At 36.1% G+C, this 115,343-nt stretch carries 111 protein-coding genes (2 of these 111 running past the window's edge); 53 read left to right on the top strand and 58 right to left on the bottom strand.

What is annotated here, in order from left to right:
- The 3 genes in view from J2X31_RS01510 to J2X31_RS01500 are tightly spaced (at most 50 nt apart) and all read left to right on the top strand, a layout consistent with a single transcriptional unit that may run on beyond the window.
- On the top strand, positions 1–313 hold the 3' portion of the coding sequence (locus J2X31_RS01510; RefSeq protein WP_310023822.1) for a DegT/DnrJ/EryC1/StrS family aminotransferase. The gene continues 821 nt to the left of window position 1, outside the view; 313 of the gene's 1,134 nt are visible here — the last part of the coding sequence; its start codon lies off the left edge, out of view; its stop codon occupies positions 311–313.
- 15 nt (positions 314–328) lie between these two features.
- The gene (gene galE / locus J2X31_RS01505; protein ID WP_310023821.1) at positions 329–1,342 is read left to right on the top strand and encodes a UDP-glucose 4-epimerase GalE; all 1,014 of its coding nucleotides are present in this window, start codon (positions 329–331) and stop codon (positions 1,340–1,342) included.
- 50 nt (positions 1,343–1,392) lie between these two features.
- Positions 1,393–1,557, top strand: a complete 165-nt coding sequence (locus tag J2X31_RS01500) for a hypothetical protein (protein ID WP_310023820.1) — start codon at positions 1,393–1,395, stop codon at positions 1,555–1,557.
- A gap of 28 nt (positions 1,558–1,585) precedes the next feature.
- On the opposite strand, the gene fabD is transcribed toward J2X31_RS01500, so the two are convergent.
- Entirely contained in the window at positions 1,586–2,461 is an 876-nt protein-coding gene (gene fabD, locus J2X31_RS01495) for an ACP S-malonyltransferase (RefSeq protein WP_310023819.1), read from the bottom strand.
- Positions 2,462–2,619: 158 nt separating this feature from the next.
- Here fabD and J2X31_RS01490 point away from each other — a divergent pair, with 158 nt between their 5' ends.
- Positions 2,620–4,254: a hypothetical protein gene (locus J2X31_RS01490; RefSeq protein WP_310023818.1), complete on the top strand. Its 1,635-nt coding sequence runs from the start codon at positions 2,620–2,622 to the stop codon at positions 4,252–4,254.
- Positions 4,255–4,340: 86 nt separating this feature from the next.
- On the opposite strand, the gene J2X31_RS01485 is transcribed toward J2X31_RS01490, so the two are convergent.
- On the bottom strand, positions 4,341–5,627 hold the full coding sequence (locus tag J2X31_RS01485; protein WP_310023816.1) for a UDP-N-acetylmuramoyl-tripeptide--D-alanyl-D-alanine ligase: 1,287 nt from the start codon (positions 5,625–5,627) through the stop codon (positions 4,341–4,343).
- A gap of 68 nt (positions 5,628–5,695) precedes the next feature.
- A complete protein-coding gene (gldJ, locus tag J2X31_RS01480; RefSeq protein WP_310023815.1) occupies positions 5,696–7,354 on the bottom strand; it encodes a gliding motility lipoprotein GldJ in 1,659 nt (552 codons plus the stop codon).
- A gap of 224 nt (positions 7,355–7,578) precedes the next feature.
- Between gldJ and porU the strand changes: the two genes are divergently transcribed.
- The 12 genes from porU to J2X31_RS01420 all read left to right on the top strand — a co-directional run bounded on the left by porU (position 7,579) and on the right by J2X31_RS01420 (position 24,118).
- Entirely contained in the window at positions 7,579–11,448 is a 3,870-nt protein-coding gene (gene porU / locus J2X31_RS01475; protein ID WP_310023814.1) for a type IX secretion system sortase PorU, read from the top strand.
- Positions 11,449–11,491: 43 nt separating this feature from the next.
- The gene (gene porV / locus J2X31_RS01470; protein ID WP_310023812.1) at positions 11,492–12,667 is read left to right on the top strand and encodes a type IX secretion system outer membrane channel protein PorV; all 1,176 of its coding nucleotides are present in this window, start codon (positions 11,492–11,494) and stop codon (positions 12,665–12,667) included.
- Between the two features lie 106 nt (positions 12,668–12,773).
- Positions 12,774–13,256 (top strand): cytidine deaminase, encoded by a 483-nt coding sequence (gene cdd, locus J2X31_RS01465; RefSeq protein WP_310023809.1) that lies wholly within the window; start codon positions 12,774–12,776, stop codon positions 13,254–13,256.
- Between the two features lie 155 nt (positions 13,257–13,411).
- Positions 13,412–14,410: a pyruvate dehydrogenase (acetyl-transferring) E1 component subunit alpha gene (gene pdhA, locus J2X31_RS01460; protein WP_310023808.1), complete on the top strand. Its 999-nt coding sequence runs from the start codon at positions 13,412–13,414 to the stop codon at positions 14,408–14,410.
- A gap of 5 nt (positions 14,411–14,415) precedes the next feature.
- A complete protein-coding gene (locus tag J2X31_RS01455) occupies positions 14,416–16,095 on the top strand; it encodes a pyruvate dehydrogenase complex dihydrolipoamide acetyltransferase (RefSeq protein WP_310023807.1) in 1,680 nt (559 codons plus the stop codon).
- Between the two features lie 80 nt (positions 16,096–16,175).
- Positions 16,176–17,159: a M20/M25/M40 family metallo-hydrolase gene (locus J2X31_RS01450; protein WP_310023806.1), complete on the top strand. Its 984-nt coding sequence runs from the start codon at positions 16,176–16,178 to the stop codon at positions 17,157–17,159.
- 15 nt (positions 17,160–17,174) lie between these two features.
- Positions 17,175–17,891: a DCL family protein gene (locus J2X31_RS01445; protein ID WP_310023805.1), complete on the top strand. Its 717-nt coding sequence runs from the start codon at positions 17,175–17,177 to the stop codon at positions 17,889–17,891.
- Between the two features lie 131 nt (positions 17,892–18,022).
- A complete protein-coding gene (locus J2X31_RS01440; protein WP_310023804.1) occupies positions 18,023–18,700 on the top strand; it encodes an SDR family NAD(P)-dependent oxidoreductase in 678 nt (225 codons plus the stop codon).
- 6 nt (positions 18,701–18,706) lie between these two features.
- Positions 18,707–19,033: a BRO-N domain-containing protein gene (locus tag J2X31_RS01435; RefSeq protein ID WP_310023802.1), complete on the top strand. Its 327-nt coding sequence runs from the start codon at positions 18,707–18,709 to the stop codon at positions 19,031–19,033.
- Positions 19,030–19,629, top strand: coding sequence for a SprT-like domain-containing protein (locus tag J2X31_RS01430; RefSeq protein WP_310023801.1), 600 nt, complete (start codon positions 19,030–19,032; stop codon positions 19,627–19,629). Before J2X31_RS01435 ends, J2X31_RS01430 begins: the two co-directional genes overlap by 4 nt.
- Before the next feature lie 102 nt (positions 19,630–19,731).
- The gene (locus J2X31_RS01425) at positions 19,732–20,805 is read left to right on the top strand and encodes a mannose-1-phosphate guanylyltransferase (protein ID WP_310023800.1); all 1,074 of its coding nucleotides are present in this window, start codon (positions 19,732–19,734) and stop codon (positions 20,803–20,805) included.
- 94 nt (positions 20,806–20,899) lie between these two features.
- Positions 20,900–24,118 (top strand): T9SS type B sorting domain-containing protein, encoded by a 3,219-nt coding sequence (locus tag J2X31_RS01420; RefSeq protein WP_310023799.1) that lies wholly within the window; start codon positions 20,900–20,902, stop codon positions 24,116–24,118.
- A gap of 1 nt (position 24,119) precedes the next feature.
- On the opposite strand, the gene J2X31_RS01415 is transcribed toward J2X31_RS01420, so the two are convergent.
- The 7 genes from J2X31_RS01415 to gcvP all read right to left on the bottom strand — a co-directional run bounded on the left by J2X31_RS01415 (position 24,120) and on the right by gcvP (position 31,869).
- Positions 24,120–24,887 (bottom strand): ABC transporter ATP-binding protein, encoded by a 768-nt coding sequence (locus J2X31_RS01415; RefSeq protein ID WP_310023798.1) that lies wholly within the window; start codon positions 24,885–24,887, stop codon positions 24,120–24,122.
- Positions 24,884–25,633, bottom strand: coding sequence for an MlaE family ABC transporter permease (locus J2X31_RS01410; RefSeq protein WP_310023796.1), 750 nt, complete (start codon positions 25,631–25,633; stop codon positions 24,884–24,886). The genes J2X31_RS01415 and J2X31_RS01410 overlap by 4 nt, the downstream gene beginning before the upstream one ends.
- A gap of 68 nt (positions 25,634–25,701) precedes the next feature.
- A complete protein-coding gene (locus J2X31_RS01405) occupies positions 25,702–26,550 on the bottom strand; it encodes a glycosyltransferase family 2 protein (RefSeq protein ID WP_310023795.1) in 849 nt (282 codons plus the stop codon).
- Positions 26,551–26,612: 62 nt separating this feature from the next.
- Positions 26,613–27,143 carry a methyltransferase gene (locus J2X31_RS01400; protein ID WP_310023793.1) on the bottom strand — a complete coding sequence of 177 codons (531 nt, stop codon included), beginning with the start codon at positions 27,141–27,143 and terminating at the stop codon, positions 26,613–26,615.
- Positions 27,144–27,376: 233 nt separating this feature from the next.
- On the bottom strand, positions 27,377–28,438 hold the full coding sequence (locus tag J2X31_RS01395) for a 3-oxoacyl-ACP synthase III family protein (RefSeq protein ID WP_310023791.1): 1,062 nt from the start codon (positions 28,436–28,438) through the stop codon (positions 27,377–27,379).
- A gap of 123 nt (positions 28,439–28,561) precedes the next feature.
- Positions 28,562–28,939 carry a group III truncated hemoglobin gene (locus tag J2X31_RS01390; RefSeq protein ID WP_310023790.1) on the bottom strand — a complete coding sequence of 126 codons (378 nt, stop codon included), beginning with the start codon at positions 28,937–28,939 and terminating at the stop codon, positions 28,562–28,564.
- A gap of 80 nt (positions 28,940–29,019) precedes the next feature.
- Positions 29,020–31,869, bottom strand: a complete 2,850-nt coding sequence (gcvP, locus tag J2X31_RS01385) for an aminomethyl-transferring glycine dehydrogenase (protein WP_310023789.1) — start codon at positions 31,867–31,869, stop codon at positions 29,020–29,022.
- A gap of 134 nt (positions 31,870–32,003) precedes the next feature.
- Here gcvP and J2X31_RS01380 point away from each other — a divergent pair, with 134 nt between their 5' ends.
- Complete coding sequence (locus tag J2X31_RS01380) at positions 32,004–32,813, top strand: hypothetical protein (RefSeq protein ID WP_310023787.1); 810 nt, start codon at positions 32,004–32,006, stop codon at positions 32,811–32,813.
- A 98-nt stretch (positions 32,814–32,911) separates the two neighbouring features.
- Here the strand turns inward: J2X31_RS01380 and J2X31_RS01375 are convergent, their stop codons facing one another.
- From J2X31_RS01375 to J2X31_RS01340, 8 genes are all read right to left on the bottom strand, one after another.
- Positions 32,912–33,361 (bottom strand): SRPBCC family protein, encoded by a 450-nt coding sequence (locus J2X31_RS01375; protein ID WP_310023786.1) that lies wholly within the window; start codon positions 33,359–33,361, stop codon positions 32,912–32,914.
- A 56-nt stretch (positions 33,362–33,417) separates the two neighbouring features.
- Positions 33,418–33,804 carry a hypothetical protein gene (locus tag J2X31_RS01370; protein ID WP_310023783.1) on the bottom strand — a complete coding sequence of 129 codons (387 nt, stop codon included), beginning with the start codon at positions 33,802–33,804 and terminating at the stop codon, positions 33,418–33,420.
- Positions 33,805–33,822: 18 nt separating this feature from the next.
- The gene (locus J2X31_RS01365) at positions 33,823–34,170 is read right to left on the bottom strand and encodes a hypothetical protein (protein WP_310023781.1); all 348 of its coding nucleotides are present in this window, start codon (positions 34,168–34,170) and stop codon (positions 33,823–33,825) included.
- 6 nt (positions 34,171–34,176) lie between these two features.
- Positions 34,177–35,082 carry a TIGR01777 family oxidoreductase gene (locus J2X31_RS01360; protein ID WP_310023780.1) on the bottom strand — a complete coding sequence of 302 codons (906 nt, stop codon included), beginning with the start codon at positions 35,080–35,082 and terminating at the stop codon, positions 34,177–34,179.
- 95 nt (positions 35,083–35,177) lie between these two features.
- Positions 35,178–35,999: a thiol-disulfide oxidoreductase DCC family protein gene (locus tag J2X31_RS01355; protein WP_310023779.1), complete on the bottom strand. Its 822-nt coding sequence runs from the start codon at positions 35,997–35,999 to the stop codon at positions 35,178–35,180.
- Entirely contained in the window at positions 35,986–36,708 is a 723-nt protein-coding gene (locus J2X31_RS01350; protein WP_310023778.1) for a YqjF family protein, read from the bottom strand. Before J2X31_RS01350 ends, J2X31_RS01355 begins: the two co-directional genes overlap by 14 nt.
- A 5-nt stretch (positions 36,709–36,713) precedes the next feature.
- A complete protein-coding gene (locus J2X31_RS01345; RefSeq protein WP_310023776.1) occupies positions 36,714–37,046 on the bottom strand; it encodes a hypothetical protein in 333 nt (110 codons plus the stop codon).
- 138 nt (positions 37,047–37,184) lie between these two features.
- Positions 37,185–37,688, bottom strand: a complete 504-nt coding sequence (locus J2X31_RS01340) for a GbsR/MarR family transcriptional regulator (RefSeq protein ID WP_310023775.1) — start codon at positions 37,686–37,688, stop codon at positions 37,185–37,187.
- A gap of 159 nt (positions 37,689–37,847) precedes the next feature.
- Here J2X31_RS01340 and J2X31_RS01335 point away from each other — a divergent pair, with 159 nt between their 5' ends.
- Together J2X31_RS01335 and J2X31_RS01330 are read left to right on the top strand one after the other, a co-directional pair.
- Positions 37,848–38,090: a type II toxin-antitoxin system HicA family toxin gene (locus J2X31_RS01335; RefSeq protein WP_310023773.1), complete on the top strand. Its 243-nt coding sequence runs from the start codon at positions 37,848–37,850 to the stop codon at positions 38,088–38,090.
- 3 nt (positions 38,091–38,093) lie between these two features.
- The gene (locus J2X31_RS01330; RefSeq protein ID WP_310023772.1) at positions 38,094–38,453 is read left to right on the top strand and encodes a type II toxin-antitoxin system HicB family antitoxin; all 360 of its coding nucleotides are present in this window, start codon (positions 38,094–38,096) and stop codon (positions 38,451–38,453) included.
- A gap of 64 nt (positions 38,454–38,517) precedes the next feature.
- Here the strand turns inward: J2X31_RS01330 and J2X31_RS01325 are convergent, their stop codons facing one another.
- Positions 38,518–40,545, bottom strand: a complete 2,028-nt coding sequence (locus J2X31_RS01325; protein ID WP_310023770.1) for a M3 family metallopeptidase — start codon at positions 40,543–40,545, stop codon at positions 38,518–38,520.
- Between the two features lie 159 nt (positions 40,546–40,704).
- Here J2X31_RS01325 and J2X31_RS01320 point away from each other — a divergent pair, with 159 nt between their 5' ends.
- Positions 40,705–41,367 carry a hypothetical protein gene (locus J2X31_RS01320; RefSeq protein WP_310023768.1) on the top strand — a complete coding sequence of 221 codons (663 nt, stop codon included), beginning with the start codon at positions 40,705–40,707 and terminating at the stop codon, positions 41,365–41,367.
- A 102-nt stretch (positions 41,368–41,469) separates the two neighbouring features.
- On the opposite strand, the gene purE is transcribed toward J2X31_RS01320, so the two are convergent.
- The 4 genes from purE to J2X31_RS01300 all read right to left on the bottom strand — a co-directional run bounded on the left by purE (position 41,470) and on the right by J2X31_RS01300 (position 45,060).
- Complete coding sequence (gene purE, locus J2X31_RS01315) at positions 41,470–41,952, bottom strand: 5-(carboxyamino)imidazole ribonucleotide mutase (protein ID WP_310023766.1); 483 nt, start codon at positions 41,950–41,952, stop codon at positions 41,470–41,472.
- Between the two features lie 12 nt (positions 41,953–41,964).
- Positions 41,965–42,543 (bottom strand): HNH endonuclease domain-containing protein, encoded by a 579-nt coding sequence (locus J2X31_RS01310; protein ID WP_310023765.1) that lies wholly within the window; start codon positions 42,541–42,543, stop codon positions 41,965–41,967.
- Between the two features lie 3 nt (positions 42,544–42,546).
- Positions 42,547–43,830, bottom strand: coding sequence for an AAA family ATPase (locus J2X31_RS01305; RefSeq protein ID WP_310023764.1), 1,284 nt, complete (start codon positions 43,828–43,830; stop codon positions 42,547–42,549).
- A gap of 72 nt (positions 43,831–43,902) precedes the next feature.
- Positions 43,903–45,060, bottom strand: a complete 1,158-nt coding sequence (locus tag J2X31_RS01300) for a 5-(carboxyamino)imidazole ribonucleotide synthase (protein WP_310023761.1) — start codon at positions 45,058–45,060, stop codon at positions 43,903–43,905.
- A 157-nt stretch (positions 45,061–45,217) separates the two neighbouring features.
- Between J2X31_RS01300 and J2X31_RS01295 the strand changes: the two genes are divergently transcribed.
- The 3 genes from J2X31_RS01295 (at position 45,218) to hemN (ending at position 49,322) form a co-directional block, all read left to right on the top strand.
- The gene (locus J2X31_RS01295; protein WP_310023760.1) at positions 45,218–45,895 is read left to right on the top strand and encodes a hypothetical protein; all 678 of its coding nucleotides are present in this window, start codon (positions 45,218–45,220) and stop codon (positions 45,893–45,895) included.
- Positions 45,896–45,976: 81 nt separating this feature from the next.
- Positions 45,977–47,797 (top strand): hypothetical protein, encoded by a 1,821-nt coding sequence (locus J2X31_RS01290; RefSeq protein WP_310023757.1) that lies wholly within the window; start codon positions 45,977–45,979, stop codon positions 47,795–47,797.
- A 160-nt stretch (positions 47,798–47,957) separates the two neighbouring features.
- Complete coding sequence (gene hemN / locus J2X31_RS01285) at positions 47,958–49,322, top strand: oxygen-independent coproporphyrinogen III oxidase (protein WP_310023756.1); 1,365 nt, start codon at positions 47,958–47,960, stop codon at positions 49,320–49,322.
- Positions 49,323–49,361: 39 nt separating this feature from the next.
- Here hemN and J2X31_RS01280 read toward each other — a convergent pair whose 3' ends face one another.
- The 13 genes from J2X31_RS01280 to J2X31_RS01220 form a co-directional block, all read right to left on the bottom strand.
- A complete protein-coding gene (locus tag J2X31_RS01280) occupies positions 49,362–50,075 on the bottom strand; it encodes a DUF2971 domain-containing protein (RefSeq protein ID WP_310023754.1) in 714 nt (237 codons plus the stop codon).
- A 68-nt stretch (positions 50,076–50,143) separates the two neighbouring features.
- Positions 50,144–50,881 carry a hypothetical protein gene (locus J2X31_RS01275; protein ID WP_310023753.1) on the bottom strand — a complete coding sequence of 246 codons (738 nt, stop codon included), beginning with the start codon at positions 50,879–50,881 and terminating at the stop codon, positions 50,144–50,146.
- A 314-nt stretch (positions 50,882–51,195) separates the two neighbouring features.
- Positions 51,196–51,897, bottom strand: a complete 702-nt coding sequence (locus tag J2X31_RS01270) for a sulfite exporter TauE/SafE family protein (protein ID WP_310023752.1) — start codon at positions 51,895–51,897, stop codon at positions 51,196–51,198.
- A 71-nt stretch (positions 51,898–51,968) separates the two neighbouring features.
- Positions 51,969–52,418: a FixH family protein gene (locus J2X31_RS01265; RefSeq protein WP_310023751.1), complete on the bottom strand. Its 450-nt coding sequence runs from the start codon at positions 52,416–52,418 to the stop codon at positions 51,969–51,971.
- A gap of 44 nt (positions 52,419–52,462) precedes the next feature.
- A complete protein-coding gene (gene ccoG, locus J2X31_RS01260) occupies positions 52,463–53,884 on the bottom strand; it encodes a cytochrome c oxidase accessory protein CcoG (protein WP_310023750.1) in 1,422 nt (473 codons plus the stop codon).
- Between the two features lie 90 nt (positions 53,885–53,974).
- A complete protein-coding gene (locus tag J2X31_RS01255; RefSeq protein ID WP_310023749.1) occupies positions 53,975–54,886 on the bottom strand; it encodes a cbb3-type cytochrome c oxidase N-terminal domain-containing protein in 912 nt (303 codons plus the stop codon).
- Positions 54,887–54,894: 8 nt separating this feature from the next.
- Positions 54,895–55,065, bottom strand: a complete 171-nt coding sequence (locus J2X31_RS01250; protein WP_026704373.1) for a CcoQ/FixQ family Cbb3-type cytochrome c oxidase assembly chaperone — start codon at positions 55,063–55,065, stop codon at positions 54,895–54,897.
- Between the two features lie 6 nt (positions 55,066–55,071).
- Positions 55,072–57,261 (bottom strand): cytochrome-c oxidase, cbb3-type subunit I, encoded by a 2,190-nt coding sequence (gene ccoN, locus J2X31_RS01245; RefSeq protein WP_310023747.1) that lies wholly within the window; start codon positions 57,259–57,261, stop codon positions 55,072–55,074.
- A 2-nt stretch (positions 57,262–57,263) separates the two neighbouring features.
- Complete coding sequence (ccoS, locus tag J2X31_RS01240) at positions 57,264–57,455, bottom strand: cbb3-type cytochrome oxidase assembly protein CcoS (RefSeq protein ID WP_310023745.1); 192 nt, start codon at positions 57,453–57,455, stop codon at positions 57,264–57,266.
- 135 nt (positions 57,456–57,590) lie between these two features.
- Positions 57,591–57,956, bottom strand: coding sequence for a hypothetical protein (locus J2X31_RS01235; RefSeq protein WP_310023743.1), 366 nt, complete (start codon positions 57,954–57,956; stop codon positions 57,591–57,593).
- 23 nt (positions 57,957–57,979) lie between these two features.
- The gene (locus J2X31_RS01230) at positions 57,980–58,177 is read right to left on the bottom strand and encodes a YqaE/Pmp3 family membrane protein (protein WP_310023741.1); all 198 of its coding nucleotides are present in this window, start codon (positions 58,175–58,177) and stop codon (positions 57,980–57,982) included.
- Positions 58,178–58,204: 27 nt separating this feature from the next.
- Positions 58,205–59,629, bottom strand: a complete 1,425-nt coding sequence (locus J2X31_RS01225; protein WP_310023740.1) for a hypothetical protein — start codon at positions 59,627–59,629, stop codon at positions 58,205–58,207.
- A gap of 171 nt (positions 59,630–59,800) precedes the next feature.
- Positions 59,801–61,231 carry a hypothetical protein gene (locus J2X31_RS01220; protein WP_310023739.1) on the bottom strand — a complete coding sequence of 477 codons (1,431 nt, stop codon included), beginning with the start codon at positions 61,229–61,231 and terminating at the stop codon, positions 59,801–59,803.
- 321 nt (positions 61,232–61,552) lie between these two features.
- On the opposite strand from J2X31_RS01220, the gene J2X31_RS01215 reads away from it, so the two are divergent.
- A complete protein-coding gene (locus tag J2X31_RS01215) occupies positions 61,553–62,266 on the top strand; it encodes a zinc-dependent peptidase (RefSeq protein WP_310023737.1) in 714 nt (237 codons plus the stop codon).
- A gap of 21 nt (positions 62,267–62,287) precedes the next feature.
- Here J2X31_RS01215 and J2X31_RS01210 read toward each other — a convergent pair whose 3' ends face one another.
- Positions 62,288–62,791 (bottom strand): DinB family protein, encoded by a 504-nt coding sequence (locus tag J2X31_RS01210; protein ID WP_310023736.1) that lies wholly within the window; start codon positions 62,789–62,791, stop codon positions 62,288–62,290.
- 121 nt (positions 62,792–62,912) lie between these two features.
- Between J2X31_RS01210 and J2X31_RS01205 the strand changes: the two genes are divergently transcribed.
- Positions 62,913–63,809 carry a DUF72 domain-containing protein gene (locus J2X31_RS01205; protein WP_310023735.1) on the top strand — a complete coding sequence of 299 codons (897 nt, stop codon included), beginning with the start codon at positions 62,913–62,915 and terminating at the stop codon, positions 63,807–63,809.
- Here the strand turns inward: J2X31_RS01205 and rpe are convergent.
- The 3 genes from rpe to J2X31_RS01190 form a co-directional block, all read right to left on the bottom strand.
- Positions 63,806–64,468: a ribulose-phosphate 3-epimerase gene (gene rpe, locus J2X31_RS01200; protein ID WP_310023734.1), complete on the bottom strand. Its 663-nt coding sequence runs from the start codon at positions 64,466–64,468 to the stop codon at positions 63,806–63,808. The two genes, J2X31_RS01205 and rpe, sit on opposite strands and share 4 nt — an antisense overlap.
- 503 nt (positions 64,469–64,971) lie before the next feature.
- Complete coding sequence (locus tag J2X31_RS01195; protein ID WP_026707723.1) at positions 64,972–65,835, bottom strand: sigma-70 family RNA polymerase sigma factor; 864 nt, start codon at positions 65,833–65,835, stop codon at positions 64,972–64,974.
- A 130-nt stretch (positions 65,836–65,965) separates the two neighbouring features.
- Complete coding sequence (locus J2X31_RS01190; RefSeq protein WP_310023727.1) at positions 65,966–66,928, bottom strand: hypothetical protein; 963 nt, start codon at positions 66,926–66,928, stop codon at positions 65,966–65,968.
- Between the two features lie 103 nt (positions 66,929–67,031).
- Here J2X31_RS01190 and J2X31_RS01185 point away from each other — a divergent pair, with 103 nt between their 5' ends.
- The 5 genes from J2X31_RS01185 to J2X31_RS01165 all read left to right on the top strand — a co-directional run bounded on the left by J2X31_RS01185 (position 67,032) and on the right by J2X31_RS01165 (position 71,550).
- Complete coding sequence (locus tag J2X31_RS01185) at positions 67,032–68,117, top strand: fatty acid desaturase family protein (RefSeq protein ID WP_310023726.1); 1,086 nt, start codon at positions 67,032–67,034, stop codon at positions 68,115–68,117.
- A gap of 13 nt (positions 68,118–68,130) precedes the next feature.
- Positions 68,131–68,643 carry a hypothetical protein gene (locus J2X31_RS01180; protein ID WP_310023725.1) on the top strand — a complete coding sequence of 171 codons (513 nt, stop codon included), beginning with the start codon at positions 68,131–68,133 and terminating at the stop codon, positions 68,641–68,643.
- Positions 68,644–68,875: 232 nt separating this feature from the next.
- Positions 68,876–70,189 carry a phospholipase D-like domain-containing protein gene (locus tag J2X31_RS01175; protein WP_310023724.1) on the top strand — a complete coding sequence of 438 codons (1,314 nt, stop codon included), beginning with the start codon at positions 68,876–68,878 and terminating at the stop codon, positions 70,187–70,189.
- Positions 70,190–70,532: 343 nt separating this feature from the next.
- Positions 70,533–70,886 carry a nuclear transport factor 2 family protein gene (locus tag J2X31_RS01170; RefSeq protein ID WP_310023723.1) on the top strand — a complete coding sequence of 118 codons (354 nt, stop codon included), beginning with the start codon at positions 70,533–70,535 and terminating at the stop codon, positions 70,884–70,886.
- 205 nt (positions 70,887–71,091) lie between these two features.
- Positions 71,092–71,550 carry an SRPBCC domain-containing protein gene (locus J2X31_RS01165; protein ID WP_310023722.1) on the top strand — a complete coding sequence of 153 codons (459 nt, stop codon included), beginning with the start codon at positions 71,092–71,094 and terminating at the stop codon, positions 71,548–71,550.
- 129 nt (positions 71,551–71,679) lie between these two features.
- Here the strand turns inward: J2X31_RS01165 and J2X31_RS01160 are convergent, their stop codons facing one another.
- Together J2X31_RS01160 and J2X31_RS01155 are read right to left on the bottom strand one after the other, a co-directional pair.
- Positions 71,680–75,288 carry a DUF2339 domain-containing protein gene (locus J2X31_RS01160; protein ID WP_310023721.1) on the bottom strand — a complete coding sequence of 1,203 codons (3,609 nt, stop codon included), beginning with the start codon at positions 75,286–75,288 and terminating at the stop codon, positions 71,680–71,682.
- Positions 75,289–75,401: 113 nt separating this feature from the next.
- Positions 75,402–75,530, bottom strand: coding sequence for a hypothetical protein (locus J2X31_RS01155; RefSeq protein WP_310023720.1), 129 nt, complete (start codon positions 75,528–75,530; stop codon positions 75,402–75,404).
- Positions 75,531–75,624: 94 nt separating this feature from the next.
- On the opposite strand from J2X31_RS01155, the gene J2X31_RS01150 reads away from it, so the two are divergent.
- Positions 75,625–76,983, top strand: coding sequence for an RCC1 domain-containing protein (locus tag J2X31_RS01150; protein WP_310023719.1), 1,359 nt, complete (start codon positions 75,625–75,627; stop codon positions 76,981–76,983).
- Between the two features lie 92 nt (positions 76,984–77,075).
- Here J2X31_RS01150 and J2X31_RS01145 read toward each other — a convergent pair whose 3' ends face one another.
- From J2X31_RS01145 to J2X31_RS01135, 3 genes are all read right to left on the bottom strand, one after another.
- Positions 77,076–79,268 carry a polyribonucleotide nucleotidyltransferase gene (locus J2X31_RS01145; protein WP_310023718.1) on the bottom strand — a complete coding sequence of 731 codons (2,193 nt, stop codon included), beginning with the start codon at positions 79,266–79,268 and terminating at the stop codon, positions 77,076–77,078.
- A gap of 152 nt (positions 79,269–79,420) precedes the next feature.
- Positions 79,421–79,690, bottom strand: a complete 270-nt coding sequence (gene rpsO / locus J2X31_RS01140) for a 30S ribosomal protein S15 (protein ID WP_026704068.1) — start codon at positions 79,688–79,690, stop codon at positions 79,421–79,423.
- A gap of 146 nt (positions 79,691–79,836) precedes the next feature.
- The gene (locus J2X31_RS01135; RefSeq protein ID WP_310023715.1) at positions 79,837–80,292 is read right to left on the bottom strand and encodes an XrtF-associated fRMsr-like GAF protein; all 456 of its coding nucleotides are present in this window, start codon (positions 80,290–80,292) and stop codon (positions 79,837–79,839) included.
- A 73-nt stretch (positions 80,293–80,365) separates the two neighbouring features.
- Between J2X31_RS01135 and xrtF the strand changes: the two genes are divergently transcribed.
- The 6 genes from xrtF (at position 80,366) to J2X31_RS01105 (ending at position 85,149) form a co-directional block, all read left to right on the top strand.
- On the top strand, positions 80,366–80,917 hold the full coding sequence (xrtF, locus tag J2X31_RS01130) for an exosortase family protein XrtF (protein WP_310023714.1): 552 nt from the start codon (positions 80,366–80,368) through the stop codon (positions 80,915–80,917).
- Positions 80,898–81,347 carry an exosortase F system-associated membrane protein gene (locus tag J2X31_RS01125; RefSeq protein WP_310023713.1) on the top strand — a complete coding sequence of 150 codons (450 nt, stop codon included), beginning with the start codon at positions 80,898–80,900 and terminating at the stop codon, positions 81,345–81,347. Before xrtF ends, J2X31_RS01125 begins: the two co-directional genes overlap by 20 nt.
- Positions 81,348–81,384: 37 nt before the next feature.
- A complete protein-coding gene (locus tag J2X31_RS01120) occupies positions 81,385–81,810 on the top strand; it encodes an HYC_CC_PP family protein (protein ID WP_310023711.1) in 426 nt (141 codons plus the stop codon).
- Positions 81,811–81,876: 66 nt separating this feature from the next.
- Positions 81,877–83,892 (top strand): TonB-dependent receptor plug domain-containing protein, encoded by a 2,016-nt coding sequence (locus J2X31_RS01115; RefSeq protein ID WP_310023709.1) that lies wholly within the window; start codon positions 81,877–81,879, stop codon positions 83,890–83,892.
- A 64-nt stretch (positions 83,893–83,956) separates the two neighbouring features.
- The gene (locus J2X31_RS01110; protein WP_310023708.1) at positions 83,957–84,298 is read left to right on the top strand and encodes a heavy-metal-associated domain-containing protein; all 342 of its coding nucleotides are present in this window, start codon (positions 83,957–83,959) and stop codon (positions 84,296–84,298) included.
- A gap of 164 nt (positions 84,299–84,462) precedes the next feature.
- On the top strand, positions 84,463–85,149 hold the full coding sequence (locus tag J2X31_RS01105) for a DedA family protein (protein WP_310023707.1): 687 nt from the start codon (positions 84,463–84,465) through the stop codon (positions 85,147–85,149).
- Between the two features lie 61 nt (positions 85,150–85,210).
- Here the strand turns inward: J2X31_RS01105 and J2X31_RS01100 are convergent, their stop codons facing one another.
- The 10 genes from J2X31_RS01100 to J2X31_RS01055 all read right to left on the bottom strand — a co-directional run bounded on the left by J2X31_RS01100 (position 85,211) and on the right by J2X31_RS01055 (position 95,779).
- Positions 85,211–87,190, bottom strand: a complete 1,980-nt coding sequence (locus J2X31_RS01100; RefSeq protein ID WP_310023706.1) for a hypothetical protein — start codon at positions 87,188–87,190, stop codon at positions 85,211–85,213.
- Between the two features lie 480 nt (positions 87,191–87,670).
- A complete protein-coding gene (gene groL / locus J2X31_RS01095) occupies positions 87,671–89,302 on the bottom strand; it encodes a chaperonin GroEL (RefSeq protein WP_310023704.1) in 1,632 nt (543 codons plus the stop codon).
- A 55-nt stretch (positions 89,303–89,357) separates the two neighbouring features.
- Positions 89,358–89,633: a co-chaperone GroES gene (locus tag J2X31_RS01090; RefSeq protein WP_026704077.1), complete on the bottom strand. Its 276-nt coding sequence runs from the start codon at positions 89,631–89,633 to the stop codon at positions 89,358–89,360.
- A 142-nt stretch (positions 89,634–89,775) separates the two neighbouring features.
- A complete protein-coding gene (secG, locus tag J2X31_RS01085) occupies positions 89,776–90,099 on the bottom strand; it encodes a preprotein translocase subunit SecG (RefSeq protein ID WP_310023702.1) in 324 nt (107 codons plus the stop codon).
- Between the two features lie 10 nt (positions 90,100–90,109).
- Positions 90,110–91,024, bottom strand: a complete 915-nt coding sequence (locus tag J2X31_RS01080) for a tetratricopeptide repeat protein (protein ID WP_310023701.1) — start codon at positions 91,022–91,024, stop codon at positions 90,110–90,112.
- A gap of 17 nt (positions 91,025–91,041) precedes the next feature.
- On the bottom strand, positions 91,042–91,548 hold the full coding sequence (locus J2X31_RS01075) for an LptE family protein (RefSeq protein ID WP_310023700.1): 507 nt from the start codon (positions 91,546–91,548) through the stop codon (positions 91,042–91,044).
- A 27-nt stretch (positions 91,549–91,575) separates the two neighbouring features.
- A complete protein-coding gene (locus tag J2X31_RS01070) occupies positions 91,576–92,838 on the bottom strand; it encodes a sigma 54-interacting transcriptional regulator (RefSeq protein WP_310023699.1) in 1,263 nt (420 codons plus the stop codon).
- Positions 92,839–92,921: 83 nt separating this feature from the next.
- Positions 92,922–94,367 carry a tRNA (N6-isopentenyl adenosine(37)-C2)-methylthiotransferase MiaB gene (gene miaB / locus J2X31_RS01065; RefSeq protein ID WP_310023698.1) on the bottom strand — a complete coding sequence of 482 codons (1,446 nt, stop codon included), beginning with the start codon at positions 94,365–94,367 and terminating at the stop codon, positions 92,922–92,924.
- Between the two features lie 309 nt (positions 94,368–94,676).
- Positions 94,677–95,321, bottom strand: a complete 645-nt coding sequence (locus J2X31_RS01060) for a nucleotidyl transferase AbiEii/AbiGii toxin family protein (protein WP_310023696.1) — start codon at positions 95,319–95,321, stop codon at positions 94,677–94,679.
- Positions 95,318–95,779 carry a helix-turn-helix transcriptional regulator gene (locus J2X31_RS01055; protein WP_310023695.1) on the bottom strand — a complete coding sequence of 154 codons (462 nt, stop codon included), beginning with the start codon at positions 95,777–95,779 and terminating at the stop codon, positions 95,318–95,320. The genes J2X31_RS01060 and J2X31_RS01055 overlap by 4 nt, the downstream gene beginning before the upstream one ends.
- A gap of 253 nt (positions 95,780–96,032) precedes the next feature.
- On the opposite strand from J2X31_RS01055, the gene J2X31_RS01050 reads away from it, so the two are divergent.
- From J2X31_RS01050 to J2X31_RS01015, 8 genes are all read left to right on the top strand, one after another.
- Positions 96,033–96,161, top strand: coding sequence for a hypothetical protein (locus J2X31_RS01050; RefSeq protein ID WP_310023693.1), 129 nt, complete (start codon positions 96,033–96,035; stop codon positions 96,159–96,161).
- A gap of 101 nt (positions 96,162–96,262) precedes the next feature.
- A complete protein-coding gene (topA, locus tag J2X31_RS01045; protein WP_310023690.1) occupies positions 96,263–98,782 on the top strand; it encodes a type I DNA topoisomerase in 2,520 nt (839 codons plus the stop codon).
- A gap of 3 nt (positions 98,783–98,785) precedes the next feature.
- Positions 98,786–99,937: a formimidoylglutamase gene (locus tag J2X31_RS01040; RefSeq protein ID WP_310023688.1), complete on the top strand. Its 1,152-nt coding sequence runs from the start codon at positions 98,786–98,788 to the stop codon at positions 99,935–99,937.
- A gap of 143 nt (positions 99,938–100,080) precedes the next feature.
- A complete protein-coding gene (gene porK / locus J2X31_RS01035; RefSeq protein WP_310023687.1) occupies positions 100,081–101,475 on the top strand; it encodes a T9SS ring complex lipoprotein PorK/GldK in 1,395 nt (464 codons plus the stop codon).
- 58 nt (positions 101,476–101,533) lie between these two features.
- Positions 101,534–102,181, top strand: coding sequence for a type IX secretion system motor protein PorL/GldL (gene porL, locus J2X31_RS01030; protein ID WP_310023685.1), 648 nt, complete (start codon positions 101,534–101,536; stop codon positions 102,179–102,181).
- A gap of 53 nt (positions 102,182–102,234) precedes the next feature.
- Positions 102,235–103,770: a type IX secretion system motor protein PorM/GldM gene (porM, locus tag J2X31_RS01025; protein WP_310023683.1), complete on the top strand. Its 1,536-nt coding sequence runs from the start codon at positions 102,235–102,237 to the stop codon at positions 103,768–103,770.
- A 48-nt stretch (positions 103,771–103,818) separates the two neighbouring features.
- Positions 103,819–104,811 (top strand): type IX secretion system ring subunit PorN/GldN, encoded by a 993-nt coding sequence (porN, locus tag J2X31_RS01020; RefSeq protein WP_310023682.1) that lies wholly within the window; start codon positions 103,819–103,821, stop codon positions 104,809–104,811.
- A gap of 63 nt (positions 104,812–104,874) precedes the next feature.
- Entirely contained in the window at positions 104,875–105,921 is a 1,047-nt protein-coding gene (locus tag J2X31_RS01015) for an NAD(P)/FAD-dependent oxidoreductase (RefSeq protein WP_310023681.1), read from the top strand.
- 73 nt (positions 105,922–105,994) lie between these two features.
- Here J2X31_RS01015 and J2X31_RS01010 read toward each other — a convergent pair whose 3' ends face one another.
- Positions 105,995–106,372, bottom strand: a complete 378-nt coding sequence (locus J2X31_RS01010; RefSeq protein ID WP_310023678.1) for a DUF983 domain-containing protein — start codon at positions 106,370–106,372, stop codon at positions 105,995–105,997.
- Positions 106,373–106,470: 98 nt separating this feature from the next.
- On the opposite strand from J2X31_RS01010, the gene J2X31_RS01005 reads away from it, so the two are divergent.
- Complete coding sequence (locus J2X31_RS01005) at positions 106,471–108,378, top strand: ABC-F family ATP-binding cassette domain-containing protein (RefSeq protein ID WP_310023677.1); 1,908 nt, start codon at positions 106,471–106,473, stop codon at positions 108,376–108,378.
- A gap of 300 nt (positions 108,379–108,678) precedes the next feature.
- On the opposite strand, the gene J2X31_RS18200 is transcribed toward J2X31_RS01005, so the two are convergent.
- On the bottom strand, positions 108,679–108,942 hold the full coding sequence (locus J2X31_RS18200) for a helix-turn-helix domain-containing protein (protein ID WP_374725203.1): 264 nt from the start codon (positions 108,940–108,942) through the stop codon (positions 108,679–108,681).
- A gap of 657 nt (positions 108,943–109,599) precedes the next feature.
- On the opposite strand from J2X31_RS18200, the gene J2X31_RS01000 reads away from it, so the two are divergent.
- The 5 genes from J2X31_RS01000 (at position 109,600) to J2X31_RS00980 (ending at position 112,688) form a co-directional block, all read left to right on the top strand.
- The gene (locus J2X31_RS01000) at positions 109,600–110,220 is read left to right on the top strand and encodes a hypothetical protein (RefSeq protein ID WP_310023676.1); all 621 of its coding nucleotides are present in this window, start codon (positions 109,600–109,602) and stop codon (positions 110,218–110,220) included.
- Between the two features lie 138 nt (positions 110,221–110,358).
- A complete protein-coding gene (locus tag J2X31_RS00995; protein WP_310023675.1) occupies positions 110,359–110,931 on the top strand; it encodes a hypothetical protein in 573 nt (190 codons plus the stop codon).
- 49 nt (positions 110,932–110,980) lie between these two features.
- Positions 110,981–111,448, top strand: a complete 468-nt coding sequence (locus tag J2X31_RS00990) for a GNAT family N-acetyltransferase (RefSeq protein ID WP_310023674.1) — start codon at positions 110,981–110,983, stop codon at positions 111,446–111,448.
- Positions 111,449–111,507: 59 nt separating this feature from the next.
- Positions 111,508–112,224 (top strand): suppressor of fused domain protein, encoded by a 717-nt coding sequence (locus tag J2X31_RS00985; protein WP_310023673.1) that lies wholly within the window; start codon positions 111,508–111,510, stop codon positions 112,222–112,224.
- Between the two features lie 35 nt (positions 112,225–112,259).
- Positions 112,260–112,688, top strand: a complete 429-nt coding sequence (locus J2X31_RS00980; RefSeq protein WP_310023672.1) for a hypothetical protein — start codon at positions 112,260–112,262, stop codon at positions 112,686–112,688.
- Between the two features lie 108 nt (positions 112,689–112,796).
- On the opposite strand, the gene J2X31_RS00975 is transcribed toward J2X31_RS00980, so the two are convergent.
- A complete protein-coding gene (locus J2X31_RS00975) occupies positions 112,797–113,765 on the bottom strand; it encodes an App1 family protein phosphatidate phosphatase (RefSeq protein ID WP_310023671.1) in 969 nt (322 codons plus the stop codon).
- Between the two features lie 59 nt (positions 113,766–113,824).
- Here J2X31_RS00975 and J2X31_RS00970 point away from each other — a divergent pair, with 59 nt between their 5' ends.
- Positions 113,825–114,694 (top strand): diacylglycerol/lipid kinase family protein, encoded by an 870-nt coding sequence (locus tag J2X31_RS00970; protein ID WP_310023670.1) that lies wholly within the window; start codon positions 113,825–113,827, stop codon positions 114,692–114,694.
- Between the two features lie 260 nt (positions 114,695–114,954).
- Positions 114,955–115,343: the 5' end (the start) of a tetraacyldisaccharide 4'-kinase gene (lpxK, locus tag J2X31_RS00965; protein WP_310023669.1), read on the top strand. Its footprint extends 631 nt past the window's final position; the window shows 389 of its 1,020 coding nt (coding positions 1–389); the start codon lies at positions 114,955–114,957; its stop codon lies off the right edge, out of view.

The raw sequence follows: 115,343 nt of genomic DNA, 5'->3' as shown, positions 1-115,343 counted from the left end.
AAATATTATAGTTCCTTCATTTGATTTGAATGGTGACGACCACGTTTTCCATCAATATACTTTAAGGATTATTGATGCTGATAGGGATGCCTTGATGCAGCATTTGCAAAGTAAAGATATTCCTTGTGCTATCTACTATCCAATTCCGTTGCACAGCCAGAAAGCCTATTTGGACACTCGTTACAAGGAAGAAGATTTTCCGGCAACCAACCAATTGGTAAAAGAAGTAATCTCACTTCCGATGCATACGGAGCTGGAGGACGAACAAATTAAATTCATTACCGATAGTATTTTAGAGTTCTTAAATAAATAATTTTCAAGTAAAAGTATGAAAGTATTAGTAACGGGAGGTTTAGGCTTTATTGGTTCTCACACGGTTGTTGAACTTCAAAACGAAGGATTCGAGGTAGTTATCATCGATAATCTTTCTAATGCTGATGAATCGGTGTTGAAAGGAATTGAAGCAATTACTGGCAAGCAACCGATCTTCGAAAAACTTGATTTAAGAGAAAAACCATCGGTTGTGGAGTTCTTTAAAAAGCACAGTGATGTTTCGGGCGTGATTCATTTTGCGGCTTCAAAAGCAGTTGGCGAGAGTGTAGAAAATCCACTTCTTTACTACGAAAACAACATCAATACTCTTGTGTATCTTCTTCAAGAATTACAACAAAAACCAGAGGCAAATTTTATCTTCAGTTCTTCTTGTACGGTTTACGGTCAAGCCGAATTGATGCCGATAACCGAAAATGCACCAGTCCAGCAAGCGATGTCGCCTTATGGTAACACCAAGCAAATCGGTGAAGAAATCATCGTTGATGTTGCAAAAGTTACTAATATTAATGCAATACTTTTGAGGTATTTTAATCCAATTGGAGCTCATCCAACTGCTGAATTGGGCGAATTGCCAATCGGAGTTCCTCAAAATCTGATTCCCTTCATTACCCAAACAGCTGTTGGTTTAAGAAAAGAACTTTCTGTTTTCGGGTCGGATTATCCAACTGCAGACGGAACTTGTATTCGTGATTACATCCACGTTGTAGATTTGGCGAAAGCCCATGTTGTTGCCTTGAAACGATTGATTGATAAAAAAAATACCGATAAAGTAGAGACTTTCAATCTTGGTACAGGAACTGGAAGTTCGGTTCTAGAGGTCATCAATGCCTTTGAAAAAGTAAGCGGTCAAAAACTGAACTATAAAATTGTAGATAGGAGAGAAGGTGATGTAGTAGAGGCTTTCGCTAATACTGACAAAGCAAATGATATATTGGGCTGGAAGGCAAAATCAACCTTGGAAGAAGCTTTGGCATCTGCATGGAAATGGGAACAGAAAATTAGAGGCTAATTTTAATTTCTTTCTAATTATTTGTAAATTAGTAAACTAAATTAATTGCTATGAATGCCGAAGATAAAAAAGAAGAATTGATGGAGTGGCTTTCGAAAGTAGAAGAACCTTCAATTCTGTATCAAGTTGCCAAAATCAAGGAAGAATCAGAAGCAGATATAAAGTCCCAAACCGAAAAGATTTGGGACTTTTTTATTCAACAGTATTTAAACTGAATACTGCGACTGACCACTGAATACTAAATTAAGCACTTGCAACAGCAACTTCCCTGTCAATCTTGCCAACCAGTCCAATCAACACTTTTCCGGGACCCACCTCCGTAAAAATACTTGCACCATCCTTTATCATTTGCTGAACAGATTGTGTCCATCTTACTGGAGCCGTCAATTGAATAATTAAATTTTTCTTGATTTCTTCCGGATCCGAAACCGCACTTGCCGTTACATTTTGATATACAGGGCAAATAGGTGCCGAAAAAGTTGTCGCTTCTATAGCTGCCGCCAATTCTTCCCTTGCAGGTTCCATCATCGGAGAGTGGAAAGCTCCTCCAACCGGCAATATCAAAGCACGTTTAGCTCCAGCAGCTTTCATCGCTTCGCAAGCTTTTTCCACTGCCGATGTTTCGCCAGAAATAACCAATTGTCCCGGACAGTTGTAATTTGCCGCTACAACAATCCCATCTATAGAAGCACAAACATCTTCTACTACGCTGTCTTCTAATCCTAAAACAGCTGCCATTGTAGAGGGTGTGATTTCGCAGGCTTTTTGCATTGCCAAAGCTCTTTTTGAAACCAATCTTAAACCGTCTTCAAATGATAAAGTGCCATTTGCTACCAGGGCAGAAAATTCTCCTAATGAATGTCCGGCTACCATTTGCGGCTGGAAATCATCTCCCAACGTCTTCGCTAAAATAACTGAATGAAGGAAAACTGCTGGCTGAGTTACTTTTGTTTCCTTTAATTCTTCGGCTGTTCCTTCAAACATAATGTCGGTTATACGGAAACCCAATATCTCATTTGCTTTCTCAAATAATTCTTTTGCCAATGGAGATTGTTCGTATAAATCTTTCCCCATTCCTGTAAATTGAGCTCCCTGACCAGGGAAAACGTATGCTTTCATATCTTTTGGTTTAGTGTTTTTTGTATCTTAATTAAACCACAAAAATAACTATTTTTTTAGAACCACTATTTTCGTTTTCACTTTCTCCTTTCGATCAAAAATAAAGATGTAACATTTAGAGAATTATAAGACTAATTGCTAAAACCAAATTACGAGTCATGAAAAAAATTACTTCCGTTTTATTGTTGCTTTTTGTAGGCTTCTTGCTGTTCTATTTCGGATTGCCGGTTATAAATTATGGTTTTATGAAGTTGCCATTTTTTATACTCTTGTTCCTGATCGCCGGAATTATCCTTTACACAAAACTAAAAGTAACTCCTGTTACAAACAAAGTTACAATTGTTTCTAAACCAAGTAAACTCATTTTCATTTTTTCAGCAGTTGTAATTGCTTACATGACCGTACTTCCATTACTCACAAGTTTGCCGATGTTTCGAAGTGAGGCCTATCGGGAATTGATCGGAAAAGTTGAAGACGGTGAGAATCTAAAGAACCATATCGCTCCGATTTCTTTAGATAAAATCCGTGTTGTCGATGAAAATCTGGCGATGCTTTTGGGAGAAAAGATAATCGGTTCCCAACCATCACTCGGCAGCCAGACCGAAATTGGCGATTTTACGATACAAAAAGTCAACCATCAATTGTATTGGGTTGCTCCATTGTTGCATACAGGTTTTTTCAAATGGTTTAGAAATTCCCAAGGTACTCCGGGATATGTCATGGTTTCGGCAACCAACGAAAGAGATGTGAAATTGGTGCAAAACATCAACGGAAAACCCATCAAAATCAAATACCAGCCGGAAGCTTTTTTCGGATCAAAAATTGATCGACATGTTTATTTTAATGGGTATATGACAAATGGTTTGGCCGATTATAATTTTGAAATAGATGATAATGGCGAGCCATTCTGGATCGTTACCAAATATGCCAAGAAGGTTGGTTTTGCAGGAAACGATGCTACGGGAGTTTTAACAGTGAACGCCCAAACGGGCGAAATCAAGGAATATGGTCTTGAAGATGCACCACTTTGGGTAGACAGGATGCAACCCATCGATTTTATCGAGGAACAATTGAGTGATTGGGGCAAATATGTTCACGGATATTGGAACTTGTCTAACGAAAATAAGTTGATGATAACCGAAGGATTAACCTTGGTGTATGGTGAAAATCATAAATCCTATTGGTACACCGGCTTGTCATCAGTAGGGAAGGAAGAATCCACCGTAGGTTTTGTTTTGGTTGATACTAGAACAAAAGAAGCAACCTATTACAAACAGAGTGGTGCGACGGAATATGCCGCTCAAAGTTCAGCCGAAGGAAAAGTGCAGGAAAAGGGATATCGCACGTCCCTGCCGATTCCTTATATCATCAACAATATCCCTACTTATGTAATGACATTAAAGGACGATGGAGGCTTGGTTAAAATGTTTGCTATGGTTTCCATCAACGATTATACGATTGTTGGGGTTGGGAATACAATGCGGGAAACACTTATGGCCTATAAAAATGTATATAATATGGCCGACAACGGAATCGATTCTGAAAGTATCACCCCAAAAAGGAGCCTTACATCCATAGTGACAAGGATTTCTAATGATGTCAAAAACGGCAACAGTTTCTATTATTTTATGGTAAAAGACTATCCTAATGTTTTTGTAGGGTCATCCCAATTGTCTAACGAATTGCCAGTAACCATTGTTGGCGACAGCGTGAAAATTTCCTACGATGTTGATATGGAAGAAGTGATAGACGTTTCTAATTTTGATAACATCAATATCAAGAAGAAGAAATAATAAATGGATGTTTAAAAAAACATCGAAATGAAAATACCCCAAAAGTTAGATGCTATTTGGGGTATTTTTTTATTTTGAAATACGATTTAAGGCAAGAAATCCAAGCTGCGTTCCAACGCCATTCCCCTTGAACCTTTTATAAGGATTGTAGTGTTTTCAATCTTGTTCTGGGTCAGTTCATTTGCCAAACCTTCGAAAGTTTCAAAAAAGAACATATTTTTGTTTTCTATTTTATTTGCATAAAAGTCTTTTCCGATAAAATAAAAAGTAGTGTTTTTGTCTTTAGAAGCTAATGCTATTATGCTTTTATGTTCTTCTAAACTTTCGTTTCCGAGTTCAAACATATCGCCTAAAATGGCTACTTTTTTAGGAATTTCGAGTTGCATAAAATTTTCCAAAGCTACAGTCATACTACTCGGATTGGCATTGTAAGCATCCAGAATAATGTCATTGCTGTTCTTTTTCAGCAATTGCGATCGGTTGTTTTCGGGAATATAATTTTCAATGGCTTCCTTGATATCATCCATATCAACTTTAAAATAGGTTCCAATAGTAACAGCTGCATTTATGTTGTTGGCGTTGTAAATCCCAATTAGATGCGAAGTGATTTCTATTCCCTGTGTTTTTATAGAAACAAAAGGATTTGCTTTTATGGAATCAACTACCACGTTCGTGTCTTTTGATTTGCTTCCGAAGGTATAACGTTCAATTCCTTCTGTTTTTTCAATTTGAATTGGATCATCCAGATTGACAAAGGCTATTTTTTTATTTTCGGAAAGGTAGGTGTACATTTCGCTTTTACCCTTTATCACTCCTTCAAACCCGCCAAAACCTTCCAAATGGGCTTTTCCAAAGTTGGTAATGTAGCCGAAATCTGGTTTTGCAATACTGCACAGAAACTCAATTTCCTTTTGATGGTTGGCACCCATTTCTACAATTCCAATCTCTGTTTCACTATTAAAAGAAAGTAAAGTAAGTGGCACTCCGATATGATTATTCAGGTTTCCAATAGTTGCTTTTGCCTCATAACTTTTAGATAACACTACATTGATGAGTTCTTTTGTGGTGGTCTTTCCGTTGCTTCCTGTTAAGGCTATGATAGGCAATTTCAAATAATCACGGTGGAATTTTGCAAGTTCTTGAAGTGTTTCCAAACTGTTTTCTGTCAGGATGGTTCTTTGGTCAATGTAGTAATCCCTATTGTCAATAATGACGTAGGAAGCTCCTTTTTCCAAAGCTTCATTTGCAAAAGTATTCGCATCAAATCGTTCGCCCTTTATGGCAATGAACATTGAATTTTTTTCAATCTTTCGAGTATCTATCGAAACGGATTTGCATTGTAAAAACAGTTTGTGAATGTCTTTGATTTCCATTTGAAATGAGTTTAAAAAATAAAAGCCCTAATGAAAGGGCTTTTAAAAAATGCTATGTTTTTAAGAAATTAGTTTCTTGCTTTTTTCTTAGAAGATTTTGGTCCAACGCTTGACATTGCACATCTGAATCCGATGTAGTCAGTTGCCATATCTTGCGGGAAGTATCTCCTTTGTGCAGGATCCAACCAGTAAGCTCTATCTCTCCAAGAACCACCTTTGTAAACTCTCACATTGTCATTAACCAAAGTTGTTCTTTTGTTAGATTTGTCATAAGTTCTTACCAAGTTGTCCAAACTGTCTTTGGTTACGTTGTGAATCGGTGAGTCATACATTCTCTTAGCTTCTTTTCCAGTATCTGAATCTTCTTCAGAGCCAAATTTGAAATCTCTTCTAGATTGTCTATCACCATCTCTGTAGTTTCTATTGTCACTTTGAGAGAAGTTTTGTCTTAAATAAGTTTCTTTCTCATCAATTGGTACTTGTGCAATTTGTCCTGGGAAGTTTTTGGCCATGATTCTACCATTGCTTAAAGTGTCATAGGCGATGTTTTCAGAAGTTACTAGCTCAACAGTTCCGTCTTCACCAATTTTGTTTTTATAGAATACGTTACCTCTATAGTAGTTGAAATCACTTGCTTCATCATCAACAACAGGTCTGTAAACATCGGCAACCCATTCTGCAACGTTTCCAGCCATATCATACAATCCAAAATCATTTGGAGGGTAGGATTTAACTACGTTTGTAATATCAGCACCATCATCAGACCATCCTGCTAATCCACCGTAATCTCCTTTACCTTGTTTGAAGTTGGCTAACTGATCTCCTTTAACCTGTCTTTTACCGCTTCTTGTGTAAGAACCTTTCCAAGGATATTTTTTTTGTCCTTTGTAAGAGTTGTATTCTCTGTTACCAACATCAGATGCTGCGGCATATTCCCATTCAGCTTCAGTTGGAAGTCTGTATTCTGGACTTATTAATCCTGAACTTCTTGTAGCATATAGGTTGGTGCTATCTTTAGATCTACCTCTTTTGCCTTTCAGTACAACATCTTCATTTCCACCAAAAGATTTTGTTGGAGCATTGATATATGTTTCAGTGCTGAAACTTTGTTCTGCAGTAACGTCTTTAGTTTTTGCGTCTTTTTTCAAGTAACCTTCTTTTTCAAGAGTTGCTTCGTTTACACGATCTGTTCTCCATTTAGCAAATTCAGCGGCTTGAATCCAGTTTACACCTACTACTGGGTAGTATGCATAAGCAGGGTGACGAAGATAATTGTTTGTCATTTGCTCATTGTATCCCAATCTGCTTCTCCATACTAATGTATCTGGCAAAACACCTTCATAGATGTTTTTGTAATTCTCGTCTGTAGGTTTGAAAACACTTTTCACCCAGTATAGATACTCAGCATACATTGCATTTGTAACTTCAGTTTCATCCATGTAGAAGGATTGAACGTGCTGCTGATTAGGACTGTTGTTCCAATCGTGCATTACATCGTCCTGTACTTTACCCATCGTGAACGTTCCGCCTTCTACTAAAACTAAACCAGGAAGAGCCTGTTGTTTTTTGTATTTAGTGTTGAGCTGAAAACCACCTTTTTTATCGTTGATTTTCCAGCCTGTCGCAGAGGACGCATTTTTCGAGCTAGATTTGCTACAGCTAGCAAAACCAATAACTAATGCTAAAGACAACATTAGTTTAACAGCCATAATTTTGTTTACTTTCATACTTCAAGTAGGTAATAAATTTCGTGCCGCAATATAATAATTAACCATTACACTACAACACCTTTTTTTAAATAATAACAAAAAATAAAATAATTGTTTTCTGTTCGAAAAGAACTTCGAAAATAGAACGTAAAATTAATTGAAATATTATTCTTTTACACAAACTAAATGAATTAATTTTACCGTATAGTAATAAAATAACCTATACCACGTTTTCTATTTTGATGAAAAAAGCAATATTATTTATTTTAGTTTTATATCCACTTCTTATAAACAGCCAGATTAAAGGCGATTTCGTTATTAATTGGAGTGAAAGGTCTGAACTTATATATGAAGCACATAAATATAATGTTCCTCAATTTGATTTTAATTATTTTCATTTTGATGAGGCTGAAAAAGCTATTTCGTTTCGTTTGAATATTCCAGTAACTTCTTCCATTGATGAGAAATCCCTGCTCATTTCCAATGTTGTTTATGAAAATATTCCAGATTCAAAATTAGGCGACTTGTCTAGAAGAGCAATTCCATCAAAACTGACTGCCACAATAAAGAATGTAAATGCTAGGGATTTGAAATTTGCAAATTTTGAATTGTGGCCTATTATTAAGGACGGAACTGGTTATAAAAAATTAAAATCCTTTTCCTATAGCGTTTCAAGAGGTCAAGAGTCTAATAATTTTCTAAAGAGAGGTTTCGATGAAATTTCTAATTCGGTATTGAGTTCAGGAAACTGGCATCGTTTTTATGTTGAAAAATCTGGTGTTTATAAAATTTCAAAGCAATTTCTTCAGCAACTAGGGGTAGATTTGAATGGAGTGAATCCTAGAAGTATTAAAATTTACGGAAACGGCGGACGAATGGTTCCACTTTCTAATGCTGTTGATTATCCTTCAGATTTAGAAGAAAATGCAATCCAAGTAATAGGAGAGGAAGATCAGGTTTTTAATGATCAGGATTATATTCTTTTCTATGCAGAGGGAGTTGATAACTGGAGCCAGGAAAATCTATCCCATAACAACTTATACGAAAATAAGTCCTATTATTATATTAATGTACAAGGTGGTTTTGGAAAAAGGATTAGCCTGATGCCGAATATTACCTCGAATGCAACTCCAATTACCATATTTGACGATTACCAATACCGCGAATTGGATTTGGTGAATATCGGAAGATTGGGTAGAAGATGGTTTGGTGAAGAGTTTAGTTTTGTAAATCAAAAGACGTATGATTTTGAATTCCCTAATATAGTTACGGCTCAACCTGTAGAATTTACAATTTCGGGAGCTGTTTCGGCCTCCAATACAACTTCATTTGGTTTGAAAGCAAATGGAACATCGTTTGGAAATCTTAATTTCACACCTCCTGCAGGTTTTGATGGTTTTTATTGGGACAGTATTGGTAATTTTACTTTTCCTAGTTCGACAAATATTGCAATTGATATTGAATACAATAACGGAGGAGTTCCTAGTTCAAAAGGTTATCTCGATTATATCATTTTAAGGGCAAAAAGGAATCTTCAAGGCTATGGAAAACAGTTCCGATTTCAATACAATGCTGCGGCAACTATGACTGGATTTGGAGAGTTTCAATTTTCTAATGCAACCACAATAGGTCAAGTTTGGGACATAACCGATATATATAATGTATCGAGTTTTAAAAATGAAAATCAGAATTCATTTTCATTCAAGGCAAGCTTGGGAGAAGTGCGAAAATATATAGCTGTTGATATTCAGGATTATTATACACCATTAAGGGATTCCAGGCCGAAAGTAGTCAATCAGAATATAAAGGGAACCATCTTTAAAAATGCTCAAGGTCAATTTCAAGACATAGACTATTTGATAATCACGCCCTCTTTTTTAAATGCATCTGCAGAAAAATTAGCAAACTTTCACAGAAGTTATTCCAATTTAAATGTAAAGGTGGTGAATTTGGAAAACATCTATCAGGAATTTTCTTCTGGCAAACAAGATGTCGGAGCCATTAGAAATTTGGTGAAATATGTATATAAGAATGCCTCCGTCAATAGTAAAAGAGTTAAGTATTTAAATCTTTTCGGGGATGCTTCGTTTGATTTTAAGGACAGAATTACTAATAACACTAATATTGTTCCTATTTATCACGCCATATATGGAGGTGCAGAAGGAGGAAGTTCGTTCTGCTCCGATGATTTTTTTGTCTTGATGGACGATAATGAAGGCGGAAGTGTAAATGGAACCGGGCTTGATATAGCCGTTGGAAGAATGATTGTAAGTTCAGTGCAGCAAGCCGATGAAATGGTGAACAAGGTAATTGAATATTATGATCAAAAATCCTATGGAAACTGGCGGAATAATATTGTACTCATTGCTGATGATCCAGATGTCACTAAGCCTGGTGATACGGAGTTGCAATATTTTCAAAATCTAGAAGCCGACAATATTTTTGCTCAAAAGCCATTTTTGAATGTAAAAAAGATATTGATTGATTCCTATTTGCAAGAAGCGGCAGCAGGAGGGGACAGATATCCAAAAGCCCGTGCAGAAATATTTGAGTCTTTTGAAAAAGGGGCTTTGGTATTTAATTATCTAGGCCATGGCGGAGAAGATGGTCTTGCAGTAGAAAGGATTTGGGAAAGACCCGATGGAGAGAATTTAAACAATAGGTATAAATACCCTATTTTTATAACGCTAACCTGTACCTACTCTAGATTTGATAACCCTTACAGAAAAACAGGTGGCGAATTTACGTATTTGAATCCAAGAGGTGGAGCTATAGCAATGCTCACTACAGTCCGTTCAATCGGACAGGGTGAGGCTCAGGTGTTTAATCCTGTTCTTTCAAAATATCTGTTCTCGTATGGATCCAACGAATATGTTTCTATCGGTGAGGCATTAAGATTGGCCAAAAACGAAAAATCAACAAATGTTGTGGTGTGTATTGGAGATCCAGCTTTAATGATGGCAATCCCTAAACCTAAACTTATTTTGACAAAAGTAAATGATATGCCTATTACAGGTCCAATAGATGATCTTAAATCTTTGGCGTATGTAAAGTTGACCGGGCAGGTTGTAGATGAAAACAATAATCTACTTACCAGTTATATGGGTGAATTAGCGGTGAATATTTTTGATAAAAATTTGAATAAAACAACATTGAGAAATGACTTTGTTGATGCTTTAGTTGATATTATTCCAAATCCTAATGGTCCAGGCACTATAAAAGTTTATGCAAATAGATTGCCTTTCATAGCTTTAGGAGAAACCATTTTCAGAGGAAATGCATCCGTTTCAAACGGACAATTCGAATTTGGTTTTGTTGTTCCAAGAGATATCCGTGTTCCAGTTGATAATGGAAGAATTAGTTTCTATGCCAAAAAAACAGGTCATTTCGAAAATCAAACGGGTTTCAATAGTGATATTAAAGTTGGAGGAATTAATGAAAATGCTGTTGCAGACAATATTGCTCCAAGAGTGAAGTTATATATGAACGACGAAAGTTTTGTTTCTGGAGGAATAACCAACGAATCGCCCATTTTTTTAGCATTTCTAGAAGATGAAAACGGAATGAACACCGCCAGCGGGATTGGTCACGATATGGTTGCAATATTGGATGGAGATGAAAACAATCCTTACATACTGAATGATTATTACGAAACAGAGCTGGATGATTATACTAGAGGGAAATTAAAGTTTCCTTTTAGGAATTTAGAAAAAGGATTGCATACCCTTACTTTTAAAGGTTGGGACGTTTACAACAATCTTGTCACGGCTGAAATTCAATTTATAGTAGTCGGAGACGAAACATTAACGCTCACAAATGTGTTGAATTATCCGAATCCGTTTGTGAGCTATACACAATTCTGGTTCACACACAATCGACCATTTGAACCATTGGATGTTCAGGTTCAAGTAATGACTGTTACAGGAAAAGTGGTCTGGACAAGGAATCAGATCATTAATACCGAAGGATTTCTTTCGCGCGAGATAACATGGGACGGAAAAGACGATTTTGGTGATAAGATAGGTAAGGGTGTTTATATCTATAAACTAACAGTCAAGTCAACAATGACCAACAAAAGGACAGAAAAATACGAGAAACTTGTAATACTTTAATAAAATACTATATTTGTTTAATTATATTTTTTAAAAATTCAGAATGAAAAAGATTTCAATACTAATAATTTGTTTATTCTCGATACAACTATCAGTAGCACAAGATGCTAATCCAATTACAACTGGAGTTCCTTTCTTAATGGTTGCTGCAGACGCTAGAGCCGCTGGTATGGCCGATCAAGGTGTAGCAACATCAACAGACGCTTTCTCTCAACAATGGAATCCTGCGAAATATGCATTTTCCATTGATAAGCAGGGTTTTGCTGTAAGTTATACCCCGTATCTAACGGGTTTGGTAAATGACATTTCGCTCGGTCAAGTAAACTATTTCAACAAAATTGATGATAGAATGGCCTTTGCAGGAAGTCTTAGGTTTTTTGGTTTTGGAGATATAGAATTAAGACAGACGGATGATCCAAATGAAGTGCCGAGAATTGTTAGTCCAAATGAATTTGCACTAGATGGCTCTTATTCCTTAAAATTAGGTGATCGCTTTTCGATGGCTGTAGCAGGTAGGTACATCCGTTCCGCTTTGAGGGTTGCAACAGAAGAGACTGATGCTTCGCCAGCAAGTTCTTTTGCGGTAGATGTTGCGGCATTCTATCAATCAGAAGAAATTGCCTATGACGATTTCAACGGAAGATGGAGAGCTGGTTGGATTTGGCAGAACCTAGGTCCAAAAATCAGCTATGACGACGATGAATTAAGTTCAAATTTTCTTCCTGCCAACATGAGGATTGGAGCTGGTTTCGATTTTATTTTTGATGAATACAATAAAGTAGCATTAAATGTTGAGTTTGCTAAATTACTTGTACCAACACCACAATTGCCAAAAGATTTGGACGGAGATGGAGAGATTTCATCTGAAGAAAGAGCTCAAAACAGAGACGAATACAGAAGAATTAGTTGGACGGAAGGAATTTTCAAATCGTTTGGTGATGCACCAGGTGGTTTCAGTGAGGAATTGAAAGAGTTTACCTATTCAGTTGGTTCCGAATATATTTACCAGGATTCATTTGCTTTGAGAGCTGGATATTTCAACGAGAGTCCATTAAAAGGTGCGAGAAAATTCTTCTCACTTGGAGCTGGTTTCAAATACAATGTAGTGAAGATTGATGTTTCATATTTATTTTCAGCTTCAAAAGTGAGAAACCCGTTAGAAAACACATTGCGATTCTCGCTTAGTTTTGCCTTCGGAGATAAATATGATGAATATTAATTGTTGAATAAATATTTATAAAAAAATCCAAATTTCAAATTGATGAGATTTGGATTTTTTTTCCCTTATGACGAAATGAATTCAGATTTTAAAAGAAAATTTATAAATGAAAGAAATAAACATTACCACAAAGTTTTCTGTTTTTGATGAAATGAGCGAGCTTCCAAAAAACATAAAAGATTTGATGGAACAAGCCGTGGAAATTAGGAAAAAAGCCTATGCTCCATATTCTAAATTTAGAGTTGGAGCTGCTATTTTGTTAGATAACGGAAAAATTGTTTTGGGTTCAAATCAAGAAAATGCAGCCTATCCTTCCGGACTTTGTGCAGAACGTGTGGCGATTTTCCAAGCTGGAGCCATTTATCCTGATGCAAAAATGCTTCAAATGGCAATTTCTGCAACTGCCGATGAAAAACCGGTTACCTCGCCAATTCCTCCTTGTGGCTCATGCCGACAAGCCATTGCCGAATATGAATTCAAACAAGAATATCCAATTGAAATTTATTTTATGGGCGAAACTGGAGCAATTTACAAGTCGGATTCTTTGAAAAATTTGCTTCCCTTTATGTTTGATAAAAACTTCTTATAAAAAAAGTATAAAATGATGTTTTAAATTTTAGTTCTTACTCGGAATGTCTTATTTTTGCTCCCGACACTTCGGGACGAAATTTGTGTGAGGAAACTATCTTGCGAAGTAATCGATTAAATACATTCACAAGCAACATTAGCAAAAGGAAAATTCAGATGAAAGAAATTACAAAAGAGGTTTATTTAAAGTGGTATGAAGATATGCTACTTTGGAGAAAGTTTGAAGACAAACTAGCGGCACTTTACATACAACAAAAAGTAAGAGGATTTCTTCACTTATACAATGGTCAGGAAGCAGTTTTGGCAGGTGCTTTGCACGCCATGGACTTGTCAAAAGACAAAATGATTACTGCCTACAGAAATCACGTTCAGCCAATTGGTATGGGTGTCGATCCTAAAAAAGTAATGGCAGAATTACTAGGAAAAGTAACCGGAACATCCAAAGGTATGGGTGGATCGATGCACATCTTTTCTAAAGAACACGGTTTTTATGGTGGTCACGGAATCGTAGGGGCTCAAATTCCTGTTGGTGCCGGTATCGCTTTCGCAGATAAATATTTTGAAACAGGTGGTGTAACAATGACCTATTTTGGTGATGGTGCGGCACGTCAAGGTTCTTTGCACGAAGCCTTCAATATGGCAATGCTTTGGAAACTTCCAGTAGTATTCATCGTTGAAAACAACGGTTATGCAATGGGAACTTCTGTAGAAAGAACTGCAAATCACACTGATATTTGGAAACTTGGTTTAGGATATGAAATGCCTTGTGGACCAGTTGACGGAATGAATCCTGTTAAAGTTGCCGAAGCAATGCACGAAGCCATCGAAAGAGCACGTCGTGGAGACGGACCAACTTTCCTTGAAATGAAAACATACCGTTACAGAGGACACTCAATGTCGGATGCTCAATTGTACCGTTCAAAAGAAGAAGTTGAAGAATACAAAAAAATCGACCCGATTACTCAAGTTTTAGATGTAATAAAAGATCAAAATTTTGCTACAGAGGAAGAGATTGAAGCAATTGACCAAAGAGTAAAAGATTTAGTAGAAGAATGTGCAACATTCGCCGAAGAATCTGATTTCCCAGAAGTACAGCAACTTTACGATGTAGTGTACGAACAAGAAAATTATCCTTTCATCCCACATAAACTATAATCGATATGGCAACAGTAATCACAATGCCTCGCTTGAGCGATACCATGACGGAAGGAACAGTAGCAACTTGGTTGAAAAAAGTGGGCGACAAAATCAGCGAAGGCGATATTCTTGCTGAAATTGAAACCGATAAAGCTACAATGGAATTTGAATCTTTCAATTCTGGAACTTTATTGCACATCGGAATACAAGAAGGAGATTCTGCACCAGTAGATTCGCTTTTGGCAATTATCGGAAAAGAAGGTGAAGATATTTCTGATTTGTTAAACGGAAAATCGGCCCCAGCAGAACCAAAATCAGAAGAGAAAGCTGATTCCGAAGCTTCAGAACCTAAAGCTGAAGCAAAAGAAGAAAAAACTACTGAAGAAAAACCAGCAACTGAAAGTAAAGAAGCTCCGGCTAGTTTACCGAAAGGAGTAATCGTAGTAACAATGCCTCGTTTGAGCGATACCATGACTGACGGAACGGTTGCAACTTGGTTGAAAAAAGTTGGGGATAAAATCAGCGAAGGCGATATCTTGGCTGAAATTGAAACTGATAAAGCTACAATGGAGTTTGAATCTTTTAATGCCGGAACGTTATTGTTCATTGGTGTTGAAGAAGGTCAGACTGCTCCAGTTGACAGCGTTTTGGCAATCATCGGTCCAGAAGGAACTGATGTTACAGGCGTTGCAGAAAATTATAAAAAAGGTGGTGCTTCGGCTCCAGCCACTTCTAAAGAAGAAAAAACAGAAACTGCTGACGAGAAATCTGAAGAAAAAACAGTTGAAGTTTCAAGTAACGACGGAAAAAGAATTTTTGCTTCACCTTTGGCTAAAAAAATTGCCGAAGAAAAAGGAATCAATCTTTCTCAAGTTAAAGGTTCTGGTGAGAACGGACGTATCGTGAAAAGCGATGTCGAAAACTTCAAGCCACAGGCTGAAACACAAGCTTCCGCTCCAACTTCTGCAAAAGCAGAAACAGCTCAATCAGCTCCAGTGAAACCTTTTGTTCCTGCAGGTGAAGCTTTTTCTGAAGAAATCAAGAATTCTCAAATGCGTAAAACCATTGCGAGAAGATTGTCGGAATCGAAATTCACAGCTCCACATTATTACCTTACTATCGAGGTAACGATGGACGATGCAATGCAGTCTAGAAATGTAATCAATTCATTGCCTGATACTAAAGTTTCATTTAATGACTTGGTAATCAAGGCAAGTGCAATGGCGTTGAAAAAACATCCAAAAGTAAATTCACAATGGAAAGAAGATGTAACGATCATCAACCATCACGTGAATATTGGTGTTGCAGTAGCTGTTGAAGACGGTTTGGTTGTTCCGGTATTGAAATTCACCGACCAAATGAGCCTGACTCAAATTGGTGCAAGCGTGAAAGATTTGGCAGGAAGAGCAAAGAGCAAAAAATTACAGCCAGCCGAAATGGACGGAAGTACTTTTACAGTTTCAAACCTTGGAATGTTTGGTATAGTTGAATTTACGTCAATCATCAACCAGCCAAATTCTGCAATACTTTCTGTTGGTGCAATCGTTGAAAAGCCAGTTGTGAAAAACGGACAAATTGTTGTTGGAAACACAATGACGTTGACTTTGGCTTGTGATCACAGAACAGTTGACGGTGCTACAGGAGCTCAGTTCCTGCAAACCTTGAAACAATATTTAGAAAATCCAGTGACAATGTTGGCTTAAATTTATTGTCATTATTGAGATAGAACCACGCTTTGGCGTGGTTTTTTTATTTATTTTAGCAGGGATAAAATCTTTAGCAAATGAAAAAAATATTCTATTTAATTCCGCTTTTTATTTTTGGTTGCAAATCGGCCACCACTACAGATAAAGCTGTTACAAGTATTGAGAAAGTAAAAGCACCTTATGCTTTTAATTATAAAGTAGAGGAAAGTAGTGTTTCTGCAACGCTCAAGACTTTGACTTCGGATGCTTTTGAAGGAAGGGAAGTTGGCACTCCAGGAATAGAAAAATCGGCGGTTTTTTTGGAGGATTTTTTGAAGAAGAACAATGTCAAGCCTTATTTTGATTCGTATCGCGATGTCATATCCAATTTTAAATTGCCAACGGCTAATATTGTTGGTTATATAGAAGGAAATGATCCTGTTCTGAAAAATGAATTTGTGATTTTCGGAGCCCATTACGATCATATTGGAATTTCAAAAGACGGTGGAGTCAACGGCGACAAAATCAATAATGGAGCAAATGATGATGCTTCGGGTGTGACGGCTGTTGCTGAAATTGCCAAATATTTTGGTAACAATAAAACCAATAAGCGAAGTATTCTTATAGTGTTTTTTACAGCTGAAGAATTGGGCTTGCTAGGTTCAGAACATTTGGCGGAAAAGCTAAAGAAGAAGAATGTTGATTTATATTCGATGTTGAATTTTGAGATGATTGGTGTTCCGATGAAGGCGGATTATACGGCTTATATCACAGGATTTAGCAAATCGAACATGGCTACGAAAATAAATGATTATTCTGGGAAAAAGTTGGTAGGTTACTTGCCGATGGAGTTCCAATACCAATTGTTTATGAGATCGGACAATTATCCTTTTTTCAAGGAATTTAATGTTCCGTGTCAGACAGTTTGTACGTTCGATTTTGAAAATTATGCTTATTATCACCATGTTGACGATGAATTTGAGTTGATGGATACGAAGCACATGACGAGTTTTATTCAGGATATCTTGCCGGTTGCGGAACAGATGGTGAATGCAAAAACGAAGGAAATCGTTCTGAAGTAAAAAGTCAAATATACAATGAGAAAAAAACTAGAAATAGGCGATAAGGAGTTTGGGTCTAAAAAAGAAGCTTTAATTCACTTTAAAACTATTTTGAATTCATATGAGTTTGGAGAAAAGTTAAGTAAAGAGGATTTTAATGATGTTTTGGATTTGCTTGAGACTCATCCGAAAATAATTGAGAAAATTGGTGTTGGAATTGATAGTATCAGGATTGCTAAAGTTCAATATAATACTAAATCTTTTGAATTGATTAGAACTGATGGTTCAACAGACTTTTTTTCTTACACAAAACGAATTAATTCGCCGAAAACTGATTTTACAAAGTTTAGAGAAGCCTGTAGAAAATTAATTCAAGAAGATTTGAGAGAAGTAAAACTTGCTTTTTTTGATGAATTTTCTAAAAGAGGAAAAGTTAGGTGTCAAGAAACAGGCGAGCTATCAAAATATGAAGACTTGAATGTTGACCATAGACAGCCAAATACTTTTTCTGTAATTGTAGATAGATTTATAGAGATAAATAATATTGATCTCAAAGAAATTAACTATTTAGAAGTTGGTGGAGGACCAAATGAACTTGTAGATGAAAAGATAAAAGAAGAATTCAGACAGTATCATAAGTGTAAAGCAAATCTAAGAATTGTAAAAAAAAGTCTGAATTTAGGACGTTCATACCAAGCAAAAGTTACGAGACAGAAGAAGGATTTAATAATAAAGGATAAAAAAGAAGCCTAAAGATTTAAATTTAGCCCCGACTGGAGGGAATCTCGTCTTTTGGGACGAGATGGAAGGAAGGCGGGAATATGCCTGCCTGTCGGCAGACAGGGATTAATAGAAGCCTAAAGATTTGCTTCAAAAAAATAGAAATGAAAAATATAATTATTACGGGAACGAGTAGGGGAATTGGGTATGAACTTGCGTTGAAATTTGCAAATAAAGGACATCAGGTGTTGGCACTTTCGAGGAAAACGCCTCAGGTTTTGATTGACCACGCCAATATAACGTGCCTTTCGGTGGATTTATCTGAAATGGGCAGTTATGAAAAAGTGGGTGATTTTTTAAAGAGTTCGTGGAAAAATGTGGATGCAATTGTTCACAATGCTGGATCTTTGGTCTTGAAACCCTTTTCGGAAACGACGCTTGAGGATTTTGAAAGAGTGTATAAAGTGAATGTTTTTGGGGTTGCAACCTTGACGCAAATTTGTTTGCCTTACTTGAAAAGTGGAAGCCACGTTGTCACAATCAGTTCGATGGGAGGCATTCAGGGAAGTATGAAATTTGCCGGACTTTCGGCTTATAGTTCGAGCAAAGGAGCGGTGATTACGTTATCGGAATTGTTGTCGGAAGAATATAAGGAAAGGGGAATTTCATTTAATGTTTTGGCGTTGGGTTCAGTACAAACCGAGATGTTAGCGGAAGCTTTTCCGGGTTATTTGGCACCGCTTTCGGCAGGAGAAATGGCGGATTATATTTATGATTTTACATTGAAAGGAAATCGATTTTATAATGGAAAAGTGTTGCAGGTTTCGTCCTCGACACCGTAGATTTTTATGAAACAAGAAAACGCAATTCAATTATTTGAAGACAAAAAAGTAAGAACCGTTTGGGATACCGAACAGGAAAAATGGTTTATTTCCATTATTGATGTAATCGCTGTTTTGACTGATAGTGTTGATCCAAATGCTTATTGGAGAAAATTAAAACAACGATTAAAACGAGAAGGAAATGAAACCGTGACGAATTGTCACGGTTTGAAAATGCAAGCTTCTGATGGGAAAATGCGATTAACAGATGTACCAGATACTGAACAACTTTTTAGGCTAATCCAATCTGTTCCGTCTCAAAAGTTAACCACTCAAAAGATTGATGGTAAATGAACGAAACATTAGCCAAATATATACCCGAGCACGCCGTCAAACCCGTTTTTGATTTGATTGTTGCCAATAGCGTTCATTTGAAAATCGTAAACGAGCGTGTAACCCGACACGGTGATTACCGAAAAGGGCCAACGGGGAAACACGAAATCACGGTAAATGCAAGCTTGAATAAGTATAGATTCCTGATTACTTTGGTGCATGAAATTGCCCATTTGGTGGCTTTTGAGAAATTTGGTAGGAATATAAAACCCCACGGAGTCGAATGGAAATATTCGTTTCAGCGGTTGATGGTGCCGTTTATTCGTCCTGAAATTTTTCCTTCTCAATTGTTGCCTCTTCTGGCAAGACATTTCAAAAACCCAACGGCAAGTAGCGATACCGATGCAAAATTGGCTTTGGCCTTGAAGTATTTTGACAAGGAAAACGACAAGAATTTTATTTTCGAAATTCCTGTTGGGAGTGTTTTTCGAATTCATAATGGAAAAATTTTCAAGAAAGGTAGTCTGAGGGTGAAACGATACGAATGTATGGAAGTGAGTTCTGGAAGGATGTATCTGTTTAATCCCAATGCTGAGGTGGAATTGTTGCCAAGTTGATTTTATTGTAATATTGATAGTTTTATTCAAAATAATTAAAGGTACTGTTGTAGAAAATACATACATTTGAATTACTTGAAAAGCCCACTTGAAAAGATAAAAATGAATACTAATTATTACGCGATATTAATGGCTGGAGGCGTTGGTTCTCGTTTTTGGCCTGTGAGTACAACCGAATTTCCAAAACAGTTTCATGACATGTTAGGATGTGGAGAAACTCTCATCCAGAAGACATTCAGCAGATTGTCTAAATTAATTCCAGCAGAAAATATTCTTATTCTAACAAATGAACGGTATAACGATCTTGTTTTATCGCAATTGCCGATGGTCAAGCAAGAGCAGGTTTTGCTAGAACCTGCTATGAGAAATACGGCACCTTGTATTTTATATGCTTCCCTGAAAATTAAAAAACTAAACCCTGATGCTCTTGTAGTTGTTGCTCCAAGCGATCATTGGATTGAGGATGAAAATGCATTTATAGGCAATTTACAGACTTCTTTTGATTTTTGTTCAAAAGAAAATGCCCTGATGACTTTGGGAATACAGCCTACTTTTCCCAACACAGGATTTGGTTATATTGAATACAATAAATCAGATGAAAATCAGGTCAAGAAAGTGAGCCATTTTAGGGAAAAGCCCGACTATGAAACGGCAAAATCGTTTTTAGAAAGTGGAAATTTTTTATGGAACGGTGGAATTTTTATTTGGAGTATACAATCGGTTTTACAGGCTTTTGAAAAATTTCAACCGCAGATGTTGGCTCTTTTTTCAGAAGGATTGCCGGTTTATAATACTGATGCTGAAGCTGATTTCATCAATAAAAATTATGCTCTTGCCGAAAATATTTCGATTGATTATGCCGTGATGGAAAATGCGGATAATGTGTATGTTCTCCCAGCAAATTTTGATTGGAATGATCTTGGAACTTGGGGTTCGCTTCACGAAAAACTAAATAAAGACGCGAATAATAATGCAGTTGTAAATGCAGTTGTTTATTTGGAAAATGCTTCAAACAATATCATTAGAACCGATGCTTCAAAGTTGATTATCGTGGATGGTTTGAATGATTATATCATCGTTGATAAGAATGATGTGTTGTTGATTTATCCTAAAAATAAGGAACAAGAAATTAAGGCAATTGTTTCCAAAATTGAAGTGGATAATAACAAATCGTAATGTATTTCTTTCTTAAATAGTGCAAATAATCAAAACAAATTTATTTTTAGTCATTGATTTTTATATCTTTAGTGACCCAAAATAAATTCATTAAATGAAAAGTATAGTCAAACATTTTTTTAATTATAAAATTCTTTTTTTTATACTTTTCGCCCAAAATTCCTATTGCCAACTTTCTGACTTTTCATTTAGTGTCGTGCATACCAATGAGACTTGTGAGAATAATGGCACCTTGGCTTTTGCAACTTCGGGAACAACAAATGGAGCCACAATGCTCTATTCAATTTATTTATTGCCCAATATTACAACAGCAATCGGTGTTACGGCTGGAAATGGCTATAGCGGACTTTCGGCAGGAAATTATCGAATTATAGCAACCCAATCTTTAGGGACAGAAAGCAATTCTCAGCAACAGGATATCGTTATCTTGGACCAAATCGTGCAGTTGGAATATAACCTCTCTGGCGGAAGTCATCTTTGCGATCAAAAAATCACGGTGAATGTTACGCAAGGAATTCCAGTTCAATATGAAATCATTTCTGGACCAGTTTTAAAGCCTTTGCAAACGTCAAATGTATTTACAGGATTAACTCCAGGGGTATATTTGATTAGGGTTTTTGATAATTGTGGAGATGGAATCGTGCAAAATTATACCCTTGTGGATTCGTCTGGAAGTGGTTTGCAAATCGGACTTATTAACACGATAACAAGTGCCGATTGCAATATTGCCTCGGTGACACAAACGCTAAACAACTCAAGTAGCGAAGATTTTATTTATCCCATAACGCTGCACTATGTCTTGACGCTTCCTTCAGGCCAGCAAATAATTCTAGATCAGGTTTTAACAAGCGGCAATCAAGATTTGATTACTATTTCGCAAGAAATACCACTTTTTCCAGATCAATCCTTTAGCTATAGTTTAGAGGTTATTGATGGTTGCGGAAATGTTTTTGTGGGTACGGGAACTTTAGCATTTCCAGTTACTGTACCTTCTATTTCAGCTGAAATTACAGGTTGCAACTCGTTTAAATATACTATAAAAAACGCTGTTAGTGCAACTGTTATGGAAGCTCCATCAGGATATCCTCACGCCACGCCACATGTTTTGACCCCTTCTGGCTTGAATACTTTTATATTAGAAAGCTTGCCTGAAGGCGAATATTCGTTTTCATTGATAGACCTATGTGGAGTTGAACATATTAAAGAGTTGGTCGTGGATGTGCCGGATATTTTGCCTCCTTTACGAACGATCCTAAATGGATGTGAGCCAGGTTTTGGTTCGGTCAGTATCATTACATCCAGCGATTTTGCAAGCGTAAAAATTATTCAGGCTCCCGCATCTGCAGGATTCACCTTGCCTTATGATGTTTCTTTCAACATTGATAGTGCTTCTTTTAATTTTTATATGAATTCACTTCCCCAGGGAACTTATGTTTTCAAAACCCTTGATGTATGCAATAACGAGTATGAACTTGTTTGTCCGATAGGGACATATCAGCAGACAGCAACTGTAAACGTTATCGAAAATTGCGGTTCTTTTGATATTCAAGTAATTCCCCAAGGAAATGTTTCGAACCCGATGTCCTATTGGCTTCAAAAGTTTGACCCAGTTGCTAATACATGGGGACATCCTGTTTCGGGTGTGGTTTATCAGGAAAATACAACACCAAGTACAACAAATTCTATGGTGCTAGCTCCAAATACCATCAATTATAATATTGCCGTTTATGGTCATTTTAGGATTCTTGGAAGATACAGCATTTTTGGTAACGCAATTAGCAGTCAAAGTTGCCTCCTTACGGTTGAAGAATTTGATTTCTTTGCCCAGCCAAAGATCAATAATGTAGTGAGCGTTTCCTGTCAGGATGGAACTTATGATGTGATTGTGGATGTTTCAGGAGTGGCTCCTTTCAACTACAAGATCATCACAAAAAACAATAATCCATTTGAAATTGAAAACCTAAATTCAAGTTTGTTTCTTGGAGTAGAAGCGGCGGTTTATGGTTTTGAAGTTGAAGATGATTGTGGAAACATACTCCAAGCCGATTATGAAATCGGAATTTCCAATGGTTTTCCAATTGAAATTGATAATTTATGCAGTGGTCAAAATGTATCGCTTTCCGTACTTTCATTTTCTTTTTTGAGTTATGAATGGTGGAAAGATGATGAAACAACAACTATTTTAGGAACTTCAAACACATTAAATTTTTCCACTTTTGATCCCGTTGCAGATTCAGGAATCTATCATGTCAGGGTTTTTTATGCTAACAATCCTGCTTCTTGCATCAATTTTATTTCGGATATAGAGGTTTTTTTAAATGAAGATTTGCCTGATGCCGGAATTGCTTCAAATCCAATCTATTGTGGTTCTCCCGGTTCAATTGATTTATTTTCACTTCTCTCGGATTATGATGAAGATGGGACTTGGCAGGAAATAACCAACAGCGGAATGCTTTCGGGAAACAACTGGGATGCTTCAGCCTTGCAATCCGGCACGTATAAATTCAAATACAGGGTTGGCGATATATGTAATAATTTTGATGAAACAACTTTGATCATTACCCTTAAAACAATTCCTGAAACGCCTGAAATTTCTGTAGATACATTGATTTGTAGCAATGAATCGTTACAGCTTTTTGCTTCTGATGTTCAATCTGGAAGTTATCAATGGTCAGGACCAAATGGCTTTACTTCGGTCGAGCAAAATCCAATAATCGAAAACCCAACATCATTGAATGATGGAATGTATAGTTTGAAAATTCTGCTTGATGGTTGCGAATCAGAAACGGTTTCAACAACATTAAATGTGAATGATTTTCCAGTATTTGTAATTGAAGGAGGATGCGAAAACAATCAGGATAATTATGTTTTAAGGGCTTTTCCTGTCGAAAATTCTTTTCAAGAAAATGAAGTTTCTTATAGTTGGACTGGTCCAGAAGGTTTTTCTGCACACGAAAATCCTATTTCGGTAACCAATTTTCCAATTGGAATTTATAGTCTTACCATAACCAATGCCGAAGGTTGTTCCAATTCATCCGATTTTGATGTAAAAAGCACCGTTTGCAGAATTCCAAGAGGCATTTCCCCAAATAATGATGGCGACAATGACTCCTTTGATTTATCAGGATTTGATATTTTAAATCTAAAAATCTATAGTCGTTATGGACGTTTGGTTTACGAAAAGGAAAATTATAAATCCGATTGGTATGGCCAGGATTTTAAAAACAGGGAATTGCCCGATGCGACTTATTTCTATTATGTCCTGATGAACGATGGCGAAGAAAGAACGGGTTGGGTTTACAAAACCCATTGATTTATTTTAAATCCTTCAAATGAGCCTCTCTCACTTTCTTGAATAGATTTGAAGAATAAACAAATTCTACAACTGCTTCATTATCAGTAATAAAAATCTGTTCCTTCTTGCCTTGCCAAGCTTTTACACCGTTTTTCAGGAAAAGGATATTCTCGCCAATTTCCATAACCGAGTTCATATCGTGGGTGTTGATTACGGTTGTAATGTCATATTCTTCCGTAATTTCCTTAATCAGATTATCGATAAGGGTAGAAGTATTGGGATCTAAACCCGAATTTGGTTCATCACAAAAAAGGTATTTTGGGTTGTTTACAATGGCTCTCGCAATGGCAACACGTTTTTGCATTCCTCCCGAAATTTCAGACGGTAATTTATGATGGGCATCAATCAGGTTCACTCTTTTCAAAACAAAATCCACACGGTCATTGGTTTCAGAGCGATTATTTTTTGTAAACATTTTTAACGGAAAAGCTACATTTTGTGCAACTGTCATGGAGTCGAATAAAGCACTTCCTTGAAAAACCATTCCGATTTCTGTTCTCAAAGCACGTTTTTCATCAGGAGTCAAATCCGAATAAACACGTCCGTCAAAAATAATCTGACCCGAATCTGGAGTGTGAATTCCCAATAATGATTTCAATAGAACCGTTTTTCCAGAACCACTCTGTCCAATGATCAGATTCGTTTTTCCTGTTTCAAAAACCGTTGAAATTCCTTTTAAAACTTTACTGTCTCCAAAAGATTTCTCTATATTTTTTACCTCTATCATTTGCTTAAAAGTAATTGGGTTAGAATATAATTAATCAAAATGATCGTTACCGATGTCCAAACAAATGCAACTGTACTGGCTTTACCAACCTCAAGTGCTCCACCTTTCATATAATATCCGTGAAAGGATGGGATTGTAGCCAACAGGAGTGCAAAAACAAAAGTTTTTATAAAAGCATAAGCGATGTGAAACGGAATGAACTCTGTTTGCAAACCAAAGATAAATTCATCACTCGAAGTAAATCCGCCATAAACACCAGCCATCCAACCTCCAAGAATTCCTAGAAACATGGCTATTCCAATTACGAAAGGATAGAGTAGAAGTGCAATTAATTTCGGGAAAACCAAGTAGTTTAGGGAATTTACACCCATGACTTCCAAAGCGTCAATTTGTTCTGTAACTCGCATCGTTCCAATACTTGACGTGATGAACGACCCCATTTTTCCCGCCATAATGATGGAAATAAATGTTGGAGCAAATTCAAGGATTACCGATTGTCTTGTGGCAAAACCAATTAAGTATTTTGGAATCAAAGGGTTTGTAAGGTTCAAAGCAGTTTGAATGGCAACAACTCCACCAACGAAGAACGAAATGAAAGCAACAATTCCAAGCGAACCAATAATCAAATCATCGATTTCCTTGAGGATTAGTCCTTTCATTACGGACCATTTTGTGGGTTTGTTGAAGATTTCTTTCCACATCAGGAAATATTTTCCTATCTGCGACAAATATCGAATTAACATCATAGCATTAAATATGTTCAAAAATAACGATTAGTTATGAGTTATGGGTTACGACCGATGAGTTTTTATCTTTAAAATAACTTTTCTTTCATTTTTTTCAATCGATAATTTCGGATGAATTTTGCTTGTTCGGGAGTAACTAGCATTGTTTTTTTAGCCGATTTTGCTTTGAGGAAACCTTTGATATAGTCTAAAAACAACAGCGGTTTTTTCTTCATCATCGCCAATTTTGCCGAAGCTATTGCTGTAATCCAGAAACCATAGCCCAAGGTATAAAAGGCTTCGCCTTGTTTGTAACGAGCAGTTTTGTTATAGTTGGCTCCTGTTGGTTTTAAATGTTTTACTTTTAAGGAAGCATCCGTAACAACTTTCCAACCATAAAATTTTGACAATAATTCATCTACTGTATCCCAACCCATTGCAGGTTTCAAACCGCCAATTTGCTGGAAACATTCTTTTCGATAGGCTTTCAATGCTCCTCGAATATGGTCTTTGTCGGTGAGATTTTCTAAAACCCATTCACCATTTTTTTCTATTAAGCAAAATCCGCCAGCCATTCCAATTTTTTCATCAGATTTGAAATGTTGGATAATGGTTTCGAAATAATTACTTGGGAAAATCAAGTCTGAATCTGCCTTTACAATGAAATCATAGTTTTCGTCTAATGTTTCTAGCCCTTTTTGAAAAGCTTGAATCACTTTGCTTCCTGGCAAATGAATCGGATCAGAAGTTTTATTTACTAATGAAATAAACGGATATTTATCGGCGAAAGACAAGACAATTTCAGCAGTTTTATCAGTGGAATTGTCATTCACGACAACAATTTTTGCTGGTAAAACGGTTTGTTCAACTAAAGATTGCAAAGTCAAAGAGATTAATTTCTCTTCGTTGTGTGACGGAATGACGATGTAATAGTTCATATTAAATTCCAAATCTTTAAAATTCCAAATTCCAATTAAGGTTAGATTTTGGAATTTGGGATTTATTTATTGGGATTTCGTTCAGCAAAAACAATATAATATCTAGGGATGAAATAACGTAGTAGAGGTCTGAAACCGAGTTTTTTTACAGGATGTGTAAATTTTTCACGGGCGGTAATTTCCCATCCGGTTTTTTCCAAAAGCCAATCCAACTGCCAATCTTCAAATTCGTGGTAATGTCGGTCCCACATATCGGTTTTGCTTCTATAGGCTGGCGAAAACCATAAACGTAGTGGAATAGAAATTAATAATTTATCGCATTTTACATTTTGTAAAACAGTGTATGGATTCAATAAATGTTCGAAAATTTCAAAAGCTGTGAAAACTGAATACTCTTCGGTTTGCAAAGCGGTTTGATCATTGTCCAAATCTTCGCCTTTGGTGTTTTTTACGGCATAGCCATTTTCTTCCATTATTTTAGAAAACGGATTTGGAACGCCTAAATCAAAGATTGTTTCCTGGGTTGAAACGTGTTTTTTTAGAAACTCCAAAGTGTGTTTGAAACGCTTGTTTGGAAAAGTTTTTTCGTACATATTTTTTGGTTTCGATAATTGGCTCGAAGTTGCAAAGATAAATAAGTTTTAGGGATATCTGATGTTGAAGTTACCGCTGATTAGCCCAGATTGGAGCAGAAAGCCCGGAGCTCAAAAATTAGTGTTTTGTGTTCTAAAAAAGCGACCAACGGAAGCTCTTTTTAGGACACTAAAACACAATTTTTGAGCGAGGACTTGGAGTGGAAAGCTGGATTAGCTTCTGAAAAAATAAATTAATATCGGTAAACAAATGCATTCACATTCATTCCGGCACCAACTGATGCAAAGATTACGACATCGCCTTTGTGAAGTTCTTGATTTTCTATTTTTCCGTGAATGAGCAAGTCGTAAAGCGTTGGAACTGTAGCTACACTGCTGTTTCCTAAAAAATTGATGCTCATTGGCATGATGCCTTCTGGAGCGGTTTTACCATAGAGTTTGTAGAAACGGTTGATGATGGCTTCGTCCATTTTTTCGTTTGCCTGATGGATGAGGATTTTCTTGACATCATTAATAGCAACTCCGCTTTTTTCAAGACAGCTTTTCATAGCCAGGGGAACATTGCTCAAGGCAAATTCATATATTTTTCGTCCATACATCTTGATGTAGCGAACGTCTGGATCTAAATCTTTATTGAAAGAATTCCCGAAGAATAAATAATTGGCTTCTTCGTAGGCAAATGTTGCACTTTCGTGAGAAAGTATTCCTTCGCTGTCATTTTCTGATGCTTCGATGATGGAAGCTCCGGCACCATCTGAATAAATCATACTGTCACGATCGTGAGCGTCAACAACTCTTGAAAGTGTTTCGGCACCGATAACCAAACAACGTTTTGCCATTCCAGATTTGATGTAGGCATTGGCTTGAAGCACACCTTCTATCCAACCCGGACAACCAAAAAGGATGTCGAAAGCAACGCATCTTGGATTTTTGATTTGCAATTTATGTTTTACTCTTGTAGCCAAACTCGGTAAAATATCCGACTGGATGGCTCCGTGACGGACGTCGCCAAAATTATGTGCAAAGATGATATAATCAAGAGTTTCAGGATCGATATTTGCATTTTCAATCGCTTTTTGAGAAGCAAGGAAAGCAATATCAGATGCAACAAGGTCTGGAGTTGCATATCTTCTTTCTTCAATTCCTGTAATTCCTTTGAATTTTTCGATAATGATATCATTCGCGGAGTTTATCAGGCTTCCGTCCTCATTTAAAAAAGTGTGACTTTCAAAATCAGTGTTCGTCACTTTAAGTTCTGGGATATAACTTCCAATTCCGGTTATTTTTACAGTCATTTTTATTGGTATAAGTATAGCTAATTTATAAATTATATTTGAACCTGAAACATAAAATTTATTATGCATGCATACAATTATGAAATCGTTAAAAAATGTTAAAAAAATTAACAATAATGCAATTTATTTCTTCTCTTGCCGTGTTTTTATTTCAAGCACTGTTGCAATATTTAAGGCTTGAGTCTTTATTTTTTCAGCATTCGACCCTGTAAATAATTCATTTACAGTTGTGTTGAAATGGTAGAGCCAAATTTTAAACAATTCAGGTGTTAAATATTCCTTTTTGCTGATATCTAAATGAATTTGCGTCAGATTATTGAAATATCCACCAGTATTAAAGAGTGATTGTGACCAAAAAGTGACCAGAATCGGCAAATGTTCTTCCAGATTGAGCTTAACAACATCGGTAAAAATGTAGCTTATTGAAGAATCGGAAAGCAATTTTTTATAAAATTCGTCTACCAGACGATAAAGGTCGTCGTTGTTTTCAATATCTTTCATATACTGTTTATTGATGAAAACCCTTTCAGAGTTAAAACTCTGAAAGGGTTAGATTCTTTAATTTATAAAAAAGATAACAATTAATTTTCCATGTAGGCTTCGATTGGAGCACAAGAACAAATCAAGTTTCGGTCTCCATAAGCATCGTCAACTCTTCTAACTGATGGCCAGAATTTGTTGTCTGAAATGTATTCCAAAGGAAATGCTGCAGCTTCTCTGGTGTAAGGGAAATCCCAATTGTCAGTTGTCAACATTGCCAAAGTATGAGGAGCATTTTTCAAGACATTGTTTTTGTTTTCAGAAGTAGCGGCTTCAATTTCTTTTCTGATGGAAATCATCGCATCACAGAAACGGTCTAATTCTTCCAAGTTTTCGCTTTCAGTTGGCTCAATCATCAAGGTTCCAGCAACAGGGAAAGATACCGTTGGAGCGTGGAAACCATAATCCATCAAACGTTTTGCAATATCGGTAACCTCAATTCCTTTTTCTTTAAACGGACGGCATTCGATGATCATTTCGTGAGCCGCACGGCCCATTTCCCCTGAATATAAAGTGTCGTAATGACCTGTCAATCTTGCCTTGATGTAATTTGCATTTAAGATAGCATATCTAGTTGCATCGGTTAAACCTTCTGCACCAAGCATCGTGATGTATCCATAAGAAATCAAGCAAACCAAAGCAGAGCCCCAAGGCGCTGCAGAAATGGCAGAGATTGCGTTTTCTCCTCCAGTTGGAATAATTGGATTAGTTGGTAAAAATGGAACTAAATGTGCCGCAACACAGATTGGTCCAACACCTGGCCCGCCACCTCCGTGAGGAATTGCGAATGTCTTGTGCAGGTTCAGGTGGCAAACGTCAGCTCCAATTGTAGCTGGATTTGTCAATCCAACTTGGGCGTTCATATTGGCACCATCCATATAAACTTGTCCACCATTTTCGTGGATTAATTTTGTAATTTCAATAATTGAAGCTTCGTAAACACCGTGAGTAGAAGGATAAGTTACCATCAAGCAAGACAAGTTGTCTTTGTGCTCGATTGCTTTTGCTCTTAAATCTTCCACATCGATATTACCGTTTTCCATTGTCTTGGTTACGATAATTTGCATTCCTGCTAAAGCTGCCGAAGCGGGATTTGTTCCGTGAGCCGAAGCTGGAATCAAACATACATTTCTGTGGAAATCGCCACGAGAATGGTGGTAAGCACGAATAACCATCAAGCCAGCATATTCGCCTTGAGCACCAGAATTTGGCTGTAAAGTTGTTCCTGCAAAACCAGTTACAACATTCAATTGTTCTTCTAATTTTTTTAGCATCAATTGATAACCTTCTGCTTGTTCGATTGGAGCAAATGGGTGAATACTGTTCCAATTTGGCATACTCAAAGGCAACATTTCTGCAGCAGCATTCAATTTCATCGTACAAGAACCTAATGAAATCATAGAATGATTCAAGGCCAAATCTTTTCTTTCCAGCATTTTGATGTAACGCATCAAAGCCGTTTCCGAATGGTGTTTGTTGAAAACATCGTGTGTCAAGAACGTGCTTGTTCTGGCTACAGCATCAGGATAATTAGTCTGATTTGTTAATTCAGAAACTTTTACGGTTTCTTTTCCTACTGCTTCCGCAAAAATAGAAAGGATGGTATTGATGTCTGAAATGGAAGTCGTTTCGTTGAATGAAATCGAAATCGTATCGTTGTCGATATAATAGAAGTTAACTTCGTTTTGTTCTGCAATTGCTTTTACTTTTTTAGCATCAGCCTTAACAACGATAGTGTCAAAAAATGCAGTATTTGTTTGGTAAACGCCTAATTTATTCAAAGCTTCTGCAGTAGTTACCGCTGAAGCGTGAACTTTATCAGCAATATATTCCAATCCTTTTGGACCGTGGTAAACTGCATACATTCCGGCCATAACAGCCAATAGTACTTGTGCTGTGCAGATGTTTGAAGTTGCTTTTTCACGTTTGATATGCTGTTCACGAGTCTGTAAAGCCATACGAAGTGCACGATTTCCGTTTGTATCAACTGTCACTCCGATAATTCTTCCTGGCATGCTTCTTTTGTATTCTTCTTTTGTTGCAAAAAAGGCTGCGTGAGGACCTCCGTAACCCATTGGAATTCCGAAACGTTGTGTAGTTCCAACTACAACATCGGCTCCTAAATCTCCAGGAGAAGTCAATCGAACCAAGCTTAAAATATCAGCAGCAACTGCAACTTTGATGTCATTTGCTTTTGCTTTTGATATAAATCCAGCATAGTCGTAAACCTGTCCGAATTTCCCAGGATATTGAAGTATTGCTCCAAAGAAATCATTTCCAAAGGCAAACTCTTCGTGGTTTCCGACAACCAATTCAACCCCGATTGGAGTAGAACGCGTTTCCAAAACGGATAAAGTTTGTGGCAAAATTTCTTCTGAAACGAAAAATTTATTTACGTTGTTTTTCTTTTGATCTCTTGTTCTAACGTCAAAAAGTAACGCCATTGCTTCAGCAGCAGCCGTACCTTCATCCAAAAGTGATGCATTTGCAATTTCCATCCCTGAAAGCTCGATAACCGTGGTTTGGTAATTCAATAAAGCCTCAAGACGACCTTGTGCAATTTCAGCCTGGTATGGAGTATAAGCTGTGTACCATCCTGGATTTTCAAAAACATTTCTTTGAATTGCAGCAGGAACAATTGCTGGGTGGTATCCCAAACCGATGTACGATTTGAATACCTTATTTTTATTTCCTAATTGTTGGATGTGGTTCAAAAACTCATATTCAGTCAAAGCTGGCTCAAGATTCAAAGGTGCTTTCAAACGGATATCGTCCGGAAGCGTTTCATATATTAATTGCTCTATCGATTCGGCACCAATCGTATGCAACATGTGTTGTAAATCATTCTCTCTTGGACCAATATGTCTTAAAGCAAAAGCATCTGTTTTCATATAAAAAAGTGGGTTGTTTTTTGAGGCACAAATTTACTCATAAATAATAAATATTAATCTGTTTTATAATGCGATTTTTGTGATTTTTTAAAGATTTAACAAGTGTTTTTGTTGGATTCGTTATTTTTGTAAACATGAAGAGTATCAGGCAAGTATTTGATTTTTATCTCAACGGAAGTATTCATGTTGCTCTTGCTGTACTTTCCTTGGTTTTGATGACCAATCACATGTTCCAAAATGCATTTGATTTACCAATGGCAGGCTTTGCTTTCTTAGGAACGATCTTCGGATATAATTTTATTAAATATGAAGTTTTTTTCAGAAATAAAAAGCCATTGTGGAAGGAATTAAAAGCCATTGCAATATTGAGTATTTTTTCATTTTTGGCTTCAGCCTATTTCTTTTTTTGTTTGGAAAAAGCGACTCAAATTACCGCTGTCATCTTCTTTGGATTAACTTTTTTATACACCGTTCCAGTCTTTTCAAAGAAAAAAAATATCAGAAACTGGAGTGGTGTCAAGATTTATATCGTAGCCATTTGTTGGTCGGGAGTTACGACTTTATTGCCTTTGATGAATGCTGGAACCGATGTTTTCTCGGATGTGATTTTAAAATGTTGCCAACGATTTTTATTAATTATTACCTTGATTTTAATTTTCGAAATCATCGATTTAAGAACCGATGATCCTGCTTTGGAGACTGTTCCACAGAAAATTGGAGTGAAGAAGACCAAAATTCTCGGGCTTATTTTATTGATTCCGTTTTATTTTTTAGAATTTTTTAAAACGAATCTGGACACAAACCAACTTTTTATAAATGCTATTTTAGTAATTGTAACAACCCTTTTTATGCTTTTTGCAAATGAAAAGCGTTCCAAATATTACACTTCTTTTTGGGTAGAAAGTATTCCGATGTTTTGGTTGTTGTTGATTTATTTGTTTTGAATGTTTTTATCCTGCAAGGTTTTCAAAACCTTGTAGGTTTTGCTTTTTTGAGGAATTATAAGACCTACAAGGTTTTGAAAACCTTGCAGGATTGGAAACTACTTTTCGGCTAAATCTTTTATGATTGCATTCCTTTTTTTGATGAAAGAAGTCATATATTTTTCTAATATTAATTTATCGAAAATATTCCCAAAGATTCCAAAAGGTGTTTCATAGAAAATTTCATCGGTCATAATTGTTTGTCCATCTTCAAATTTAAATGAATGCTCGTGACGAAAGGATTTAAAGCTTCCTTCCAGCATTTCATCCACAAAATAAACTGGGAAATCCATTTCTGGAATGATGCTTTTATGTTTGAGATAAAAGCCAAAATGTTTGCCTCGCCAAGTTACAGTTTCGTTGAGTTCAATCAATCCCGAAGTTCTTCCATCTATTGCTTTTTCATTGGTTTGATGGGTTGAAAGCAAATGAATGTCGATGTTTCTCGAAAGGTTGAAAACGATTTCTATCGGAGCGTTTATTGAGGTTGTGATTTGGATTTTTGTCATAATGTTGATTTAACTCCTTCAGAGTTTAAAACTCTGAAGGAGTTGCATGTATGTAGTTAAGCTTTAAAAACAATTCGTTCCGTTGTTTGTGCTTCTCTCGCTTTTCTTTTTCCTCTAAAGAAGAAATATAAATTAAAGAATAACATCACGCCAAGATAGATAGAAAATCCGCCGATTTTATAACTCAAGGCTTCAATTAAAACTTGATAATTATCTTGGTATAAATTCATTTCTAGAATCATTAGGGCAAAACCAATGTTCAAAAGATAAAAACCTGTTTCGAAAAGTCTGTTTGTTGCTTCTGCAATTTCTTCGCGACCTCTAAAAATATCCAGCATAAATATCTTTCCGTTTTTGAAAAGTGTTTTAGAGACAAAGTAAGTCAAGAATAAGGCAATTGGCAAATAAATGCAGTAACCGATTAAAATTTTTGAAGTTTCCATAAGGTTGAATTTAAAAAGTTATTTAATTAATTTTTGAACGTAATTCGTTAGAATAAAAATGTTTAAGTAATGCAAAACGGCTAGAATGCCAACAATTAGTGCTGTTTTTGAAGAAATGACAGCAATTAATTCAGTAAAATTTGTGATGGTCGACCAACTGATCAATGTCATTGCACAGTAACCTATATTGATAAGGTAGTAGGCAATCAATAACATTTTGTTGATTTGCTGACACAATTCTTCGTGGTCAGGAATTAGTTCTAAAACAAAAATATTTCCGTTTCGATAGCATATTTTTCCAACTATTATAATGATGTAAGTTGTGATGAGTAGGAAAATAAAATAGCCGAGGATATTGAAGTTCATACAATTTTATTTTAGATTTTCTAAAGCTTTCTCCAATGTTCTAAATTCAAATTCAAAATCGCTTTCGACCAATCTTTTCGGAATTACATTTCTACTTTTCAAAACCAATTCTGTTTCGGTTCCGATGATTTTTGCTCCCAATTTCAATAGCTTTTCACCGATCGGAATTCCTGTGGGAACACCTAAACTTTTGCGAAGCGTCTGCATAAATAATGCATTTCGAATGGGTTTTGGAGATACGATATTTGCAACTCCCGTCATTTCTTTTTCGTAGATAAACTCTACAGCTCTGGCAAAATCTTTTTCGTGAATCCAACTGATGAATTGGTTCCCTTTTCCTTGTTTTCCACCAAAACCTAGCCTTGTCAAATTTTTAAGCGGAAGAAAAGCTCCTCCGTTTTTGCCCAACACAATTGAAGTTCTTAAAGCTGTTTTCTTTGTGTATGGAGTTTCGGTTTCAAAGAACGTTTTCTCCCAAGATTTGGCAATATTCATAGAAAAGTCATCGCCAATTTCACCATCAACTTCATCCATTTGCTTGTCTAGAGAATGTCTGTATATTGTTGATGTAGAAGAATTCATCCAATGTTTTGGAGGGTTTTGACAATTTAAAACGGCAAGATTCAAAATCCTCGTACTTTCAATTCTAGAGTCTAAAATTTCTTTTTTGTTGGCTTCTGTATATCTGCAATCCACAGATTTTCCTGCCAGATTGATGAGCAAATCAGTGTTTTCCAATTTTTTTTCCCAGCCTGTAAAAGTTTTGGCGTTCCATTTTACATATAGGATTCCGTCTTTTGTTTCAGAATTTCCTCTTGTCAGGATTATTATTTCTTCAAATTTATCCTTGAAATGATTCACTAAAACTTGACCTAAAAATCCAGTTCCTGCAACGATGATTAGCTTTTTCATGGTTTTACTTTTTTTGCCACAGATTAAAAGAATTCGAAAGGATTTTTTTTAATGTTGGAAATCATTCTAATCCTTTTAATCTGTGGCTAATTATTTTATAAACTTAAGATGATAGTTAAGGCAATTATTCGATAAATTACCCAAGTATAAGAAAGATAAAATGGAAGTTCCAAGAGTCTTATTCTTCTAAAATGTTCCATAAACATTATGAAGACCGTAATTCCAAACCAACTTAAAACTATAATTTCTGGAATGTTGAGGAATTGATTCAGAATTAAAATAGGAGTGAGAATCAAAGAACCGAATAATGAAACGGTCATTAAGTTTCCTGTATAATTCAAAATTGTTTTACTATCAAATTTTAGTAGAAATAGACCTTGAAAAACAATTTGCCCAAAGGCTAAAATCAATTCCCTACTAAAGTTTCCATTTGGTAAATTTGGAAGTAATGCTGAAAAATTATAAAGCGTTAAAGCTGTCATGAATGTCGCAAAAACAATATATAAAATTCTGTATTTGTAATTGAAACTTGGAACACATTGCAAAGCTTTTCCATTTTCTTTTTTATTCGGAATAATCACTTTTCGATTATAAGAAATAAAAGAATATAGTTTTTTTAGAAAGAATTTTATTGGGGCAATAGTTCCGATTTTTTCCATCCAAGGAAAAGAATTTCCAATTACTTTCAGCAAACTATCAATTCCATAAGTCACGGTTTTATTTTTATTATCGACCAAGGCAATTTCGTTTGAAGCTTTTTTGATGTCGATAAAGATTTGTTCTTCATTTGTCAAGCATGAAAAAGGTTTCTTTCCGTTTTCGTCCAGCATTCCAGCTTTTATAAAACCAGTTGTGTAGAGACTGCAAAGCGGACAATCTTCGTCGTAGAGTAAGGTTTGGTTGTTAAGCGTTTTCATATTCTAGTCTTTTTTTATTTCCGACACTTATTTCAGAACCAATTGCCAACATTACAGAAACTGGCTTTTGATTTTTTAGGAATCCGAATTCATTTCCATAAACACCTTCAAAATCTACATCAACTTGAAAGTTTATAACTTCGAATTGTTTCCATCTAGGATGTTTCACTTCATACTCAAAAGTGATTTCGTTGTTCACTTTTGTGTAGCCAAAATAATGTTCGGTTATAAATTCAGCTTCTGAATTTGCTTCAATTTCAATTGCTTTTTTTTCTGTCTCAACCAAAATAGTATTCCATTTATCTTTAGTTTTCCATTGATAAACAAAATCAGTTGAACTTTGATTTTCTGTAACTGAATGTTTCATAGGTAGCGTTTGATAATGCTCTTTATAAATAGTATTTGCAACAAATGTTAAAGCTCGTTTCGGCACAATTTCTTTAACAAAAACAACACCGCGTTTCCATTGGTTTTCTTCCCATCTTTTAACATAAAAACGAAGGTTTACTTCTTCAAAATTAACGTGAAATGGAATTTTTATTCCCAATAATTTTACATTTTTAAACATAAAACCAACCAAGCTCACATAACATTTGCCGTTCCAAGTGTCTATTTCTGTTCCTGTTGGAATAAATTTTTCTACTATTTCAGCATCAATTTCGTAATTGATTAATGCTAGGTTTTTCCATTGTGCGATTAAGAAATTCATAATAGTTATTGTTTTTTATGAAGTATGATTGTAAAGTAAATGGCCAAAATGGGAGGCATACAATAAACTATGCCACCATAAGGTTCGGCAAAATCCCACCAAAAACCAGCTGTAAAAGCCATGAAGAAAAAAAGAATTACAGAAAAACCATAAATTTTAAAATGGATGTTTTCCTTTAAATCAGAATTATACGTTAAAGCAACTCCAACTTGAAATATTCCCAAGGGGATTAAAGAAAATAAAGCATAAGCATAGAAACTCTCATCTAAAATCCCTGCTAAACCGAGTAAAACCGGTATAGCCATCATAACGTAATTTAGCATATTTATACTTTTCATAATCTATAAATTTTTAAACTTTCAGAAAAAATTGAAACTTTTGGTTAAATTTTTTTATTTCTATTTAATACGAAGGTTGATATTATTTTTCATTGGTCTCATAGTTTTCAAATATTTATTTTTAATTGAATATAAAAACTATTTCATAATCTTCATAACCAAACGACCAATCCAATTGTCTTTAAATTCGGTAACCTTGTCAAGCATATTGTCGGCTTTCAAGACGAAATCATATAATTTTGAAGTCTGTTCTACAAAATGCTTTGTTTCGGCAGATTTGGTTTTGTCAATTGAAGAAACGTCTTTCAAAACTTTCAGAGCAGGCTTGATTTCTCTTTTACTTCTTTCCTGTGCAATTTTCACGGCCAATTCATCCAAGTCTTTTTCGGCAGTAAAAAACTCTTTTCGTTCGCCCGATTTGTATTCTTTGTAAACGATTCCCCAATCCATTAACGCACGTAAATTCATACTCGCGTTTCCTCGGGAAATCAACAATTCTTCCATAATGTCTTCCATAGAAAGTGGTTCTGGCGACACCATTAACAAGGCGTGGATTTGTGCCATCGTCTTGTTAATTCCCCATTGAGAACCTAAAGCTCCCCAGGTTTGAATGAATTTATTTTTTGCTTCCTTGAATTCCATGGTTCAAAGATATGACTTTATTTTTAAACTTTCAAAAATAATTGAAAGTTTATTTTCGATTATAATTTTTCTTAAGTTGATAATAATAATATCTTTATTAAAACAAGAATTTTATTGCAACTATATTTTAGTTGCAATAAAAATAAATAGTATATTTGTATGAGTAAAGTTGAAAAGCTGATAGAGAAATTAAAAGCACGACCGAAGGATTTTACTTGGGATGAAATGCTCAAGGTGTTAAAGCATTTTGGTTTTGAACAAATGGCTCAAGGAAAAACGGGTGGTTCAAGACGAAAATTCGTTAATAGTGAAAAACAGGTTATAAGCTTGCACGAGCCACATCCACAAAAAGTCTTGAAATTATATCAGTTGGATATTATTATTGATTTTTTAAATTTATAAAAGATGAAAAATTATTTAGAACATAAAGGTTATATCGGAACGGTGGAATTTTCTGCAGATGACAAGATTTTCTTTGGAAAAATTCAGGGAATAACGGATCTTGTTACTTTTGAAGGCACTTCTGTCGAAGAGCTGGCAACTTCTTTTGAAGATGCTGTAACCGATTATTTGGAAACCTGCAAAGCATTAAATAAAAATCCAGATAAGGTTTTTAAAGGTTCGTTTAATGTTAGGATTTCACAAGAGTTGCACCAAAAAACGGCTATTTTGGCTTCTAAAAAAGGTCTGAATCTAAATGAAGTTGTAAAAGAAGCTTTGAGTTATATCGTGAAACATGAAGAGGTTTTGGATCAAGCTTATTGATTGTTAAAGAAATGAAACCCTGTCAGAGTTTAAAACTCTGACAGGGTTATTTGAAATCATTATATTAAACCAACCCCGCCCTTTTCAACAAAGCATCCGGTTTAGGTTCACTTCCGCGAAAGCGTTTGTATAAAACCATAGGATGTTCGGTTCCACCTTTTGAAAGGATGTTTTCCTTGAATTTTTGGGCAACTCCTGAATTGAAAATGCCTTGCTCTTTAAAATATTCAAAAGCATCGGCATCCAAAACTTCGGCCCATTTATAACTGTAATAGCCCGAAGAATAACCCCCTTGAAATATGTGCGAAAATGAAGTACTCATCGCGTTTTCCTTTACATCTGGATATAATTTTGTGGAAGCAAATTGCTCGGTTTCAAAATCCTTGATTGAAGTAATTCCCGTTGGATCTTGTCCGTGCCAACCCATATCCAGCAATCCAAAACTCAACTGTCGCATTGTTGCCAAACCTTCTTGGAAACTCGCACTTTCCTTAATTTTTTGGATGTATTCGATTGGAATCACTTCTCCCGTTTCATAATGATGGGCAAACAAAGCCAAAGCTTCTGGCTCATAACACCAATTTTCGAAAATCTGACTTGGTAATTCCACAAAATCCCAATAAACGCTTGTTCCTGACAAACTTGGATAAACCGTGTCGGCTAACATTCCGTGTAAAGCGTGACCAAATTCGTGGAACAAAGTGGTTACTTCGTTGAAAGTCAGTAAGGAAGGTTTTGTCTCTGTTGGTTTTGTAAAATTACAAACAATCGAAACATGAGGACGTTCGTTATTTCCACCCAAAACATATTGCGATTTATAGGAAGTCATCCAAGCGCCATTTCGTTTGCCTTTTCTAGGAAAGAAATCAGCATAAAAAATCGAAACCAAGTCGCCCTTGATGTCTTTCACTTCATAAGTTTTTACATCTGGATGGTATTTTTCGATGTCGTTCACTTCCACGAAAGTTAATCCAAACAACCGATTGGAAACCGTGAAAGCTCCTTCCAAAACATTTTCAAGTTTAAAATAGGGCTTCAGTTTTTCATCATCCAAATTAAATAATTGCTGTTTTAATTTTTCTGAATAATAAGCTCCATCCCATTTTTCCAGCGTTTCAATTCCGTCCAAATCTTTTGCAAATTGAGTCAATTGTTCAAATTCTTTCTGAGCTGCTGGTTTTGCTTTTTCTAATAAATCATTCAGGAAAGTCGTTACTTTTTCTGGATTTTCAGCCATTCTTTCTTCCAAGACAAAATGTGCATGAGATGCATAGCCTAACAACTTTGCACGTTCAAAACGCAATCGTGCAATGTCCAGAACAATTTGCTCGTTGTCGTGTTCATTTTTCTGGAACCCTTTTGCTCCAAAGGCAATCGCCATTTTTTTACGCAATTCGCGATTATCTGCATAGGTCAAAAACGGAACATAACTTGGATAATCCAAAGTGAAAACCCAGCCTTCTTTTTCTTGGCTTTGGGCAATTTCCTTTGCCGCCTCAATCGTTCCTTCTGGTAAGCCCGAAAGGTCTTTTTCATCTGTGATATGTAATTGAAAGGCATGGGTTTCGGCCAAAACGTTTTCTCCAAATTCAAGGCTTATCTTCGATAATTCCTTATCAATTTCTCGCAATTGATTTTTCTTTTCTTCGGATAAATTGGCTCCGTTTCTAGAAAAGCTCTTGTATTTTTTATCCAATAAAGTAATTTGTTCTGGAGTTAAATCTAAAGTAGATTTCGAATCATAAACGGTTTTTACTCTATTAAATAAATCAGCATTCAAACGGACATCATTCCCAAATTCAGAAAGCAATGGCGAAACTTCCTGTGCAATCTGTTGCAATTCATCATTTGTTTCAGCCGAATGAAGGTTGAAAAAGATGCTTGAAATTCGATCCAAAGTCGCACCACTAAAAGCCATTGCTTCGATGGTGTTTTCAAAAGTTGGAGCTTCTGGATTGTTTACAATGGCATCTATTTCGGCCTTGGCATTTGCAATTCCTTCTTTAAAAGCGGGAAGATACTCTTCGGTTTTTATTTGAGAAAAAGGAGCTGTATCGTGTTTTGTGGTAAATTTTTGTAGTAGAACTGACATATAGTTGTAACGATTAAGTTTTTATTACTGCTTTCAAAAGTATGAAATAGAGAAGTAATTTGAAAGGTTGTTGTGAAAAGGTTAAGTCAATAGTTATAGAAATGTTATTTAATGGCTTTTCACTTTTATAAGCCTTAACTTGTCAAAAAAGAGAATATCATGAAATATAAAGTAGAGATTCAGAATATTGAAATTGTTGACGAAATAGCGAATTACTGGACAAATGAAGATTATGTCTATCTGTTGGAAAAGTTTGAGTTTCCAGATGCACAAAGTATAAAACCAGAAAATCTTTTGGAATATCTAAAGATGGCCATTTCAGATTTTGAACCCAAAGATGCGGCAAGAATTCTTTTAGAATATAAACTTTCAGAAGATTTAACAGAAGGACAAATCGACCAAATCTCAAACGATATGCTGTTGGATAAAGTATGTGAGGAATATCCGGTTATTGCATTGCATGCCAAGTTATTTCACGTCAACCAATTGCTTTTTAAAGCTTACAATGGCACTTTTCCAAATGCAAAAGCCTCGATAATTGATTGTTCTTTCGAAGCGATTGATGCCAAAGAAGAAACAAAAATTACAAAAGAAATGGCGTTGGTTTTATTGAAAGATGGATTTTCTGGAAGTAATTTGATCAAAAGATTGTTTGAAGCTCCATTGAACCAAGAAGTTCCATTTTCAGATGCGGAAGGTATTGTTTGGTATTTAGAAAGTGAAGACAATGTGAATTTTAAACTCACGACTTCGGAATATTGGATTAGTAGAGAGGATATTAAGGCTTCTGAATTTGAGGATGTTTTTAACGTTGCAGAATAAGTATTTAAAAATTTAACCGCAAAGTTCGCAAAGGTTTGACGCAAGGTTCGCAAAGCTTTGTGTCCTTTGCGAAATTTCTTTGCGAACTTTGCGGTTAAAAAATTATTTTAAACCTTCCGAAGCTTTGATAACAGCTGCTTTCAAACCTTCTTTGTAAGCAATCATTTTTTCTTGTACAGTTTTATCAGAACTTCCGATAATTTGTGCTGCTAAAATTCCAGCGTTTTTTGCGCCATTCAAGGCAACAGTTGCAACGGGAACACCACCCGGCATTTGTAGAATAGACAAGACGCTATCCCATCCATCAATAGAATTGCTCGATTTTACTGGAACGCCAATCACGGGAAGTGGCGACATTGAAGCGACCATTCCTGGTAAATGTGCAGCTCCACCAGCTCCGGCAATCACAACCGAAATCCCTCTTTTGTGGGCATTCATACTAAAATCAAAAAGCTTTTCTGGAGTCCTGTGAGCTGAAACGATATCCACTTCTGTTTCGATTCCGAATTCTTTTAATATGTCGATGGCATCCTGCATGACGGGCATGTCTGAGATGGATCCCATTATTATGGCTACTTTGTTCATTTTTTTAGTTAATTAGTGTGGAATCATATTCCAAATATCAATATTAAATTCTTCTTGAATTGCTCGAAGGTATTTTATATAATCGATTTCTAAATTGATTAATTCTTCAAAATAAGCTTTTTCGTTTCCTTGAAAACCTCTACTGATAATCATCTCTTTTCTTCTTTCAATATATTTTTTTCTGTTTTTAACAAAGATTTCATCATTTAGATTTAATAAATCTATTAAGTTTTTTGCTTCCGTATCTTCGGGTTTATGTAGAAAAAAACCATCAGAATAAATTAATCGTTCTTCAAGATTTTCATCTGTTGGATATAAAATTGGTTCAATCCATTGTGTTCTTTTGGCATTGTTAGGTTTATGTTTGACCATAAACCAATTTTCATAAGAATCATTTGCAGTGTATTTCAGACCTGGATTAAAATGTTCGATGTCAACTGCATCATTAATGCCAATATATTCTTCAGTATAAGCACAGAAGTTTTTTTGTTCTCGTAATAAAATTGACCTTAATCTGTTATTACTTCCATTTTTATAAATAATATTTTGCAGAACAATTTCAGAATTAGGATTCTTTATAATTCTTTTCATACCCTAGAAGTTATATTCCTCTCCAAGTTTTTCTAACTCTTCGGCATATTTCTGCTTTACATTTTCATCCTTTTCAAAAAAGACCTTTTGTTTAAGATTTAAATATTCTTCATATTTCTCTTGACCATATTTATTAATGTAGTTAATGCCAAAATCATTGTAAAGCATATCATTCGGGTCATCCCCAATTGGTGATTTTCCTAGTCTAACTTGTACTTTTCCATTCAGATCAAAATAAAGAATAAAACGCTCTTCTGGCTCAAAAGATGCAGCTATAAAAGGAGAATGTGTGGCTACAATAAATTGTGCTTTGGGAGCAATTTTTTTATAGTAATTCATTAATTCCATTTGAATATCTGGAAATAAGGAACGCTCAGGTTCATCAATTAAAATGATAGAATCTTTTGTATCAAGTTTAAACAGAAGTAAAGCAGTAAGAAGAAGTTGTTTTGTTCCAGTACTTGTGTTTTGTATTGGAATGTTTTCCCCTGATATTTTATTATGTAATGGAGTAATATTTCTAGTATTTACTAAATCGACTTCCAAATTTATTTTTTCTAAAATACTATTGAATTTTTTAGAAAATTCTATCAATGGATTAATGTTGTTGTCTTTCCAGTTCTCAACTTTTTTTTGAGATGTGCTGTCTAGCATTTTACCGCTATTGATTAATTCAGATGCGAATTGTAAAAATTTTTGCAAATAATTTATGTTTTCTTCCAATAATCCAATCCAAATAGCATCTTCAACTTTGTCATCGAATGTTAATCTAAAATATGAATTATTTTTTATTTTTTCTTTTAAAGTTTTATAACGTTCTATTAATATAACGGTTTCTTCTTCAAAAAGTTTGATATTTTGTTTAGATAGAATTTCTGCAGTAAAATAAAATAATTTATTCTTATAATTTATTACATCTTCTGAACCACCATTATAATTTCCTTGGTGAAAATTAAATTTTTTATTGTCAATTTCAATTAATTCTTTTTTATGCTTGTAAATAATAGAGTCTGCTTCAAAATCTAATTCAATATTGTAATGATTAAAATCAAGAGGAGTTAAAATTTTATTTTTACTTATTATTCTTGAATCATAAAATTGAGATATAGTTTCTTTAATCAACTCCAATAAACTAGTTTTTCCACTTGCACTTTGTCCAATAAAACATATTTTGTCTAAAGGTTTTCCTCTTTTTTCTTCAATATGGAAATCTTCAGGATATGTAAAATCAAATTTAAGATTTTCTAAATGCCTAAATTGGTCTATATGTAATTTCGAAATTTTCATTTGTTGAGTTTTTACAAATTTAATTAAAAAACAATAGCTTTTTTAAAGTTGCTAACGGTTACTAAAAACTGATCACTGCCCACTCACCACTCTAATTAATCCTTTCACTTCCTCAGCAATTTTCCTAGCCTTAACAATATCCTCATCCACAATTGTAACATGTCCCATTTTTCTAAACGGTCTTGTTTCACGTTTGCCATAAATATGAGGCGTCACGCCATCAATTGCCAATATTTTTTCGATATTTTCATAAACCACATCGCCAGAAAAACCTTCGGCTCCAACCAAATTGACCATAATTCCGGCCACTTTGCTATCGGTATTTCCTAAAGGTAAATCTAGAATCGCTCTCAAATGGTTTTCAAATTGCGAAGTATAACTAGCTTCAATAGAGTAATGTCCAGAATTGTGTGGTCTTGGAGCGACTTCATTTACCAAGATTTGATCATCCTCGGTTTGAAACATTTCCACAGCCAAAAGTCCAACGTGATTGAATTTTTCCGAAACTTCAAGTGCAATTGCTCGTGCTTTTACCGCAACGGCATCGTCGATTCTAGCAGGACAAATCACATATTCCACCTGATTAGCTTCTGGATGAAATTCCATTTCCACAACAGGATAGGTCTTGATGTCGCCTTTTGGATTTCGAACAACAATAACGGCCAATTCATTTTTAAACGGCACCATATCTTCTGCAATACATTCCACATCTGGAAGATTTTCCAAATCTATTACCGAACGAACGACTTTTACGCCATTTCCATCATACCCAAATTCGGTGCTTTTCCATACAAATGGCAACGGAATTTTTCCTTCCAGACAATGCAAAACCAACGTTTTCAGGTTTTCAAACAATCTGAAATTAGAAGTCGGGATGTTATTATCCTTATAAAAAGCTTTCTGTCTTCCTTTGTTTTGGATGCCACGAAGGGTTGAGGGAGAAGGATAAACCTTGACACCTTCCTTTTCTAATTTCTCTAAAGCTTCTAGGTTTACAAGTTCAATTTCGAAAGTCAAAACATCAACTTGCTTTCCGAAATTATATACCGTATCAAAATCCATCAGGCTTCCCTGAAAGAATTTGTTGCACGCCATTCGGCTTGGTGCTTCTGGGCTTGGGTCTAAAACATAGGTTTGGATATCGAATTTTCGGGTATCTGCCAAGAGCATTTTGCCCAATTGGCCTCCGCCTAAAATACCGAGTTTGAAATCGGAAGAAAAGTAATTCATTGTTGTTGTGTTGTTGTGAGTGCAAATATAGGTATTTAGGATGCAATAGGAAAGTAAGGATTTACAAGAATGGAAGATTCATTTTATAAATTTTTACTAAATCCGAACCACCAGAACACAATTTTCGTAATTTTATAAAATACCTAACCCAATCAATATGCTTTTAAATGTTACTCCGCCAGATGGAGGCTTGCCGTATACCGAAACCAATATGGGATATATTTTTCCAGAACCACTAAACGCCATTACTTCGATTTTCTTTCTGTTTTTGGCAGTTTATTGGACGTTTAAATTGAAAGGACAATTCAGACAACATCTTTTTTTGTCGGCTTGTGTTTTTTTATTGTATATCGGCGGAATTGGCGGAACAATTTACCACGGATTACGCCAATGGAGTTTTTTTATCATGATGGATTGGCTCCCGATTGCACTAATCTGTATCTCTGCTGGAGTTTATTTTTTGGCAAAAATCACAAAATGGTATTTTGCAATAGGAGTAGTGTTCGTCTATATCGGACTAACATTTTACCTGCGACATGAAATCGATGCCAATCTTTTTATCAATATTAATTACGGAATTCTTGGAGCGTTGGTGCTGTTTCCGGTGCTTGCTTTTTTGGCTTACACCAAATTTAAAAATGGCATCTGGGTTGGTTTGGGATTATTCTCTTTTGTAGTGGCATTGTTTTTCAGAATTGCCGATCGATGGGATTGGCTCGACTTCGGAACCCATTTCCTATGGCATGTTTTCGGGGCTGTCGCGGCCTGGAGCATGTTCCATTATATTTATTTGATTAATGAAAAAGAGATAATGGAGAAACGAATTTTATCCTAAACCGCACCTTCTTCGATATGATTTTTATCATATTTTATCCCGTTTCCAAATCTAATATTTGCAGTTATTCAATTTTAAATTATGACTGCAAACACACCGTTACACACTTTTCATATTCCCGTGATGGGACTTGCCTATACGATTGACAGTCCGATTCGGGTGGCCCAATTCGGAATTTCATCCGTCATCTCGATTGTGGATGATGAACTTATCGAAAAGATGAATGCTTTTTACAGCAAGAAATTCGACTTACCGTATCAGGAAATTACTCAGAAAATCCATGATTATCGAGCCGAAAGAATTACTTCCTATTTAAATCTTGTCGATAAAATCGTAAAGGAAAAATTCGAGCATTTTAAAAATGAACTTTCCGAAAGCAAACAGGCAATTTCTGATTTTATGGCAATGCTTCCGAATCAATCTGCTATAAAAAAAGGATTGAAAAATTTTATAGAGGAAGGCACTTTGGTAAAAGAACAGGTGTTGCATTATCTCGAAAATTACCTAACGCCAGGCGAAATCGATGTGAACATTATGACGAAAGTCGATAAGGAAAACTTCATCAAAAACGAAGCTTTGCCTGTTGAGTTCAACGATGCCCATTCGGCTCTTCGTGGTTTCGCAAAAAGTAATCTGAATTCTTCCGTGGTACTTTCGGCAGGAATGAATCCGAGGTTGTACAGCTATTTTGAAAACTTTCCAGATTTCTTTCCAGATGAAAATAATGTCCTCAAAAAGAAAATCATCTTGAAAGTGAGCGATTTTCGTTCGGCTATGATTCAGGGGAATTTTTTGGCGAAAAAAGGACTTTGGGTTTCGGAATATAGGATTGAATCGGGTCTGAATTGTGGAGGTCACGCCTTTGCAACCGATGGTTTTCTTTTGGGTCCGATTATGGAAGAATTCAAAAACAAGAAAGAAGAACTGGTTTCAGGAGCTCATCAATTGATGGTAAAAGCCCTTGAACAGAAAGGTCTTCCAGTTCCAGCTCAACCTTTACATCTGAAGATAACCGTTCAAGGTGGCGTTGGAACTGCCGAAGAACATTCTTTTTTATTAGAACAGTATAAAGTTGATTCTGTTGGATGGGGTTCGCCTTTCTTGCTGGTTCCCGAAGCGACTTGTGTCGACAAGCAAACCCGCGATTTATTGGCGAAAGCCGAAGAAAAAGACTTGTACTTGAGTCATATTTCGCCACTTGGAATTCCGTTTAACACGATAAAAGGCACGACTAACGAAGCCATAAAGCAACACCGAATTACCGAAAATAAAGCAGGAAGCTCATGTCCGAAGAAGTTTTTGGCCTTGAGCCGGGAATACGATGCAAAGGGAATTTGTACGGCTTCGAGAAAATTTCAACAGAAGAAACTAGAAGCTTTGGAAGAAGAAAAGCTGACGATTTCAACCGATTTATACGAGAAAAAGAAAAACGAAATCACTCAAAAAGCCTGTCTCTGTGTCGGATTGACTAACTCATCCTACCTAGAAAATCACATCAAGATAAAAGGCGAAGCTCAAGGCGTTGTTATTTGTCCCGGACCGAATATGGCCTATTTCGACAAGGAAATTTCGCTTCTGCAAATGACACAACATATTTATGGCAATGCCAATGTGATGCTGAACGAAAACCGTCCAAATATGTTTGTAAAAGAACTGCAATTGTATGTCGATTATCTGCAAAAAGAAATCAAAAATACGGTTGAGGCAACTGCCGGACAATTAAAAAAATGGCAGAATTTCAAAGCTAATCTTTTAAATGGAATCGAATATTACGAAGATTTATTTCTAGATAGTATGCATTTCAAAAAAGAAAAAGATGGGATGTTTGAGGCTTTTTATAGTTTTAAAAAAGAGCTACAAGCGATCGAAATTCAGGTTAAACAAGCGGAAGTATGTTGCTAACTTTCACTGAATAATATGCTTTGCGTCTTTGCGACTTTGCGTGAAATCATATCTCGCAAAGTCGCAAAGACGCAAAGCAAAGTTTTATCCCTTATATGATAATTGTCATTTTAAATCTTCCCCTTCCGTTTTACTTTTGAATACTGAAAATAATGCCATTATGAAACATTCCCTCATCCAAAAATACAATGTTCCAGGACCTCGATACACCAGTTATCCAACGGTTCCGTACTGGAATGAAGCCGATTTTGACTATGATAAATGGGTGGCCTCTTTGCGGAAATCATTTGCAGAAAGCAATACTTCCGAGGGCATCAGTCTGTATATCCATTTGCCTTTTTGCGAAAGCATGTGCACTTTTTGTGGTTGCCACAAACGCATCACGAAAAATCATACTCTGGAAGATCCTTACATCAAAGCGGTTTTGAAGGAATGGCATTTGTATTGCAAAATTTTGGGCGAAAAACCCATCGTGAAAGAACTACATTTGGGTGGCGGAACTCCAACTTTTTTCTCTGTCAAAAACTTGGAAGACCTCATCAACGGAATATTTTCGCATGCCACAAAACACCCCGAATGTGAGATGAGTTTTGAAGGCCATCCGAATAACACGACACGCGAACATTTGCAGAAACTCTACAATCTTGGTTTCAGACGCGTGAGTTTTGGCGTTCAGGACTATTCGCCCAAGGTGCAAAAAGCCATCAATCGGATACAGCCTTTTCAGAATGTGGCGAAAGTGACGTTTCAGGCTCGAGAAATTGGGTACACTTCTGTCGGGCACGATATTATTTTTGGGTTGCCTTTTCAGGAGATTTTGGATGTGGTAGATACGATCGAAAAGACCAAATCGTTACTTCCAGACCGATTGGCGTTTTACAGTTATGCCCATGTGCCGTGGATAAAAGGCAACGGACAGCGTGGTTTTAAGGACGAAGATTTGCCCCGTGACGAACAAAAAAGAATGCTCTATGAAATAGGGAAGACCTTGCTGGATAAAAACGGCTACCACGAAATTGGGATGGACCATTTTGCCCTAAAAAAAGACAGCTTATATAAAGCCTTTGAAAACGGCAACCTGCACCGAAATTTTATGGGTTACAGTGCTTCCAAAACGCAGTTGATGATTGGTTTGGGTGTTTCCTCCATTGGTGACAGCTGGTATGGTTTTGCCCAAAATGTAAAGAATTTGGAGGATTATTATCAGCTATTAGAATGGGATAAGTTGCCCGTTTTTAAAGGTCATATCTTGACCGATGAAGATTTAATCATCCGAAAACACATCCTGAATTTGATGTGCAAATTTGAAACGTCCTGGGAAGAAAAAGGTACTTATTTCGAAGAACTTCCAGAAGTACTGCTTCAACTTGCCGAAATGGAAGAGGATGGTCTTGTCAGCATAAACGCCAATTCAATACAGGTTACTGAAGCTGGAAAACCTTTTGTGCGAAATATTTGTATGGCATTTGATTTACGCTTGAAGCGGAAGGCTCCGGAAAGGGAGTTGTTTTCGTTGACGGTGTAGAGGATTGGAGAAATATTTTTTCTATAAATTAAATGGTATTCAAGTATCTTTATGTTGAAACCACAAATTCAGTTGGGATTCTTTTATGTTTTTACTAAAACCTAATTCTTTAATTTTATTTCTCACTTCAGAAGCTAACTCGTTTTTTAACAGAGGATTGATTAGGATGTCAAAAGTCAAATCTTCTGTTTTTCCAATTTTATATCCGTAACCCTCGTCTATATAACTATCTTCATATTTAATTACAAGCCTATATTCTTTTTCATAATTAAATGCATTTTCTTTTCTAAATACAGAATGCTTTACTTGAGTCTTACTTATTCTTTGTTCTTTATAATTAATAAGATTTCTATATTGTACTTTTCCATGGATTAATTCAGGTAAGATTTTAAATTTATTTGTTAAGTTGATTTCTATAAGTTCAATTAAGTATTTTCTTTTAAATCTAATAGCGATATTTTTCCTATCTGCTGTTTTGTTTGAATATGTATCCCACATTGCGACAGACTCTATATCTGCCAAATGCCAACAGCTAACTAATATTTTCTTCTGTCTTTTTTTTAGATCATTATGGTTAAGAGATTTATTTTCAAAATCTGATATTCTAATACATTCCAATTTATCTCCAAATTTATCTGCTCGAGAAAACCAAATTTCCCCACTCTTTAAAAAATCTTTAAGTCTAGAAAGTGGTACAAATTTTATAAGATATTCTTCTTTAATGTCTTTTGTATGATATGGTTCCCAATTCATATTTTTATTGATTTACTTTCTCAATATAGTTTAACTGATATGATATTTTCTTTTTTAGCGGAATTATATTAAAATTTTTTAGAATCTTGTTCAACTTTTTTTGAAGATAGATCTGTTTTTTTGGGTTTTATCACTTTGCTTTTGAATTCTACATAAATAATATATAAATCATTTTTAGTGTTAGATTGATAAAATCTTGTCCTGTTCTTATTGTCTATCAAGTATCCAAGTTGAATATCTTTGTATTTCAAATCCCATCTATACCCCGCAAACTCATACGGTAATCCTATTATTTTTTCATCATATTTATATTGATTCCTTGGATTTGAAAAAGAGCTTTCTCTTTTATCATCTTCTTCAGGATGCTTAACATAAAAGGTCTTGTTTAAGCTTATCGATTTACTATATTTTTTTGTAATCGTATTTTTTAAATCGTTTAGTACTTGTCTTGCCTTTCGTTCAGTGGTTATTTTGGATTGATTTTCAAGCATGATATAAAATAAACCTTCATTAGGTAAACTTTTAGCAGATGTAACAGTATACTCCATGTCATTTATTGTATGACTGTTAGTTTTCGGACTATAGTTCTTGCCAAAATATATATTATCAAAAGCATGCATTTTAACTGAATCAATTATTTTCTCGTCAACTTTAATGTTATTTACAGGTTTTTCAGTTAATGAATCTTTAGTTTTTTTTATAGTATCAATGGATGAATCATTATTTGAAAAATTGCAACTACTGATCACTATTGAGATAATTATTATCACTAAAACTTTAAATTTAATAATGTTATATATTGTCATAATTATTTGTTTACATTCTCGGATAAATGTATATAAAAGAATTTGCAATTCATAAATGAAGGATTATTTTTTATTAAACAGAACTTTTTAAGGAATAAATTCACTTCAAAAGCCTCCCATCAGTAGAAAGATTGTACACATAAATTAATTTCCTAAAAGGGCAAATGATATTTTCAGTACAGTAAATCACTTAAGAGCCTTGACTATGAAATTATTCTTGATTAGTTAAGTTCCGAGTATGGTAATTGAAGTTCCGAACATCAAATTATTCGTTCACAACTAATTCTTTTCTCTTGTTTCTTGCCTCTTTCCTCTCAATGACAATTCGCACTCTCCTGCACAAACAAACTCATGTTAGAAGGCGAAACATAAGGAATTCCAAGTCCCAATCCCCTCAACACAAACAAAACCCCAATGCAAACCGCCACATAAGGAATGGCCTTTTGGATTTTGTTTCGAACTGAAATTGTGATAAAGGATTGTACATAGACTACGGCACTCATCATCGGGATGGTTCCCAGGCCAAACAGAAGCATATACAAAACACCAAGACCAGCATTTTGCATGGCGATAGCACCAAAAAGGGCGACATAGACCATCCCGCAAGGCAATAATCCGTTGAGTAATCCGATGGTGAAAAGTGATTGGTAGCTTCGGTTTTTGAACTGGCTTCCTAGTGCGGTTTTTATTTTGGAAATCAACCTGAAGACGGGTTGGGAGAAATTGTATTTTGCAAAGATTCTTTCGGGAATCAAGACAACGAGTATCATCAAAAGTCCAATAAAGATGGACAATTGCTGTTGGATTCCCGCCAAATAAAATCCCCTGCCAATGAGTCCGAAAACCAATCCGATGGAAGCATAAGCCGTTAATCTCCCTAAATGATAGGTGATGATCTGTGTGACTTTCTTTGCAGGATTGTTTCGCTCCACAGGCAACATCATCGCGATAGGACCACACATCCCGATGCAATGGAAACTGCTGATGAGGCCGAAAAGTAGGGCGGAGAGTAACATATTTTTGTTATAAGTTGTAGGTTGTAAGTTTATAGGTTGAAAACATAGAACATACAACCTATAACATACAACTATTGTAAATAAAGTACTTCCTTAAACTGAAATTCCTTCCCGTCATATTCCCAGTTCAAAGTAATATCCCATCGACCGCCTACCAACTTGTTTTCAGGTATGAGCAAAGTAGAATCAGACAACGAAATCGGAATCTCGAAATCTAATTTTTTGTTAGACGGCCGGTAGAGGGATACTTTTCCTTTGATATTTTTTGGGTTGAATTCGGATGGGAATGTGATTTTTATACCTTTTTCAAAAGCTTCTATTTTTGGTTTCACAGTCAAATCTTCTGCACTTTGAATCTTTTGCATTTCTTCCTGAAAACGGGCATCGTGCTTGTAATATTCTTCCACTACAAGTTCGTTGTCATATTCGGGATTCGATTGCACTTTGAAAACAAAGAACAGTATAAAGGCCATAAACAACCCGAAGGCAATTACGATTGAGGTTCCCCAGTTGATTTTCATCTTACTTATTGTTTATTTTTTATTATTATTTTTTATTGCCATTGCTAATTAAAACTCCTCGGACTTAAAAAATTAGTCGTAGTAGTTTCCAGCAATACATCGCCATTATAAATTCCGATTTCGAGTTTGGTTTTGTCGGTTTCTAGCAGGTATTGATTGATTTCTATAAACAACGTTCCTTGTGTCATTCCTTGGTTCATCACCTTGAAATGTGAGTCACCCACTTTTTTAATTTCTCCCTTGTGGGAAATCAATTTAAAGTGCACATCCTTATAATCCTTCACCGTTTTGTTGACGATTTTATAGGTATAGACATTGCTGATTTTCTCCCCTTTGTGCTGGAACAACTGTCCTGGAAGTCGCAAAACCGTAGCTTCCATATCGTTTCTCAAAAAGAGCATTCCAATGAAAATTCCAATCAAGATGAGCAAAACGGCTGTGTAACCTTTCATTCTGGTCGTGAACTTGAATGGTTCTTTTTTCTCTATTTCATCTTCAGATGCATATCGTATGAGGCCTTTTGGCAAACCAACACTGTCCATGATCGTATCGCATTCATCGATACAAGCCGTGCAATTGGTGCATTCCAGTTGTGTCCCGTTTCGGATGTCGATTCCCATTGGGCAAACGTTTACACATTGTTTGCAATCGATGCAATCGCCTTTTCCGGTAAGACTTCGGTCTTCTTTTTTGTTGAATTTCGCCCGACCTTCTTCCTTTTCGCCACGAACAAAATCGTAGGCCACATTGATGGATTTGTTGTCGAGTAAAACGCCTTGCAATCTGCCGTAAGGACAAGCAATGATGCACACCTGTTCACGGAACCAAACAAAAATAAAATAGAAAACGCCTGTAAAAATGAGCAGTGCAATGAAGTTACTCGACTGTTGTAACGGACCTTCCTTTATCATCAAATAAAGCTGGTCGCTTCCTACCACATACGCCAGAAAAACATTTGCAATTAAAAAAGAAACAATAAAAAAGATGGTCCATTTTATTCCTTTCTTGCGGATTTTTTCGGCATTCCATTCTTGCTTGTGCAAACGCATTTGAGCTCCTCGATCGCCTTCAATCCAATATTCGATTCTTCGGAACACCATTTCAAGGAATATCGTTTGAGGACAAATCCATCCACAGAAAATCCGTCCGAAAACCACAGTAAAGAGAATTACAAATACAATCCCTGTAATCATCAAAATCACAAAAAGATAAAAATCTTGAGGCCAAAATGGAAAACCTAAAATATTAAAACGACGTTCCAAGACATTGAACATCATAAACTGGTTGCCGTTAATTTTGATAAACGGATTGGCTACCAAAATGGCAAGTAAAACATAGCTTACATATTTCCTGTAGTCGTAGAACTTTCCGCTGGGTTTTTTAGGGAAGATAAACTTGCGTTTCCCTTGCTCGTCTATCGTCCCGATGGTATCCCTAAATGCTTCATCATCTCCTACATCATGCATGATTTCTTTGTTTTATTTGCCACAGATTCACAGATTTATTTTTTAAAATCTACACTTAAAAAAATCTGTGAATCTGTGGCCAAATGATTTTTATTGTTGAGCTACTTCTGCTGGTGCTTTTTCCGTTTCATCTACCCAGACATCGCCTTCTGGAGCTTTTGCATCTTTAGGGTTGGTGCCTTTTAGGGAGATGATATAACTCGCCACGTGTTGGATTTCGGTAGGTTTCAAGTTACCTTTCCAGGCCACCATTCCTTTTCCGTCACGTCCTCCATTGCTTATCGTGTGAAAGATGTTCTTGATACCACCGCCTAGAATCCAATTGTCATCCGTAAGGTTCGGACCAATTTGGCCTCCTCCGTCTGGACGGTGACACGCCACACAATTGGTTTCATAAATCGCTTTTCCCTTTGCTAATTCCGATGCTTCGGTCAGGAGGATAACGGTTTTTTCATCCATCATGTCGGGAGCGGTCTTTTTATATTCTTCGATGTCAATCTTGGCTTGAGCCATTTCCTTCTGGAATTCCATCTCCTGATTATCGGCACCCAAGATTTCATACCGAATCAAATAAACGCCTGCAAAAACAATACAGCCATAGAAGAGATAGACCCACCAAGGCGGTAAGTTATTGTCCAGTTCCTTGATGCCATCATAATCGTGATCCAACAAAAGATTGGCTTCGTTTTCAATGGGTTCAGATTTGGTCAATCGCTTCATCAGGTTTTTGTACCACTCGGTTTCGGTCAAGCCGATGTTGGTGGCGTCGTCCAATTGTTTCCGTTGTTCGTCGGTCAGGATGCTGTAGGTCACATTATCAACCGCACTTATCGTGATTTCTATCGCTATCAGTATAAACAGAAAGACAAACAGAAACAGCGTTAGCATTGGGTATTTGATAAAGGCAGGTCGGTCGCCCGAGTCGATAAAGAACTCCATTGCTCCAAAAACCGCAAAGAAAATTACCGGAACCCTAACATATACTGGGATTAATTTTTTCATCACTTTAATTATTTATGGTTCAGTGGAATCTGGCTCAATTCTTCGATCTTCTCTTTCTTATACGAGAAAACCCAGATGCCAAGTGCCAAGAAAAATAGAAAGAAAATCAGCAGGGATAGAATCGGATAAATCTCGACTCCTGCTATGGTTTCCATATTGTGTTTGATTGCTTCGAACATAGTTGGTTATTTTTTAAGGTTGTCTTTTACTTTGATATCGGTTCCGAGTCTTTGCAGATAGGCAATCAGGGCCACGATTTCCCTTTTGTTCATCGGAACAAATTCTTCTCCTTTTGCAAGAGCGACTTTCTTACTGTTTTCATAGCTTTTCACAAAATCGGGATCGGAATGCAGGTTCATCTCTATGGCGGTGGCCTGTTTTAGGATGGCGTCTTGGGCATTTGCAATTTCTTGGTCAGAATAGGGAACACCCAGTTTCTGCATCGTTTTCATCTTGGCTTCAATGTCAGAGAAATCCATTGCTTCATTATCAAACAGCCATTTGTAGCCCGGCATTATGGAGCCAGATGAGGTGCTTTGTGGATCCCACATGTGGTTGAAATGCCAGTTGTCGTTGTATTTTTCTCCAACCCTCAACAAATCGGGGCCGGTTCGTTTTGAACCCCACAGGAACGGACGGTCATATACAAATTCCCCTGCTTTTGATTGTGGTCCATAACGTTCGACCTCACTTCTAAAAGGACGAACCATCTGGGAGTGACAACCCACACAGCCTTCACGGATGTATAAATCTCTTCCTTCTAGCTCAAGTGGTGTATAAGGTTTTACACTGGCAATGGTTGGAATGTTCGAATCGACCATTAACGTTGGCACAATCTGGATGATACCCCCAATCAAGATGGCAACAGTGGCCAAAATGGTCAATTGGATAGGCTTTCTTTCCAACCAAGGGTGGAATTTTTCGCCTTTTATTCTTCTACTGCTGATTTTTTGCAACTCTGGGGCCTCCGCCAATTCGTCTTCCACCTTGCTGTTGGCTCTCATGGTTTGGATGATGTTATACACCAGTACAAACATCCCGAAGATGTACATGCATCCACCAATCATTCTCATCCAATACATCGGCATAATTTGCGTTACGGTTTCCAAGAAGTTACCATACATCAAGGTTCCGTCTGGATTAAATTGTTTCCACATAGAAGCTTGAGCAAAACCGGCCACATACATCGGAAGCGTGTACATGATGATTCCCAACGTTCCAATCCAGAAGTGGAAATTAGCCAGTTTGGTTGAGAACAATGGCCCTTTTGTCATTCTTGGAATCAACCAATAAATCATACCAAAAGCCAAGAAACCATTCCAAGCCAGAGCTCCAACGTGAACGTGGGCTACAATCCAATCGGTAAAGTGGGCGATGGCGTTTACGTTTTTAAGCGAAAGCATCGGACCTTCAAAAGTGGCCATTCCATAACCCGTAATGGCTACGACGAAGAATTTCAAAACAGGTTCTACACGAACCTTGTCCCAAACGCCTCTCAAGGTCAATAATCCGTTAATCATACCACCCCAAGATGGAGCAATCAGCATAATCGAGAATACCACTCCTAGGTTTTGAGCCCAGTTAGGCAAAGCCGAATATAAAAGATGGTGAGGTCCAGCCCAGATGTAGATAAAAATCAACGACCAGAAGTGGATGATGGAAAGTCGGTAGGAATAAACCGGACGGTTGGCCGCTTTAGGAACAAAGTAGTACATCAACCCAAGGAAAGGTGTTGTAAGGAAAAACGCAACTGCATTATGGCCGTACCACCATTGCACCAAGGCATCCTGGACTCCTGCATAAACAGAATAACTTTTCATAGCCGAAACGGGCAAAGCCAAACTATTAAAGATGTGCAAGACGGCAACTGTCACAAAAGTTGCCAAGTAGAACCAGATGGCAACATACATGTGGCGTTCCCTTCTCTTGATGATGGTTCCAATCATATTGATTCCGAAAACCACCCAGATCAAGGCAATTGCGATGTCTATCGGCCATTCCATTTCGGCATATTCCTTTGATGAGGTGTAGCCCATGGGAAGTGTTATGGCGGTTGCAACGATAATCAATTGCCATCCCCAAAAGTGCAGACTGCTAAGAAAATCGCTGAACATTCTGGCTTTTAGCAATCGCTGTAGCGAATAATAAATACCGGCAAACATCGCATTCCCAACGAAGGCGAAGATAACGGCATTGGTGTGTAAAGGTCTCAATCGCCCAAAACTCAACCACGAAATTCCGTCGGTGAGGTTAGGGAACAAAAACAATGTGGCCAATAATAGCCCTACCGCCATCCCAACTACTCCAAAGAGGATGGTAGCATAGATGAACTTCTTTACAATTTTGTTGTCGTAATAAAATTGTTGCATTTCCATGGTTAAACTTGTTTTTCTGCTGTTGTTTGAATTTGTTTTGGTTGTTCTTTCTTGAGCTCATCGTCAAAAAGCATCCTGACCGATGGCGTGTAATCGTCGTCGTATTGGCCTGTTTTTACCGCCGTGATAAATGCGATAAAAAAGCCGATGGCAACAATGATGCTGATGGATATTAATAGATAAATGACACTCATACCTCTAGTTTGTGTCCAGCAAAGTTAGGGTTGGGGTTTGGGGTAAAATATGATATATATCATACTTGGGAGAAAAAGGCAATAAAAAAACCGCAATGTTCTTGCGGTTTGAGAAGGATGAGGTAATAAGTAGAATTATTCTTTCGAGCCCAATCGCTCAAAAGTTTGTGCATCTTTATTTTCGGTAATGTTTTTAATAGTCAATACCTCTTTTTTAAGTACAAGAATGTTGAACGTTTTAGGTCTTCCCATTATGGTCATGGTCAGTTTATTCTTGGTTTTATTGATGCTGTAGCTTCCTTTTATACTTGCAATCAGGTCGCCCGTGTCGCCCTTTATCATTTCCAGCGTTGCAGTGCTGTCTTTGCTGAAAGAGAATATTCCCGTATTAGCCGTATTGGCAAAAGCCTTTTGCTTCCAGGAGCCTATCAATAAATTATAATCCATTGCTGTATCCTTTTGAAAAGCAAACAGTACAAAAAGTAGTAAAAAATGTTTCATAATAAAAAGGGAGGTTAAGTTAATTATTTAGTTTTCATCGCCCGAATCAACTTCCTATTCCGTCTATCAGCCCGCGAATTCTGCAAAGAAATAACCGCCCAAATCGCCGCCGGAATCCATCCAATCAACGTAATCTGCAAGATCAAACATATAATTCCAGTAAGGATTCTACCTCGGAACATAAAGGAGAGAAAAGGGAAGAAGATGGCTATTAAAGTCATACTATTTTATCATTTAATTTTTACAGATTACAAATTCTCCAGCTTCAAATACACCGTTTCCGCTTTCTTATCAAAATAAATATAACGCAAATCCGTATTCGTAAAGCTTGCCGTAAATTCCTTCAAGCTTTTGTTGTCTTTGTATTTTTCCAGATAATCATCTTGGTCAACCGACTTATAAAGTGTTTCCGTCGAAGCATTTTCGTCAACAGTAAAATCCAAATCCACCACAAACTCAATCGGTTTTATCTCACTTTTTTCAAAACCAATCATCGCCAAAGCATCATAATAGGAGGGGTTTGGCCCAAAACCCCTCGGAACCGACTGACGCATCATTTGTTGCTGTTGCCGCATCATTATTTGTTGCTGCTGGAAAATCATCTGCTGGTGCATCATCCAATGGAGATGCCACCAGTTATGGCTGTAGTTATAGGTGGTTTTATTCACACGGTCCAATCGAACCAAAAACTTCGAATCCTTTGTTCTGTTGAAGGTCACGGTTGGTCGCATCGCACTTTTCGCAGCACTTTCAATAAACCTTTGTCGGGTGTCCGAATCAAATTTCTTGCTCAAATCCTTTTGGAGCGACACACTTTTGGAGGCTTTGTTCGTAGTCATGTCAAACGAATTCAAAACCAGATCCTCTTTCGAAACCCCAACCGACAACAGCTTATTTTCAGACACAAACGTATTCTGGTCCTTAATTTCCTTACCATAATTAAAGTCGAAATCTGCAAATTTATAGCCCTTGCTTCCGTCCAGATTCAAGGTCAAGACCTGCGTGTTGCTTTTGTCCTTTTCCGAGGTGAAAATCAGCTTGTCGCCCGAAACATAACCCTTACGTTTAGAAATAGAGCCGTTCTTTACAAACTCATCTTGGTTCACCGCTTCAGGGGTTTCGGTAAAAAACGATTTAAAAAGGTTGAATTCATCCTTTGTAAATTCAAACAAATCTTCTTTTATTTCCTTCGAGTCCGAAAACGAAGTCGTCGTCAGCTTGTTTTTGGTCTTGTCAAAATCAACAAAAAGCGTCCTGTTGCTCAATCGAAAAATATTTTTAGGTTCTTTGAAATCTTTCGTAACGGCCATTTGAAACTTGCCGGTCTTCACGTCAAAGTCAATCCGTTGCAACTCCTTTTTCTTCTCATAGAAATTAGCCAGCGTAACTGTCGAACCATTCCGGTGATACGAAAGCAAGCTCGGAATTTCATCCGCCTCAAAAGTATCCAGCTGCTTCGTCTTCTTGTCCGAATCAACAAACACCGTAAGGATTTCGAATTTTCTGGTATCCGAGTTTTTAGTATACACAAAATGCAACGTAGCATTCCCGCTCAATTCCGCCGAGAGCGTCCCCTGTATCTTCTGATTCTTTTCAATTTTGATGCTATACAATTCATTTGCAAAAGCACATTGAACCAGTAAGCACAAAGCAACAATAAATATTTTTTTCATCTTTGAAGGGTTTATAAAAAATTTTAAAATTATGTTTAAATTATAATTGAGAGGAACAGTGTATTCGTCGTGGCGGAAGTAATCTCCTTCTCGATCTTGTCACCCGGAGTGATCCAAAAGCTTCAGGAGAGGGACTTTAAAAAAACGTCATCCAATCATCTTATTTTTCATCTACTCTTTAAACAAAGTAACCTTATAATAATTATCGTTGTCAGATTCCAGCAACCAAAAACCTTTTGAAGAAACAAAACTGTCAAAAACAATCTCTTTTTTAGCAGCTACTCCGTCTATGTATTTTTTAACTTTTTCATTTAAGTTATACACCATTAACGTATTGATATCACAATATCTGTTTTTTGCCAATTTAGTAACCTCATAAATAGAGGAATGTGCCAACGTCAAAAAGCCACCTTTAGCAACAGGTTCACTGTCCTTATAAACATGCTTTTTAACCGCCCCATTTTCCTTATCCAACAAGAAAAAATGATTGTAATCATCACCCATCCCACCGTTGATAATGAAAGATAAGGTTCTATCATCCATATAATTTTTAATAAAAAGGCTTACACTCTGCCAGGTTTGCCTCTTATTGTTCAAACCCTTCTTATCTTCAATTGCATATTGTTTTTCCCAAATCTTATTTCCTTCTTTATCAAATCGAATCAAGTAGAAACCAGCAGGAAAAGCTTCCATATATAATCCGTAAATATAAACGTCACTAGTAATCGGATCAATAAAATGTTCATTAATTCCTAAATCCAATAGAGGTCCAAGATCACCATAGGTGCTAGATTTTGTAATCGACTGGTTGGGTTGAACAGATATTGCTGTCTTTCCCTCTCTTGTGCTGCATCGAACCAATCCGCCTGTTGGCAGTTCATAGCTGTAGGAATAATCATGAAGCATTTTTCCCTCCAGATCATAAATAGTTCTATACATTGTGCTGCCCGTCATGTCCTTCTTGATGCTTTTAGTAATGAGTTCAAAACTATTGTTGTCCACCAAGTTCACATAGCACCCAGGATTTTTTACTTTTAGTAAATGTTCCCCCTTCAACCGCTGAATATTAGGTTTCTTTAACTGAAAACTTTTCGTAACTTTCTTGGTAAAATCAGTTCTATGCAGGTAAAAATCATCTTTCTCAAAATCAAAACCATTTTTCCCTTTTACATCAAGAATTTTCAGCTGATATTGATTTGTAAATAAGTGCTCATACAATGTAAAACTCCCAAAAAAGTTTTTCATTTCACCAACATCATATTTTTTAGAGTCGATATAATAAGCCACAGTTCTTGGTCCTAATTTCTTTGCTAAATAAATACTCAAGAAATCCATCCCATTTTCCGACATTTCAAGGGAACTAAACTTTTCCCCATCAATAATAATTTGCTTATTTCCATTTTCATCACACATAAACGCTTTATTAAACACACCTCCACCCAAACTGCTTTCAAAAGCCTCACTGATAATAATTTTATTCATCTCAAATGAATAATCATAAGTAAATTTAGGTTTTCCTTTTCCTAAAGTCTCTTCGATAATTGTCGTTTGAGCACTCAACCCTATGCTTGACAATAGAAATAATGATAAAAGTTTATTCATGTTTTATATTATAATGTAAAAATATTTAATTACTCTCCCCAAACATAACAAATTCCTTCAACTGAACCTTAATATTCTCAATAAATCTCAAGATAATTGCAAGAAAATAAATAAATTCAGTATCATTACTACAATAATTTGGGTGTTAAATACTCAATACGAATCAACGGTTTTTTGTATATTTAAAAACCCAAAAACACATCCATGAACATTGGTTTTGCACTCATAAAAATCTCCAGATTACTATATTTTATTGGCTTTTCAGGACTATTGTTCAATAAGATACTCGATCCTTTGTATTTCTTTATTTTTAAAAAAACAATGCTAGTACATTGGTACCCTTTCGGTAAAAAGAAATTACCAGAAAGCCATCGGTTGCTGCTTCAAGAAAATTTCACCTTTTATAAAAGATTGTCAGACTTAAAAAAGTCACAGTTTGATCATAGAGTTTTTAAATTTCTTGAAAAATATCAATTCATCGGAAATGATATTGAAGTAAATGAAGAAAGAAAGACGCTGTTGGCTGGCTACTACGTCATGCTTACGTTCGGAATGAGGAAGTACTTGGTGGATAATTTTCAGAGGATCATCATCCACCCACAGGTTTATTATTCGTCCCAAACTGAGGACTACCACAAAGGCGAATACAATAGGATGCTGAAGGCAGTTGTCTTTTCTTGGGAAGATTTCTTGAAAGGACACCACAACAATCAGGATAATGTCAATTTAGCCTTGCATGAGTTTACCCATGTTCTCCACTGGAACGCCCTCAAGAGCAACGAAATGAGTGCCATTGTGTTCTATGACGAGTTCCGTGAGATGTTTGAGATCTTTAAGAATGAAACCAAGATGAATGCTATAAGGGAAAAAAGCTATTTTAGAGAATATGCCTATGAAAACCAGTTCGAGTTTCTCTCTGTCATCCTTGAACATTTCTTCGAAACGCCTCAAACTTTCAAGACAGAGCTTCCGGATCTTTTTGAGAGAACCCGAAAGATGATCAATTTCGACGAAAAGCTCCTTTATCAGAATTGATTTTGTTGCTATTTGATATCATTAATTTTCCTTTCCGTCTTCATAGGTCGGTCCATACATGCCAGGAACTTTATTTCCGGTAGCTCGAAGATAGACAATCATTTCTCCCCGATGATGGTAAATATGGTTGAAAAGAAAACTTCGTGCCACGATTCCTCTGGGCAAAGGACCTAAAACAACGCGTTCTCCAACCTTCATCGTCCAATCTGCTTTCAGTTTTTCTTCTGTTAGTGTTTTTAGTGCAGCCCTTGCTTTCTCAACATTACTTTCAAAAAGTTCCAACGTAGCTTTTATATCGTTGGTGTCTCCGCGTTTAAGTTCGTCGGCAGCGATGTCATAAACATCTTGAGTAAGTGTGCCAACATACCAATAATATATGGTTGCAATGTGTTGTGCCAATTCACCCATTGTCCATGAAATTTCAGAGGGTTTGTAGCCTAGGTCTTTTTCTGGAACAGCTTGCAATAAATTTCGTGTGCTTTTTACTTCCTGTTCGAATTCTTGTGTGAGGTAGTTCAGTATCATATTTTTATTTTTTTACTTAAAGATAATAAAAATTGAAATAAGCTAAAACGATAATGTCTAATTTTGGGTGATAACAAAAGGCTTTTTTGTATATTTATTACTGTAATCAAAAAATACACAGATGCAATTCGGAAAAGTAGAAAACCCTGCCATCATAGATTTCAAGCTCCCAAAAGATGCTCCACAAACCAAGAAAGTATTGTCAAAAGCAAAAGGAAACGATTTTGAGGTTTATGTTGGTTGTGCAAAATGGAACCGACAAGATCTTAAAGGTTTCTATCCTAGGGGAACAAAAGATGAACTCGCTTATTATTCTACCCAATTCAATTCTATTGAGCTTAATGCGACTTTTTATGCAATGCCCTCTTGGCAACAGGTTGAAACTTGGAAGAATAAAACCCCCGATGATTTTAAATTTTTTCCGAAACTCACCAACACAATCAGTCATTTTAAACGTTTGATTGAAGTTAAGGAAGTCGTGGATGATTTCTGCAATGCCATCAGCAATTTTGATGACAAACTCGGTATGGCTTTCCTGCAACTTCATGATAATTTCAAGCCAAAGGATTTCGAACGGCTGAAAAAAGTAGTAGAGGATTTTCCAAAAGGTGTTCCGCTGGGAATAGAAGTTAGAAACAACGAATGGTTTGAAAATGCCGAAATTCAAGAGGATTTCTGTCAACTTTTAGAAAAACACAATGTAGCCAATATTATAGTGGATACGGCAGGAAGACGCGACATGCTCCACATGAGATTGACAAGTCCGGTTGCTTTCATTCGATATGTTGGTGCCAATCATCCTTCGGATATCGAACGATTAGACGACTGGATTCCGAGGCTAAAAAAATGGAAAGAGGAAGGTTTGCAGCAATTGTATTTCTTCGTGCATCAAAACATTGAGCTCGAATCACCCTTTTTGGCTACAGATTTTATCAAGAAACTGAACAAAGCCCTAAAAACAAATGTCCCGTATCCAAAAAAGGAAACGGGACAGAATGATTTATTTGATTTGGATTAAGAAGCCAATAACTTCTTTAAATCAGTAATAGTTTGTGTTGGATTCTCTGCTTTGAAAACAAAATTACCGGCAACTAGAACATCAGCTCCAGCTTCTGCCAATTGAACGGCGTTTTTGCTGGTTACGCCACCGTCAATTTCAATTAGGGTAGAGGCACCGTTTTTTGTGATGATTTCTTTCAGTTGTTTTACTTTCTTATACGTGTTTTCGATAAAAGATTGTCCGCCAAAACCAGGATTCACGCTCATGATGCAAACCAAGTCGATATCATTGATGACATCTTCCAGTAAACTAACATTCGTATGAGGGTTTATGGCAACTCCGGCTTTCATTCCTTCTGCTTTGATGGCTTGCAAAGTTCTGTGTAAATGTGTCGTTGCTTCGAAGTGAACGGTTAGTATATTCGCTCCCAAATCGGCAAAGGTCTTGATATAACGATCCGGATCAACAATCATCAAATGAACGTCGATTGTTTTTTTGGCATGTCTTGCAATCGCCTCTAAAACGGGCATTCCAAACGAAATATTCGGAACAAAAACCCCATCCATGATGTCAATATGAAACCAATCGGCTTCACTGTTGTTCACCATTTCGATGTCGCGTTGTAGGTTTGCAAAATCTGCGGCAAGCACTGATGGTGCTATTAAGGTATTTTTCATTTTATGCTGAATTTATTTCAGCATCTTTTGATACTGAAATTAGTTAGTGTTGTTTGTGCAAAAGTAAAATTTTAAAGGCAAACGGGGAAGTCTTTTATTTAAAACCTGAATTTTCTATTTAGCACGGATTTGCGTGAAGGATTGAAGTGGAAAGCCCGGAACAAAAAAAGCTCATTTTCTTGAGCCAAAAAAGCGACCAGCGGAAGCTCTTTTTGGGTTTTAGAAAATGGCTTTTTTTGTGAGGACTTGTAACGGAAAGCCTGACCCTTGTGGTCACGCACAAATGATGAGTAAGATATTGAAATAAATTTGTTGAGAATCTGAAACGAGTTCAGATTAAAAAAAAACTCCGGTAATCAGCCGGAGTTTCAATCATCAATCAAAAAACGAACAGTTAATCAGACTGTTGTTGCTTTTACTATATTGGGTAATTAGTGTAAATTGGTTGTGCAAAATACAAATAAATTTGATAACACAAAAATAAGTTTCAATTAGCGTGCCAATTATCCTAAATAGGTTTTAAGGATCTTGCTTCTTGAGGTGTGTTTCAATCTGCGGATTGCTTTTTCCTTGATTTGGCGAACACGTTCTCTTGTCAAGTCGAATGTTTCACCAATCTCTTCCAAAGTCATTGGATGTTGGTCGCCTAATCCAAAATAAAGACGTACTACATCAGCTTCACGAGGCGTTAAGGTCTCTAACGAACGCTCAATTTCTGTACGTAAAGATTCGTGGATCAACTCTCTGTCAGGGTTTGGAGATTCTCCAGAACGTAAAACGTCATAAAGGTTAGAATCTTCTCCTTCAACAAGTGGTGCATCCATTGAAAGGTGACGTCCAGAGTTTTTCATCGACTCTTTCACGTCGTTCACTGTCATGTCAAGTTCTTTTGCAATTTCTTCAGCAGATGGCGGTCTTTCGTTAGATTGCTCCAACAAAGCATACATCTTGTTGATTTTATTGATAGAACCAATTTTGTTCAATGGCAAACGAACGATACGAGATTGTTCGGCCAAAGCTTGAAGAATCGACTGACGGATCCACCAAACTGCGTAGGAGATAAATTTAAAACCACGCGTTTCATCAAAACGTTGAGCGGCTTTGATTAGACCTAAATTTCCTTCGTTAATTAAATCGGGAAGTGTAAGTCCTTGATTTTGATATTGTTTTGCAACCGAAACCACGAAACGTAAATTGGCTTTCGTCAATTTCTCTAATGCTCTTTGGTCTCCGGCTTTGATTTTTTGTGCTAATTCTACCTCTTCATCGGCTGTGATAAGGTCAACTTTTCCGATTTCCTGAAGATATTTGTCTAAAGAAGCAGTTTCACGATTGGTTACCTGCTTGGTAATTTTAAGTTGTCTCATTGTAGGGGTGTACTTAATTTGATAACAGTACAAATGATTATACGTAATGAGTTGCAAAAAAGTTACAACACTTTTGAATTAAAAATTAAAAATTAAAAAATAAAATAAAAACAGATTGTAAATCAGTATTTTAGAACATGATGTCAACTTGATTATTAAGTCGTTCATTATAGTATTCAATTTTTCGGATGGCTCGGTTAAAGAATAAATTCTGCTCTTTCAAACCTGATTGGTTCAAGGGTTTGGAATTGTTGATTTGCTGTTTGAAGAACTGATGCACGTTTTTACAGGCATTTTCATTATCGGTAATAAAATAGCCTAATAAGGTATAAGGCACAAACATTGTCAGTTTCTCCTCTGTTTCAATGAGCATGTTGTTGTTGAGTAGAATCAATTCATTATAATAGAGGGAAAAATTGCCATCGGGTTTGTTGCATTTGTCTTGAATGAGGTTGATGATTCTTTTCAAATCCTTGCACAAGGCATTGGCACTTTTCAGGTCGAGCATTCCGGCTTCATAGAAGTATAGAATCTGTTGCAGACTGCTGTTGATGGTGGTGTCGTTCCAGACTTCCTTGACGCTCACGGTTTCATAAATACGCTTTAACTTCAGCATATATTCCAAAAAGGATTCATCAATTACAAAGTTTTCAAAACTGACTTTCTTTTGGTTTGGGTTTAAGAGGTTCAGCCAAACATAGGCCTTGAACTTCGATAATATCGTGCTGTCCATAAAATAAAACAGCGGAATGTCCTTGGCAGAATAAAAGAGGATGGCTTTGGGATTTTTGGTCAATACCTCAATCTGTTCGGCTGATTTCTTGAAATACTGCAGCATATCCTTCAAGGTTTCAATCTCGATTGTTTTTTCCACGATGATTTTTTCGTCCTTGAGAAATAAATGGTCGAGTGAAATATTGAAATGATTCGCCAGTTGAATGGTTTCGTCAATCGAGAATTTACTCTTCTCCGAAATCCTCCTGTGAGAGGCATCATAGCTGATGTTCAACACCGAAGCAATGGCATCAATAATCGAAACCTGTTTCGGAATTTGTTTCCGGATACTCTTTAAAAGCAGTTCTTGGTAGTTCATAATTTGCGATAATCACAAATGTATGAATTTATATAATTGATTTACGCAATTTTATGTGTGATAATCGCAATAGGTTTGTCTGGTAATTCTAAAATTATAAATTATGAAAGCAAAATATTTCAATAAATCAAAAGAGGAAAAAGTATTTTTTTCTACTTTAAAAGAAAGGGTTCATCAAAAATTAGAGCATAAAAACGTGGCCTATGGCGATGCCAGGTTTTGGTTCAAGGGCTTGTTCTGGACACTCATCTGTTATTTCTCCTACAGTTTGCTCTTTTCAGACTTTATAACTAAAATCGAGTTCTGGATTTTATATGTTGTTTTTCAATTGTCAGGATTGCTGATCGGGTTTAGTTTTGGCCACGATGCTTCGCACAACACGGCTTTCAAGAACAAAAAGGCCAATGCTGTCCTGCATTTCTTGAGTTTCCTGACCGTCGGGATCGATCCCCTGCTTTGGGGCTTGAGGCACATCCGTTCGCACCATCTCTATGCCAATGTCGAAGGGAGCGATATTGACATCGACAAAAATCCCTTTTTAAGGTTGAGTCCAACACATCCTTGGCAACCAAAACACAGGTATCAGGCCTATTATGCTCCATTTGTTTATATGTTTACGCTGTTGCATTCTGTCTTTATGAGCGATTGGGTCTATCTGTTTTCAAAGGAATACCATTGGATGAAAAGGGGCATCTCCATAGCCGGATTGTTTTTTAGATTTTTCCTCTATAAGGTGTGCTATTTCTCGTTAGTGCTAGTGCTTCCAATCGTGTTTTCTGGATTCTCTTGGGGCTTTGTCCTCCTGACTTTCCTTACAGCAAGTGCGTTTACCTCCTTGGTTTTTATCATCATGCTGGTGGGTACGCATTTCTTTGATGGAGCCGATTATCCCCAACCGGAAGGCGAGTTCCTTGAACATACCTGGGCGGTTCATCAGCTTCACACAAGTTGCGATTGGGATGCCAATAAAAGCTGGGCCAGGTTCTTGAGCGGCGGTTCCAATTGTCATGCGGCTCATCATCTTTTCCCGAATATTTGCCACACCAACTACAGCGAAATCAATGCAGTAATTGAAGAAACAACCCGAGAATTCAGGCAACCCTACCACCATAAAACGCTATTTGAAATGATGTTTTCGCATTTCAAGCACCTGAATAAAATGGGAAAACCGCAAACCAACAACTTCTAAAAAAGCAACACAAATGAAAAACCTTATAGCATCTATACTGATTCTTTTAGTAGGGCCAGTATTTGGTCAGGCTGGCGAAGGCAAGGCAGAGGACAAAAAATTCACGCTCAATCCGTGGGACAACATAAATGGCTTTCGTGTCGCTACCAGTTATTATAAAAATTTTGAATTTGAGGCTTCCTATCTGATTTCTTCTTATCCAAGGCAAGAGCCAGGTTTCGGCGGATTCGCAATGTTGGTTCAATATGTTGGAGCCGGAATAGAGTATGTCAATGTTGGCAACCAGCACGCCATTGGAGCAAAACTTTCCTACGAAGCAAATTTTTCTATATTTTCTGCACAAGTTGGTGGCGACATCATTGCTTCTGATCAAGATTTCCAATATAGGATGCTGCCACGTATAGGAGTATCGGTTTTTGGTCTTATCACGGCCTACTATGGCTGGAATTATAATTTAAGGAAAGAGAGCGAACTGATGTCTGCCGAGCATATTTTTACCTTGCAGTTTAATCTTTTAAACCATTAAAAACTTGGGACAACGCCTCAAGATGCCGTTTGAAACGGAGGTTGAAAAAGAACTTCGGAAGCAACTGGTGGAGAAGGAGGAGGGTTATTAAGAGGATGGAGATTCAGTTGGAGGTTTTTAAGGGGCTGGGGGAGAGGAGATAAAATGTTTGTTTGTAAGAATTTATTTTTATATTTGGGAGAAATAATAACAGGCATACTATAGCGAATGCTAACAAAATAACCAGCGTAAAATGAACGAAGAAATACTTAAGAATCCAATAACTGAACGAGTTCAGATTTCAATCAACAAAAGCAAAAACAAACTAAATTTTGCAGTTCCATTTTTAAATTCATTTGCACTCAGCTTATTTAGCGAGACTAATTTGAAGCAAGTAACAGAGAAACGACTCATAACGAGATTTGATGAAACATGTCTGATAGCTTTTGAATTACCAACTTTAAAAAAACTTTTAGATTTAGGTTTTAAAATAAGGTTTGATAACGACATTCATCTTAAATTGTATATTACCGATAGCGAAACATTTGTAACATCTTCTAATTTGACGAGAGGTGGATTTGAAAATAATATCGAACTAACAATTAAAGTTGATTCAGAAAATTCAGAAGAATGTAATGGAATTTTCAATCAACTTTGGCAAACAATAGAAAAAAATGAAGTGACTGATGAATTGATTAATGAAAATTGGTCAAAATATGAATTACTAAAAAAAAGGAATGAGTTTGCGAGTAAAACAAAGAAAGACATTACTATCAAGACAAATATTGGCGACATTGACATCCAAAGTTTGATTAAAGAAATTTTTAATCGCAAGGAGGATTATTCTAAAACAAGAGATTTAGTATTTAAAGCTAATCAAGTCAAAAAAGATGTAAAGGTTAAGTTGATAAATGGTTTTAATAAGCAAACGTTCTATGTTTTTGAAGGCTTGCCGAATCGAAAAGATAATTTATTTTATGATTTTACTTATGGTTATGAAGCCAATATAGCAAGCACTGGTTTAAGAGAAGCACAATTTAGAGACGCTTTTGAAAGTGCAGAGTTCAGAAATGCAATCAATTACATCTTCCCAGAAATGATAGGGTCGAAGCCTTGGAATTTTGAAGATAAAGAGGAATTGTTTGAATTTTGTAATGGACTTTTTGAATTTAGAATTCCACAGTATACAGAAGCATTGCCAATAAGATTAGCATCATATTTCTATCCTGAATATTTTGTTCCAATATTTAAATTAGATCATTTGCAAAAAATTTGTGAAGCTTTAGAAATAGATACAAATGCCAAAGCGAAGGGTGAGAGATTCTTTGCCTATACGACTTTCATTGCTGAAAGAATGAGTCTTTTACCATATGACAATTATATAAAATCTCATATAGGGTATGATATTCTTTACACAGTGGAGTTGTACAAAAGATTAGCTAATGGAGAAACCTACGGAGAGATTTTGTCGAGCTATAAACAAAATTGGAAAAAAAATTATATAATGAAAGGTAAAGATATTTTAGAAAAAATCATCCCCACCTCTGAAAACATCTCACGTGTATAAATAAAATAAATAAAATAAATAAAATAAATAAAATAAATAAAATAAATAAAATAAATAAAATAAATAAAATTTGGATGTAGTCCAGCAAGCATTGATTTAAAGAAAGTTAATATGAAAAAATACTTTATAATTGACCAACCCGATCGCTCGGTTATCCCCAACAGTTAGCGCGGTTTTGCAAACCGTGCCGACAAACAAATTCAAAAATGTATTGAACTGTTTTGAGGATTGTGATTAAGAGCAAATTATACCGAGGCTGTAGCCGAAAATAACGAAGCTAAATCCACTCTATCTAATTCATAAAAAACAACAATTAAAAAACAACAATTAAAAAACAACATTAATGAAAACACACTTCGAAAATTTAATTAAAAAGGCCTATCCCGCCTTTAATTCAAGAGACATTGACACGGCTCTTTCAACCTTTCATCCAGAGGTTGAGTGGCCAAAAGCCTTTGAAGGCGGTTATGTATCCGGACACGAAGAAATAAGAACGTATTGGACAAGACAATGGACAGAAATAAATCCTTCCGTGGAGCCAATTGCATTTGATCAAAGACCTAACGGAACATTTGAAGTAACGGTTAACCAAATTGTAAAAGACTTGGAAGGAAATGTAATTTTTGATGGGAATGTAAAACACATCTACACACTGGAAGACAACTTATTACGGAAAATGGATATTGAAACGGAATAACAGAGAAGAAGCTAATTTAAACTTTAGCAAAAGCCGATTGCTCAGATATCCACAACTGTTAGCTTAAAATTGCATTCCGTGACTAGCAACAAAAACCGCAACCCAACTTGCGGTTTTTTGTTTATATTAGCTTAATGGAAGAGTAGAGCAGGGATGAAAACCTCGCTCCAATAGCTTCGGGATAATCTAACCAAATAGTAATACTATGGAAAAATTACAATTTAAAGTGAGCATCAATGCACCAGTAAACAAGGTATATAATTTTATGCTTGGCATCAACAATAAGGCAACTTATGAACAATGGACTTCTGTGTTTAACTCGACCTCTACCTATGAGGGAAGTTGGGAAAAGGGAAGTAAGATTCTATTTATCGGAGTTGATGAGCAGGGCCAAAAGGGAGGTATGGTTTCCAGGATAGCGGAAAATCTTTCGAACCAATTTGTTTCCATTCAACATTATGGTCTTTTACAAGCCGATAAGGAAATTACAGAAGGACCAGAAGTAGAAAAATGGGCAAACGGATTCGAAAACTACACCTTCGAAGAAAACAATGGTACCACAACCGTTACGGTTGACTTAGATACCACGGAAGATTTTGTAGAGTATATGAACGAGAACTACCCGAAAGCACTTGATAAGTTGAAGAAGCTTTGTGAGGAATAGTGGTTTTAGGAATATACGATTAATAGGTTTTTGACAACTTTAGTAAGGAATTGAAATTAGATTAGTTGCACCATTCAAAAGTATAACTTAAAAACCCCATTTCAAATGAATGAAATGGGGTTTTACTTTTTAATCAAATCGGTCCTTGTATTTCTTAAACAAGCTGTTCATGATAATCAGCACAACTCCTACACCAACCAAAACCAATGCTCGGATAAGGAAATCAGTATTCGATAAATCGAAGAACATCAATCGGATGACGCATATTCCAACAAGTGAAAGCGAAACGTATCGGAAGTATTTTTCTTTTAGGATGATGCCTAAAATCAATAATCCTAAAGCTTCAAGTATCCAGAAGAACGTCAGGATTCCTTTATCAAAAGTCAAAAACAAAAAGCAACCGATGCTTAATGTGGCGGTATAAATCAGGAGGCTGTTTTTGAGTTTGAACGCTTCCATCCATTTATAGGCGAGATAGACATAGATTCCCAAAAGGGCAAAAATCAATAAATAAATCGGGAGGAATCGAGCTTCATAAAAATTAAAACTCAAAATACCAAGATGGATATTGGCTAATAGGTAATAGATGATGCTGATGCTTTTTTCCTTGCTGATTTTTTTATGGTATAAAAACACATTCACAATCGCAGTTATGGCCCAATAAACCAGCAACCATTTATGGTCGAGTTGCGAAAACATAATGACGGAAACCCAGATGTTCAAGATCACCTGGTCGGCATTATACAACACAATTTTTGATTTTTTGTGCAGAAGAACCACAAGCACAATCGCCAATCCGACACTTCCAAGTTGAAGCAACCAATCGATAATTTCGAAATTGTTGAGCTTGCTGATGCTGTGAAAAACAGAAATGGCAATACCCAGCATCCCAATAATTGGAGCGTTGTAGAGGCTGATTTTTATCCTGTTGGATGCAATTAGACCGTAATTCACCAATGCCAAAACCATCAAGCAAAGCGGTAAATAGGAGGTTTCAACTTGAATGAAAAGCAAGAGTATGATCCAGATGTTTTGGATGTAATTTAAAGTGGAAGCGAACGTTTTGCTGTTTCCTTTTTCGGATGTATACTGCAAATAGGAATATACAGCAGAAAGGAAGATGCTGCTTATTTGAACAATATAAATCAACGTTTTATCTGTAGTCTGTAGGTTTGCAATGGCAAGGAAAAGTGTGGCAATTATTCCCCCCAAAACAATAATAAAGGAATAAATAGAATAGCGTTTGAATTCTTCGAATTTTGTAAAAGCGATAAAGCTGATGATCGCCAAGCCCAATAAATAAACGGTTGTGTAGTCTATTTTCAGACAGGCGAAACCAAACAATAAGGCATTGAAAAGGACAAATTCTGAATTTAGCAAATTGAAATTTTTCCAACCACCGATGGTTTCATTTGAAGCGTTTCGCAGCCTTTTTGCAAATAAAGCATAGCTTTCAATGATTGTAATTCCTAGACATGTCAGCCCGATTTCTGAATTGTCCAAGTTCGGGGAATGATTTAGAAATAATAAACTTCCGATACCAATAAACACGAAATAGAAAATATAAAGCAACGTCTGATTGTCGTTTTCCAATTTTTTTGTTTTGAAAGTAAACCATAAGAATTCGTGATTCAGCAATGCAATTCCAAACAAGCTGAATATTTGAAGGATTTGATGTTGCGACAGGTATTTAAACGAAAGCACCAAAAGCAAAGCATTAATTCCTAAAACCGACAGAAATCGAATAAGAAACGTGTTGTTGTTGTAAAAACGAGGCACGGTCCAGTTGAAAACGGATACGGATAAAAAGGCAAAAGCCAATGTGACATCTAGATATGATTTTTCCTGAACATTCAACAGGATGATTCCGACAAAGAGGCTGGAGCCAAAAAAGAACAATCGTCCGATATCAAAAGTTTTCGTGTCCAATTTCATTTTCAGAAAACACCAGATTAAGGCTATCGAAATCAGTACATAATAAAAGGAATTCCCGTAAATGCTGTTCCAATTCAACACTACAAAAACCGAAAGTACAAGTGATAGAACTCCATTTAGACTTAATTCGTTACTGCCAAACAGTGCATCAATCGAAAGAAAATCTTTTTTAAAGGCAGAAAAAACGGCAACCCCAAGCGAGATAACCGTCAAGCTGATAATGGAAAAAGTGATGTTTGTAATTTTTGATGGTTCCAACGAATTCGAAATCATCAAAACAGAAAAAACAATTAAGGCTACTGCAAGGAAATGGTTGATTCCGAGGAAAATTTTATACAACAAGATTTCCTTCTGACTGTAAACCACAAAAAGGCAAACAGCAGTTGTAAGGTATAAAATGCAAGCAATGATGTCGATGCCAATGTTCCAATCGTTCAGCATGATGATGCTCAAGGCAAAAAGGACAAAGGCGACCATCCCGTCCAGATGATACAACCAGTATATCTTTCTCTTTCGGGCTCGAAGTGCAATTATAAAACAGATGATGGCTCCAGCAAAAAGGACAAAAGTCTTGAACGGACTTCCGGTTGAATGCAGGATCAATCCCAAAGCAAACAAAATCCAGTTGGTAAGATGGGTAATAAAAGCCGATTTTTCAAAACGTGTATTTTCATAAACACTTCGGTATTGCATGAACATGCAACTTCCGGCAACGGTGATGATTCCGAGTATTGCAATTATGTTTTGTGTGGCTGAAAGTGTCGAACCTTCGGCATTGAACCAAATATCAAAAATGATAAAAGCAATGATTACAATCAATAAATGATATTCCCATTTTTCTTTATAGGATAAAATAATTCCAGTCGTACTAGTTATGGCTGCCAAGATAAATGTTATGAGCATCTTCTCGGGAATCACACATAAAACCAAGATGCTCAATATGACATGAAGTGAAAGGAAGGTTTGCTGTTTGATGATGTATCCCACATACAAGTTGAGAGATATTCCCAATCCAATCAAGGCATAACCTGCATAATTGTTAGTAATAAAAGCCAAGGCCGGAATTTGTGAAGCACCAAAACATCCAAAAAGGAACAAACTGGCTCCCGCACTTCGCAACCACAGACCCGTTTTAGTCCATTTTTCTTTTTTCTGAAGTACATAATAGGAGCCAACCAGCAATCCAGAATACAACCACAAAATCAAAACCCTGAAGAGAGGCTCGACTTTCAAAGCCGTATAAATACTTAAATATCCAATTCCGAGAACCATGATTGCCGTTCCTAGAATTCCCGTCCAGTTATCGGCAAATTGTTTTTCGATATTTTTAAGGAGTATAGAAAAGGAGCTTTCTTCTTTTATAGGTTGCTCGAAAGCGACTTCTTTTTCCAAAACGGGAGCTGACTTTCTTTCAAAATGTACAGGTGCAACTGTTTCGGGTAGTTGAATTGTAACTTCTTCCTTGATGATTTCTTCATTAGCAGTATTTTCAACAACTGCTATTTCCTCAACAATTGCAATTGGAAGATTTTGTTCTTCGGGAACAATTTCTTTTACAGGTTTAGGGATTGTTTCAACTTCCCAAGGTCTGTTTTCTTTTTGTGGAGCTTCAAAAGTTTCTGTAGTAATATTTTTTCCTACTAATACTTTTTTAAGCTCATCGATTTCTTTTCTTAAAGCATTATTTTCAGTAGTATTTTTACCTAGAGTAAATTTAATATCATCCGTTTCCCTTCTTAATTTTGTGAGATTGCTGAACAGGACAAGGATACAGATTATGATAACTATGCAGAAAATAACCATTTTGTTTGTTTTTGTTAAATCAAATATAGGTATAAAATGCTACAAACTTAAAAACCCCATCTCAAATTAATGAAATGGGGTTTTGGTTGAATTAAAGCTTTTACAGTTGTAATTTATCTTCTGTCGTCTCTATGATCGTCACGTCTTTCTGGACGAGGAGCTCTTTCTTCTCTTGGAGCATTTTCATCTCTTGGAGGTCTTGGTAAAACTTTACCTGAAATTAAAAAATAGTTTATAAACACATATTAAATAATATGTAATATGATGTATTTTTATAATCTAAATGTAGCAGATGTACAGACATACATATTTTTACAGATGAAAAAATTTAAATAAATGAAAAAAATATTTACGTTACTATTGTTAAGCCTAAGTCTGCAAAGTTTTACCCAATGTTTTACAAAAACAGCTGGAGGTGGCGATCATAGTCATGGCATAAAAAGTAATGGAACACTTTGGTCTTGGGGTTATAATTCTCTAGGACAATTAGGAGATGGAACAAGTATTGATAAAAATATACCCACACAAATTGGAGCCGATACAAATTGGCAAAACATAAGTGCTGGAATTGAGCACACACTTGCTATAAAGACAGATGGGACTCTTTGGGCTTGGGGTAGAAATGATTATGGAATGTTGGGTGATGGTACAAATGTCAGTAAACAAATACCTACACAGATAGGTACAGCAACGAATTGGCAAAGTATAAGTGCAGGGGATTTTTATTCAATTGCTATAAAGACAGACGGAACTCTTTGGGCTTGGGGTATTAACGTTTCTGGACAATTAGGAGATGGAACGACGACAAATAAAAATATCCCCATACAAATAGGAACGGCTACAAATTGGCAAGGTGTAAGTGCAGGTTTTTCACACACAATTGCTACAAAAACGGATGGAACTCTTTGGGCCTGGGGTAGTAATTTTTATGGTCAATTGGGAGATGGTACTAATATTCCAAAAGTATTACCGATTCAAGTTGGTTCTAATACTGACTGGCAGATGATCAGTGCGGGAACAACCCATTCTATTGCTGTCAAATCTAACGGAACACTTTGGGCGTGGGGTGAAAATAATCATGGACAATTGGGTGATGGAACAAATATTAATAAAAATTTGCCAATTCAAATTGGTCTCGGTTCAACTTGGCAAATCATATCATCAGGTTTTTATTATTCCCTTGCAATACAAGCAGATTCTTCTTTGTGGTCTTGGGGAAGAAATTATTTTGGTCAATTAGGAGACGGAACTTATGTAGATAAAAATACGCCTACAATAGTAAGTTTAGATTTTAATTGGGAAACTATCAGTGCTGCGGAAGACCACTCGCTTGCTTTGAAATCAGACGGAAGTCTTTATGGATGGGGTTATAATTATTTTGGTCAATTAGGAGATGGAACTAATGTTAATAAACTTGTTCCAACTGCAATTGGTTGTTCTAATCTTAATGTTGCTACATATGAGGATGAAACGTTAATTGTGTTTCCAAATCCAGTAAAAACGTTTGTAAATCTATATGCTCAAAATGCTATTCTTGTCACTGAAATTATAGATGTTAATGGTAGAAATATGAAGTTAGCAAATCACAATAGTAACGAAGTAACTTTAAATTTGGAAGAACTTCAAATTGGATTGTATTTTATAAAAATCACTACTACAATTGGTAACGCCACAGTAAAAATTGTAAAAGAGTAACTGATAATAGCACACCTATTTAAAACTTAAAAACCCCATCTCAAATGAATGAAATGGGGTTTTAGTTGAATTAAACCTTTTACAGTTGTAATTTATCTTCTGTCGTCTCTACGATCGTCACGTCTTTCTGGACGAGGAGCTCTTTCTTCTCTTGGAGCATTTTCATCTCTTGGAGGTCTTGGTAAAAGTGCTTTTCTAGAAACTTTCTCTTTTCTTGTTTTTGGGTCTAAACCTAAGTATTTCACTTGGAAAACATCACCCATGTTTACCACATCGGTTACGTTTTCTGTTCTTTCCCAAGCCAATTCAGATACGTGTAATAAAACTTCGTTTCCTGGAGCTTCTGTATATTCTACAACCGCACCAAAATCCAACATCTTGATTACCTTCACTTCATAAGCTTCGCCAACTTGTGGTTTGAAGATGATAGAATCGATTTTTGCCAATACAGCAGCGATTCCGTCAGGATCAGTTCCAAGGATTTCAACAACACCTTGCTCGTCAACTTCGTTGATCACGATAGTTGTTCCTGTAGCTTTTTGCAATTCTTGAATTACTTTTCCTCCAGGTCCGATCAATGCACCAATGAAAGCACCAGGAATGGTTCTCATGATGATTTTTGGAGCATGAACCTTAACGTCAGTTCTTGGTTGAGCCAATGTTTCAGTTAGTTTTCCAAGGATATGCAAACGTCCATCACGAGCTTGAGCCAAAGCTTGCTCCATGATTTCATATTTCAATCCGTCAATTTTGATGTCCATCTGGCAAGCTGTGATACCTTCTGAAGTTCCCGTTACCTTGAAATCCATATCTCCTAAATGATCTTCATCACCTAAAATATCAGATAAAACCGCAAAACGTTCTCCATCGGTAATCAATCCCATTGCAATTCCAGAAACTGGACGAATCATTTGAACTCCAGCATCCATCAAAGCCAATGTTCCAGCACAAACAGTTGCCATAGAAGACGAACCGTTAGATTCTAAAACTTCAGAAACAATTCTGATGGTATAAGGATTTTCAGCAGGGATCATGTTTTTCAAGGCTCTTTGTGCCAAGTTTCCGTGACCAACTTCTCTTCTTGAAGTTCCTCTTAACGGACGAGCTTCTCCTGTAGAAAATGGTGGGAAATTATAGTGCAAATAGAATTTTTCTTCTCCTTGTTCAGATGGCGAATCAATTTGGTTGGCTTCTCTAGAAGTTCCTAAAGTTGCCGTTGCCAAAGCTTGCGTTTCTCCACGAGTAAATAATGCCGAACCGTGAACAGATGGTAAATAATCTACTTCACACCAGATTGGTCTGATTTCTGTAGTTTTTCTTCCGTCAAGACGCGTTCCTAAATCTAAAGTCACGTTACGAACTGCTTCCTTATTAGTTTTGTAGAAATATTTAGAAATTAAATCTCCGTTTTCTAACAATTCCTCGTCTGTAAACAATGCTTTAACTTCTTCTTTTACAGCATCAAATGCAGCAGAACGTTCATGTTTTGCCGAACCTTTGCTAGCAATTGCGTAAATCTTATCGTAAGCAGCTTCTTTTACTTTAGCGTAAATAGCTTCGTCAGATCTTTCTTTTTCATACGTACGAACTTCTTTTTTTCCAAAAGCAGCAGCCAATCTTTCTTGAGCAGCAATTTGTACTTTAATATGTTCGTGTGCAAATTTAATGGCTTCCAACATTTCTGCTTCTGAAATTTCTTTCATTTCACCTTCTACCATCGCGATAGAATCTGTTGAAGCTCCAATCATCATGTCGATATCCGACAATTCTAATTGTGCACGAGATGGATTGATGATGAATTTTCCATCAATTCTTCCAACTCTGGCTTCAGAAATCAAAGTTTCAAAAGGAATGTCAGACAAAGCAAGTGCTGCCGAAGCGGCCAAACCTGCCAATGCATCTGGCATAATGTCTTCGTCATGAGACATCAACTGAATCATAACTTGAACTTCTGCATGATAATCACTTGGGAAAAGCGGACGTAAAACACGGTCAACTAATCTCATTGTTAATACTTCGCTGTCGCTTGGACGAGCTTCTCTTTTGAAGAAACCTCCTGGGAAACGACCTGCTGCAGCAAATTTTTCTCTGTAATCTACCGTTAACGGTAAAAAGTCGATACCTGGACTTGCTTTTCTTGCGGAAACAACTGTACCTAAAATTACAGTTTTTCCAATTCTTACTACTACAGAACCATCGGCTTGTTTTGCCAAACGTCCTGTCTCGATTGTGATGCTTCTGCCATCACCTAAATCGATGCTTTCTACAAATAATTGTGGAATCATAAATTAATTCTCTAATTGATTAAACAATGGGTTTTAGTTGTGTTGTAGTTGTTGTGTGTAGTTATTGTTCTAAAACCCAATGAAAAACCAAACTTTTTCTGCAATAATGTAAAAACAAAAAGAGGCGCGTATGCACCTCTTTTCTGTATGGATTATTTTCTAATACCCAATTCTTTGATAATCTCACGGTATCTGTTGATTTCCGTTTTCTTAAGATAATCTAGTAAGCTTCTTCTTTTACCTACCAATTTCACCAATGAACGCTCTGTATTATAATCGTGACGATTTTTTTTCAAGTGACCAGTTAAGTGGTTGATTCTAAATGTAAACAACGCGATTTGCCCTTCAGCAGATCCAGTGTTTTCAGCTTTTCCTCCGTGTTTAGCGAAGATTTCTTCTTTAACTTCTTTAGTTAAGTACATGCTAATATTGTTTAATGATTATTATGTATTGAATAAGTTTTTCCTATTCGAGTGCAAAAGTAACTTTTATTTTCGGATTGAAAAATTTAAAGATTGAAAAATTTAATGATTATTTAAAATTAAACAAATCGTTCGGAATTGTTACATTAAAAAAGTTTTGCAATTTCCTCATTTACAAATTCTAAAAATCGCTCGTCGGCTTCGGTAAAAGCATCAATTATATTCGAGTCGATATCAATCTGGCCGATGTTTTTTCCATCTACAAAAAGAGGCACTACGATTTCCGATTTCACCGTGAAACTGCAGGCAATATAATTGTCTTGTGCCTTTACATCTGGAACTACGAAATTTTCGTTGGAAACTGCAACTTGTCCACAAATACCTTTTCCGAAAGGAATCACTGTATGATCGGTTGGTTCTCCAGCATAAGGTCCGAGATGTAATGTTTTTTCTTCGTGATTAGCGAAGTAAAAGCCAACCCAATCGTAGTAGTCAATATTGTCAAGGAGCAAATGACATATCTGCAAAAGTTTATCTTCTCTTAAAATTTCGGTATGATGTAAAATATCTTGTACTTTTGGTTTTAATTCTTGAAAGGTCATAGTGCTAGAATTTTTATACAAAAGTAATATTTGCCGTTGGCTTTAAATTATATAAATTTGTTAAAACTATATTTTGAAAGACTATTTAATAAAATACCGCCCTTTTTTGGTTTTCCTGGGTAAATTCTTTTTGAGCTATTTGCTTTTAATTGTCATTTATCAGCTTTTTTTAAATCAATATGATGCTGAAAAATTTGAAACCGACGGAATGACCCAATTGGTCGCCCATCAAACCCACGATGTTTTGACAGCATTTGATTACAATGCGAAGTTAATGCCTCTTCCTGAAGAACCATCAATTTTAGTTACTGTAGATAGAAAACCCGTTGTTCGTATTATAGAGGGTTGCAATGCGATCAGTATAATGATCTTGTTTACTGCTTTTATAATAGCCTTCAGTGGAAAATTCCTTCGTACTTTCGGTTTTATCATTGCAGGAATTTTAGCGATACATATATTGAATGTTTTGCGAATTGTTCTTCTTATTATTGGAATCATCAATTACCCAGAATACGAAGATCTGCTTCATGGCGTGATTTTTCCTTTGATTATTTATGGTTTTGTTTTCTTGTTGTGGATACTTTGGGTCAATAAATTTCAGCACCATGCTAAAAAAAATAATTAATCATAAAAAAGAAACTGCTATAGTAATTGTACTAATTTTACTATTGGCTTTGATCCGAAATTTTGAGGAAAAGTTATTTTATGATCCATTTTTAAATTTTTTTAAGGATGAATTCCTTCATTCTAAAATTCCGTCATTGGATTATTTCAAATTAGTTTCAGGTTTATTTTTTCGTTATTTGCTAAACACCATTATTTCATTAGGAATTTTATATGTCATTTTCAAGCAAATAGATTTAATAAAATTCGCTGGTTTTCTTTACTGTATTTTTTTTACTATTCTGATAATTTCCTTCTTTGCGATTATTTATTTTTATACGCCAGAGAAAAGTATGATGCTTTTTTATGTAAGAAGATTTATCATTCAGCCTATATTCTTGTTGCTGTTTTTGCCCGCTTTTTATTATCAGGATCAATTTTTAAAGAAATAAAGTACTGGTGTTTAACTTTTTTGAATACTTTTGCGGTATGAATATCAAAAAATGCACAAGTTTATTTTTAGCAATCCTGTTATTGGTTTCCAATATTGGGATAGCTTTCAATGTGCATTTTTGTGAAGGGAAAATAGCTTCTATTTCTTCTGTTTATACTATCGAAGAAACATGTGATGCTCCAAAAAAGAGTGCTTCGGATAAAGAATGTTGTGCTAAAAAAGCAAAAGACCACAAGCAATGTTGCAAGGATAAAGTGGTGGATCTGGAAGATAATTCTTCGGATAAAATTATCAAAAATTTTTCTTTTCAGATTGATGTTCCATTTTTGGTAGAAGATTGGAAACCTTTCCTTTTCAATGAAATTGTAGCTCTGAAACGAGCCGAAAAAATAGTTTATTATTGTGATGCCAATGCACCACCGTTATTTAAACTCTACAGCCAATACATCTTTTATGCCTGATTTTAATGTTTAAAGAAATCGCACAACTTAGCGATTAAAGTCTTTATTAAACATTAAAATTAAATCATGCAAAAACACATTTCAATATTCTTGCTGTTGTTTTTGTCTTTCAATGCCTTTGCTCAAGATACCTTGCAGGCGGTAAAAGTGGAAGCAAAATCAAAAAGCACAAGAAAATCTTATAAATCAGTAACCAACACGGCAGTAATGACAAGCAAGGAATTGCTGAAGGCCGCTTGTTGCAATTTGGCGGAAAGTTTTGAAACCAATCCGTCCATCGATGTTAATTTCTCGGATGCCTTGACAGGAACAAAGCAGATAAAAATGCTTGGATTGACAAGTCCTTATCTGATGATTACGGAAGAAAATATTCCATCCGTTAGAGGGGCTTCACAAGCTTACGGACTTTCTTTTACGCCTGGAACTTGGATCGAAAGTATCCAGATTACCAAAGGTGCAGGTTCGGTTGTAAACGGTTATGAAAGTATCTCGGGCCAAATCAATACAGAGCTAATCAAGCCGGTAAGCGACATTCCATTCTTTCTGAATGCTTATGGTTCTACCGATTCTCGTTTTGAGTTGAATACCCATTTCAACAAGAAATTTTCGGATAAATGGAGCAGCAGCTTGTTTGTTCACGGAAACACGAGGGTGGCAAAAAACGATATGAACCACGATCATTTTTTGGACAACCCGTTGGGAAAACAAATCAATGTTTTGAACCGTTGGCAATATACGAATGCCGAAAAAGGCTGGGTGAGTTTCATTAATTTCAGATATATGAAAGATGAAAAACAAACCGGAGAACTTGAATTTGACAAGGATAGGGACAAGGGAACGACCAATTTTTGGGGTTCAGAAATAAATACCGAAAAGTTTGATGTTTCTGCAAAAGTAGGCTATGTTTTTCCTGATATGCCCTTTCAAAGTATCGGTTTCCAAAACTCTTTGAACATGCACAAACAAGAATCGTATTTTGGTTTGAACCAATACGACATCACTCAGAAAAGCTATTATTCGAATCTTATCTTCAATTCGATTATCGATAATACAATGAATAAATTCGCAACGGGATTGAATTTCACGTATGATGATTATAACGAATATGTAAATGTTCCGAATATCGCAGGAAGCTACGACAGGATTGATACTTCGGTGGGTGCTTTTTTTGAATATACCTATGACAACACCACAAATTTCAGCTTGGTTGCCGGAGGTAGAGTGGACAAACACAATCGTTTGGGACTTTTTGCAACACCAAGAATCCATATCCGATACAATCCTTGGGACAAGGCCGTTTTGAGAGCTTCGGCAGGACGAGGAAAACGTTATGCTAATATTTTTGCCGAAAATCAACAACTTTTTGCAAGCTCAAGGGCTTTTGAAATACTGAATCAAAACGGAAATAATTATGGGCTTGATGCTGAAATTGCCTGGAATTATGGCGTGAGTTTTATGCAGGGATTTTTCCTTTTTGACCGTTCAGCAGATATTGGTTTTGATTTCTACAGAACCGATTTCCAGAATCAAGCCATCGTGGATTTATATGCAGGTCCACAACAGGCACTGTTCTACAACGGAAAATCGTTTGCCAACAGCTTGCAGATTGAATTCAATTATGAATTGGCCAAGCATTTCGATTTGAGAACGGCCTATAAATATTATGACATACAAACCGAATATTTAAGCGGAAACATCGAGCGACCTTTGCAGGCAAAGCATCGATTTTTCACGAACTTGGCCTATGAAACACATATTGTTGAAGGAGGAAAACAGTGGAAATTCGATTTCACCTACAATTGGATGGGAAAACAAAGGCTTCCAAACACTTCTACGAATCCGGTTATGGATCAATTAGGAGATTATTCGCCTTCTTTTTCGTTGATGAATACTCAGGTTACGAGGACTTTTTCGTCGGTTTTCGAAATGTATGCAGGAGTTGAGAATCTCGGTAATTACAAGCAGGAGAAAGCCATTATTGGAGGTCATGATCCATTTGGCTCGCATTTTGATACGTCAATAATCTATGCACCTATTTTTGGGCAGATGTTTTATGCGGGATTACGATTTAAAATAAAATAATACTAATTGAGGACGAGATTGCTTTCGCCACGGCGAACACGTCGTTCCTCGTAAAGACAAAAAAATGAAAAAATTAATGTTCGTGCTTTTCGTTTCCTTAATTGGATTTTCGTCGCAAGCACAAGAGAAGAAAAGTAAAAATGCAAAAAAGGACATCGAAGTAAGAGGAAATTGCGAGATGTGCAAAAAGCGGATCGAAAAAGCAGCCTATACAGTTCCTGGAGTGAAATCTGCAGAATGGCATCAGGACGACCAAACGTTGCATCTCATTATAAATGAAGAAAAAACAAATGGCATTGAAGTTCAAAAAGCCATTGCAAAAGTAGGTCACGATACAGAAGAGGTTCGTGCAAAGGACGAGGATTATGAAAAACTGCATACTTGTTGTTCCTACAAAAGAGAATAAAATTCAGCCAAAACCGAGATGATTTCTCGGTTTTTTTATATCTCAAAATGAAAATTTGATGGCAATGTTTTTAAACTGTTATAAAAAACTAAAAGTATCTGAATATAATTGTAGTTCAAGTAAATAATTCTTACTTTCACGCTCAAAATTTTAACCAACCAAAAATGAGTAATTTCGACTGGAAAAATCTTATTGATCCCCTGTTTTATATACAGTTTGACATCAACGGAATCAAACTTGGTCTTTATTTAGTTTTATTTATTGTATTTGCCGAAACAGGCTTGTTTGCTGGGTTTTTTCTTCCAGGAGATAGTTTGCTCTTTCTAGCGGGAATTTATAATAGAGAATTGATAGAAAATGTTTTTCTCATTGATAGCAGTTTCTTAAACGTTACATTATTGGCAACTTTTGTAGCACTTGCAGGTATCCTTGGAAATATGGTTGGATATTGGTTTGGTTCTAAAAGTGGTTACTATTTGTATAACAAGCAGGATAGTTTTTGGTTTAAGAAAAAATACTTGGTCCAGTCCAAAGATTTCTTCGAAAAACATGGAGGAAGAGCAATTATATTCGCTAGATTTTTACCAATCTTCAGAACTTTTGCACCAATTGTTGCAGGAATTGTAATGATGGAGAAAAAGAAATTTATGTTCTATAACATCATCAGTTCCTTTGTGTGGTCGTTCAGTTTGATTTTTGCTGGACACTATCTTTATGGATTCCTTTTGAGGAATTATGAAATTGATTTGAAGCAACATATAGAATTGATAGTCATTGTATTAGTTCTTATAACAATATTGCCTGTCATATTAAAGTTTAGTAAGAAATCTAAAACTGAAACATCAGAATAAAAGAAGCCCCAAATAGTGTCTAACTTTTTGGGGCATGTTCATTGTCAAACGGGCTTCTTTTTTAGTTTAGGTTCAAAATCAACTCTTGTTGGATAATTTCTCCATTAATATTGATTCCTTCTATGTCAACAATAACTTTTTCTTTTTGTAAATTTGATATTTCGTATAAAAACTGCCCCCCTTCATTTGAAATAATGTATGGACTCCATCCTATAACACCATAATTGTCAAATCCTTTTCCAGATGTATCAGTATATTTTTCTTGCTTAAAGTTAACAGGTTCAGAAAATCCCTTTCCTATAAAGAATTTAAAATTATCGGCTCTATCTTCAAATTCTGGTTTTTTAGTGAAGATGTTGATTATTCCTTGCCTATTATTCATTCCAATTGGTGAAGCACTGCGACTTAAAAATATTTCATCAATATCGGTCAAATTCATTCCATATAGCTCGTTGAAATTAAGAACTCTTATGCCGTCTATATTTATTTCCGGTTCAGATTGTGCAGAATTAATAGTGTTTGGTCTTCGAGAGTAAATGAATATATCTCCCCGAACTTCGTTAACTGTGAAGCCGTTGTAACGTATGAATTGCAGTAAAGACATTCCTATGTGTCTTTCTTCCATCTTATAACCTTTTAGTAATCTGTTTTCTATTTTATTTTCATAAATCAATTCTGGTTTTTTGTTTTTAATTAATACATCTTCTAATTTTATTGCTTCATTCGAAAAGCTAGGATATTCGTATGTTATAGTTTCATATTCAAAGTCCTCAAAAGAATCTAACTTAAGCTTAAAGGGTTTGTAAAAAGGTCTGGATCTATTAAGAATTGTAGTATTTAATTTGGTTTTAACCTCTTTAAAAGCGGGAGATTTTAAAAGAGAGAGATTGAGGTAGGAACTGTCAATAACTATGAGATTTTCTATTTTAAATTTACCATTTTCAGTAACATCTGTTTGTTTATTGATGAAATCAATATAAGACAAGAGTTTTACCTTATGGTCGGCTTTATTTTTAATTTGGTCATCTATTGTACCTTCAATACTTAATCCTATATCAAAACTATAATTTGATTTAGGAGGGTTGATATTCATATTTTTCCAATCATATTTTACCTCGTGTTGATTGACAAGTACCATGTCCAACTCAATCTTTTTTATTCTATTCCTATTCGTAAAATAATAAGATGAATTTTCAAGCGGATATTTAAGGTAGGGATTTATATTTAAACCAACATTAATAGTGGTTTTATTCAAATCATTGCCTTTTGTTTTTTCTGGCAAAGTCGATAAGCTTAGGTAAGAATTGGATAAACTGTTATATCCAACTAAGCTAATTTTTTCTTTATCCAATTTGTTTTTAACTATCGTAATCGGTGTGGCATAATTTGTTACTAGGGAATCAGAATAGATAAGCCTTTCGCATAACTGATTTAGATCACCATCAATAATCCTCAAAGTATTAATGCCTTTAAAAAGGGTTTTGGTTTCTATAGTAAATGCCTTGCTTTTGTGATCTTTAAATGAAAATTCTTGAATAATCGACTTACTATCTTTATTGATAACTAGAAATAGTTTTTTATTGTTTAAGTTTTTGAGAGTTTCTTCGTTTGTATTTAAACTGACAAAAATTTTGTTTTCATTGCTAATGTTGTTTACGGCTAGGCCTAAACCAATGTGCTTCTGCTCTGGAAGATCTTTTTCAAATATTTGATTGTTGTAGTTAAATACAATCTTTAATTTTTCGGGCGTTGGAGGCACTACTATTTTTGCATATCCAAAACGGTTAAGCCGAAAAGTTCTTAAAATTTCACCATTAAGATTTTGCAGTTTTCCTTCAAGACTGTCAATACTATTATTTCGACAATCAAGGAATGAAATTCCCATTGAGTTTTCAATACCTCTTACATAATTTCCTCCTTCAGGATTTATATTGATTTTTAGAGAATTAATATTTACTTTTTTATAATTTTTCACACCTTGTGAAGGATTGATAACCGTTATTTTTGAGATAGTCGATTCGTCTTCGCTAAAATTGTTCATCCAATTCGTATAGGCTTGGATGTAATAATTTCCAGAAGATGTATTTGATTTTAAATCAATTTTACCCGAAAAGATACCATTGCTTGCAAAAACGAGCTGTTCGGAAACCTGCTTCCCATTTTCATCTAAAAGTAGGATGAAAATGTTTGAAGTGAAAAAGGGTTTGGCATTTTTTCGGTTGATTACGTATCCCTTGAACCAAATGGTTTCATTATCTAGAAATGTAGTTTTATTGAGGTGCAGATGGATGGCTTCCCTTTCTAAATTAAAATAATTTTCAAATACGGAAGCTATTTTTGCTTGGCTTACATCGGAGTTGTTTTGGGAATAGCTACTTGTAAATGCCAATAAAGTAATTAGGTAAAGATAATTTTTTATCATAGTAGAATTTTTTGTAAAAAAATGTTTCCAAAAATGATACCAAAAAAGGCGAATATGAAATAAATCATATTCGCCTTTAAAACTTTAACTAAATGAATATTACATCATTCCTGGCATTCCACCACCCATTGGCATTCCACCTCCGGCATTTTCTTCTTTAATTTCGACCAAAGCACATTCAGTCGTCAGGATCATTCCGGCAACCGAGGCAGCATTTTCTAGTGCCACACGAGTAACCTTCTTAGGGTCGATGATTCCAGCTTTTAGCATATCAACATATTCATCTGTTTTCGCATTATAACCAAAATCTCCAGAACCTTCTGCAACTTTTGCCACCACAACAGAACCTTCAAGTCCTGCATTTTCAACGATAGTTCTCAAAGGGGCTTCAACTGCACGAGAAACAATCTGAATTCCTGTAGCTTCGTCTGCATTATCTGCAGTGATGTCTTTTAAGGCATTTTTAGCCCTAAGAAGTGCAACACCTCCACCAGCAACAATTCCTTCTTCAACAGCGGCACGGGTAGCGTGAAGTGCATCGTCAACTCTGTCTTTCTTTTCTTTCATTTCCACTTCAGAAGCTGCACCAACATACAAAACTGCAACACCACCGGCCAATTTAGCCAAACGTTCTTGCAATTTTTCTTTGTCATAATCAGAAGTCGTAGTTTCCATCTGACCTTTGATTTGGTTTACACGGTTTTTGATCATATCCGCTTCACCAGCACCACTAACGATTGTAGTATTATCTTTATCAATGCTTACTCTTTTTGCTGTTCCCAACATTTCAATAGTAGCAGCTTCCAAAGTATAACCTCTTTCTTCCGAAATTACAGTTCCTCCAGTTAAAATGGCGATGTCTTCCAACATTGCTTTTCTTCTGTCGCCGAAACCTGGGGCTTTTACAGCGGCAATTTTCAACGCTCCACGAAGTTTGTTTACTACCAATGTAGATAAAGCTTCACCGTCAACATCTTCAGCAATAATCAACAATGGTTTTCCTGATTGTGCAACTGGCTCCAAAACTGGAAGTAATTCTTTCAGAGAAGATACTTTTTTATCGTATAAAAGGATATAAGGGTTCTCTAATTCTGCTTCCATTTTTTCTGGATTCGTAACAAAATAAGGAGAAAGATAACCTCTGTCAAATTGCATTCCTTCCACAACGTCTACATAAGTATCCGTTCCTTTAGCTTCCTCAACCGTGATGACACCTTCTTTCCCTACTTTGGCGAAAGCCGTAGCAATCAAATCTCCAATAACTTCGTCATTGTTAGCAGAGATAGAAGCAATTTGTTTTATTTTTTCAGAATCGCTTCCGACAACTTTTGCTTGTTTAGATAAATCGGCCACAATAGCTTCAACAGCCTTGTCGATTCCTCTTTTCAAGTCCATTGGATTTGCACCAGCAGCAACGTTTTTCAAGCCTTCCTTAACGATAGCTTGTGCTAAAACCGTAGCTGTTGTAGTTCCGTCTCCAGCCAAGTCATTGGTTTTAGAGGCGACTTCCTTCACCATTTGAGCACCCATGTTTTCCAACGGATCTTTCAATTCAATTTCTTTTGCAACAGTAACACCATCTTTGGTTACGTTTGGTCCACCGAATGATTTTCCAATAATAACATTACGACCTTTTGGTCCAAGGGTTACTTTTACTGCATTTGCCAAAGCATCAACTCCACGTTTTAATCCGTCACGTGCTTCAATATCAAATTTTATATCTTTTGCCATTTTATTTGTTTGTTAACTAGTCTTACTACTTTGTACTTAATTCTTACTACTTTTTTTAGATTATCGCAAGAATGTCATCCTCACGCATAATCAAATAATCTTTTCCTTCAAATTTCAAGTCGGTTCCTGCATACTTTCCGTATAGAACAGTATCGCCAACTTTAACAGTCATGGTGTGATCTTTAGATCCGTTTCCAACGGCAACTACAGTTCCTTTTTGAGGTTTTTCCTTAGCTGTGTCAGGAATAAAAATGCCCGAAGCTGTTTGGGTTTCGGCAGCAACAGGCTCAATTAAAACGCGGTCTGAAAGTGGTTTAATGTTTAATGCCATAATATTTATGTTTTTAAATAATTTAAATTAAGATGAAATCTGATTTTCAGAAATTGTGCCAGTAACAAGTTTGCTGACAAATTTTCAGCTAAAAAAAATGCCAGCATTGAAGCTGGCATTGGATATTTTATTAAGTCAGAAATTATTCTGCTGGAGTTTCTGCAGGTGTGGCAGTTTCAGTTGCTGGAGCAGCTGGTTTTGGAGCAGCTATTTCTGTGTCGTCAATGATTTTAGTTTCAGATTCCGACGTAAAACTCAAGCTAGAGAATAAAATCAAAAGGATTAAAACTGTTGCTAAAGTCCAAGTACTTTTGTCTAAAAAGTCAGTAGTTTTTTGAACACCTCCTAATTGTTGAGATCCGCCTAATGTTGAAGATAAACCACCACCTTTAGGGTTTTGAACCATGATTACCACCACTAAAAGAAAGCAAACTATTGTGATAAGTACTAAAAAAATTGAAAACATAATAGTATAATTAATTGTTATTTTGTTGTATAAACTTAATATCCGAAATTCGGTCTGCAAATAAACTACTTTTTTCTGGATATTTCAAAATTAATATTTCATAAGCTTGAATTGCCTTTTGATATTTTTTTTGTTCGAGATAGACCTTCGCCAAAGTTTCGGTCATCAGGTAGGAAGTATCGCCTTCCGTTTGCTGTAAAACTATTGGTTTTGTTTCGGTTTGCTTGATAGGCGGAATCTTCGGATTGGCTTCAATAAACTTATCGATGATCTCCAGTTTTTTCTTTTTCTCTAAATCTTTCTCTTCGGTTTTTTCTTCAACTGGAGCAATTTCACGATTTATGGGGCTGAAACTTGCCAGTTGTAGCCACTCTTGAAACGAATGCTTTTCTTCTTTAGAAAACCCCAAGGGCTTTCCAATTTCGAGTTTTTCTTCAATCAACTCTAATTTAGATGCTTCATGCTGGGTTTCTTCCTGAATTTCATTTTCAAGTTCAACTTCTGGAGAAGCTTCTTTTATAGAGGTTAAGATCGATTGTTCTAATTTGTTTATTGATTCAGTAGCTTTTTCTACAACAGGTTCTTCAGTTTTTTGACTTTCATCTCGAACAATAATTTCACTTTCGTTTACAATTATATTGTTGATCATGGCTTCCTTTTCATCCAAGAACGTTTTTTGAAGCGTTGCAAAATTCCCAGTCGTAATAAAATCGAACAAAACACTTCTGTCTGTTGTATAAGAAGCAGTAACCCGTAGGGCTTGGTTGTATTTAAAACTGTCCTGATTGTATAGACCTTTCAAGTATAAAGCTCGGGCACTCTGAAAATAAGGAAATTCCTCTACAATTCGCTCCAAACCGAAGGTATGCTTATCATTGATAGCATTGGGTTTGTTGAGCAAATAGGTTATTTCAGTAGTGTTCAATTTTATCTTAATTTAAATTACCATTTGGCTAATGATTCGTTGAAGATGTCTTGTGTGATTCTTTCAAAAATTTCGTCTAAAGCTGTTGTGAGCTGAGACCCAACAAGTTGCTGATCACCACTATAATCAAAGAAAAAGGTAAAGGGTTTTTCAAAATCATCGGCTTCTTTTTTCTTGTTGGTAAACCGAACATTTATTCGGATAGTCAATCGGTTTTGAGATGCTCTTTGGTCGGCAGTTGCAGTCATTGGACTGATTCTGTAATCTGTAATTTCACCTTCATAAACCAAATCGCCTCCAGAATTTGTCAAACTCAAATTGGTTTGATTTTGAATCAAATCCTGCAACGCACGTGTAAATTTCAGTTCAATTCCGGGCTCAATCAATTCTGAAGCATTTTGAAAATAATTTACTTGAAAAGTCTTTGCGTCAATCTTTCCTGTTCCAGTAAAATTATAAACAGAACAACCATTAAAAGTCAAAACAATCAAGGTTAGTAAAGCGATATGTTTTAATTTATTCATTTTATTTTTTAAAAAGATTCAAATATACTATAAATCAAATTGTTTTATTTTGCGGTACAACGTTCTTTCCGAAATTCCGAGTTCATCCGCTGCGGCTTTTCGCTTTCCTTTGTTTTTTTCCAATGATTTCTTGATCATTTCAATTTCTTTTTGCTCCAATTTCAGAATTTCTTCCTCCTCAACCGTTTCCGCAAAAAGATAATTGTCTTCCTGTTCGTGAAAATCGTTTTTAGGAATTGCATTCTGAACCGGAATAACCGAAAGTTCATCTTGGTCTTCATAGTCAATTTCAGAATCTTCTTGATGCGAACCGTAAATTTTCTGAATCAGATTTTTATTGTTTTCCTGCACTTTTGAGCTTCCATTCTGCATTAATTCCAACGTTAGTTTTTTCAAATCGTTCAAGTCGCTTTTCATATCAAAAAGAACTTTATAAAGAATTTCTCTTTCCGTACTGAAGTCGTTTTCACTCTTTTTGTCTTTGATGACAGAAGGTAAATTACTTCCATCAACTGGTAAGTACGATTGCAAAGTCAAAGCCGAAATGTCTCTATTGGTTTCCAAAACCGAAATTTGTTCGGCCACATTTCGAAGCTGACGAATGTTTCCACTCCAGCGAAATTTCAACAGATATTGAACGGCATTATCGTCCAATTTAATCGGAGGCATTTTATATTTATGAGCAAAATCCGAAGCAAATTTCCTGAAAAGTAAATGAATATCGTCTTTTCTGTCACGTAATGGTGGCAACGGAATGTCAACCGTGCTCAAACGATAATACAAATCTTCACGGAATTTTCCTTTTTCGATGGCATCAAACATATTCACGTTTGTTGCAGCCACGATTCGAACATTCGTTTTTTGAACTTGTGAGGAACCTACTTTAATAAATTCTCCATTTTCCAAAACACGAAGCAAACGAACCTGTGTTGTCAAAGGCAATTCTCCCACTTCGTCCAAGAAAATTGTTCCACCATCGGCTACTTCAAAATAACCTTCACGTGTAGAAGTGGCTCCTGTAAAAGCACCTTTTTCGTGACCAAAAAGCTCACTGTCGATGGTTCCTTCTGGAATGGCACCACAGTTTACGGCAATGTATTTTCCGTGTTTTCTATGTGAAAGCGAATGGATGATCTTCGGAATACTTTCTTTCCCGACACCACTTTCTCCCACAACCAAAACCGAAATATCCGTTGGTGCAACCTGGATTGCTTTTTCAATCGCACGATTTAATTTCGGGTCGTTCCCGATGATTTCAAATCGCTGTTTTATGGCCTGAACTGATTCCATAATTTATTTTTTAAACACAGATTTCACGAATTTTCACAGATTTAATTTGTGCTAATCTGTGAAATCTGTGTTGAAATTTATTTTTAATTCATTTCACTATAACCCACAACTTCTCCAATCAAAGTTCCGCTGGTACAACTGTTGATTTTTACATTCACAAATTCTCCAATCTTATAATTTTCTCTTGGAAAAACAACCGTGATACTTTGTGAATTTCTTCCTGAAAACTGTTCTTTAGATTTTTTAGAAGTCTTTTCGATTAGAACTTCAACTGTTTTTCCGATGAATTCCTCGCTTCTGAACCAGCTGTGTTTTTGCTGTAAATCCACAATTTCTTGCAATCTTCTGGCTTTTGTTTCTTCAGGAACATCGTCTTCCATTTTTCTTCCAGCCAAAGTTCCCGGACGTTCCGAATATGAATACATATAACCGAAATTATATTTTACAAATTCCATCAAACTTAATGTGTCTTGATGATCTTGTTCGGTTTCAGTTGGAAAACCAGCTATCATATCTTGCGAAATACTGCATTCCGGAATTATAGTTCTGATTTTTGTAATCAAGTCAAAATATTCAGCTCGTGTATGCAATCGGTTCATTTCTTTCAAAATCCTGTCGCTTCCTGATTGAACTGGAAGGTGAATGTGCTTGCAGATATTTGGATATTTTGCAATCACATGCAAAACACTTTCGTGCATATCTTGCGGATTTGAAGTCGAGAAACGAACCCGCATTTTCGGGAATGTTGTCGCTACCATCTCCAATAAATTATCGAAATTCACGGCAGTCGCTTTTTGCATATCAGATGCTTTCTCGAAATCTTTTTTCAAACCACCGCCATACCACAAATAGCTATCGACATTTTGACCTAAAAGTGTAATTTCCTTATAACCTTGATTCCATAAATTAAAAATTTCGGTCATGATACTTTGCGGTTCACGGCTTCTTTCGCGACCTCTCGTGAACGGAACCACACAAAACGTACACATATTATCGCAACCTCTTGTAATGGAAACCAAAGCCGTAATGCCGTTGCTGTTCAATCGAACCGGAGAAATATCGCCATACGTTTCATCTTTCGATAAAATCACGTTGATGGCGTCATTTCCTGATTCCACTTCGGCTAAAAGATTTGGCAAATCTTTATAGGCATCTGGACCAACAACCAAATCCACGATTTTTTCTTCTTCAAGGAATTGGCTTTTTAATCGCTCTGCCATACAACCCAAAACCCCAACTTTCATCTTTGGGTTGATTCGTTTTACGGCGTTATATTTTTCCAGACGTTTTCTGATGGTCTGTTCGGCCTTGTCTCTAATAGAACAGGTGTTTACCAAAACCAAATCGGCTTCTTCGAGAATTTGGGTGGTGTTGAAACCATTTTCAGATAGAATGGAAGCCACGACTTCGCTATCCGAAAAATTCATCGCACAGCCATAACTCTCGATAAAAAGTTTTTTGGTATTTCCCGTTTTATGCTCTAAAACCAAGCTTTCGCCTTGTTTGTTTTCTTCAATAATCTTTTCCATACGTCTTCCTTCAGCGGAATTTATTCGATTGGCAAAGATAGTATAAATTTAAGCGATATGACAAGTTGGCAGGATTAGATTTAACAATGTTTTTTGAGAAGCTCATCCAGCTTTTCGTTTCAATCTTTTGTTGGAAAAACTTTTTTTGCAAGGCTTTGCAGGAACTTCCGTTGGTCGTTCTGCAAAACCAGCAAAAAATAGTTTTCCCAACAAAAGGATTTTCACTTCAAACACGAAGTGTTCACCGAACACTTATGAAAATAAGTGTACAGTGAGGTAATCTGGGCTAGTGATGCGGTTTGTGGTTACCTAACTTTCTACAAACTCTACAAAGTCAAATTTGATGATTTCCCAATTTTTTTCCAACAAACAAATCGGTTCAAAATCCGAATCGGCAATATCAAAGTTGATTAATTGCGGTTTGATTTTATCGAAACCATCGTTGTAGGGATAACGTTTCTGGAATAATGAAATCATTTCGTCAATATTGGTTTTATCAATAAAATAATGCAAATCCCAGAAATCCTTTTTTCTTCCACCACGTAAAATAACATCCAGTTTCATGGCAATTATTTCGTTTGCAGTAGCCATTCGGATGTTTTCTATAATTATCGGAGGTTCGATAAATTCATCGGTGTAATACAAATCGATTTTTACACAGTCTTCTAATGAATTCCCAACTACAAAATTAGTCCCGAAACTTACATTATCTAAATTTCTTGACCTACAAAAAGGATATTTTAATTCTAGAAATTCACGAAGAGCTTTGTAATCAATTGAACCATACTCTGCATCAGTAAATAAATCAATATCCACCGACATTCTATGGCCTAATTGTAAACTCAAAGCCGTTCCTCCAACAAGCCTGAAAGGTTTAAATAAGGGTTCATTGATAATATCCTGAAGCACATTTTTCAGAATTGGAGCTACGGTGTTCCAATATAATTTATTCATCGGAGTTGTATTTTAGATAGGATTTCATCTACTTCATTTTTTCCATAAAAACGAATTATTTCTTCTTGCTCCATTTTGTTTCCATAGGAAAAGATTCTTTGTATTATGGAACGTTTCATTAATTTCCAATCTATTTTCTCAAATGTTGTATCCCAAAATGTAATTTTATTTAATTTAGATAAATCCGGTTTGTAATTTACATCTCTTTTCGCGAGTTTGATATCGTGAAAAACTTGCAATGTCATCAAGAAACCTTCTTCCAAGCCTAATTTTTCTTCGATTTTTAAAGATAAATCCACGTTCATATTTCGGGTTCCTTTGATGATGGCTCCCAAGGTTTGTGGGTGTTCGTTAATGGAAAGCGCGAATTGGCGTTTGCTGATTTTTAATTTCAGCAATTCGCGTTCGATGAATTTTCCGGGATGAACTCCTTTTAATATTTCGAGTTTGGTTTTCATACTACAAATGTAAACAATTTTGTTTACATTTTGATTTTTTGATTTCCTAACAGGTATTTTTCTCCTGTTAGGTTTTATTTTTACACAATCCAGAAAATACCTAACAGGAGAAAAATACCTGTTAGGAGTTGTGGCGAAACTTTGCGAATTTGAATTGTTGAAATTATTTATACCTTAAATTATATATCATTTTGATTTTTTTTGAAAACTCCAATTTATAGACAATAGTGTTCCGAAAGATTCCCAAGTTCAAATGGATTTTCAAATAGCCCCGATGGGAGGGAAAAGCCTTTTTGTTCGCTTCTTTAGCGGACAAAAAGCTTTGGAAGGACAGCGGGAAAATGGATTGCTAAAAATGCCTGATGTTTCGCTCCTAAATTGAAAAATTTTAAGTACTGGAAATCAGCTAATTTCAATTAAAAAAAATCTTAAAACGCAATATTTAAAAAATTCACATACTTTTGCGACAGAAATAGAAGCATTATGGCAAAGAATTTAGTGATAGTTGAGTCGCCTGCGAAGGCAAAAACCATAGAAAAATTTTTGGGAAGCGATTACCAGGTGGAGTCCAGTTATGGGCACATTGCAGATTTGCCTTCCAAGGAAATTGGGGTGGATGTGTTGAATGGTTTTAAACCGAAATATGAAGTTTCCCCTGATAAAAAAGCGTTGGTGACGAAACTAAAAGGACTAGCGAAAAAAGCCGAAATGGTTTGGTTGGCGAGTGATGAAGACCGTGAGGGAGAGGCTATTTCTTGGCACTTGGCGGAAGAATTGGATTTGAAACCAGAGAAGACGAAAAGAATCGTTTTTCATGAGATTACAAAAACAGCAATCTTAAAAGCGATTGATAATCCGAGGGGAATTAACTATGACTTGGTAAATGCCCAGCAAGCGAGAAGAGTTTTAGACAGATTGGTGGGTTATGAACTTTCTCCAGTTTTATGGAGAAAAATCAAAGGCGGTTTATCGGCAGGAAGAGTACAGTCGGTTTCTGTTAGATTAATTGTGGAAAGAGAAAGAGAAATCCAGAATTTTAATGCAGTTGCAAGTTATTCGGTTGTGGCTGAATTTGCCAACGAAGCTGGAAAAACGTTCAAGGCGAAATTGCCAAAGAATTTCAATACGAAAAAAGAAGCCGAAGATTTTTTGAATAAAAATATCGGTTCTATATATAAGGTAGCGGATCTGGAAACAAAGCCTACCAAAAAATCTCCTGCAGCACCGTTTACGACTTCGACTTTGCAACAGGAAGCGGCGAGAAAATTGTATCTTCCTGTTGGAATCACGATGCAGTTGGCTCAACGTTTATATGAGGCAGGATTGATTACCTATATGAGAACGGACAGCGTGAATCTTTCTAACGATGCGATGAATGCGGCGGAAGCTGAAATCATCAAATCGTATGGAAAAGAATTTTCGAAACCTAGAAGTTTTGTAACGAAAAGCAAAGGAGCTCAAGAGGCTCACGAGGCAATTCGTCCGACGGATATGTCGCGTCACACGGTAAATATCGACAGAGACCAAGCGCGTTTGTATGATTTGATTTGGAAAAGGACATTGGCTTCCCAAATGAGCGATGCCCAATTAGAAAGAACCAACGTTAAAATTGAGGCTAACAATCACAGCGAATTATTTGCAGCAACTGGTGAGGTTTTGCTTTTTGAAGGTTTCTTGAAAGTATATTTGGAAGGTAGCGATGATGACGATGAAGAACAAGAAGGAATGTTGCCAGCGATGAAAGTCAATGAGAAATTGCAAAACAATTATATTACAGCGACAGAAAGATATTCAAGACCTCCGGCGAGATATACCGAAGCTTCTTTGGTGAAGAAATTGGAAGAACTTGGAATTGGCCGTCCGTCAACTTATGCTCCGACGATTTCTACAATCATCAACAGAAATTATGTTGAGAAAGGAAATTTAGAAGGAAACGAAAGAAATTATACGCAATTGACCTTGCAATCTGGAAAGCTTGGAGAGAAATTATTGAAAGAAACTACAGGTTCTGATAAAGGAAAATTGGTTCCGACAGACATCGGGACAATTGTTACTGATTTCTTGGTGAAGAATTTTGAAAGAATCTTGGATTATAATTTCACGGCAAAAGTGGAACAGGATTTTGATGAAATTGCCGAAGGAAATGTGAATTGGGCTAAAATGATGCAGGAATTCTACGATCAGTTTCATCCAAATGTGAAAGACGTGGAAGCCAATGCGGAAAGAGAATCCGGAGAGAGGATTCTAGGAAAAGATCCAAAAACAGGAAAACCGGTTAGCGTTCGCTTAGGAAAATTTGGCCCGATGGCTCAAATTGGAGATGCTGAAGATGAAGAAAAGCAGTTCGCCAGTTTGATGAACGACCAGAATATCGGGAATATTACTTTGGAAGAAGCTTTGAAGTTGTTCTTGCTTCCTAAAAATCTGGGAACACATAAAGGAGAAGAAGTTGAAGTGAACAATGGCCGTTTTGGTCCTTATGTTCGTTTCGGGAAAATGTTTATTTCTTTGCCGAAAGGAGAAGATCCGTTGGATGTAACTTTTGAAAGAGCAAAAGAATTGATTGCAGAAAAAGAGGAAGCTGATGCTCCGATTGCAACCTATAAAAATGAGCCCGTTCAAAAAGGTGTTGGTCGTTTTGGCCCATTCCTTAAATGGAATGGAATTTTTATAAACGTAAATAAGAAATATAATTTTGACAATCTTTCTCAATCCGATATCGTTGAATTGATTGAAGATAAAATGCAGAAAGAAATCGATAAAGTTTTACACCATTGGGAAGACGAAGGAATCAAGGTGGAAAAAGCACGTTGGGGACGTTCGATTATTACCAAAGGAAAAATCAAGATTGAATTGAGTAAAGATGTTGATGCAACGAAATTGACATTGGCAGAAGTTCAGGAAATGATTGAGAAAAAATCGCCTGCAAAAAAGACGGCGGCGAAAAAAACTACAGCAACTAAAAAACCAGCTGCAAAAAAAGCAGTTGCCAAAAAGAAATAATATATGGAGTTTGATTTTCTATCGCCTTTAGATGATGAAATCCTAGGGTTTATAAACGGACTTTCTTCTCAAAATTTGGGAAGTAAGGTGGTTTTGCATTCCTCAAAAGATTTTCCAGACTTAAATAAAGTAGATCTTGCAATTATTGGTGTGTTGGAGAATCGTGGTGCTGAAAATCAAATAGAGGATGTAAATCTGGATCATATTAGAAAAGAATTGTATGGCTTATTTCCTGGAAACTGGCACAAATCAATTGCTGATTTAGGGGATATAAAAGCTGGAAATTCAGTTGAGGACACCTATTTTGCTTTAAAAAAGGTTGTAGCTGAACTCGTAAAGCGAAAAATTGTACCTGTTGTTATAGGAGGAACTCAAGATTTGACTTATTCGTTATATAGAGCTTATGATGAGTTGGAGCAAATGGTAAACTTGGTTTCTATTGATAATAAATTTGATTTCGGAAAAGAAGCATCTGAATTATCGGCGACATCTTATATTACAAAAATGATATTAGAAGAGCCAAATAACCTCTTTAATTATAGCAATATTGGCTATCAAACCTATTATAATTCGCAGGAAGAGATAGATTTGATAGAAAAATTATTTTTTGAGGCTTATCGTTTGGGGGAAATCTCCAATAATATATCGATTTCGGAGCCAGTGTTTCGAGATGCCGATATAATATCTTTAGATTTAACATCGGTAAAGTCTTGTGATTCGGGTAATTTTATTACTTTTACTCCCAACGGATTTAACGGTAAGGAAATTTGTTCTTTATCAAGATATGCAGGAATTAGCGATAAAGTGTCTTTATTTGGCATATTTAATCACAATAATTCAAAACAAGAGTCCGTTTTAATAGCTCAGATCATTTGGTATTTTATAGAAGGCTATCATTACCGTTCAAATGAATATCCTTTTGGAAGTAGAGACAATTACTTAAAGTACATTGTGCCATTGGATGAAGAGGAATTAGTGTTCTATAAGAGCGATAAAACAGAGAGATGGTGGATAGAAATACCTTTTATTTCAAATGTTAATAATAAATTAAAAAGAAATACGTTATTACCCTGTTCCTATGAAGATTATTTAGGAGCTACAAATCAGGAAATACCTGAAAGATGGTGGAAAGCCCAAAGGAGAAATCTCCTCTAACAAATAGTTAGTTTGGTGTAAATTAGAATTATAAATTCAATTTCACATAATTTTAAGTTTTTGTTGGTAAAAAAATTGTTTTTTAGAAAAATAATAAATAGGTTTACGCCCTTAAAATACGAATATATCATAACCCAATTTATATGAAGAAGTTCATTGCATTTGCAGCATTATCATCATTACTATTTAGCTGTGGCTCTAGCGACAAAGGGGAACTAGTAGGTGTGAAAGGAAAAAAATGGCATCCTGAGAAACCTTATGGTATGACCTTGGTTCCAGGTGGATCCTATATTATGGGTAAATCAGACGATGATTTAGCTAATATTGGAGATGCCCCAACGAAAACCGTAACAGTTCGTTCTTTTTATATGGATGAAACCGAGATTACAAATAGTGAGTACCGTCAGTTTGTAGAATGGGTAAAAGATTCTACAATCCGAGTTCGTTTGGCTATTATGGCTGATGAGCAAGGGCAGACTGCTGGATCTGGTGGAGGAAAAAAAGCAACTGGAATTGGAGATTTTGCTTTTGCTGATGCCGATCCTGAAAAAATGACTCCATACGATAAGTATATGTATGAAAACTACTACAGCGTGGGTACTGAAGATGACATGTATGCTGGTAGAAGATTAAATAAAAAAGTGAAACTTATTACTGATACTTCAAAATATCCTGATGAGTTTTATACAGAAGTAATGGATTCTATGTATTTGCCTCTTGAAGAGTCTTATAATGGATTGAGAACTATTGATAATAGCAAGTTGAAATTCCGTTACACGGAAGTTGATTTGAATGAAGCGGTTAAGAAAAAAGGAAGAAAAGGGTTTGTGAAAAAATCCGAGCCAGTAGAAATTTATCCTGATACTACTTCTTGGATAAAAGATTTCTCTTATTCTTATAATGAGCCAATGCATAATGATTATTTTTGGCACCAAGCCTACAGTGATTATCCGGTAGTAGGTGTGTCTTGGAAACAATCTAAAGCATTCTGTGCTTGGAGAACGCTTCATAAAAATGCTTACATCAAATCTAAAAAGAAAAAAGGACGTAACTTGATCAATTCATTCAGATTGCCAACTGAGGCAGAATGGGAATATGCTGCTCGTGGAGGTCTTCAATCTGCAACTTACCCTTGGGGAGGTCCTTATACTAAAAATGATAGAGCTTGTTTCTTGGCAAACTTTAAGCCAAACAGAGGAGATTATGCAGCAGATGGAGCTTTATATACTGTAGAAGCAAAATCTTTTGATCCAAATGGATACAATCTGTATAATATGGCTGGAAACGTTGCTGAATGGACGGATTCTTCTTATGATCCAGGAGCTTATGAGTTTGTTTCAACAATGAACCCTAATGTGCCAGATGCCAAAAACCAACGTAAAGTTGTTAGAGGTGGTTCATGGAAAGATGTTGCCTACATGCTTCAAGTTAGTACTCGTGATTTTGAGTATGCAGATACTGCAAGAAGCTACATAGGTTTCAGAACAGTTCAAGATTATATGGGAACTCAGACTACTGGGAACGCACCAAGAAATTAAATTATTTAAACCAACTTTATTAAACTATCTAATTAACTAAAAAAAAACAATTATTATTATGGCATTATTAAGCAAAAAAGCAATGAATTTCGCTTACGGTATGGGAGCGGCAGTTGTAATCCTTGGAGCATTATTTAAAATTGCTCACTTCGAGATTGGTTTCTTGACGGGAACTGTGATGCTTTCGGTAGGTCTTATTACTGAGGCGGCTATCTTTGCATTATCTGCATTTGAACCAGTTGACAATGAGTTAGATTGGACTTTAGTATATCCTGAATTAGCAGGAGGTCAAGGAACAAAAAAAGAAGCTAAAAAAGAAAACCCAGCAGAAGCTCAAGGGTTATTGTCTCAAAAATTAGACAACTTATTGAAAGAAGCTAAAATCGATGGTGAGATGATGGCTAGTTTAGGAAACAGCATCAAAAATTTCGAATCTGCTGCTAAAGGAATTTCTCCAGCCGCTGACGGAATTGCTGCTACAAAAAAATACAGTGAAGAATTGTCTATGGCTGCGGCTCAAATGGAGTCTTTAAACAGTTTATACAAAGTACAATTAGAAAGTGCTTCAAGAAACGCTGAAGCTAACAAAGAAATCGCTGATAACGCATCTAAATTAAAAGACCAAATGCAATCTATGACTGCAAACATCGCTTCGTTGAACAATGTTTATGGTGGTATGCTTTCTGCAATGAGTAACAAAGGATAATTAGTTTTATACTATATTTTCATAAACAAAATAAACTAAACTAATTAGAAAAAATGGCAGGAGGAAAATTAACCCCTAGACAGAAGATGATTAACCTAATGTACTTGGTTTTCATCGCTATGTTGGCAATGAATATGTCAAAAGAAGTACTTTCGGCTTTCGGATTGATGAACGAAAAATTTGAAGCAGCTAACGCTTCTGCTAAATTGACAAACGAGCAGATGATGCAATCTTTGGATGCTAAGGCAAGTGAAGCAGGTGGAGAATTTGCTGGAGCTGCTGCAACAGCTCACAAAGTTGAGGCGGCAACTAAGAAGTTCTACGATTTTGTAGGAACTTTGAAGGATGAAACCGTAAAAGGTGTTGAAGTAAAAGACGGTAAAATGTCTTATGAAGCTATGGATAAAGCAGATAACCTTGACCACAGTTGGTTTACTGGAGACGGCTATACCAAGCGTGGGAATGAAGTTATTGCTGCAATTGAAACATATAAGAATGAGATGAAAGCGGCTTTAGGGACTGAAAAAAAGTATAGTGCGATATTAAATCAAGTTAATAAAGCTTTTGATTTGAAAGATGTTCCTAACAAAGAAGGAGTGAAGATCAAGTTTCTTGATTATCATTTCAAAGGTTTTCCTCAAATCGCTTCTTTAGCTAAATTATCAGCTTGGCAAAATGATGCTAAGAAAGCTGAATCTGATGTGATAAGTGCAGCTTTAGGAAAAGCTGCGGTTCAGGCTGCATCTTACAGTAACTATCAAGCTATTGTAGTTTTAGAGAAAAATGCTTATTTTCAAGGTGAGAATGTAAAAGGTAAAGTGGTTTTAGGTCGTTATGACGAAAACACACAACCTACTTCATTCAAAGGTCCTGGTAAATTAGAAAACGGTCAAGCTGTTATCTCTTTAACTGCTGGTGCAGTAGGTGAGCAATCAATTAATGGTGAATTTACTTTCTTAGAAGATGGAAAAACAATTCCATTGAAATTTTCTGGAAATTATGTAGTAGTACCTCGTCCAAATTCAGCGACCATTTCTGCTGATAAAATGAACGTTGTTTACCGTGGTGTAGTTAACCCAATTACAATTTCATTTGCTGGAGTTTCTGATAATAATGTTACTGCTTCTGCTCCTGGAATGACAAAAGGTTCTGGAACAGGTAAATACAACATTAACCCAGGTCAAGGAAATGAATTGACTATCAATGTTACTGCTAAATTGCCAGACGGAAAATCAGTTTCTGATAAGAAAATGTTCAGAATCAAGAGTATTCCTGCTCCTGCAGGTGCTATTGGTGGTGTTGTAGGAAGTACTAAAGGTCAAAAATCTAGACTTGAAGTTTCTCAAATTACAGCTGTCTTACAAGATTTTGATTTTGAGGTAAAACTTAGAGTTGTTCAATTTAGTCTTAAAGTTCCTGGGCAACCAACTGTGGTAGTTAATGGAGATAGAGTTAACGAACAATGTAAAGCAGCTCTTGCTAGGGCTACAAGAGGCGATCAAGTAACAATTTCTGAAATCAAAACCAAATTGGAGGGTTCAGATATTAACATGAAGCAAACAGCTCCTGTAATTTACGAAATACAATAAAACACATTACGTTTGCGTTTATTTCTCAAACACTTGAATATAGATACCATGAATTTAAAGAAAATTTTAGTAGTCGTTTTTGCTTTAGGAAGTTTTGCTTCTTTTGCACAATCTAATTTGTTGAATGCAAGAACACCAGATGAAATTGGTAAGAAAACCGCAGCTCAATTAATTTCTGATAACGATAAGCCATTACCTTATGGATTTGTTGACGATAGAGATATATTAATGGGTAAAGCTGTTTGGGAGATTATTGACTTGGATGAGCGAATTAATTTTCCTTTATATTTTCCTGTTGATACTGCAAACATCGGAACCGATCGTAGATCTTTATATGACGTTTTGATCAAAGGTATTAAAGCTGGTAAAATTACAGAAGTATATGCTGATAGTTATTTTACCATTAAAAGACCTTTAGGTGATTTGGAAAACACGTTCAAGTTTAGAGATACGCTTGATGCCGGTAGAGAAGAATTAAACGCAAACCGAGATCTTTATTATGGAAGTACGGTAGCTGCTAAACCAGCTAAGAAAAATAAAAAAGGTCAGATTATTACTCCAGCTACTGAAGCTAAAAACCTTCCTCCACAACAGGAATTGCATCCTCAGTTTATAGATGAGCGAGTATTGACAAGTGCTAACGTTACTGGATACAAAATCAAAGGATATTGGTATTTTGACAAGCGTCAGGGTGAATTAAAATACAGACTTTTAGGAATTTGTCCTTTGGCTCCTGAGGCTAAAGATGCCTATAGTGACAATCCTGATGTAATTGAATTATTTTGGATATATTTCCCAGCAGCGAGAGATGTATTACACGCCTCTTATGCTTTCAACGATAAGAACTCTGCAATGCCAATCTCTTTTGATAGGTTGTTGAATTCAAGACGTTTTAACTCTACGATTTATCAAGAAGAGAACGTTTACGGAGATCGTTTGATTGAAGATTACATGAAAGATAACTCGCAAATGCAGTTGTTGGAATCTGAAAGAGTGAAAGACAAAATCAGAGATTTCGAACAAGATATGTGGAACTACTAATTAGTTTCCGTTATTAAACTAAAACTCTTACCATAACGGTAAGAGTTTTTTTATTTTTACACTATGATAGATTATTTAATTATTGGTTCGGGGATTGCTGGAATTGCTTTTGCAGAAAATTGCCTTCAAAATGATAAATGTATTTTTGTTTTGGACGATCATTCTCAAAATTCATCGAAGGTTGCCGGGGGATTGTATAATCCGGTTATCTTAAAACGATTTAGTAAATTAGAAAATGCTCAGGAACAATTGATCCTGCTTAATTCATTTTACGCTTCAATCGAAAATAGAATCCATACGAAAATTAATTTTCCACTTCCGATTTTGAGAAAATTTTTTTCGATTGAGGAACAGAATAATTGGTTCATCGCTTCGGATAAGATTGGGCTCTCTCCTTTTCTTTCTACTGATTTATTGTTTAAGCAGTATGAAGGGATTGACGCTCCTTTTGGATATGGGGAAGTACTTCAGACGGGTTATGTTGATACGGCTTTGCTTTTGGAAAGGTTTAGAAGTTATCTTATTGAAAATAATTTATTCCGTCAAGAGACTTTTGATTATGAGTTGTTGGAAGTAGGTGCTGATTTTATTCAATATAAAGATATAAAAGCAAGACACATTATCTTTGCTGAAGGATTCGGAATGCATTTCAATCCCTACTTTAAACATCTTCCGCTTGACGGAACAAAGGGTGAACTTTTTATCATCAAGGCTCCCAGTTTAAATTTGGATGTGATTGTGAATACAAGTGTCTTTATTCTTCCTCTTGGAAATGATTTGTTCAAAGTGGGTGCCACTTATAACTGGGCTGATAAAACCGATTTGCCGACAGAAGAAGGAAAACAAGAATTGATATCCAAAATCAAAGAGATATTAAGTTGTGACTTCGAAATCATCAAGCATTTTGCAGGGGTTCGACCGACGGTTAAAGACAGGAGGCCTTTAGTGGGGACACATCCTGATCATAAGAACATTCATATACTGAATGGTCTCGGGACAAGAGGTGTAATGCTTGGTCCGTCCATGGCTCAAGTATTATACGAAAATATTGAAAATAGAAAACCTCTGGATAGGTCTTGTGATATCAAAAGATTTGACAAAAAGAAGTGATTGAAGGTTTACACGAATCACACAAATTTTCACCAATCAATTTTGTGGAAATTAGTGCAATTTGTGTTGAAAATTATTTCTTGAAATCCTTCTTATATGAAACAAACATATTGATATAGATGCTTCTTGAAAGGCGCATGACAAGAGGAAACGAAATGATTATTGCACCAAGGATGACTGTGAAATTAACCAACATGCTTCTGCTGAATTGGAAACAGATGATAAAAGCAAGAATTCCGATGGCAACATTCAATCCGTAACTGACATACATCGCACCATAAAAAAAGGAAGGTTCAATCTGGTATTTCAAACCGCAGTGACTGCATTTTTCCTTCATCTTGATGATTTTGCTCAAATGCAACAGGTTTTGGTCCTCGTACATGCTCTCATTCTGACATTTAGGACAAGTTCCTGTTAAAATGCTATATAATTTGGATCCTTTTTTTAACATTTGCAAAAAATTTGATTGGACTTTGTTTAAGTACTACAAATTTACATTATAATTGAGGTTTAAATCCTTAAATCTCGCAATCTTTTAATCAATTTTAAATGCTTAATATACACAATTTGTCGGTTTCCTTTGGAGGAACTTATTTGTTCGAAGAAGTTACTTTCCGTTTAGGAGCTGGAGACAGAGTAGGTCTTGTTGGTAAGAATGGTGCTGGAAAATCGACGATGCTCAAAATGTTGGCGAAAGATTTTGCTCCTGATTCTGGAACTATTTCCCAAGAAAAGGAAATCAGAATGGGGTTCCTGCGTCAGGATATTGATTTTGAACAGGGGAGAACTGTTTTGGAAGAAGCCTATCAGGCATTTACAGAAATAAAAGAGGTCGAAAAGAAATTGGAGGAAATCAACCATCAATTGGTTACCAGAACTGATTATGAAAGTGAGGAATACAGCCAAATCATTGAAGATTTGTCGGAATATACCCATCGTTTTGAATTGTTGGGTGGTTATAATTATGTAGGCGATACTGAGAAAATCCTTTTGGGATTAGGTTTCAAAAGAGAGGTTTTCAACAACCAAACCGAGACTTTTTCGGGTGGATGGAGAATGCGTATCGAGTTGGCGAAGTTGCTTTTGCAATCCAACGACATCCTTCTTCTGGATGAGCCGACGAACCACTTGGATATCGAGAGTATCATTTGGTTGGAGGGTTTCTTGCGTAATTTCCCTGGCGTTGTCGTGATTGTTTCGCACGATAAGATGTTCTTGGACAACGTGACGAACAGAACCATTGAAATTTCATTAGGAAAGGCTTATGATTTTAATAAACCGTATTCCCAATATTTAGAATTACGTCATGAGATTCGCGAAAAGCAATTGGCTACTCAGAAAAATCAGGCGAAGAAGATTGAAGAAACCGAGAAGCTGATTGAGAAATTCCGTGCCAAGGCTTCTAAAGCTTCGATGGCACAATCGCTTATCAAGAAGTTGGACAAGGTGGAACGAATTGAGGTGGATGAAGACGATAATTCGGTAATGAACATCTCTTTTCCGGTTTCGAAAGTGCCGGGTAGAGTAGTGATCGAAGCTGAAGAGGTTACCAAAAGCTATGGTGATAAAACGATCTTGAAGGACATTTCGCTTTTGGTGGAAAGAGGCAGCAAGATTGCGTTTGTTGGTCAGAATGGTCAAGGGAAATCGACTTTTATCAAGGCGATTGTGAACGAATTTGAATACGAAGGGAACATCAAACTGGGGCATAATGTTCAGATTGGATATTTCGCACAGAACCAGGCGGAGTATTTGGATGGTGAGATTACGTTGTTACGAACAATGGAGGATGCCGCAACGGATACAAACCGCTCTAAAGTGCGTGATATGTTGGGTTCTTTCCTGTTTAGAGGCGATGATGTGGAGAAGAAAGTGAAGGTGCTTTCGGGTGGTGAACGAAACCGTTTGGCACTTTGTAAATTGCTTTTGCAGCCTATAAATGTGTTGGTGATGGATGAGCCTACGAACCACTTGGACATCAAGTCGAAGAACGTCTTGAAGGCCGCCTTGCAGAAATATGAAGGGACTTTGCTTTTGGTTTCGCACGACAGGGATTTCCTTCAGGGGATGTCGAATTTGGTGTATGAATTCAGGGACCAGAAGATCAAGGAATATCTTGGGGACATCAACTATTTCCTGGAACAGCGTAATATGGAGAACATGCGTGAGGTGGAGAAAAGGGATATTGCGAAGAAGGAGAATCCGAAGGACAACAACAAGGCTTCCTATGAGGACCAGAAAAAAAATAAGGCGTTGCAGAACAAGCTGAGCAAGGTGGAAAGTCAGATCAAGCAATTGGAGATTGATATCCAGAAGGATGACAAGGCTTTGGCTGCCAATTATGACAAGCATATTGAGGATGCGAGTTTCTTTATGGCATATAACAAAAAGAAAAAGGATTTGGATCGGCTTTTGGAGGAATGGGAAGCTGTTCAGTTGGAAATTGATAATGCATAAGATTTAAACCGGGATTTTTCTCGGTTTTTTTGTTTAATACAGATTGCACAGATTTGCACGGATTTTTAGACAAGAATTGCACTAATTTTCACTAATTATTTTCCACTGATTATAATGATTCCACTGATTTTTGTATAAAATAGGTTGCACAGATTTTTTTAGACATGAATTGCACGAATTCACACGAATTGAAAACTTTTTTTGCAACGGATTATACAGATTTCAATAATTAAAGTTTTTGTTTAACACGGATTTTTTTAGACACAAATTTCATGGATTTTCAGGAATTAAAAGCTTAATTTATTTAATACGATTGTTTAATATTTCCAATTGAAAAGAGCCGTTAAGGTAGTATTCAAAGACGACCTCTTCAAATAGAAGCGTGGGATTAATGTCGAAAATTTCGGAAATTTGAACGAGCCTAATGAGTGTTATGGCTTGATGACCGTTTTCGATTTTGGCAAATTGGCTTTGGGTAATTCCCAGCCGTTTAGCCATGTGGTCTTGTGAGAGATTTTTATCTCTTCGAATTTGTTTTATTTTACTGCATACCCCCTTATTCATACTTTCGCATTTATTAAATTTCTAGCCGACCGAAACTATTGTTCCTCGTTGCTATATCTTAACTAGGGGTAATACTGTGGCAATTATAGGGATAATTTTTTTGAGATGAAAATTTATGGTGGTTTTTTTCGGTGGGGGGTGGTGTAGGGGGATTTTAGGTATTTTTGGGGGTGTAGGAGAAAGCATGTGACTATTTTGTATAAATAGACTTGCTATGGAAAATTATTTTTTTGAATTACCAATTTATCGTTGTCCACGTGAAAAACATTATGAAGAATTGAAATTTCTTCGTTAGAAGATTAATAAAAGCATTTCTCATTTTGATGGACAAGAACAGTTAATTGAAGAAATAAAACTTTGTAGGTATACTCGAAAATCTTATACTTATGATTACAATGAAACAATTGGTTGGATAAGATTTTATATTTTTGGAAACCAAATAACAGGAGAATATCATTTTGAAGTAAATCCAATTGATAGAGAGAAAGATAAAAAACGTTTTAATATAGGAATTCGTAAAAAGCAATTTGACGAATTTGGTAAGGCCTTTGAATTATCTTATAGTATAATCGTTGGAAGCTTTTTTAACATTGCTTTAAAAACAATCAAAATTTTAAATCGTAACTTAACTTGTATTAACAACTAAAGCCTACGGTTATGAGAATTTTACTTTTTATATTCCTTGTTGTCACGATGCAATCCTGTGCGACAAAAAAGGATACAAAGAAACAATTACTTCCTGACGGAATAAAATCGGCAACGGAAGAACGGTATGAAGTGGTGGGGAATCAGAAGAAACTTTTGTGGAAAAAGGACATGGTTTTTACTAAAAATGGACGTATCAAATCTTCTAAAACGGTTGATGCTTCTGGTAAAGTAGTGCAGGAAACCAAAAAGAAGTTATGGTTTGTAGAGGAAACCTACCCTGATAGAGAAAAGCTGTACCGCAAGACACGTTGGAAACCTAAACAACGCGAACGCATCAGCACTTATGAGAAAAAGCAAGAGAAGACAAGCGAGAGCATCTATCATTATAACAAAGACGGGACGGTGGCTAAAATTGTAGATAATTTTAAGTCGTTCCAGACACAGTATTTCTATTATTCGGACAAAGAGCTCACGAAAATTGTCACCAAGGACAAGGACGATAAGCTAATTGACGAAGTCATAGTAAACTGTACGAAAAAAGATGAAAAAGGTGCTTGCCTGAACGAAACCAGGACTTTTGCTCAAAAGAAGTATAAGGAGGAAGTAGTTTTTAGTCCGGTTTATGATTGATACGGTGTTTACTAAATAACTAGAACTGCAAGGTTAAATCGTTGCAGTTTTTTTGTGGGGTGTTTTGAGAATTTTGGTAGATTTGTTTTTGAGGGTTTAGGCTATTGAGCTATAATAACTATAATAAGTTGAGTAATTATGTCGAACATTATTTTCCATAGTAAAGAATTTGAAATAAATGGGATTTCCGTACCTGAATTCAATTTGCAGGGCGGAAAGTTAATCCGAATCTATATTCAGAATTTCAATCTAGAAAATTTGCCTTTGGGCTTTGACATGACAATCGAATTAATTAGACATTTTCAAAATCAAAAACCTAATTTTCATTGGGCAAAAAATTACCATCAAAATAATATCGTAGAATTTTTTTATCCTTTGACTGTTCATAAATATCTGATTAGTAAAATGCGAATTCATAAGCTAACTGCAGAAAGAATCGCAAAAGACATAGGAGTTGAACTAACGGATAGATTTGAGGATTTGAGTTTTGTAAAAAGGAAGGCATTAATAATAAAATCAATGTTTGAAAAAAATGATTTTATAATGTTGGATTATTATGGTGTGCACTTAGAAGGGATAGGTTATTTAGAGAATCTAGTAAATTCGGAAATTGAACGAGGCAAAACAGCCATTGCTTTTGATAGGTTAGAATTTAAAGCAGATAAAGAGCCATATGATAATATTGAATCAATATTATTATTCTTCAAATAAAAGGGATATCAACAAAAATATTTATAGAATAAATAGTTTATAAATCATCATGAACCAAAACAAAATAGAAATAATACCCTTTTCAGACCAGCAAAAAGAAGCGATCAAAACACTCAATTATGAATGGCTTGAAAAATATTTTCGTGTGGAGCAAGGCGATGTGGTATCGCTTTCCAGCCCGAAAGAACAAATCATTGACAAGGGTGGCTTTATCTTTTATGCGAAGCTAAATGATGAAATTGTGGGAACGGCTTCGTTATTAAGGAAGAACGACAGTGTTTTTGAATTGGGAAAAATGGCGGTGTCGGAAAAAGCACGTGGGTTTGGAATTGGGACTGTCCTACTGGAACATTGCTTGAATGTGGCAAAACAGAAAGGGATCAAGACCTTGATTCTATACTCGAACAGGCAATTGGAATCCGCTCTCCATTTGTATCATAAATATGGATTTTATGAAGTTGAGTTGGAAGAGGGGCTTTATGAAAGGGCGGATATTAAAATGGAGAAGCATTTATAGTTTTAAAACCCCAGAATATAGCGTCTAAAAAATCACTGTTCTATCAAAACAAAAATCAAATGAAAATCAAATATTACAAAACAATCTTGCTAATTTTAGCGTCAACTTATTTGCATTCACAAGAAACCGAAAAAAGTATGAGTAAAGATGTACCCAATAGTGTTGAAATAGTCGACAGTCATTTAGAAAAATTTTTTGCCGATGATGCCGATATCGTGGTGTTTGATGAAATTGAATCGGAGATCATTCACAGGGATGTATATTTTATAAAGGCAACCGAAGAACAACCCTATCATATCTTGTTGAGCTGTGGAATGAGTGCTTTGCCGATGAATGTTCCAGACGATATAGATTCCTCGGAATTTGCAGAGGTCATGATTTTGTTGCCCAAAGAGTGGAACTTAGAGTATGAATCTTTTAGTGAAGAACGTAACTATTGGCCTGTTAGAGTATTAAAAGATTTGATGATGTTGCCCCATTCTAATGATACCTGGTTGGGTTTTGGTCATACATTTATGCATGAAGATAATGAAGAACTGGCTGAAGGAATTGGATTTAATTCGGTAATGCTTGCCCATTCAAAGGAATTGTCCGAAGATTTTATGCAGATTGAACTTGAAAATGATAAGACTGTTGAAATTTATACCTTGATACCTCTTTATAAAGAGGAGCTTGAATTCAAGAAAAAAAATAACGCGACTGCACTACTTGAAAAATTTGACAAATTCGGAATTGAAGAGATTGTAAAAGTTGGCAGGAAAAACGTATGCAAATAAATGATCATCTTATAAATCAGCTTAAAACTATTACTATGAAACTATTATTTACAATTTTACTTTTTATTTCTCATTTGACCCTGTTCGCCCAAGCCGATAAAGTGGCAGGCGATTATGCACTAACCATGAACACCAAAGAGGGTAATGTTTTGGAGTATAAATTGACCTTGTCTGCCGATGGAACATTTTTCTTTCATCATTATTCCAATATTCTGAAGGGAATTCCGCCTGAAAAGAACTATTATGGCAAAGGAAAATGGACGGTAGAAAACAACTTGGTTTCATTCGTTTCGGACAAGCAAACGGATTTGGATGAAAAGCATACGTTGGATTTCAGCAATTCCAAGGCACGTTTTCATACAAAATCGGCAAAGGACAAAACCGACAGGATTGTGAAGACAAGGCTTCAATTTTTGAATTCGGAAATTTTCTGGATGAAGAGGATTGAGTTGTTGAAGGTGTAAGACCTTTTAAAAAATAGACCTACAAGGTTTTGAAACCTTGCAGGAGGAGGTTGTTTTAGGTTTTATGCCTAACAGGTTTTGGAAACCTGTTAGGAAATAGTGCCAGCCTTATTTTATGAGTCCAATTCTTTTGGAATGTTCAATCGCTTCGTTGCTGTCCTTGAAATAGCAAACTTGAACCCCGAGGCTTTCCATGTTTTTCATCGCATCTTCTGATTTTGCTTTTTTGTGTTTGCCGGTTTGCCGGATATAAACAGCCTTGACGGTTACGGGAAAGATCTTGCAGATGTTTTCGTAGAGGTAGGGATCGTGTTGCGAATCGTCGCCCAGCAGCGTATATTCCAAATTTGGGTAGAACTCCAGGATGTGTTTTATCTTTTCGAACTTATGGTTGTGGTCGCCCCGTCCGGTAATGAACAAATCGGTAAGGCTGGTTTTGATGTCTTTCAGTAACAGAACCGCTCTTGGAAGCTGGTGGATTTCTGTGAACTGGACGATGAATCGGTATAAATTCCACTCACTGCTTGACACGTAAAAAAAAGCGTTTTGTTCGTTTTTCTTGTTTCTTCCAGAGGTAGATAAAGCTTGATAGTGCGGAACGGCTCCGTCAAAAATCTTCCTGTCGTTTACGTTTCGGAACAATAATATATAGAGTTTCTTGAGTGGGTTTCGGGTGTGGGACACGAGAAAAGTGTCGTCGATATCCGAGATAAAACCCAAATTGCCTTCGTGTGGACGAACATAACTTCCCTTGACACTAATTTCCTCGCCTTCGTGGAAGATGCTCACTCGATAATCCATCCATCCATAGCCCAATACTTCTTTTATGGGAATGCAGAATTTGAAATAACCGTCGTCGAGGGTTTTGGTATGAATTTTTATGCCTTGGCGTTCCAAATAGACATCGGCATTGGCTTGGGTCTTGATGCGAAACATCCGAATAACCGACTTGGCATTCTTGAATTTCCGCTTCTGAAAATCGTAGTCTTCTTTGGTTGTAGGCTTGAAAACATGCCCCATTACAATGAGTTCTTGTTCGTTGGCATATCCTCGGTATAATTTTAAGACAGGCTTCATTTTTAATATTTTTTTATACTACAAATTAGCTAAATTTACTCAATAAAAGAAACAAAACGGTGAAAAAGAATATCTTGATGGTGGTAAACCCTATTTCGGGCGATATGGACAAGGCAGAGTTTACAGAGACTGCGAAGCTTTTTGCAGAAAAGGAAGGTATGGATTTTTTTGTGTATGAAACCACCGGAAAAAATGATGAACAGAAAATCAGGGAAGCTTTCAAACAACACAATCCACACAGGGTACTGATTGCAGGAGGCGACGGGACAATCAAGATGGTGGCCGATGCTTTGCAGGATATTGATGTGGTGATGGGCATCTTGCCAGCTGGTTCAGCCAACGGTTTGTCGGTTGATTTGAATTTGCCTTCGAGCTTGGAGGAAAATCTGGAAATTGCTTTCAACAGCAATTATATGGAGATGGACATGGTGTGCATCAACAACATCAAGAGTCTGCATTTGAGTGATTTGGGGTTGAATGCTCAACTAGTAAAGAATTATGAAGAAAGTTCAACCCGAGGAATGATGGGATATGCACTTCAGGCCATTACCACTTTGAGCGAACAGGAAGAACCTTTCAAAGCAACAATTACCGCCAACAATACTAAAATTGAAACAGTTGCAAGGATGATTGTGATTGCAAATTCCCAAAAATACGGAACAGGTGTTACCATCAACCCAAACGGAAAGATGAACGACGGGAAATTTGAGATCGTCATCTTAAAAAACCTGGACCTGATTGTTTTCGCAAAGATTATCTCGGGAAATATCCCTGTAGATTCTGAAGATGTGGAGATTATTTCTACCGATAAGGCAACGATTGTCACTGATTCGCCCGTAAGTTTTCAGGTTGATGGCGAATACATTGGGAAGGAAAGCAAGTTGGATGTTCATATTTTGAAACACCAAATGAAAGTAGCGGTGCCCTGATTTCTTTGTTTATGCATCCCCTTCCTCTGCAGAGTCTGTCCAGCTTATTTTTACGGGAGATACCCGAAAAGTGGTTATTTCTTGCAGAATACTAATCGTTTAATTCTTTGATGAAATTGTCCCAAATCGTTCAAGATTCGAAAACATTTTTGTCTAAAAAAATAGAACTATGAATAATTAGAGGGTTAGGTGATTTTTAGATAAAATCTTTTGTGCTGTAAATAATAGTTTGTGTAAAAGATTATAATTATTTTCGTAGTATGATTTTTTTGCGAAAAATACTCTTTCCATTTTCCATTTTATATGGCTTTGTTACCAGTTTCAGGAATTTTCTCTACGATATGGAAATCTTTAAATCCTATTCTTTCGATTTGCCGATTATTGCCGTAGGGAATTTAAGTGTTGGCGGAACGGGCAAAACTCCTCAAATTGAATATTTAATCCGATTATTATCCGATAAATATAAAATTGCAACTTTAAGCCGAGGCTATAAACGAAAATCAGAAGGTTTTATCTTGGCAGATGAAAATGCAAATACCGAAATTTTGGGTGATGAACCTTTTCAATTCTATCAAAAATTCCCAAATGTCCAAGTTGCCGTTGATGCCAATCGGAAAAACGGAATCGAGCAATTACTAAAACAAAATGG

It is taken from the genome of Flavobacterium arsenatis (assembly GCF_031456785.1).
GTDB lineage: Bacteria > Bacteroidota > Bacteroidia > Flavobacteriales > Flavobacteriaceae > Flavobacterium > Flavobacterium arsenatis.
The sequence above is the reverse complement of the archived record's forward strand: the minus strand, read 5'-3'. Positions and strand labels throughout refer to the sequence as shown.

Excerpts from the sequence above, each read along its gene's own strand:
- galE (WP_310023821.1), top strand. The coding sequence starts at position 329 with ATGAAAGTATTAGTAACGGGAGGTTTAGGCTTTATTGGTTCTCACACG.
- J2X31_RS01500 (WP_310023820.1), top strand. The coding sequence starts at position 1,393 with ATGAATGCCGAAGATAAAAAAGAAGAATTGATGGAGTGGCTTTCGAAA.
- fabD (WP_310023819.1), bottom strand. The coding sequence starts at position 2,461 with ATGAAAGCATACGTTTTCCCTGGTCAGGGAGCTCAATTTACAGGAATG.
- J2X31_RS01490 (WP_310023818.1), top strand. The coding sequence starts at position 2,620 with ATGAAAAAAATTACTTCCGTTTTATTGTTGCTTTTTGTAGGCTTCTTG.
- J2X31_RS01485 (WP_310023816.1), bottom strand. The coding sequence starts at position 5,627 with ATGGAAATCAAAGACATTCACAAACTGTTTTTACAATGCAAATCCGTT.
- gldJ (WP_310023815.1), bottom strand. The coding sequence starts at position 7,354 with ATGAAAGTAAACAAAATTATGGCTGTTAAACTAATGTTGTCTTTAGCA.
- porU (WP_310023814.1), top strand. The coding sequence starts at position 7,579 with ATGAAAAAAGCAATATTATTTATTTTAGTTTTATATCCACTTCTTATA.
- porV (WP_310023812.1), top strand. The coding sequence starts at position 11,492 with ATGAAAAAGATTTCAATACTAATAATTTGTTTATTCTCGATACAACTA.
- cdd (WP_310023809.1), top strand. The coding sequence starts at position 12,774 with ATGAAAGAAATAAACATTACCACAAAGTTTTCTGTTTTTGATGAAATG.
- pdhA (WP_310023808.1), top strand. The coding sequence starts at position 13,412 with ATGAAAGAAATTACAAAAGAGGTTTATTTAAAGTGGTATGAAGATATG.
- J2X31_RS01455 (WP_310023807.1), top strand. The coding sequence starts at position 14,416 with ATGGCAACAGTAATCACAATGCCTCGCTTGAGCGATACCATGACGGAA.
- J2X31_RS01450 (WP_310023806.1), top strand. The coding sequence starts at position 16,176 with ATGAAAAAAATATTCTATTTAATTCCGCTTTTTATTTTTGGTTGCAAA.
- J2X31_RS01445 (WP_310023805.1), top strand. The coding sequence starts at position 17,175 with ATGAGAAAAAAACTAGAAATAGGCGATAAGGAGTTTGGGTCTAAAAAA.
- J2X31_RS01440 (WP_310023804.1), top strand. The coding sequence starts at position 18,023 with ATGAAAAATATAATTATTACGGGAACGAGTAGGGGAATTGGGTATGAA.
- J2X31_RS01435 (WP_310023802.1), top strand. The coding sequence starts at position 18,707 with ATGAAACAAGAAAACGCAATTCAATTATTTGAAGACAAAAAAGTAAGA.
- J2X31_RS01430 (WP_310023801.1), top strand. The coding sequence starts at position 19,030 with ATGAACGAAACATTAGCCAAATATATACCCGAGCACGCCGTCAAACCC.
- J2X31_RS01425 (WP_310023800.1), top strand. The coding sequence starts at position 19,732 with ATGAATACTAATTATTACGCGATATTAATGGCTGGAGGCGTTGGTTCT.
- J2X31_RS01420 (WP_310023799.1), top strand. The coding sequence starts at position 20,900 with ATGAAAAGTATAGTCAAACATTTTTTTAATTATAAAATTCTTTTTTTT.
- J2X31_RS01415 (WP_310023798.1), bottom strand. The coding sequence starts at position 24,887 with ATGATAGAGGTAAAAAATATAGAGAAATCTTTTGGAGACAGTAAAGTT.
- J2X31_RS01410 (WP_310023796.1), bottom strand. The coding sequence starts at position 25,633 with ATGATGTTAATTCGATATTTGTCGCAGATAGGAAAATATTTCCTGATG.
- J2X31_RS01405 (WP_310023795.1), bottom strand. The coding sequence starts at position 26,550 with ATGAACTATTACATCGTCATTCCGTCACACAACGAAGAGAAATTAATC.
- J2X31_RS01400 (WP_310023793.1), bottom strand. The coding sequence starts at position 27,143 with ATGTACGAAAAAACTTTTCCAAACAAGCGTTTCAAACACACTTTGGAG.
- J2X31_RS01395 (WP_310023791.1), bottom strand. The coding sequence starts at position 28,438 with ATGACTGTAAAAATAACCGGAATTGGAAGTTATATCCCAGAACTTAAA.
- J2X31_RS01390 (WP_310023790.1), bottom strand. The coding sequence starts at position 28,939 with ATGAAAGATATTGAAAACAACGACGACCTTTATCGTCTGGTAGACGAA.
- gcvP (WP_310023789.1), bottom strand. The coding sequence starts at position 31,869 with ATGAAAACAGATGCTTTTGCTTTAAGACATATTGGTCCAAGAGAGAAT.
- J2X31_RS01380 (WP_310023787.1), top strand. The coding sequence starts at position 32,004 with ATGAAGAGTATCAGGCAAGTATTTGATTTTTATCTCAACGGAAGTATT.
- J2X31_RS01375 (WP_310023786.1), bottom strand. The coding sequence starts at position 33,361 with ATGACAAAAATCCAAATCACAACCTCAATAAACGCTCCGATAGAAATC.
- J2X31_RS01370 (WP_310023783.1), bottom strand. The coding sequence starts at position 33,804 with ATGGAAACTTCAAAAATTTTAATCGGTTACTGCATTTATTTGCCAATT.
- J2X31_RS01365 (WP_310023781.1), bottom strand. The coding sequence starts at position 34,170 with ATGAACTTCAATATCCTCGGCTATTTTATTTTCCTACTCATCACAACT.
- J2X31_RS01360 (WP_310023780.1), bottom strand. The coding sequence starts at position 35,082 with ATGAAAAAGCTAATCATCGTTGCAGGAACTGGATTTTTAGGTCAAGTT.
- J2X31_RS01355 (WP_310023779.1), bottom strand. The coding sequence starts at position 35,999 with ATGAAAACGCTTAACAACCAAACCTTACTCTACGACGAAGATTGTCCG.
- J2X31_RS01350 (WP_310023778.1), bottom strand. The coding sequence starts at position 36,708 with ATGAATTTCTTAATCGCACAATGGAAAAACCTAGCATTAATCAATTAC.
- J2X31_RS01345 (WP_310023776.1), bottom strand. The coding sequence starts at position 37,046 with ATGAAAAGTATAAATATGCTAAATTACGTTATGATGGCTATACCGGTT.
- J2X31_RS01340 (WP_310023775.1), bottom strand. The coding sequence starts at position 37,688 with ATGGAATTCAAGGAAGCAAAAAATAAATTCATTCAAACCTGGGGAGCT.
- J2X31_RS01335 (WP_310023773.1), top strand. The coding sequence starts at position 37,848 with ATGAGTAAAGTTGAAAAGCTGATAGAGAAATTAAAAGCACGACCGAAG.
- J2X31_RS01330 (WP_310023772.1), top strand. The coding sequence starts at position 38,094 with ATGAAAAATTATTTAGAACATAAAGGTTATATCGGAACGGTGGAATTT.
- J2X31_RS01325 (WP_310023770.1), bottom strand. The coding sequence starts at position 40,545 with ATGTCAGTTCTACTACAAAAATTTACCACAAAACACGATACAGCTCCT.
- J2X31_RS01320 (WP_310023768.1), top strand. The coding sequence starts at position 40,705 with ATGAAATATAAAGTAGAGATTCAGAATATTGAAATTGTTGACGAAATA.
- purE (WP_310023766.1), bottom strand. The coding sequence starts at position 41,952 with ATGAACAAAGTAGCCATAATAATGGGATCCATCTCAGACATGCCCGTC.
- J2X31_RS01310 (WP_310023765.1), bottom strand. The coding sequence starts at position 42,543 with ATGAAAAGAATTATAAAGAATCCTAATTCTGAAATTGTTCTGCAAAAT.
- J2X31_RS01305 (WP_310023764.1), bottom strand. The coding sequence starts at position 43,830 with ATGAAAATTTCGAAATTACATATAGACCAATTTAGGCATTTAGAAAAT.
- J2X31_RS01300 (WP_310023761.1), bottom strand. The coding sequence starts at position 45,060 with ATGAATTACTTTTCTTCCGATTTCAAACTCGGTATTTTAGGCGGAGGC.
- J2X31_RS01295 (WP_310023760.1), top strand. The coding sequence starts at position 45,218 with ATGCTTTTAAATGTTACTCCGCCAGATGGAGGCTTGCCGTATACCGAA.
- J2X31_RS01290 (WP_310023757.1), top strand. The coding sequence starts at position 45,977 with ATGACTGCAAACACACCGTTACACACTTTTCATATTCCCGTGATGGGA.
- hemN (WP_310023756.1), top strand. The coding sequence starts at position 47,958 with ATGAAACATTCCCTCATCCAAAAATACAATGTTCCAGGACCTCGATAC.
- J2X31_RS01280 (WP_310023754.1), bottom strand. The coding sequence starts at position 50,075 with ATGAATTGGGAACCATATCATACAAAAGACATTAAAGAAGAATATCTT.
- J2X31_RS01275 (WP_310023753.1), bottom strand. The coding sequence starts at position 50,881 with ATGACAATATATAACATTATTAAATTTAAAGTTTTAGTGATAATAATT.
- J2X31_RS01270 (WP_310023752.1), bottom strand. The coding sequence starts at position 51,897 with ATGTTACTCTCCGCCCTACTTTTCGGCCTCATCAGCAGTTTCCATTGC.
- J2X31_RS01265 (WP_310023751.1), bottom strand. The coding sequence starts at position 52,418 with ATGAAAATCAACTGGGGAACCTCAATCGTAATTGCCTTCGGGTTGTTT.
- ccoG (WP_310023750.1), bottom strand. The coding sequence starts at position 53,884 with ATGCATGATGTAGGAGATGATGAAGCATTTAGGGATACCATCGGGACG.
- J2X31_RS01255 (WP_310023749.1), bottom strand. The coding sequence starts at position 54,886 with ATGAAAAAATTAATCCCAGTATATGTTAGGGTTCCGGTAATTTTCTTT.
- J2X31_RS01250 (WP_026704373.1), bottom strand. The coding sequence starts at position 55,065 with ATGTTCGAAGCAATCAAACACAATATGGAAACCATAGCAGGAGTCGAG.
- ccoN (WP_310023747.1), bottom strand. The coding sequence starts at position 57,261 with ATGGAAATGCAACAATTTTATTACGACAACAAAATTGTAAAGAAGTTC.
- ccoS (WP_310023745.1), bottom strand. The coding sequence starts at position 57,455 with ATGAGTGTCATTTATCTATTAATATCCATCAGCATCATTGTTGCCATC.
- J2X31_RS01235 (WP_310023743.1), bottom strand. The coding sequence starts at position 57,956 with ATGAAACATTTTTTACTACTTTTTGTACTGTTTGCTTTTCAAAAGGAT.
- J2X31_RS01230 (WP_310023741.1), bottom strand. The coding sequence starts at position 58,177 with ATGACTTTAATAGCCATCTTCTTCCCTTTTCTCTCCTTTATGTTCCGA.
- J2X31_RS01225 (WP_310023740.1), bottom strand. The coding sequence starts at position 59,629 with ATGAAAAAAATATTTATTGTTGCTTTGTGCTTACTGGTTCAATGTGCT.
- J2X31_RS01220 (WP_310023739.1), bottom strand. The coding sequence starts at position 61,231 with ATGAATAAACTTTTATCATTATTTCTATTGTCAAGCATAGGGTTGAGT.
- J2X31_RS01215 (WP_310023737.1), top strand. The coding sequence starts at position 61,553 with ATGCTAGTACATTGGTACCCTTTCGGTAAAAAGAAATTACCAGAAAGC.
- J2X31_RS01210 (WP_310023736.1), bottom strand. The coding sequence starts at position 62,791 with ATGATACTGAACTACCTCACACAAGAATTCGAACAGGAAGTAAAAAGC.
- J2X31_RS01205 (WP_310023735.1), top strand. The coding sequence starts at position 62,913 with ATGCAATTCGGAAAAGTAGAAAACCCTGCCATCATAGATTTCAAGCTC.
- rpe (WP_310023734.1), bottom strand. The coding sequence starts at position 64,468 with ATGAAAAATACCTTAATAGCACCATCAGTGCTTGCCGCAGATTTTGCA.
- J2X31_RS01195 (WP_026707723.1), bottom strand. The coding sequence starts at position 65,835 with ATGAGACAACTTAAAATTACCAAGCAGGTAACCAATCGTGAAACTGCT.
- J2X31_RS01190 (WP_310023727.1), bottom strand. The coding sequence starts at position 66,928 with ATGAACTACCAAGAACTGCTTTTAAAGAGTATCCGGAAACAAATTCCG.
- J2X31_RS01185 (WP_310023726.1), top strand. The coding sequence starts at position 67,032 with ATGAAAGCAAAATATTTCAATAAATCAAAAGAGGAAAAAGTATTTTTT.
- J2X31_RS01180 (WP_310023725.1), top strand. The coding sequence starts at position 68,131 with ATGAAAAACCTTATAGCATCTATACTGATTCTTTTAGTAGGGCCAGTA.
- J2X31_RS01175 (WP_310023724.1), top strand. The coding sequence starts at position 68,876 with ATGAACGAAGAAATACTTAAGAATCCAATAACTGAACGAGTTCAGATT.
- J2X31_RS01170 (WP_310023723.1), top strand. The coding sequence starts at position 70,533 with ATGAAAACACACTTCGAAAATTTAATTAAAAAGGCCTATCCCGCCTTT.
- J2X31_RS01165 (WP_310023722.1), top strand. The coding sequence starts at position 71,092 with ATGGAAAAATTACAATTTAAAGTGAGCATCAATGCACCAGTAAACAAG.
- J2X31_RS01160 (WP_310023721.1), bottom strand. The coding sequence starts at position 75,288 with ATGGTTATTTTCTGCATAGTTATCATAATCTGTATCCTTGTCCTGTTC.
- J2X31_RS01150 (WP_310023719.1), top strand. The coding sequence starts at position 75,625 with ATGAAAAAAATATTTACGTTACTATTGTTAAGCCTAAGTCTGCAAAGT.
- J2X31_RS01145 (WP_310023718.1), bottom strand. The coding sequence starts at position 79,268 with ATGATTCCACAATTATTTGTAGAAAGCATCGATTTAGGTGATGGCAGA.
- rpsO (WP_026704068.1), bottom strand. The coding sequence starts at position 79,690 with ATGTACTTAACTAAAGAAGTTAAAGAAGAAATCTTCGCTAAACACGGA.
- J2X31_RS01135 (WP_310023715.1), bottom strand. The coding sequence starts at position 80,292 with ATGACCTTTCAAGAATTAAAACCAAAAGTACAAGATATTTTACATCAT.
- J2X31_RS01125 (WP_310023713.1), top strand. The coding sequence starts at position 80,898 with ATGCTAAAAAAAATAATTAATCATAAAAAAGAAACTGCTATAGTAATT.
- J2X31_RS01120 (WP_310023711.1), top strand. The coding sequence starts at position 81,385 with ATGAATATCAAAAAATGCACAAGTTTATTTTTAGCAATCCTGTTATTG.
- J2X31_RS01115 (WP_310023709.1), top strand. The coding sequence starts at position 81,877 with ATGCAAAAACACATTTCAATATTCTTGCTGTTGTTTTTGTCTTTCAAT.
- J2X31_RS01110 (WP_310023708.1), top strand. The coding sequence starts at position 83,957 with ATGAAAAAATTAATGTTCGTGCTTTTCGTTTCCTTAATTGGATTTTCG.
- J2X31_RS01105 (WP_310023707.1), top strand. The coding sequence starts at position 84,463 with ATGAGTAATTTCGACTGGAAAAATCTTATTGATCCCCTGTTTTATATA.
- J2X31_RS01100 (WP_310023706.1), bottom strand. The coding sequence starts at position 87,190 with ATGAACAATTTTAGCGAAGACGAATCGACTATCTCAAAAATAACGGTT.
- groL (WP_310023704.1), bottom strand. The coding sequence starts at position 89,302 with ATGGCAAAAGATATAAAATTTGATATTGAAGCACGTGACGGATTAAAA.
- J2X31_RS01090 (WP_026704077.1), bottom strand. The coding sequence starts at position 89,633 with ATGGCATTAAACATTAAACCACTTTCAGACCGCGTTTTAATTGAGCCT.
- secG (WP_310023702.1), bottom strand. The coding sequence starts at position 90,099 with ATGTTTTCAATTTTTTTAGTACTTATCACAATAGTTTGCTTTCTTTTA.
- J2X31_RS01075 (WP_310023700.1), bottom strand. The coding sequence starts at position 91,548 with ATGAATAAATTAAAACATATCGCTTTACTAACCTTGATTGTTTTGACT.
- J2X31_RS01070 (WP_310023699.1), bottom strand. The coding sequence starts at position 92,838 with ATGGAATCAGTTCAGGCCATAAAACAGCGATTTGAAATCATCGGGAAC.
- miaB (WP_310023698.1), bottom strand. The coding sequence starts at position 94,367 with ATGGAAAAGATTATTGAAGAAAACAAACAAGGCGAAAGCTTGGTTTTA.
- J2X31_RS01060 (WP_310023696.1), bottom strand. The coding sequence starts at position 95,321 with ATGAATAAATTATATTGGAACACCGTAGCTCCAATTCTGAAAAATGTG.
- J2X31_RS01055 (WP_310023695.1), bottom strand. The coding sequence starts at position 95,779 with ATGAAAACCAAACTCGAAATATTAAAAGGAGTTCATCCCGGAAAATTC.
- J2X31_RS01050 (WP_310023693.1), top strand. The coding sequence starts at position 96,033 with ATGGATTTTCAAATAGCCCCGATGGGAGGGAAAAGCCTTTTTGTTCGC.
- topA (WP_310023690.1), top strand. The coding sequence starts at position 96,263 with ATGGCAAAGAATTTAGTGATAGTTGAGTCGCCTGCGAAGGCAAAAACC.
- J2X31_RS01040 (WP_310023688.1), top strand. The coding sequence starts at position 98,786 with ATGGAGTTTGATTTTCTATCGCCTTTAGATGATGAAATCCTAGGGTTT.
- porK (WP_310023687.1), top strand. The coding sequence starts at position 100,081 with ATGAAGAAGTTCATTGCATTTGCAGCATTATCATCATTACTATTTAGC.
- porL (WP_310023685.1), top strand. The coding sequence starts at position 101,534 with ATGGCATTATTAAGCAAAAAAGCAATGAATTTCGCTTACGGTATGGGA.
- porM (WP_310023683.1), top strand. The coding sequence starts at position 102,235 with ATGGCAGGAGGAAAATTAACCCCTAGACAGAAGATGATTAACCTAATG.
- porN (WP_310023682.1), top strand. The coding sequence starts at position 103,819 with ATGAATTTAAAGAAAATTTTAGTAGTCGTTTTTGCTTTAGGAAGTTTT.
- J2X31_RS01015 (WP_310023681.1), top strand. The coding sequence starts at position 104,875 with ATGATAGATTATTTAATTATTGGTTCGGGGATTGCTGGAATTGCTTTT.
- J2X31_RS01010 (WP_310023678.1), bottom strand. The coding sequence starts at position 106,372 with ATGTTAAAAAAAGGATCCAAATTATATAGCATTTTAACAGGAACTTGT.
- J2X31_RS01005 (WP_310023677.1), top strand. The coding sequence starts at position 106,471 with ATGCTTAATATACACAATTTGTCGGTTTCCTTTGGAGGAACTTATTTG.
- J2X31_RS18200 (WP_374725203.1), bottom strand. The coding sequence starts at position 108,942 with ATGAATAAGGGGGTATGCAGTAAAATAAAACAAATTCGAAGAGATAAA.
- J2X31_RS01000 (WP_310023676.1), top strand. The coding sequence starts at position 109,600 with ATGAGAATTTTACTTTTTATATTCCTTGTTGTCACGATGCAATCCTGT.
- J2X31_RS00995 (WP_310023675.1), top strand. The coding sequence starts at position 110,359 with ATGTCGAACATTATTTTCCATAGTAAAGAATTTGAAATAAATGGGATT.
- J2X31_RS00990 (WP_310023674.1), top strand. The coding sequence starts at position 110,981 with ATGAACCAAAACAAAATAGAAATAATACCCTTTTCAGACCAGCAAAAA.
- J2X31_RS00985 (WP_310023673.1), top strand. The coding sequence starts at position 111,508 with ATGAAAATCAAATATTACAAAACAATCTTGCTAATTTTAGCGTCAACT.
- J2X31_RS00980 (WP_310023672.1), top strand. The coding sequence starts at position 112,260 with ATGAAACTATTATTTACAATTTTACTTTTTATTTCTCATTTGACCCTG.
- J2X31_RS00975 (WP_310023671.1), bottom strand. The coding sequence starts at position 113,765 with ATGAAGCCTGTCTTAAAATTATACCGAGGATATGCCAACGAACAAGAA.